Source organism: Neptunomonas sp. XY-337 (genome assembly GCF_004959845.1).
Classification (GTDB): Bacteria; Pseudomonadota; Gammaproteobacteria; order Pseudomonadales; family Balneatricaceae; genus Neptunomonas; species Neptunomonas marina.
Genome location: NZ_SPLL01000005.1, coordinates 1 through 115,343 on the forward strand (window position 1 = coordinate 1; position 115,343 = coordinate 115,343).

110 protein-coding genes and 1 tRNA gene (1 of these 111 running past the window's edge) are annotated in these 115,343 nt (G+C 50.4%); 35 read left to right on the forward strand and 76 right to left on the reverse strand.

The genetic code is table 11. From position 1 onward, the window contains the following. Nucleotides 1-43 precede the first annotated feature (43 nt). Nucleotides 44-120: transfer RNA gene (locus tag E4L36_RS11850), tRNA-Asp, on the reverse strand. Between the two features lie 271 nt (nt 121-391). Between E4L36_RS11850 and syd the strand changes: the two genes are divergently transcribed. Continuing rightward, nucleotides 392-934, forward strand: a complete 543-nt coding sequence (gene syd / locus E4L36_RS11855) for a SecY-interacting protein (protein WP_169051534.1) — start codon at nt 392-394, stop codon at nt 932-934. Between the two features lie 3 nt (nt 935-937). Here the strand turns inward: syd and E4L36_RS11860 are convergent, their stop codons facing one another. After that, complete coding sequence (locus E4L36_RS11860; protein ID WP_206064548.1) at nt 938-1,606, reverse strand: DNA-3-methyladenine glycosylase I; 669 nt, start codon at nt 1,604-1,606, stop codon at nt 938-940. Then, complete coding sequence (gene msrB, locus E4L36_RS11865) at nt 1,603-2,010, reverse strand: peptide-methionine (R)-S-oxide reductase MsrB (RefSeq protein ID WP_127692582.1); 408 nt, start codon at nt 2,008-2,010, stop codon at nt 1,603-1,605. The genes E4L36_RS11860 and msrB overlap by 4 nt, the downstream gene beginning before the upstream one ends. Nucleotides 2,011-2,179: 169 nt before the next feature. On the opposite strand from msrB, the gene E4L36_RS11870 reads away from it, so the two are divergent. The 3 genes from E4L36_RS11870 to E4L36_RS11880 all read left to right on the forward strand — a co-directional run bounded on the left by E4L36_RS11870 (nt 2,180) and on the right by E4L36_RS11880 (nt 4,820). Further along, nucleotides 2,180-3,394 (forward strand): pyridoxal phosphate-dependent aminotransferase, encoded by a 1,215-nt coding sequence (locus tag E4L36_RS11870; RefSeq protein WP_136680790.1) that lies wholly within the window; start codon nt 2,180-2,182, stop codon nt 3,392-3,394. A 109-nt stretch (nt 3,395-3,503) separates the two neighbouring features. After that, nucleotides 3,504-3,872 (forward strand): hypothetical protein, encoded by a 369-nt coding sequence (locus E4L36_RS11875; RefSeq protein ID WP_127692580.1) that lies wholly within the window; start codon nt 3,504-3,506, stop codon nt 3,870-3,872. Nucleotides 3,873-3,992: 120 nt separating this feature from the next. Continuing rightward, on the forward strand, nt 3,993-4,820 hold the full coding sequence (locus tag E4L36_RS11880; protein ID WP_136680791.1) for an HDOD domain-containing protein: 828 nt from the start codon (nt 3,993-3,995) through the stop codon (nt 4,818-4,820). Nucleotide 4,821: 1 nt separating this feature from the next. Here the strand turns inward: E4L36_RS11880 and E4L36_RS11885 are convergent, their stop codons facing one another. Both E4L36_RS11885 and E4L36_RS11890 read right to left on the reverse strand, forming a co-directional pair. Continuing rightward, nucleotides 4,822-5,307 (reverse strand): exonuclease domain-containing protein, encoded by a 486-nt coding sequence (locus E4L36_RS11885; protein ID WP_240770718.1) that lies wholly within the window; start codon nt 5,305-5,307, stop codon nt 4,822-4,824. Further along, on the reverse strand, nt 5,300-6,205 hold the full coding sequence (locus E4L36_RS11890; RefSeq protein ID WP_136680792.1) for a class I SAM-dependent methyltransferase: 906 nt from the start codon (nt 6,203-6,205) through the stop codon (nt 5,300-5,302). The genes E4L36_RS11885 and E4L36_RS11890 overlap by 8 nt, the downstream gene beginning before the upstream one ends. 225 nt (nt 6,206-6,430) lie before the next feature. Between E4L36_RS11890 and htpX the strand changes: the two genes are divergently transcribed. Continuing rightward, on the forward strand, nt 6,431-7,324 hold the full coding sequence (htpX, locus tag E4L36_RS11895; RefSeq protein ID WP_136680793.1) for a protease HtpX: 894 nt from the start codon (nt 6,431-6,433) through the stop codon (nt 7,322-7,324). Between the two features lie 19 nt (nt 7,325-7,343). Here the strand turns inward: htpX and E4L36_RS11900 are convergent, their stop codons facing one another. After that, nucleotides 7,344-7,604: a hypothetical protein gene (locus E4L36_RS11900; RefSeq protein WP_136680794.1), complete on the reverse strand. Its 261-nt coding sequence runs from the start codon at nt 7,602-7,604 to the stop codon at nt 7,344-7,346. A 60-nt stretch (nt 7,605-7,664) separates the two neighbouring features. Further along, nucleotides 7,665-9,023 (reverse strand): glutathione-disulfide reductase, encoded by a 1,359-nt coding sequence (gene gorA / locus E4L36_RS11905; protein ID WP_136680795.1) that lies wholly within the window; start codon nt 9,021-9,023, stop codon nt 7,665-7,667. Nucleotides 9,024-9,200: 177 nt separating this feature from the next. Here gorA and xthA point away from each other — a divergent pair, with 177 nt between their 5' ends. Beyond that, a complete protein-coding gene (gene xthA, locus E4L36_RS11910; protein ID WP_136680796.1) occupies nt 9,201-10,016 on the forward strand; it encodes an exodeoxyribonuclease III in 816 nt (271 codons plus the stop codon). 25 nt (nt 10,017-10,041) lie between these two features. On the opposite strand, the gene E4L36_RS11915 is transcribed toward xthA, so the two are convergent. Continuing rightward, entirely contained in the window at nt 10,042-10,962 is a 921-nt protein-coding gene (locus E4L36_RS11915; protein ID WP_136680797.1) for a universal stress protein, read from the reverse strand. A gap of 148 nt (nt 10,963-11,110) precedes the next feature. Between E4L36_RS11915 and E4L36_RS11920 the strand changes: the two genes are divergently transcribed. Together E4L36_RS11920 and E4L36_RS11925 are read left to right on the forward strand one after the other, a co-directional pair. Then, nucleotides 11,111-11,518 carry a DUF2892 domain-containing protein gene (locus tag E4L36_RS11920; protein ID WP_136680798.1) on the forward strand — a complete coding sequence of 136 codons (408 nt, stop codon included), beginning with the start codon at nt 11,111-11,113 and terminating at the stop codon, nt 11,516-11,518. Between the two features lie 201 nt (nt 11,519-11,719). Beyond that, a complete protein-coding gene (locus E4L36_RS11925; RefSeq protein WP_240656913.1) occupies nt 11,720-12,004 on the forward strand; it encodes a metalloregulator ArsR/SmtB family transcription factor in 285 nt (94 codons plus the stop codon). Between the two features lie 59 nt (nt 12,005-12,063). Here the strand turns inward: E4L36_RS11925 and E4L36_RS11930 are convergent, their stop codons facing one another. Next, complete coding sequence (locus E4L36_RS11930; RefSeq protein WP_136680799.1) at nt 12,064-14,799, reverse strand: bifunctional acetate--CoA ligase family protein/GNAT family N-acetyltransferase; 2,736 nt, start codon at nt 14,797-14,799, stop codon at nt 12,064-12,066. Nucleotides 14,800-15,272: 473 nt separating this feature from the next. Between E4L36_RS11930 and E4L36_RS11935 the strand changes: the two genes are divergently transcribed. From E4L36_RS11935 to E4L36_RS11950, 4 genes are all read left to right on the forward strand, one after another. Next, on the forward strand, nt 15,273-15,467 hold the full coding sequence (locus E4L36_RS11935; protein ID WP_136680800.1) for a hypothetical protein: 195 nt from the start codon (nt 15,273-15,275) through the stop codon (nt 15,465-15,467). Between the two features lie 227 nt (nt 15,468-15,694). Beyond that, the gene (locus E4L36_RS11940; protein ID WP_136680801.1) at nt 15,695-16,222 is read left to right on the forward strand and encodes a DUF2058 domain-containing protein; all 528 of its coding nucleotides are present in this window, start codon (nt 15,695-15,697) and stop codon (nt 16,220-16,222) included. Between the two features lie 145 nt (nt 16,223-16,367). After that, nucleotides 16,368-17,873 carry an ATP-binding protein gene (locus tag E4L36_RS11945; protein WP_136680802.1) on the forward strand — a complete coding sequence of 502 codons (1,506 nt, stop codon included), beginning with the start codon at nt 16,368-16,370 and terminating at the stop codon, nt 17,871-17,873. An 8-nt stretch (nt 17,874-17,881) separates the two neighbouring features. After that, nucleotides 17,882-20,104, forward strand: coding sequence for an EAL domain-containing protein (locus E4L36_RS11950; RefSeq protein ID WP_136680803.1), 2,223 nt, complete (start codon nt 17,882-17,884; stop codon nt 20,102-20,104). Here the strand turns inward: E4L36_RS11950 and E4L36_RS11955 are convergent. Further along, nucleotides 20,101-20,838 (reverse strand): lytic transglycosylase domain-containing protein, encoded by a 738-nt coding sequence (locus E4L36_RS11955; protein ID WP_136680804.1) that lies wholly within the window; start codon nt 20,836-20,838, stop codon nt 20,101-20,103. The genes E4L36_RS11950 and E4L36_RS11955 overlap by 4 nt on opposite strands. Nucleotides 20,839-20,889: 51 nt before the next feature. After that, complete coding sequence (locus E4L36_RS11960) at nt 20,890-21,342, reverse strand: Lrp/AsnC family transcriptional regulator (protein ID WP_276606068.1); 453 nt, start codon at nt 21,340-21,342, stop codon at nt 20,890-20,892. Between the two features lie 158 nt (nt 21,343-21,500). On the opposite strand from E4L36_RS11960, the gene E4L36_RS11965 reads away from it, so the two are divergent. Beyond that, nucleotides 21,501-24,980: an indolepyruvate ferredoxin oxidoreductase family protein gene (locus tag E4L36_RS11965; RefSeq protein WP_136680805.1), complete on the forward strand. Its 3,480-nt coding sequence runs from the start codon at nt 21,501-21,503 to the stop codon at nt 24,978-24,980. Nucleotides 24,981-24,995: 15 nt separating this feature from the next. Then, complete coding sequence (locus E4L36_RS11970) at nt 24,996-26,195, forward strand: amino acid aminotransferase (protein WP_136680806.1); 1,200 nt, start codon at nt 24,996-24,998, stop codon at nt 26,193-26,195. Between the two features lie 55 nt (nt 26,196-26,250). Here E4L36_RS11970 and E4L36_RS11975 read toward each other — a convergent pair whose 3' ends face one another. The 7 genes from E4L36_RS11975 to E4L36_RS12005 form a co-directional block, all read right to left on the reverse strand. Continuing rightward, on the reverse strand, nt 26,251-26,724 hold the full coding sequence (locus E4L36_RS11975) for a cytochrome c (RefSeq protein ID WP_169051535.1): 474 nt from the start codon (nt 26,722-26,724) through the stop codon (nt 26,251-26,253). A 21-nt stretch (nt 26,725-26,745) separates the two neighbouring features. After that, complete coding sequence (locus E4L36_RS11980; RefSeq protein WP_127692562.1) at nt 26,746-27,120, reverse strand: diacylglycerol kinase; 375 nt, start codon at nt 27,118-27,120, stop codon at nt 26,746-26,748. A gap of 83 nt (nt 27,121-27,203) precedes the next feature. Continuing rightward, nucleotides 27,204-28,412: an S-methyl-5-thioribose kinase gene (gene mtnK / locus E4L36_RS11985; RefSeq protein ID WP_136680808.1), complete on the reverse strand. Its 1,209-nt coding sequence runs from the start codon at nt 28,410-28,412 to the stop codon at nt 27,204-27,206. A 40-nt stretch (nt 28,413-28,452) separates the two neighbouring features. Continuing rightward, the gene (locus E4L36_RS11990) at nt 28,453-29,376 is read right to left on the reverse strand and encodes a diguanylate cyclase (RefSeq protein WP_136680809.1); all 924 of its coding nucleotides are present in this window, start codon (nt 29,374-29,376) and stop codon (nt 28,453-28,455) included. A gap of 14 nt (nt 29,377-29,390) precedes the next feature. Further along, nucleotides 29,391-30,497 carry a SpoIIE family protein phosphatase gene (locus tag E4L36_RS11995; protein WP_136680810.1) on the reverse strand — a complete coding sequence of 369 codons (1,107 nt, stop codon included), beginning with the start codon at nt 30,495-30,497 and terminating at the stop codon, nt 29,391-29,393. Beyond that, nucleotides 30,494-33,682, reverse strand: a complete 3,189-nt coding sequence (locus E4L36_RS12000; RefSeq protein WP_136680811.1) for a hybrid sensor histidine kinase/response regulator — start codon at nt 33,680-33,682, stop codon at nt 30,494-30,496. Before E4L36_RS12000 ends, E4L36_RS11995 begins: the two co-directional genes overlap by 4 nt. Beyond that, nucleotides 33,675-33,881, reverse strand: a complete 207-nt coding sequence (locus tag E4L36_RS12005; protein ID WP_136680812.1) for a hypothetical protein — start codon at nt 33,879-33,881, stop codon at nt 33,675-33,677. The genes E4L36_RS12000 and E4L36_RS12005 overlap by 8 nt, the downstream gene beginning before the upstream one ends. Nucleotides 33,882-33,971: 90 nt before the next feature. Between E4L36_RS12005 and sfsA the strand changes: the two genes are divergently transcribed. Then, a complete protein-coding gene (gene sfsA / locus E4L36_RS12010; protein ID WP_136680813.1) occupies nt 33,972-34,691 on the forward strand; it encodes a DNA/RNA nuclease SfsA in 720 nt (239 codons plus the stop codon). On the opposite strand, the gene E4L36_RS12015 is transcribed toward sfsA, so the two are convergent. Then, the gene (locus E4L36_RS12015) at nt 34,688-36,109 is read right to left on the reverse strand and encodes a PLP-dependent aminotransferase family protein (RefSeq protein WP_136680814.1); all 1,422 of its coding nucleotides are present in this window, start codon (nt 36,107-36,109) and stop codon (nt 34,688-34,690) included. The genes sfsA and E4L36_RS12015 overlap by 4 nt on opposite strands. Nucleotides 36,110-36,253: 144 nt before the next feature. On the opposite strand from E4L36_RS12015, the gene ccoG reads away from it, so the two are divergent. Further along, nucleotides 36,254-37,597, forward strand: a complete 1,344-nt coding sequence (ccoG, locus tag E4L36_RS12020) for a cytochrome c oxidase accessory protein CcoG (protein WP_136680815.1) — start codon at nt 36,254-36,256, stop codon at nt 37,595-37,597. Nucleotides 37,598-37,632: 35 nt separating this feature from the next. Here ccoG and E4L36_RS12025 read toward each other — a convergent pair whose 3' ends face one another. Then, a complete protein-coding gene (locus E4L36_RS12025) occupies nt 37,633-38,148 on the reverse strand; it encodes a hypothetical protein (RefSeq protein ID WP_127692554.1) in 516 nt (171 codons plus the stop codon). A 124-nt stretch (nt 38,149-38,272) separates the two neighbouring features. Between E4L36_RS12025 and E4L36_RS12030 the strand changes: the two genes are divergently transcribed. From E4L36_RS12030 to E4L36_RS12045, 4 genes are all read left to right on the forward strand, one after another. Then, a complete protein-coding gene (locus tag E4L36_RS12030; protein ID WP_127692553.1) occupies nt 38,273-39,202 on the forward strand; it encodes a LysR family transcriptional regulator in 930 nt (309 codons plus the stop codon). A gap of 86 nt (nt 39,203-39,288) precedes the next feature. Continuing rightward, nucleotides 39,289-39,897: a LysE family translocator gene (locus E4L36_RS12035; protein WP_136680816.1), complete on the forward strand. Its 609-nt coding sequence runs from the start codon at nt 39,289-39,291 to the stop codon at nt 39,895-39,897. 67 nt (nt 39,898-39,964) lie between these two features. Further along, the gene (locus E4L36_RS12040) at nt 39,965-40,876 is read left to right on the forward strand and encodes an EamA family transporter (protein ID WP_136680817.1); all 912 of its coding nucleotides are present in this window, start codon (nt 39,965-39,967) and stop codon (nt 40,874-40,876) included. Beyond that, a complete protein-coding gene (locus E4L36_RS12045; protein ID WP_136680818.1) occupies nt 40,869-41,456 on the forward strand; it encodes a DUF2238 domain-containing protein in 588 nt (195 codons plus the stop codon). Before E4L36_RS12040 ends, E4L36_RS12045 begins: the two co-directional genes overlap by 8 nt. Before the next feature lie 6 nt (nt 41,457-41,462). On the opposite strand, the gene E4L36_RS12050 is transcribed toward E4L36_RS12045, so the two are convergent. Further along, nucleotides 41,463-41,957 carry an Lrp/AsnC family transcriptional regulator gene (locus E4L36_RS12050; RefSeq protein ID WP_127692549.1) on the reverse strand — a complete coding sequence of 165 codons (495 nt, stop codon included), beginning with the start codon at nt 41,955-41,957 and terminating at the stop codon, nt 41,463-41,465. A gap of 362 nt (nt 41,958-42,319) precedes the next feature. Between E4L36_RS12050 and leuA the strand changes: the two genes are divergently transcribed. After that, a complete protein-coding gene (leuA, locus tag E4L36_RS12055) occupies nt 42,320-43,981 on the forward strand; it encodes a 2-isopropylmalate synthase (RefSeq protein ID WP_136680819.1) in 1,662 nt (553 codons plus the stop codon). Nucleotides 43,982-44,022: 41 nt separating this feature from the next. On the opposite strand, the gene E4L36_RS18075 is transcribed toward leuA, so the two are convergent. The 7 genes from E4L36_RS18075 to E4L36_RS12085 all read right to left on the reverse strand — a co-directional run bounded on the left by E4L36_RS18075 (nt 44,023) and on the right by E4L36_RS12085 (nt 48,143). Continuing rightward, nucleotides 44,023-44,148 (reverse strand): hypothetical protein, encoded by a 126-nt coding sequence (locus E4L36_RS18075; protein ID WP_276606069.1) that lies wholly within the window; start codon nt 44,146-44,148, stop codon nt 44,023-44,025. Between the two features lie 62 nt (nt 44,149-44,210). After that, entirely contained in the window at nt 44,211-44,801 is a 591-nt protein-coding gene (locus E4L36_RS12060) for an ACP phosphodiesterase (protein WP_136680820.1), read from the reverse strand. Beyond that, nucleotides 44,798-45,541, reverse strand: a complete 744-nt coding sequence (locus E4L36_RS12065) for an ABC transporter ATP-binding protein (RefSeq protein WP_136680821.1) — start codon at nt 45,539-45,541, stop codon at nt 44,798-44,800. Before E4L36_RS12065 ends, E4L36_RS12060 begins: the two co-directional genes overlap by 4 nt. Continuing rightward, nucleotides 45,538-46,263 carry a cobalt ECF transporter T component CbiQ gene (cbiQ, locus tag E4L36_RS12070; protein ID WP_136680822.1) on the reverse strand — a complete coding sequence of 242 codons (726 nt, stop codon included), beginning with the start codon at nt 46,261-46,263 and terminating at the stop codon, nt 45,538-45,540. Before cbiQ ends, E4L36_RS12065 begins: the two co-directional genes overlap by 4 nt. After that, nucleotides 46,260-46,787, reverse strand: coding sequence for a hypothetical protein (locus E4L36_RS12075; protein ID WP_136680823.1), 528 nt, complete (start codon nt 46,785-46,787; stop codon nt 46,260-46,262). The genes cbiQ and E4L36_RS12075 overlap by 4 nt, the downstream gene beginning before the upstream one ends. Then, the gene (gene cbiM / locus E4L36_RS12080; RefSeq protein WP_136680824.1) at nt 46,775-47,374 is read right to left on the reverse strand and encodes a cobalt transporter CbiM; all 600 of its coding nucleotides are present in this window, start codon (nt 47,372-47,374) and stop codon (nt 46,775-46,777) included. The genes E4L36_RS12075 and cbiM overlap by 13 nt, the downstream gene beginning before the upstream one ends. Before the next feature lie 10 nt (nt 47,375-47,384). Next, complete coding sequence (locus E4L36_RS12085; RefSeq protein WP_136680825.1) at nt 47,385-48,143, reverse strand: DUF4198 domain-containing protein; 759 nt, start codon at nt 48,141-48,143, stop codon at nt 47,385-47,387. 321 nt (nt 48,144-48,464) lie between these two features. On the opposite strand from E4L36_RS12085, the gene E4L36_RS12090 reads away from it, so the two are divergent. From E4L36_RS12090 to E4L36_RS12100, 3 genes are all read left to right on the forward strand, one after another. Next, nucleotides 48,465-49,223, forward strand: a complete 759-nt coding sequence (locus E4L36_RS12090) for a DUF1194 domain-containing protein (protein WP_136680826.1) — start codon at nt 48,465-48,467, stop codon at nt 49,221-49,223. Between the two features lie 122 nt (nt 49,224-49,345). After that, nucleotides 49,346-49,852: an exosortase H gene (gene xrtH / locus E4L36_RS12095; RefSeq protein WP_136680827.1), complete on the forward strand. Its 507-nt coding sequence runs from the start codon at nt 49,346-49,348 to the stop codon at nt 49,850-49,852. Beyond that, entirely contained in the window at nt 49,849-50,460 is a 612-nt protein-coding gene (locus E4L36_RS12100; RefSeq protein WP_136680828.1) for an exosortase H-associated membrane protein, read from the forward strand. The genes xrtH and E4L36_RS12100 overlap by 4 nt, the downstream gene beginning before the upstream one ends. Nucleotides 50,461-50,473: 13 nt before the next feature. Here the strand turns inward: E4L36_RS12100 and nikR are convergent, their stop codons facing one another. Continuing rightward, on the reverse strand, nt 50,474-50,932 hold the full coding sequence (gene nikR / locus E4L36_RS12105; RefSeq protein WP_127692538.1) for a nickel-responsive transcriptional regulator NikR: 459 nt from the start codon (nt 50,930-50,932) through the stop codon (nt 50,474-50,476). Between the two features lie 255 nt (nt 50,933-51,187). Here nikR and rapA point away from each other — a divergent pair, with 255 nt between their 5' ends. Further along, entirely contained in the window at nt 51,188-54,052 is a 2,865-nt protein-coding gene (gene rapA / locus E4L36_RS12110) for an RNA polymerase-associated protein RapA (protein ID WP_136680829.1), read from the forward strand. Between the two features lie 18 nt (nt 54,053-54,070). After that, complete coding sequence (locus E4L36_RS12115; protein WP_136680830.1) at nt 54,071-54,961, forward strand: EamA family transporter; 891 nt, start codon at nt 54,071-54,073, stop codon at nt 54,959-54,961. Here E4L36_RS12115 and E4L36_RS12120 read toward each other — a convergent pair. Next, complete coding sequence (locus E4L36_RS12120; protein ID WP_136680831.1) at nt 54,945-55,607, reverse strand: arginine N-succinyltransferase; 663 nt, start codon at nt 55,605-55,607, stop codon at nt 54,945-54,947. The two genes, E4L36_RS12115 and E4L36_RS12120, sit on opposite strands and share 17 nt — an antisense overlap. 5 nt (nt 55,608-55,612) lie before the next feature. Beyond that, entirely contained in the window at nt 55,613-56,092 is a 480-nt protein-coding gene (locus E4L36_RS12125) for a DUF1499 domain-containing protein (RefSeq protein WP_136680832.1), read from the reverse strand. A gap of 160 nt (nt 56,093-56,252) precedes the next feature. Here E4L36_RS12125 and E4L36_RS12130 point away from each other — a divergent pair, with 160 nt between their 5' ends. Further along, on the forward strand, nt 56,253-57,371 hold the full coding sequence (locus E4L36_RS12130) for a ferredoxin--NADP reductase (RefSeq protein ID WP_136680833.1): 1,119 nt from the start codon (nt 56,253-56,255) through the stop codon (nt 57,369-57,371). Here E4L36_RS12130 and nadA read toward each other — a convergent pair. The 12 genes from nadA to ftsY form a co-directional block, all read right to left on the reverse strand. Further along, nucleotides 57,368-58,423 (reverse strand): quinolinate synthase NadA, encoded by a 1,056-nt coding sequence (gene nadA, locus E4L36_RS12135; protein ID WP_136680834.1) that lies wholly within the window; start codon nt 58,421-58,423, stop codon nt 57,368-57,370. The genes E4L36_RS12130 and nadA overlap by 4 nt on opposite strands. A gap of 75 nt (nt 58,424-58,498) precedes the next feature. Then, nucleotides 58,499-59,182, reverse strand: a complete 684-nt coding sequence (gene queC / locus E4L36_RS12140) for a 7-cyano-7-deazaguanine synthase QueC (protein WP_127692531.1) — start codon at nt 59,180-59,182, stop codon at nt 58,499-58,501. A 19-nt stretch (nt 59,183-59,201) separates the two neighbouring features. Then, on the reverse strand, nt 59,202-60,056 hold the full coding sequence (gene ybgF / locus E4L36_RS12145) for a tol-pal system protein YbgF (RefSeq protein ID WP_136680835.1): 855 nt from the start codon (nt 60,054-60,056) through the stop codon (nt 59,202-59,204). Then, nucleotides 60,056-60,598, reverse strand: a complete 543-nt coding sequence (pal, locus tag E4L36_RS12150) for a peptidoglycan-associated lipoprotein Pal (protein WP_136680836.1) — start codon at nt 60,596-60,598, stop codon at nt 60,056-60,058. Before pal ends, ybgF begins: the two co-directional genes overlap by 1 nt. Before the next feature lie 60 nt (nt 60,599-60,658). Then, nucleotides 60,659-61,948, reverse strand: coding sequence for a Tol-Pal system beta propeller repeat protein TolB (gene tolB / locus E4L36_RS12155; RefSeq protein ID WP_136680837.1), 1,290 nt, complete (start codon nt 61,946-61,948; stop codon nt 60,659-60,661). Nucleotides 61,949-61,953: 5 nt separating this feature from the next. After that, nucleotides 61,954-62,976 carry a cell envelope integrity protein TolA gene (gene tolA, locus E4L36_RS12160; protein ID WP_136680838.1) on the reverse strand — a complete coding sequence of 341 codons (1,023 nt, stop codon included), beginning with the start codon at nt 62,974-62,976 and terminating at the stop codon, nt 61,954-61,956. A gap of 9 nt (nt 62,977-62,985) precedes the next feature. Further along, nucleotides 62,986-63,405 (reverse strand): protein TolR, encoded by a 420-nt coding sequence (tolR, locus tag E4L36_RS12165; protein WP_136680839.1) that lies wholly within the window; start codon nt 63,403-63,405, stop codon nt 62,986-62,988. 5 nt (nt 63,406-63,410) lie between these two features. Further along, nucleotides 63,411-64,091, reverse strand: a complete 681-nt coding sequence (gene tolQ, locus E4L36_RS12170; protein WP_127693134.1) for a protein TolQ — start codon at nt 64,089-64,091, stop codon at nt 63,411-63,413. A gap of 264 nt (nt 64,092-64,355) precedes the next feature. After that, nucleotides 64,356-64,745, reverse strand: coding sequence for a TraR/DksA C4-type zinc finger protein (locus E4L36_RS12175; RefSeq protein ID WP_136680840.1), 390 nt, complete (start codon nt 64,743-64,745; stop codon nt 64,356-64,358). A gap of 105 nt (nt 64,746-64,850) precedes the next feature. Continuing rightward, nucleotides 64,851-65,864, reverse strand: a complete 1,014-nt coding sequence (ruvB, locus tag E4L36_RS12180) for a Holliday junction branch migration DNA helicase RuvB (protein ID WP_127692524.1) — start codon at nt 65,862-65,864, stop codon at nt 64,851-64,853. Between the two features lie 3 nt (nt 65,865-65,867). Next, the gene (ruvA, locus tag E4L36_RS12185) at nt 65,868-66,503 is read right to left on the reverse strand and encodes a Holliday junction branch migration protein RuvA (RefSeq protein WP_136680841.1); all 636 of its coding nucleotides are present in this window, start codon (nt 66,501-66,503) and stop codon (nt 65,868-65,870) included. A 66-nt stretch (nt 66,504-66,569) separates the two neighbouring features. Then, nucleotides 66,570-67,760 (reverse strand): signal recognition particle-docking protein FtsY, encoded by a 1,191-nt coding sequence (gene ftsY / locus E4L36_RS12190; RefSeq protein ID WP_136680842.1) that lies wholly within the window; start codon nt 67,758-67,760, stop codon nt 66,570-66,572. A 137-nt stretch (nt 67,761-67,897) separates the two neighbouring features. On the opposite strand from ftsY, the gene E4L36_RS12195 reads away from it, so the two are divergent. Beyond that, a complete protein-coding gene (locus E4L36_RS12195; protein ID WP_136680843.1) occupies nt 67,898-69,481 on the forward strand; it encodes a cation:proton antiporter family protein in 1,584 nt (527 codons plus the stop codon). Nucleotides 69,482-69,602: 121 nt separating this feature from the next. Here the strand turns inward: E4L36_RS12195 and prpF are convergent, their stop codons facing one another. The 6 genes from prpF to E4L36_RS12225 form a co-directional block, all read right to left on the reverse strand. Beyond that, the gene (gene prpF, locus E4L36_RS12200; RefSeq protein ID WP_127692520.1) at nt 69,603-70,781 is read right to left on the reverse strand and encodes a 2-methylaconitate cis-trans isomerase PrpF; all 1,179 of its coding nucleotides are present in this window, start codon (nt 70,779-70,781) and stop codon (nt 69,603-69,605) included. A 142-nt stretch (nt 70,782-70,923) separates the two neighbouring features. Continuing rightward, a complete protein-coding gene (gene acnD, locus E4L36_RS12205) occupies nt 70,924-73,530 on the reverse strand; it encodes a Fe/S-dependent 2-methylisocitrate dehydratase AcnD (protein WP_136680844.1) in 2,607 nt (868 codons plus the stop codon). Nucleotides 73,531-73,603: 73 nt separating this feature from the next. Then, nucleotides 73,604-74,734, reverse strand: a complete 1,131-nt coding sequence (prpC, locus tag E4L36_RS12210; RefSeq protein WP_127692518.1) for a 2-methylcitrate synthase — start codon at nt 74,732-74,734, stop codon at nt 73,604-73,606. 74 nt (nt 74,735-74,808) lie between these two features. Next, complete coding sequence (gene prpB / locus E4L36_RS12215) at nt 74,809-75,699, reverse strand: methylisocitrate lyase (protein ID WP_127692517.1); 891 nt, start codon at nt 75,697-75,699, stop codon at nt 74,809-74,811. Next, nucleotides 75,692-76,384, reverse strand: coding sequence for a GntR family transcriptional regulator (locus tag E4L36_RS12220; protein WP_136680845.1), 693 nt, complete (start codon nt 76,382-76,384; stop codon nt 75,692-75,694). Before E4L36_RS12220 ends, prpB begins: the two co-directional genes overlap by 8 nt. Before the next feature lie 134 nt (nt 76,385-76,518). Beyond that, entirely contained in the window at nt 76,519-77,394 is an 876-nt protein-coding gene (locus tag E4L36_RS12225; RefSeq protein ID WP_136680846.1) for an alpha/beta fold hydrolase, read from the reverse strand. Nucleotides 77,395-77,523: 129 nt separating this feature from the next. Here E4L36_RS12225 and pabB point away from each other — a divergent pair, with 129 nt between their 5' ends. Beyond that, complete coding sequence (gene pabB, locus E4L36_RS12230) at nt 77,524-78,903, forward strand: aminodeoxychorismate synthase component I (protein WP_136680847.1); 1,380 nt, start codon at nt 77,524-77,526, stop codon at nt 78,901-78,903. Here pabB and E4L36_RS12235 read toward each other — a convergent pair. The 21 genes from E4L36_RS12235 to E4L36_RS12340 form a co-directional block, all read right to left on the reverse strand. Then, nucleotides 78,900-79,862 carry a tRNA-dihydrouridine synthase family protein gene (locus E4L36_RS12235; RefSeq protein WP_240770720.1) on the reverse strand — a complete coding sequence of 321 codons (963 nt, stop codon included), beginning with the start codon at nt 79,860-79,862 and terminating at the stop codon, nt 78,900-78,902. The genes pabB and E4L36_RS12235 overlap by 4 nt on opposite strands. A 61-nt stretch (nt 79,863-79,923) precedes the next feature. Beyond that, a complete protein-coding gene (locus E4L36_RS12240) occupies nt 79,924-80,475 on the reverse strand; it encodes a peptide deformylase (protein ID WP_136680848.1) in 552 nt (183 codons plus the stop codon). Between the two features lie 100 nt (nt 80,476-80,575). Next, the gene (locus E4L36_RS12245) at nt 80,576-81,793 is read right to left on the reverse strand and encodes an O-succinylhomoserine sulfhydrylase (RefSeq protein WP_136680849.1); all 1,218 of its coding nucleotides are present in this window, start codon (nt 81,791-81,793) and stop codon (nt 80,576-80,578) included. Between the two features lie 13 nt (nt 81,794-81,806). Further along, nucleotides 81,807-83,333, reverse strand: coding sequence for an amidophosphoribosyltransferase (gene purF / locus E4L36_RS12250; RefSeq protein ID WP_127692511.1), 1,527 nt, complete (start codon nt 83,331-83,333; stop codon nt 81,807-81,809). 63 nt (nt 83,334-83,396) lie between these two features. Further along, entirely contained in the window at nt 83,397-83,891 is a 495-nt protein-coding gene (locus E4L36_RS12255) for a CvpA family protein (RefSeq protein WP_127693132.1), read from the reverse strand. 60 nt (nt 83,892-83,951) lie between these two features. After that, nucleotides 83,952-84,512, reverse strand: coding sequence for an SPOR domain-containing protein (locus E4L36_RS12260; RefSeq protein ID WP_240770721.1), 561 nt, complete (start codon nt 84,510-84,512; stop codon nt 83,952-83,954). Nucleotides 84,513-84,516: 4 nt separating this feature from the next. Continuing rightward, on the reverse strand, nt 84,517-85,788 hold the full coding sequence (gene folC, locus E4L36_RS12265) for a bifunctional tetrahydrofolate synthase/dihydrofolate synthase (RefSeq protein ID WP_136680851.1): 1,272 nt from the start codon (nt 85,786-85,788) through the stop codon (nt 84,517-84,519). A 53-nt stretch (nt 85,789-85,841) separates the two neighbouring features. Continuing rightward, nucleotides 85,842-86,813, reverse strand: a complete 972-nt coding sequence (gene accD / locus E4L36_RS12270) for an acetyl-CoA carboxylase, carboxyltransferase subunit beta (protein WP_136680852.1) — start codon at nt 86,811-86,813, stop codon at nt 85,842-85,844. A 32-nt stretch (nt 86,814-86,845) separates the two neighbouring features. Then, nucleotides 86,846-87,649, reverse strand: coding sequence for a tryptophan synthase subunit alpha (gene trpA / locus E4L36_RS12275; protein ID WP_136680853.1), 804 nt, complete (start codon nt 87,647-87,649; stop codon nt 86,846-86,848). 17 nt (nt 87,650-87,666) lie between these two features. Then, complete coding sequence (gene trpB, locus E4L36_RS12280) at nt 87,667-88,887, reverse strand: tryptophan synthase subunit beta (RefSeq protein ID WP_136680854.1); 1,221 nt, start codon at nt 88,885-88,887, stop codon at nt 87,667-87,669. Further along, nucleotides 88,871-89,497 carry a phosphoribosylanthranilate isomerase gene (locus E4L36_RS12285; protein ID WP_136680855.1) on the reverse strand — a complete coding sequence of 209 codons (627 nt, stop codon included), beginning with the start codon at nt 89,495-89,497 and terminating at the stop codon, nt 88,871-88,873. Before E4L36_RS12285 ends, trpB begins: the two co-directional genes overlap by 17 nt. Nucleotides 89,498-89,556: 59 nt before the next feature. Continuing rightward, nucleotides 89,557-90,411 (reverse strand): tRNA pseudouridine(38-40) synthase TruA, encoded by an 855-nt coding sequence (gene truA / locus E4L36_RS12290; protein WP_136680856.1) that lies wholly within the window; start codon nt 90,409-90,411, stop codon nt 89,557-89,559. Further along, nucleotides 90,408-93,362 (reverse strand): FimV/HubP family polar landmark protein, encoded by a 2,955-nt coding sequence (locus E4L36_RS12295; RefSeq protein WP_136680857.1) that lies wholly within the window; start codon nt 93,360-93,362, stop codon nt 90,408-90,410. Before E4L36_RS12295 ends, truA begins: the two co-directional genes overlap by 4 nt. A 161-nt stretch (nt 93,363-93,523) precedes the next feature. Next, nucleotides 93,524-94,546 carry an aspartate-semialdehyde dehydrogenase gene (locus tag E4L36_RS12300; protein ID WP_169051536.1) on the reverse strand — a complete coding sequence of 341 codons (1,023 nt, stop codon included), beginning with the start codon at nt 94,544-94,546 and terminating at the stop codon, nt 93,524-93,526. Nucleotides 94,547-94,643: 97 nt separating this feature from the next. Beyond that, nucleotides 94,644-95,756: an aspartate-semialdehyde dehydrogenase gene (gene asd, locus E4L36_RS12305; RefSeq protein ID WP_127692501.1), complete on the reverse strand. Its 1,113-nt coding sequence runs from the start codon at nt 95,754-95,756 to the stop codon at nt 94,644-94,646. A gap of 108 nt (nt 95,757-95,864) precedes the next feature. Further along, a complete protein-coding gene (gene leuB / locus E4L36_RS12310) occupies nt 95,865-96,947 on the reverse strand; it encodes a 3-isopropylmalate dehydrogenase (RefSeq protein WP_136680859.1) in 1,083 nt (360 codons plus the stop codon). A 31-nt stretch (nt 96,948-96,978) separates the two neighbouring features. Next, nucleotides 96,979-97,626 carry a 3-isopropylmalate dehydratase small subunit gene (gene leuD, locus E4L36_RS12315; protein WP_127692499.1) on the reverse strand — a complete coding sequence of 216 codons (648 nt, stop codon included), beginning with the start codon at nt 97,624-97,626 and terminating at the stop codon, nt 96,979-96,981. A gap of 11 nt (nt 97,627-97,637) precedes the next feature. After that, nucleotides 97,638-99,059 carry a 3-isopropylmalate dehydratase large subunit gene (gene leuC / locus E4L36_RS12320; protein ID WP_136680860.1) on the reverse strand — a complete coding sequence of 474 codons (1,422 nt, stop codon included), beginning with the start codon at nt 99,057-99,059 and terminating at the stop codon, nt 97,638-97,640. A gap of 338 nt (nt 99,060-99,397) precedes the next feature. Then, the gene (gene hisA, locus E4L36_RS12330) at nt 99,398-100,165 is read right to left on the reverse strand and encodes a phosphoribosylformimino-5-aminoimidazole carboxamide ribotide isomerase (RefSeq protein WP_136680861.1); all 768 of its coding nucleotides are present in this window, start codon (nt 100,163-100,165) and stop codon (nt 99,398-99,400) included. A gap of 63 nt (nt 100,166-100,228) precedes the next feature. Continuing rightward, nucleotides 100,229-102,232, reverse strand: coding sequence for an EAL domain-containing protein (locus E4L36_RS12335; protein ID WP_169051537.1), 2,004 nt, complete (start codon nt 102,230-102,232; stop codon nt 100,229-100,231). Further along, the gene (locus E4L36_RS12340; protein WP_136680863.1) at nt 102,207-104,087 is read right to left on the reverse strand and encodes an ATP-binding protein; all 1,881 of its coding nucleotides are present in this window, start codon (nt 104,085-104,087) and stop codon (nt 102,207-102,209) included. The genes E4L36_RS12335 and E4L36_RS12340 overlap by 26 nt, the downstream gene beginning before the upstream one ends. Before the next feature lie 300 nt (nt 104,088-104,387). Here E4L36_RS12340 and E4L36_RS12345 point away from each other — a divergent pair, with 300 nt between their 5' ends. The 3 genes from E4L36_RS12345 to E4L36_RS12355 are packed head-to-tail and all read left to right on the forward strand — an operon-like array spanning nt 104,388 to nt 107,275. Continuing rightward, a complete protein-coding gene (locus E4L36_RS12345; protein ID WP_169051538.1) occupies nt 104,388-105,746 on the forward strand; it encodes an HD domain-containing phosphohydrolase in 1,359 nt (452 codons plus the stop codon). 58 nt (nt 105,747-105,804) lie between these two features. Next, nucleotides 105,805-106,356 carry a heme NO-binding domain-containing protein gene (locus E4L36_RS12350; protein ID WP_136680865.1) on the forward strand — a complete coding sequence of 184 codons (552 nt, stop codon included), beginning with the start codon at nt 105,805-105,807 and terminating at the stop codon, nt 106,354-106,356. Next, entirely contained in the window at nt 106,346-107,275 is a 930-nt protein-coding gene (locus E4L36_RS12355) for an ATP-binding protein (RefSeq protein WP_136680866.1), read from the forward strand. Before E4L36_RS12350 ends, E4L36_RS12355 begins: the two co-directional genes overlap by 11 nt. A 57-nt stretch (nt 107,276-107,332) precedes the next feature. Here the strand turns inward: E4L36_RS12355 and E4L36_RS12360 are convergent, their stop codons facing one another. The 6 genes from E4L36_RS12360 to E4L36_RS12385 form a co-directional block, all read right to left on the reverse strand. Further along, the gene (locus E4L36_RS12360) at nt 107,333-108,514 is read right to left on the reverse strand and encodes an acetyl-CoA C-acyltransferase (RefSeq protein WP_127692491.1); all 1,182 of its coding nucleotides are present in this window, start codon (nt 108,512-108,514) and stop codon (nt 107,333-107,335) included. A gap of 84 nt (nt 108,515-108,598) precedes the next feature. Beyond that, the gene (locus E4L36_RS12365; protein WP_127692490.1) at nt 108,599-109,525 is read right to left on the reverse strand and encodes a branched-chain amino acid ABC transporter permease; all 927 of its coding nucleotides are present in this window, start codon (nt 109,523-109,525) and stop codon (nt 108,599-108,601) included. A gap of 10 nt (nt 109,526-109,535) precedes the next feature. Continuing rightward, nucleotides 109,536-110,423, reverse strand: coding sequence for a branched-chain amino acid ABC transporter permease (locus E4L36_RS12370; RefSeq protein ID WP_136680867.1), 888 nt, complete (start codon nt 110,421-110,423; stop codon nt 109,536-109,538). 117 nt (nt 110,424-110,540) lie between these two features. Further along, the gene (locus E4L36_RS12375) at nt 110,541-111,743 is read right to left on the reverse strand and encodes an ABC transporter substrate-binding protein (RefSeq protein WP_136680868.1); all 1,203 of its coding nucleotides are present in this window, start codon (nt 111,741-111,743) and stop codon (nt 110,541-110,543) included. A gap of 60 nt (nt 111,744-111,803) precedes the next feature. Then, nucleotides 111,804-112,514: an ABC transporter ATP-binding protein gene (locus tag E4L36_RS12380; RefSeq protein WP_127692487.1), complete on the reverse strand. Its 711-nt coding sequence runs from the start codon at nt 112,512-112,514 to the stop codon at nt 111,804-111,806. Next, a complete protein-coding gene (locus E4L36_RS12385; RefSeq protein ID WP_136680869.1) occupies nt 112,511-113,293 on the reverse strand; it encodes an ABC transporter ATP-binding protein in 783 nt (260 codons plus the stop codon). Before E4L36_RS12385 ends, E4L36_RS12380 begins: the two co-directional genes overlap by 4 nt. Before the next feature lie 304 nt (nt 113,294-113,597). On the opposite strand from E4L36_RS12385, the gene E4L36_RS12390 reads away from it, so the two are divergent. From E4L36_RS12390 to E4L36_RS12400, 3 genes are all read left to right on the forward strand, one after another. Beyond that, nucleotides 113,598-114,014, forward strand: coding sequence for a MerR family DNA-binding transcriptional regulator (locus E4L36_RS12390; RefSeq protein WP_136680870.1), 417 nt, complete (start codon nt 113,598-113,600; stop codon nt 114,012-114,014). A 45-nt stretch (nt 114,015-114,059) separates the two neighbouring features. Then, nucleotides 114,060-115,226 carry an isovaleryl-CoA dehydrogenase gene (locus E4L36_RS12395; RefSeq protein WP_127692484.1) on the forward strand — a complete coding sequence of 389 codons (1,167 nt, stop codon included), beginning with the start codon at nt 114,060-114,062 and terminating at the stop codon, nt 115,224-115,226. Nucleotides 115,227-115,312: 86 nt separating this feature from the next. After that, nucleotides 115,313-115,343, forward strand: partial view of a carboxyl transferase domain-containing protein gene (locus E4L36_RS12400; protein WP_127692483.1) — the start only. 1,577 nt of this gene lie beyond the right edge of the window; only the first 31 of its 1,608 coding nucleotides appear in the window; it begins with the start codon at nt 115,313-115,315; its stop codon lies off the right edge, out of view.

A 115,343-nucleotide genomic window follows, 5' to 3' on the forward strand; every position in this document is an offset into this window, starting at 1 on the left:
ACAACTCAGCACTTTGAGTTAACCAGCCTTAACCGAAGTTAAGTGGCGGAATGGACGGGACTCGAACCCGCGACCCCCTGCGTGACAGGCAGGTATTCTAACCAACTGAACTACCACTCCGTATTACGGTTCTGACATCATCGCCGTAACGAGGTGCGCATTTTAAATACTTTCCCTGTGTTGTCAAACATTTGCGTTAAAAAAATGGCTCTTTTTTTGATTTGATTAACACTTGATCAACTCTGCTTAATATTCAACCAGCGCTAAGGCATTGATCCTTTAACTGTTATCAGCCAGCGCTGATATGTGGAATATTCAAACAGCTATTCGCAAACGTTCGCAGCCTCGCTACACTGCCTCTAAACCACGCAACTTTAATGAAATGCCCGTTATGAATGATCACATGTTATCCCCTTTTATAGAGCAATGGATAGCGACCAACGACCCGCTGCCTACGATTCAGTATCAAAATGAGTGGCCCTCTCCTTGCGTTAAAGCTGATAACCCACAAGAAAACGATATCGTCAGCTGGCAGCCAGTCCCTCAATCAACACAAACTGACATGTTTGATCGGCTAAGCAATGCGCTTGAAATCGAAGTCCATCCAGCGATTGTGGAGTTTTACTCGGGTTATTGGTCGGATCCGCTCGCCGCACAATCGCAAGAGGGAGAACTCGTGCTGCTTCAAGCATGGAGCCCTGAAGATATGGAACGCCTGCGCAGTAACTTAATTGGCCATGCATTAGCAAAGCGAAAAATGAAGCATCCTTTGACCTTCTTCTTTGCTTGCACCGAACCTGATGACGGTATTCTGAGTATTGCGAACGACGATGGCAGCGTTTGGCTTGAATACCCTGGCAAACGCCCAACTCGTCAAATAGAGGAGAGTTTGCCAGCCTTCATCCAGCGTTTATTACCACGCCCATCAGCGTAGTGCTTACCACCCGACACAAAATGATAGCAGGCGGCTAATCTGGCAATATGGCCGCCCATTGGATTGCTCATGCCACGTGTTAAACGCTGATTGCACTTTAGCTAAATCACGTTTTGATGTTGGTGGCTTGTCGATAATATCTTGGGCTTTCAATGCAGCGATCACATCGTCTGTCAGAATAAATGTATCCTTACCCACCATCCTCAAAAAGTAAGCCCCTGACTTCCCGCCAAGTTGTGCGCCGTGCTTTTTGAGGTGCGCCCAAAGCCCCACCAAATCATCTTCTGGCCACTGAGCAATCCAGTTCGCAAAGCTTCCATGCGTTGCTTGTATCTCGGTAATGAAGTAGGCATTAGCACGCGTTGCTTTGATCTTGCCCCAGTGCCTAATGATTTGATCGTTTTGCATCAACCGCTCGAGCTGCTCGTCACTCATTAGCGCAACTTTTTGCGGATCGAACCCCCAAAAAGCTTTTTCAAAAGCAGGCCATTTCTGATCGACAACAGAATGCTTCAACCCCGCTCGAAAGATCCGCAAGGACATTGCCGAAAACATTGTGCTATCGGGGACTTGGCTCAACTCACCTCGCTCAAGGCAATTCGGCAACAGCGATTCTATCACCGGGCCTTTGTGCGCTGCCGCGTGCTCATAGATCCATTGAAAGGACTTCACACATCCTCCGCTTCAAAATTAAGTGACGCCGAATTCACGCAATAACGTAAGCCCGTTGGCGCGGGGCCATCTGTAAAAACATGCCCTAGATGCGCGTCGCAATGGCTGCACGTAATCTCTGTGCGAGCCATACCGAAACTACGATCAAACTTCTCGTTGATATGCTGTTTACTGTGAGGCGCATAGAAACTTGGCCAGCCGCTGCCAGAATCATACTTCGTTGCCGAGTCAAAGAGTGGCGTGCCGCAGCACGTGCAGCGATAAACACCAGCCTCTTTGTGATGATAATACTCACCAGTAAAAGGGCGTTCTGTGCCACCCTCGCGGCATATCGCGTACTGCTCCGGTGACAGCTCTTCGCGCCACTGCGCTTCACTTTTAGTGACTTTCGATTCGTTTGCCATCTTTATCTACCTCTGCGCTATGTGCTTGTTTTTGTGACCACAAGAACGCCGAAACGACTCCCATTAAGTAGAGTTCTCATCAAATCCTAAACGGCGTATGATAGGTTCCCTTTTTAAAAATGCTACCGTGGTGTCAATTACTCGGCACACGGATTACGGGATAAAACGCATGTCTGTTTTTCGCAAGTCCAATAAGCTGATCAACGTCTGTTACGATATTCGCGGCCCCGTTCTTCAAGAAGCCAAACGCCTTGAAGAGGAAGGCAACCGCATTCTCAAACTTAACATTGGCAATCCCGCCCCATGGGGCCTAGAGGCCCCGGAAGAGATTGTCCAAGACGTTATTCGCAACCTACCCGCCTCACAGGGTTATTGCGATTCGAAAGGCTTATTTTCGGCCCGTAAAGCAGTGATGCAAGAGTCGCAAAAAAGCGGAATTCGCAACGTAACGGTTGAAGATATCTACATCGGCAACGGCTCTTCTGAGCTCATCGTGATGGCGATGCAGGGTCTCCTGAACGACAACGATGAGGTGCTCATTCCATCTCCTGACTATCCACTCTGGACAGCCGCTGTCAGCCTAGCTGGCGGTAACCCAGTGCATTACGTATGCGACGAAGAATCGGATTGGATGCCCGATATCGAGGATATGCGCAGCAAAATCACTGAGCATACGCGCGGTATCGTGGTGATCAACCCAAATAACCCCACAGGCGCGGTCTATTCGGAAGCGGTACTCAAGCAAATTGTTGAGCTTGCGCTCGAGCATGATCTGATCATATTTGCTGATGAGATCTACGACAAAATTTTATACGACCAAGCACAGCACATATCACTCGCATCGCTATCAGATGAAGTGCTCTGTTTAACGTTTAATGGCCTTGCTAAAGCCTATCGTGCCGCAGGCTTTCGTGCTGGCTGGATGATCGTCAGTGGACCTAAGCACCGGGCTCGCGACTACATTGAAGGGCTCGATATGCTAAGCAGTATGCGCTTGTGCTCGAACGTCCCCTCACAACACGCCATACAAACAGCACTTGGTGGTTATCAGAGTATTAATGAGCTTATCGTTCCAGAGGGCCGGCTGTATGAGCAACGGGAACTTGCATGGCGTTTGCTAACGCAGATACCTGGTGTTTCTTGCGTGAAGCCGAAGGGCGCGATGTATCTGTTCCCGAAACTTGACCCAACGGTCTACCCAATCAAGAACGATGAAAAGATGGCCTTAGACCTGCTTCAACAGCAAAAGGTACTGATCGTCCAAGGCAGTGGATTCAACATGCCAGATACTCAGCATTTCCGCATTGTTTTCCTACCACGCGTCGACGAATTGGAAGACGCGGTGCAGCGTATCGCCGATTTCTTAAAAACCTACCAACAATAACCACTTCGGGAGCAACAACCCTGTTGCTCCTAATCCTCGCCTTTTTGTCAAAAAGTTGTCATATTTATGCAATAAAGTACTCCTCACCGACAACGTAGTGGACACAGCAATGTTTATTAAGATCAAGAAAAACTGCGGTATTTACATGGAGCACAACGGCCTAGAGAAGCAACATCTCGTGCCGGTTACCTCTAACTTTCTTATCAACCTAGATCAGGTCGCAGAGATCTCTTTCTACACAATCAAAGAGAAGAAAAAGCGCTACGACCTAGAGGGCCACGAGTTTGACGTTCAGCCGCACACTCGCGTCATTCATTTGCAGATGTCCTACACCTATGCGATGACTAAAGAGAGTATCAATGGGACTAAAGGTCGCTTGATAGAGCGCAGCTACTACAAGTTGTACTTTATGCCGGAAGAGATGGGTCAATATGCCGAGTTGCGCCAAAAAATTGAGGACCGTGTATTAAACCTGTGACCTGAGTAATTATTTCGTACAACAAAAGGGCTGATAACAACCCTTTTGTTTGCGATTTCACAAACCTGCTCTACGCTGATTAATAAACCTATCGAATATCGGTGTATTGTAGGAGATCACATGGAAATTAAGGACTTACTCGCGCAAACCAGTAAACTGCCGAACGTCCCCGAAGTCGTTCGTGAGCTTATTCAAGCGCTCAACCAACCTAATGCCGACTACTCCGAAATAGCACAGAAAGTCAGCAAGGATCAGACGCTATCACTCAAAATTTTACGCCTTGTAAACTCTGCCCACTTTGGCCTTTCAAGAAAAGTCTCTTCCATTGATGAAGCAACCGTCATGCTCGGAATGGAAAAGCTAAAAACATTGGTTATCGCCTCTGGCTTTGCGAACTCAACGGGTGATGTTGAAGGTTTAGACATCAAGAGCTTCTGGTCCGAGTCGTTCCGTGTTGCAACACTCGCAAAATGGCTCGCCGAGCAAACAGATAAGGTTGAGGCAGACAAAGCTTTCACCGCTGGCGTCATTCATAATATCGGCCGCTTACTCCTGCACTTGGCTCAGCCAAACCGCGCTCAAGCTATCCAAACTCTGATCGAAGAGTCCGGCGTTAGCCGCTCCGAGGCAGAACGCGAGCGCCTAGGCTTCGCAACTCAAGATGCGGGTAAAGAGCTACTTGATATGTGGAAGTTCCCTGAAGAGCTCGGTATCGCTGTACAGCAACACAAAAAGCCGCTCACCTTCCAAGAAACGCAAGCACTGAGCTGTGTTATCAACATCGCCTGCTACTTGAACGCCGCTATCCGCGACCAGAAAGATGAGGAGGCCGTCATCGAAGGCTTCCCTACTGAAGTTGCGATCAATGCAGGTTTGCCAGCAGATATCGTCGACAAGCTACCAGAAGCCCTAACGATCGAATCGGGCTTAGACAGCCTAGCTGCTTAAACTAAGTGTGACTTAGGCACTGTTTCATAGACGCCATCAGTGCGTAGGCATCATCTAAAGCTCGATGCTTACGCACCTCCGCCTTTGCCACAATGCGATAGTAGATCAACTGTTCTGGGCGCAGAACAGCATCCAACCCCGCCAATTTAAAAGCAGGGTTCATCCGGGCTGCATCAAACAGCCGTCTCATCCAGAAATAGTCAAATTCAAGTGCATCGCAAATAACTGTGCACCCCGCTAGCCGCGCATTCAGCCGTGAACATGCTTCCCGCACGGATAAACCAGACACTAACGACTCTCGCGGAATATTGTGAATAGACTGGGCTTTTTCGTCCCAATCGTTCCACTGCTCGACCTCGTTAGGATTAATCAAGAAGGTATCATGCTCATCAGAGCCGCTGTCTGCCCAGGCTATCTCAATTGGGTAGGAGCGCGGCCCCAAACCACTTGCCTCAATATCCAAGCAAATAAACGTATCTTTACTCACTACTGCGGTACACCATAGCCTTTACGCCTTTACCGGCTTGTTTTTCAGGGAAATCGACTTGCTCAGGAAGCGACTCTACATACGAGAAAGTTGGGCATTCACTGGCCATAATTTGGCGCAGAAACGTCTCATCATGGGATGGGTCATTATGACAAAGCAATACATCTCCCCCTTGGGCACACAGTCGATCGAGGCGTTGAACAAGACGACGATAATCTTTCTCTGCAATAAAGCTTCCCGGCTGGAAGCTGGGCGGATCTATAATCACGAGATCGTAAGGCCCGGAGCGGCCGATCTTTCCCCATGATTTGAATATATTGTAGGGTAAAAATGTAACTTTCGAGGTATCCAAATCATTCATCCGGTGATTCGTTCGACCACGTGTCAACGCCCCCTTACTCATATCCACATTCACCACATGCTCCGCATGGTTGGCAATTGCCACCACGGAAAACGCACACGTATAAGAAAATAGATTAAGTACTCGTTTGCCCTCTGCATGTGCAGCGACCCACTCACGGCCTTTACGCATATCCAAAAAGAGCCCAGAGTTTTGTGTTTGCGTCACATCCAGTGAGTACGCAAGCCCCAGCTCTTTTGCGTGGAGCGTAGCGGGCAGCTCACCATACAGGACTACGTTTTGTAGCGTGTTACCCACTCCTCTCCTCTGCAGCACGATACAATCCACCTCAGGCAGACGCTCTAAAGATTCAGCTAGGCTGCGCAGACTTTCGTCTGGGAACAGGTCATAGAGGCGAATCACCGCCACCGGAGCGAACCAGTCAACCACCAGCGATTCAAAACCTGCAAAGCACCCTCCTCTGCCGTGAAACAGCCGGCGCGACTCACCTTGAGCAAGTGCGAGTTGGGACGTAATTGAATCCAGAACCTGTTGCACCGAGCACCCTCTCAAAAAAAGCCACACATTATAGAGAGCTAAAGATGCGCCGACTAGTTCCTCAATCAGCTAACTCTGTACCGTCGTGGGTAGCGCATGATAACTGCTGAAAAAAGCTAGGCGGCTAGACTCAAACGGGCCAAATATTTTCATCTTTTACATGAAACTTTTGACCTGAATCTATATCTAGGCCATTAGATATTAATAACTATGGAACCAAGAACCATGCGAATCCTTCTGTTTCTCGCGACTAACCTTGCGGTTATCCTCGTCGCGTCCCTCGTACTTAACCTTCTGGGTGTGGGCAGTTATGTCTCATCTGCTGGTTTGAACATGACATCGTTGCTGATTTTCTGTGCTGTGTTTGGCTTTGTCGGATCATTTATTTCGCTATTTATGTCGAAATGGATGGCCAAACGCTCCACCGGTACTCAGATCATCACAGAGCCCCGTACCACAGAAGAGAAGTGGCTGGTCGATACCGTTGCCGAGTTATCTCAGCAAGCAGGTATCAAAATGCCGGAAGTTGGGATCTTCCCATCCCACCAGTCCAACGCTTTCGCAACCGGCTGGAATAAAAACGACGCATTGGTTGCTGTCAGCTCAGGCTTGCTCGAGCGTTTTCGTCCAGAGGAAGCCCGCGCGGTCATGGCCCACGAAATCGGCCACGTTGCAAATGGCGACATGGTAACGCTAGCCTTGATACAAGGTGTTGTGAATACCTTCGTCATGTTCTTCGCGCGCATCGCAGCCTATGCCGTGGATAGTTTCCTCAAAAATGATGAGGATGACAGCGCCGCAGGCGAAGGCATTGGTTATTACATCACCGTATTCGTGTTTGAGATGCTGTTCGGTATCATCGCGTCTATGATCGTCGCTTGGTTCTCACGCCGCCGCGAATACAAAGCGGATGAAGCGGGTGCCATGTTTGCCAGCACACCTGGCATGATTGGCGCATTGCAGCGTTTGAAAGCCGAGCAAGGGATGCCTGATGAGCTACAAGGCCAACTGCAAGCCTTCGGCATTAGCAGCCACATCAAGCAGGGTTTTATGGAGCTGTTCTCCTCTCACCCACCCCTTGATGATCGCATCGCGGCGTTGCAAAACCGCGCACAATAAGCTTCACGTGAAAAGGCGCCTAAGGCGCCTTTTTTTCTGTCTCATCTAAAATGGCGAATGAGATACAAGAGGCAAAAATGACGATAATAATGGCAACAGGTAAGCTTGCAACTAGCCCAATCGTAACGAGCGCGATAAACCAAAGAAGTGATACAAAGCGATAACGCCGCTTGTAAGCCGCAGTGAACTGTCGACGATAAAAATGATAGGGATCAGGAGAGCGGTCGTGTGCCCAATCGGGCAACCAAGTACGCCACAACAACATTAGGAACAGCTTCATAAATACCCCACCTCCCTCTTCAGGTTAGGCGGGGTGACGTTTAAATGCAATGCTGCCTGATTACTGTTTAACAGGCTCGCGCATAGTAACAAACTCTTCAGCTGCCGTTGGATGGATGCCGATAGTTGAGTCAAATACCGCCTTGGTAGCGCCCGCTTTAAGCGCTATACCAATACCCTGAATGATCTCACCGGCGTCAGGCCCCACCATGTGAACGCCCAGCACCTTATCTGTGGCTTTATCCACGATCATCTTCATCAGCGTCCGCTCTTCACTGCCTGAGATGGTATGCTTCATCGCCCGGAACTCACTACGATAGATATCGATATCATGGTTTTGCGCACGCGCTTGCTCTTCTGTCAGACCAACTGTGCCGATATTTGGTTGGCAGAATACCGCTGTTGGTATCAGGTTGTAGTCGACGTTTATATCTTGGCCTTGATAGAGGTGCTTCACCAACGCCATACCTTCTGCAAGCGCAACCGGCGTTAGCTGTATACGATCGATGACATCACCGACCGCATAAACGGACGGCACATTCGTCTGGAAGGTGTCATTTACAATGATTGCGCCATTGGCTTGCTGCTCGATGCCCAGATTCTCCAGGCCCAGCCCTTCAACGCGAGGCACACGCCCTGTCGCGTACATAACGCAGTCTGCATCAATTGTGGAGCCATCAGTGAGTGATACTCGCAGAGAACCATCAGCCTGCTTTTCCACCGCCTCAACGTTAACACTGAACTTTAGATCCACACCCTTTTTTGCCACTTCGGCGGCTGTAAACTCACGCACGTCATTATCAAAGCCACGCAGGAACATATCACCACGGTAGATCAACGACGTTTGAGCACCTAAGCCTGCAAAAATCCCAGCAAACTCGACGGCGATATAGCCACCACCAACCACAACAGCGCGCTTGGGAAACTCATCCAAGTAGAACACTTCGTTAGAGGAGATAATATGCTCTTTGCCTGGGATATCCGGGACAAACGGCCAACCTCCTACAGCCACAAGAATGCGTTCAGCGGTGTAGGTACTATCACCTACCTTAACGGTGTGCTCATCAACTAATGAGCCATGACCTTCGATCAACGTGCAACCCGAATTCACTAACAGGTTGCGATAGATACCGTTTAAGCGCTGAATCTCTGCGTTCTTGTTGTCACGCAGCGTTGGCCAATCGAAGGACGTACCCTCTACATTCCAACCAAAACCTTTTGCATCGTGAAAATCTTCACCGTAGTGAGAGGCATATACGAATAGCTTTTTAGGTACACAGCCCACGTTGACGCACGTACCACCTAGATATTTATCTTCAGTGATACCAACCTTTACGCCCATAGCCGCTGCCATTCGCGCAGCACGAACACCACCGGAACCGGCACCAATTACAAAGAGATCAAAATCGTATGCTGACACCTGTCTCACTCCATTATCCAATAGTAATGGATGAACTGTAGCGCCTTGGCGCACAACTTACCAATCAAACGTTTTTAACAACGCCATAGAAAATGACTATCGGCTTCGCGATAAACTTGGGGTAACTTTTTGATACACTCAGCAGTCATTAGAAACAGCATAGTGGTCGGTAGAAAAATGAAAGTTATCTCTTTTAACATTAACGGCTTACGCGCACGACCTCATCAGTTGGCCGCGTTGATCGAAAAGCATCAACCTGATGTTATCGGTTTACAAGAAACCAAAGTAGACGATCCACAGTTCCCCTTAGAGATGGTGGAAGCGCTCGGTTACCACGTTGAGTTCCATGGACAGAAAAGCCACTACGGCGTTGCGTTGCTGTCTAAACAGCCGCCGCTGAGCATTCAAAAGGGGTTTACGACAGATGACGAAGACGCTCAACGCCGCCTGATTATTGGCGAATACCAATCACCTGCAGGAAACCGCATCACGGTGATTAACGGCTACTTCCCCCAAGGCGAGAACATCGCGCACGAAACCAAATTTCCAGCAAAAGAGAAGTTCTACGCCGATCTACAAAGTCACCTTGAGCATAATCATCAACCTGATGATCTGCTCATCGTGATGGGTGATATCAATATCTCACCTGAAGATATCGACATCGGTATTGGTGAGCCAAACAGAAAGCGTTGGTTAAAAACCGGTAAAACGAGCTTCCAACCTATCGAAAGAGAGTGGCTAGCGCGCTTGAAAGGTTGGGGCCTAGAAGATAGCTATCGCCGTTTACACCCGACCGTAGATGATCGCTTTAGCTGGTTCGACTACCGCAGCCGAGGCTTCGAAGCTGAACCAAAACGCGGCCTGCGTATTGACGTTATCTTAGCGACTGCACCTTTAGTAGGCCACTGCAGCGATGCGGGCATTGACTACGAACTGCGTGGTATGGAAAAGCCGTCAGATCACGCCCCAATCTGGGCACAGTTTCAGGCGTGATTAGATAAACAAAAAGAGCGGCAATTTAGTTGTCGCTCTCTTGCGGCTGAGACTCCGGCACAATCAGTAAATCCGCCGTTATTTGATCGATCACACGCTCAATTGAACTGCCAGTCAGCAAACGATCGAAAAAGTCGTGATCGACCGCTCCCATGACGACAACGTCGATATGCTCGTTTGCCACCACCTCCGGCAGCTTGGTATGCACATCGCCCTCTTCCAAATGAATGACCGCAGAGTTGACTCGCTCTTCATCAACAAGCTGTTGAAGCGCTTCGGTATGCTGCTCCCGCACCTTCAAGCGTAAGCCATCGTAGTCAGTTGTCAGGTGCTCATCAAAAATCGCTGATTGGGGAATCGCATTAAAGCTATGGATGACATGCAGCTCACCAACCAATAGGTCAACCATACTTTTCGCAGCGTCAAGGATCAGGTGGTCAAGCTGAGCTGGCGAATTACACTCTAAAAACGGCTCCACCGCAGCGGCAACCCGTGGATGCGCACTCCATGACTCGGCCCCCACTAGCATCAAGGGTACAGAGGTGTTCGATATCAGGCGCCAATCTCCCTGATTGAGTAGATATTCACCCAGATAGTGATTGCTCTTTGGGGCAAGAATAAGGTCAGCTGCATGGTGCCCGGCCTGCTTGACAACGCGATCGGCCAGCTCTGAATCCCAACACAAATCATAGGAGACAGATGCACCTGTTTCCCCTAGCTGTTTTGCATACTTTGCTAGATCGTTTTCGCGCTTTTTCATATAGCTGGCAATGGCGGTTTGCTCAGCGTCTTTATCCAGTAAATAGCTATTTCTCAGCGGCCGCGAGTAGCAACAAGCGAACAACGCGATCTCAACGCCCGCTGACGCGAGCAGCAACAATTTAGCTGTAAAACTATCTGAAATATCTTCGGGGTCTAGATGGACCAGAACTTTACGAATCTGCATAACGACCTCCAGCCACTAATTTATAGCAACACGATCTTGCCTAGATATCTATAGCTAGCCATTTGAGTTCGTCTTAAGTCAAGAGGAAATCTTTACTTTAGAAATATCTTATATATTATATTAGAAAAATCTTAAATGGAGTCTATTTATGTCCCTCAATGCTGCTCTTCGCTTGATGGCCGGCACGGTTATCGTTGCCAGCCTTGCACTGGCCGTTTATGTGAACTTTAACTGGTTGCTCTTAACTGCGTTTGTTGGCTTCAATTTACTGCAGTCCGCATTTACTGGCTGGTGCCCAGCGATCACCGCTTTCCAAAAAATGGGGTTAAAGCAAGAGCCAAAGCCTGACCAAGGTATGAGCGTTAACCAGGGTGTACATATCATTGCCGGCGCTATCGTATTGGCAACTTCAGGTGCCGTATTTCTCGAGTTTGCACCTTTTCAGCTACTTATCGTGACAGGAATCGTGGGCTTAAGTTTGGTTCAGTCAGCGTTCTCAGGCTGGTGCCCGGCGATCACAATCGCGCGATTAATGGGTTTTAAGTCAGCTAACTAACACGCAATGGTTTAAGTTATAAACTTATTCCAATTTTCCCTCATAATTGGGGAGGTTCGCGCCAATTGAGAACAAAAAGCAGATCTCGTAAAATAAGTTACAATTTGTAATGATAGATAACAAACTATAAAACTAAAGCGTTAGGAGATCGAATTGGCAGACGCAAATGACCCCAAACTGAGTGCTGAAACTTTAGAGATGATGAAGGAAAATGCTTCTCAGGCAGCCAAACTTATGAAGGCGTTAGGGAATGAAAGCCGTTTGCTCATATTGTGTTATCTAGATGGCAAAGAGCTATCTGTAACACAACTCAACAGCTGTCTGGATCTGAGCCAATCTGCACTCTCGCAGCATTTGGCGGTTCTACGGAAAGATGGACTCGTGCAGACTCGTCGAGAATCGCAAACAATTTACTACTCCCTAGCGGGAGATACCGCGAAGCGTATCATCCATACGCTGCACGAGCTTTATTGTCCTTCGATGTAAAGCATCCAGAAAAAGGCGCCGTTCAGGCGCCTTTTTTATTACTAATTAGCTAAACAGGTTTAACTCTGTAAACGCGTAATCTGCCAGTCCTCGGTCGGCTCATTCAGTAGCATCTTCATCTCCACGACCTCCTCTTCCATGTTAAAGCTGTTTTTAAAGCCAAGCTTTTGCGCCAGACCCTGCATACCTTTATTCGATGGAAGAGTTGACCCTTCAATCATCAGCGTTCCGCGAGCTTTGCAGTAGGCGACCACTTTGCTCATCAAAATCACACCTAACCCCTCTCCCTGCAAGTCATCCCGAATCACCACCGAAAACTCGCTACGGATATTGTCTGGATCAGTGACTGCGCGCACAACCCCCAGCGTTTCCGGACCTTTACCGTCTAATCTCGGCGCCGACACGATAAAAGCCATCTCACGGTCATAATCGATTTGGGTCCAACTCGCGAGCTCTTGATGAGTGGGCACTCCGCGGCTATAGAAGTAGCGCATCCGGATCGACTCAGGGCTCAGCTGATTGTAAAAAGCTAAGTGGTTCGGCTCATCTTCGCCGCGAATCGGTCGTATTACCGCAGGCCTTCCAGAACGTTTTAGCGTGATGTTTTCAGCCAAGTCGCCGGGATAGGGCGATATCGCCAAGCGCGAAGGTTCAGGAGATATCGAAACCGCCGCGTCAACGGCAAGAATCCCTTGCTTGTTGAGCAGCAGCGGGTTAATTTCCAAAGACTCAAGGTGCGGTAGATCAACGATCATCTCCGATAACTTAACGATCACCTCGGAAAGCTGGTCAACGTCGCGCTCGAGTTGGTAGCTATGCTCCATCAAGATTCGGTAGATACGTGAACCTTTTACCATCTCGCGCGCAAGCGCCATATTGATAGGCGGTAGCATCAATTTTCGGTCTGCCAAAACATCAACAGTGTAGCCACCAGCACCAAATACGAGCAACGGCCCAAACGTACGGTCTCGAGTAAAGCCGACATTCACCTGCATCGATTGAAAGCCGCGCTTCATCTGCTGAATACAGAACCCCATGCTGGCATCGTCGCCAAAGCGCTCACTTACTCGGTACGCTAATCGGGTGGCTGCGTGGCGCACCTCATCACGCGAAAAGATATCTAGTGCCAAATCATGCCAGCGCTGCCCAGACTTCTCATCATAGTTGAAGGGCTGCGCGTTCTCTTGATGGAGAGCTTTAATCGCGACAGCTTCACCGATATCCTCAGCACATTGCACAACCGAGTCGATGTCAGCGGCATAACGTGTCGGCTGTACTGGAATATCGTATTGGTCCAGTAGGTCGAAAACCTCGCGATGCGTTAAGTAGTTGCGTTTATCATCTAACGCTTGTGTCACGATCTGCCGAGAACTGAGATGGTTCGGGGTATTCTGCTCGATATACGTCGCAGGGGTCTGGCGCATGACCTCTTGGTTTTTCCGGTAGTCCACCATATGTAAAAAGGCATCTACCGCCTCTTCAGGGGTGATAAATGTCGCGATATTCGCATTATTACAATGATTGCGCGCGTCGATCGCCGTTGCGCGCCCCATCCAGCAGGTTAAGAAATTACGTGGTGACTTACGCGCAACGGCAACCAACGCATCAGCTGTTTCGACTGAGGGAGCTAAACGCGTGGGCGCATGGATCGATAGCACCGCATCAACCGCCTTATCTTTAATCAGAATCGCCGCAGCTTGCGCGAAACGCTCTGGAGTGGCATCTGCATTCAGATCAACGGGGTTCAAGCCATTCCAGTTACTGTTTGGCATGATCTCACGTAACGCTGCAACCGTTGCCTCACTGAGCGGCGCCAACTGACCACCTTGGCGAATTAAACGATCCGTCGCCAGCGCGTTCGGCCCGGAGCCGTTGCACAGCAAAGCGATGCGCTCACCGCGCAGTGGCTTCATACGAGATAATGTTTCAAGAGCATGAAATAGCTCATCGGATGTTGTAACTCGTACCACACCGGCACGCCGCAGTGCAGCGTTATATACCGTGTTTTCATCAGGGATACCCGGTGCAGGCGCGGGCTTAGCAACGGTTACATCATCCGACTTTAACACCAGCACCAGCTTATTTCGCGATGCTGCACGCAGCGCTGAGATAAAGTTTCTCGATGACCCTATCACATGGTCTATCTGCAACAGAATCGAATGTGTATATGGATCTTGAGCTACATAATCGATCACCGAAGGCAGATCGACGTCACCGCCCTCGCCTAACGTTAAGAAGTGGGAAAACCCGATGCCTTGTCCCGCAGCCCAGTCGATCATCGCGGTACCTAGAAGCCCAGATTGACCTATGTAAGCCACTTTCCCTTTCGTGATATTGATATGTGAGTAACTGGCATTCATATTTGAACCCGGTACCAGCATACCCATGCAATCTGGCCCCATGATACGAATGCCGTAAGGACGTGCAGCCTCTTTCACCTCCTCCGCCAAAGCCTCAGCGCTGCGACTACCGGCTAGCGATAGACCTCCCGTCAAAATCAAAGCGGCTTTGACTAAGTTAGCACCGAGTTTTCTGACAATATCCGCCACCGCCTCAGGGGGGGCGCAGATAATTGCTAAGTCAGGCATTTCTGGAAGTTCAGCGACCCCACGGTAACAACTTACACCATAAACGGCATCATACCCTTCAGGGTTGACTGCCATTAAAGTCCCAGGGAAATTTGAATCAATCAGGTTCTGGATTACGATCCCCCCCATGCTCTCGGCTTTTTCCGATGCACCAAACACAGCAATTGAACGAGGTTTGAAAAAGCGCTTAAGGTATTTCGTTGACACGGAAACCACCTAAATACAATTGAAGAGTTAAAGGGAAAAGACACGTGCTGCGGTATACATAGTAGCCAAATCGATACTTACAGCTCAGAAGAAAGATAGCATCGTTATCAATATATTGCACTGCAACAAAGCAAGCCAAATGACCCAGAGCAAAAGAGTTATACGACCAAATACCAATACATTCAGTATTTTCAATAAAAACTGAAACATGTATAGTATGTCGCGAACTGAGTACATCGCTTTACCGACAGGCGCAGCACCCACGCGCCTGACGTTATCACCCATTCTATTCGGGCTCTTCGGAGCCCATTTTTATTTTTTTCATATCTACCTCCCATTTCTTAAATTCTTTTCAATTTACAGGGCGCACAGGCCTTGCTAAATCTCTACCTGCACAACCGCTGTTTATCCTTGGCACAGCGGATTGCCGCCCCGGAATTAGAATTGGCATACACAGCCTGCGGAGAGCAATTATGAGTAACGATTTCGACCTCGGCGACGAAGCGATGGACGACTTTGATCTTGCCAGTACAGAAACATTTGAAGACCTTGGATTTATTAGTAATGCTCAGGATAAACGTCGTAATGTCAGACGTAACATTGAGGAGATGCTAGAAGCCAAAGCACTGAGGGACAACATACGAGAGATCTTCGATGATGACGAGTAGTCGGCTTTTATGCACCCGCCTACTACGAGCACACCACAATTGTTGAATCTTTACTTTAAAACCACCGCCGGTTGTGGTTATCCTAGATAAGCGGTCGTCCTTGGTCGGCGATTCTCCAGCGAGCGCTGACCGAGTGACTTCCGTTTTCTGCGCTAATAGACCGATATTTCGCTCCCTCTGTGCTATAGTTCGCGCGCGAATTTAGAGTGTTTAATCGGTACGAAATTATGTCTAAATCCCTCCAAGATCAGCTCCTTAAAGCAGGGCTCGCAAGCAAGAAGCAAGCGAACAAAGCTAAAGCAGACAAGCGCAAGGCGAAGAAAAAAGCAGCGCCTCAAGCAAACGACCAAGCCGCACAAGAGCAAGCGCGAATAGAAAAACAGCAGCGTGATAAAGCGCTCAATCAACAGCGCAATGACGAGCGCGCCAAAAAAGGCCTTGAGTCCCAAGCCAAGCAGATCATCGAAACCAGCCTGCTATCGTTCCCGAAAGACGCGGAGGTGCGCTACAACTTCGTGCACAACAAGCAGGTAAAGAGCATCTACGTCACCGCAGATATCCAGTACAAGCTGTCACGGTCACTGCTAGCGATTGCGATACTCGAAGAGCGCTATGTGGTGATTCCAAACGACGCAGCAGAGAAAGTGCTAGAACGTAAGCCAGAGTGGGTGATCTTAATCCAAAAAGAGGAGAAGCACTCTGAAGACGATGATTACTACGCACAGTTCGAGGTACCCGACGACCTAATGTGGTAAGCACACATTGTGCCTTGCGCATTATTAACTACACTCATTAGGTGTAGGGACGCCAATTCTGCTGAGTAGGGATGCGACACCTAAACAAGTGAGGGCCGGTTCTGGGCCTCACTTTGAAGCGCTTGCAACCAAGGCGGTAAGAAGTTTGTTCGATCGTTCCAGTAGTTCTATAAAAACAGCATTTTTTATTCGCGTGCTACCGCTTTTCTTTCTGACTTCGGTCTGCTTTCTGATTGCGCTTGCTAACTATGAGCTGGAACGCGCAAAAAAAGATCACCGTAATGATCTGCAAAAAACCACACATCATATTGCTGAACTTCTCAGAGAACCGTTGTGGCAACTCTCTGAACGTCTATATACCGAGATTTTATCAGCAGCGCTTAATCGCTCCGAAATCGTTTGTGTCCGCCTGATACAAGAAGCTAATGTCAGTCCTCCCGTGGAGCGCGGGGAGTGTCAGAACCAATACCACGACCAAGAATCATTTAGCACCGAAATTTACTACGACCTGGGCGGTAAAAAAGCGTTTTTAGGGAGCCTTATCATTCAAGCTCGCGTGAACAACGGTTGGGCCACCATCAAGCGCCAGCTCTATATTTTAGCTTCCCTTTCAGTCGTGTTGTTTATACTGTTAGCCGGTGCAACACTCGCGGCCTTTAACTCGGCCATTCTGCCACCACTGCGGCATATTTCGGCATCTTTAAAGCAGCTCCAAGATACAGGGCAGCGCCAGCCGGTCAACTGGAGTTCACCGGATGAACTGGGCGACTTGATTCGCGTCTACAATGGTGCCTTAAGGCACCAAACAATTATTGAAGACAAGCTAGAAGCCGCTCGCGAGGAAGCTGAGCAAGCGTTAGAGAACCTGCAGCATGCACAAGAGTCGCTTATCCAAGCCGAGAAGATGGCTTCACTCGGCAGCTTAGTGGCCGGTGTCGCGCATGAGATCAATACACCACTGGGCAATAGCCTAACCATCACCACCACAATCGGTAGCAGCGCAGAGCGCATCTCAACAAAAGTGGCGAACCAAGCCCTGACGCGGCACGACCTAAACACCTTTATAAGCGATATTAGCGAAGCCAGTGCCATTTTAGAGCGTAATCTGCAAAATGCTGCCACGCTGGTTCGTTCCTTCAAACAAGCGGCGGTTGACCAAACCAGCGAGAAGCAACGTAACTTCAACTTAAAGCGCTTAGTCGAAGATGTTTTGTATACGTTGCAGCCGCAAATAAAGCGCACCGGATTTACCTTTCAGGTTGAGATCGATGATGACCTCTGGCTAACAAGCTACCCAGGAGCGATCGGGCAAATTATCACAAACTGCGTTTACAACTCGCTGCGCCACGGTTTTCAGGACCGTGATCACGGCATCATTCGCTTTGCCACCATCGATGCAGATACTCGCCACGTGGTCTTTACGATCTCCGATGATGGCTGTGGAATGAGCCCTGATGTTCTGCACCATGCGTTTGATCCGTTTTTTACCACTAAATTTGGTCAAGGTGGCTCTGGTCTTGGGTTAAACCTTGTCTATAATTTAACTACGACGGTACTTGGAGGTACTGTGAAAATTTGGAGCGAAGAGAATAACGGAGTCACTCTCAGCTTCACGTTTCCTTACACACCTCACGCTGAGGCTAAAGGGTAAACAACTGGATGCTACCAAAAGAAGAAGAACTCTTTACCTTTGCCAACGAAATGCCGGCACCCAAGCAGCCTGACTTGCCCGCGTGGCGCATCCTTATTGTGGATGATGAACCCGATGTTCATGAAGCCACCCGCTTCGCACTCAAAGAGCAACGCATTCTAGGCCGTCCCCTTGAGCTTCGCAGTGCATACTCAGCGCTAGAGGCTAAGCGTATTTTGGCAGATGAAGCGGAGTTCGCTTGCATCTTGCTAGACGTGGTGATGGAAACAAGCAGCTCTGGGCTTGAACTCATCAGCTACATACGTGAAACCTTACAGCAAACTTCAACACGGATCGTTTTACGTACCGGTCAGCCCGGATACGCCCCTGAAGTTGCCGTGATCGAGAAATATGACGTTAATGATTATAAAAGCAAAGATGAGCTAACGCGCACGCGCTTAATCACCACGCTCACCGCCTCGCTGCGCAGCTATGAGCAAATTCGCAGCATTCTTAGTCATGATGAAAGCCTCAACCAATTCATCGCCAGCTCACGCGAGCTTTTCTGTGAGCATGCCGTTGATAACTACGCCGCTGAGCTGATCAAACAACTCAGCAACATCTTGGGTGTTGAAAGCAGCGGAGCGGTCTGTACCTATGATCGCGACCGAGACCAGTTTGAGCTATTAGCCGCTACAGGCCGCTATCGTCAAACCTCTATGGAGATCGGTCACTCGCTCCCAGAGTCTGTTTGCCAGCAGCTTAAAGCGGCGACACAGACCCAAACGCATGCGCTCAAGGAGGATTTTATCCTCTTGTCTTTGCAGCCACCGCACTCCCACGAGTTGTATATCTATCTGGATTTCGAGCGCAAAGCCTCATCCTTGGATCTACACCTCATTGATCTGTTTTGCTCAAGCGCCCCGGTAGGTTACGACAACGCTTGGCTATTTGAGCAGATGGCAGAGCAAGCATACTGCGATCCTTTAACCAAACTTCCCAACCGTGCAGGCTTTCAAAAAGAGCTCGCGCGCGCCGTGAAGTTGGGCAACCCTTTCTTTCTGATTCACACCGATATCGATAACTTTCAGGAAGTGAATGATGGATTGGGCTACCCGTTGGGTAACGAAGCGTTGGTGACCATCGCGCACCATCTACAAGAGATTTTTGGTGAGCATGCTCTATACGGAAGAAACTCATCAGACACTTTTTGTGTTGCGATTTTTCAGCCGCACCAAAGCACCATGAGTTTGTACATGCGCCACCTTGAAGCCTCGCTGGAATCGACCTTTAATGTGATGGGGTATGAACTGCCGCTTAGCTTAACGTCCGGCATTGTTCGCTTCCCAGACCATGGAAAAGACGCGGATACATTGCTGCAAAACGTTGGTATCGCGCTCAAACATGCGAAAAAGCACCAACGTGCCGGTTACACCGAATTTGGCCAAGAGTTTGAACAGCAACTACAGCGGAGGCTGCAAGTTGCGTCGGAATTGCGCCACTGCGTTGAACGCAATGAGCTGCAACTCTACTACCAGCCGCAGATCTGCCTGAAGGACCAAAAAGTGATCGGTGCTGAGGCACTGGTGCGTTGGATCAAAGATGGCAAAATGATCCCTCCTGGCGAGTTTATCAGCACAGCGGAAACATCTGGTTTTATCGTACCCATGGGCTACTGGATTTTAGAAGAGGCCTGTAACGAGCAGATACGCTGGCACACTGAACTTGGTTTGCAGTTGAAAGTAGCGGTCAATGTGTCGGTTAGACAGCTCAAAGACCCGTCATTCATTGGCCGTCTCGATGATATTTTGAGACGCACCGGTATCGACGCGAAATACCTAGAGCTAGAGGTGACAGAGTCGATGATGATGGAGAATAGCCGCGACCTGCGTAAAATCTTACAACTCATCCGCCAGCGCGGACTCTCCATCGCACTCGATGATTTTGGCACCGGCTACTCCTCCCTCAGTCACCTTCAAGAGTTGCCTATCAATCTACTTAAAATTGATCGCTCATTTATTAGTAAAGTGACTAAGAGCGAGGAAGACAGAGCGATCACATCATTGATGATAAAGACTGGGGAGCTCTTAAAACTGCGAGTTATCGCCGAGGGGATTGAGGAACCTTACCAACATGAGGAGCTGATTAAGCTCGGCTGCCATGAAGCACAGGGCTACCACTATAGCCGCCCACTAAGTAAAGCGGACTTTATGGCACTGCTACAGGAATACCCAGAGCTTGAATCATCTTAGCCACCCGCCTTTTGGTAACGCTTGTAGAGAATTCCAACGCGCTTAACATAGGCTTGCGTCTCGGCATAAGGCGGTACACCGTCATATTTAGCAACAGCACCGGGGCCAGCATTGTAAGCCGCCGTCGCGCGAGTGATATCACCCTTATAACTCGTTAGCAGCTCACCCAGGTACTTGGTACCGCCACGAATATTCTCTGCAGGGTCAAAAGCGTTACCTACACCTAGCTCGGCTGCTGTTGCAGGCATTAACTGCATCAGCCCTTGCGCGCCCTGCGATGACACCGCACCTTTCTTGAAGTGTGACTCTGCATGCATCACCGCACGAATCAGCGCCGGGTCCACCGCAAACTCTTTAGCCGACGCACTCACATGATCACGGTAAGCTTCGGTATTCAAAGCGGTTTTGTACCAATCCACTGACGTCTTTGGACGACACGCATAACAGCTGAACTTAGCGTAACGTCTTGTCACAAAGGCTTTTTTGCCCTTGGGTTTCTGGTTAGTAAAAGTGATCACGCCATCATCTGAGCGGTACTTGTAAATAGACTCGTATGTTACTTTGCCCTTCTCCCCAGACTTGGGTGGGCGGGTGACGTAAGTGACGCCATCATCTGAAACATTGGTGTATTCAACACGGCCATCTTCGCGTATCACTTTGCGAATCGACTGTGCAAGCGCCCACTCGCTGTGCAATAGGCCAAGTAACAGTCCAAACGAAACAACTCTGAGCATAGGGTTAATCACCTGTAAAATCTCTGCGCACAGTATAGCTAAGCCCCGGTGTTATACCACCAAGCTGGTATCATGTTTAATCTCGCGTAGTGCAAAGTTCGAGTGGACTTGGGCTATCCCTTCCAGCGGAAAGACCTTATCATTGAGAAACTGGTCATAGGCTTTGATATCAGAGACCATCACCCGCAGCATAAAATCAGCGTTCCCTGTCACTGCGTAGCACTGTTGTACCTCTGCGCACTCGCGCATCGCAGCTTCAAATGCCACCGTGTGATCAACGGAGTGGCGCAATAAGGATACCATCGCGATGACACACAACCCCTGACCCACTGCATCGGCATCTAGCAGCGCGGTATAGCGCCGAATAATGCCGCGCTCTTCAAGCGCTTTCACACGCCGCCAACATGCAGCGGAAGATAAACCCACCGCATCAGCTAATTGTTGGTTACTCATACGCCCATCGCCCTGTAACAGGCGCAAAATATGTTTATCAAAGCTGTCCAAATTTCAATTCCAACCGAAAATTGAAATTATTTTTCACTTATTTATAAAAAATGTAAACAGTCTTTCTTTTGATCAGCTATTTAGTCATCAATTAGGAAGCACTTTTCACACAAAAACACTTACGCTGTGACTAACTTATAAGAATATGTGTGATAAAAATGACAAGAGCAACTTACGCACCGGCTGCTGATAGCACAGCACCACTTGACACCTACGAATTGGACGAACGCTATACCCGCACAGAGGGCCGCGTGTTCCTCACCGGCACTCAAGCCTTGGTTCGTCTTCCCCTAGTTCAAGCGCGGCTGGACCAACAAAACGGCTTAAACACGGCGGGCTTTATCAGTGGCTATCGCGGCTCACCATTGGGCGGCTACGATCAAGCGCTGTGGAGTGCAAAAAAGCATCTCGAGTCACACAATGTAGAGTTCGTTCCCGCAATCAACGAAGACCTTGCTGCAACACTGGTGCTTGGTAGTCAACAGGTGGAAACCGATCCCGACAAGCAAGTCGATGGCGTTTTCTCTATCTGGTACGGCAAAGGCCCCGGTGTTGATCGTGCTGGCGATGCACTAAAGCACGGCAACACCTATGGCAGCTCGCCCAATGGCGGCGTCCTTGTGGTGGCCGGAGACGACCATGGCTGCGTATCGTCCTCTATGCCCCATCAGTCCGATGTGGCGTTCATGGCGTGGTTTATGCCGACGATTAACCCTGCCAGCATCGCCGAGTACGAAGCTTTTGGCCTGTGGGGCTACGCATTGTCGCGCTATTCAGGCACTTGGGTTGGCTTTAAGGCGATCTCAGAAACCGTAGAGAGCGCCGCAAGCGTTGAGTTAAAACCACTCCCAAATTTTGTAACGCCCACCGATTTCACACCACCCGACTCAGGGTTACACTATCGCTGGCCCGACCTCCCCGGCCCACAGCTTGAAACTCGTATCGAACACAAACTAGCCGCGGTGCAAGCTTTTGCGCGTGCCAACCCGATCGATACTAAGGTGTTGAGCTGCGACAACCCCACCCTAGGAATTATCACCACAGGTAAAGCACACCTCGATCTGATGGAGGCGCTCGACCTACTGGGGCTTGATGAGCAAACCCTTCAAACACTCGGTATCGAGATCTACAAGATCGGCTTAGTCTGGCCAATTGAGCGGCACGGTGTGCTGGATTTTGTTCATGGTAAACGGGAGATCCTTGTCGTTGAGGAGAAACGCGGCATCATCGAGAGCCAGATCAAAGAAGCGATGTCAGAACCCGACCACCCCGGTGAAGTCCTCATTACCGGTAAGCAGGACGAGGCAGGCGAGCCACTCATCCCCTACGTGGGCGAGCTGAGCCCATCGCTGCTTGCACGTTTTATCGTGGCACGCTTTACACGATTGTTTGACATCGACCTCACCGAACCTCTGAGTGCGATCACAGAATCGGGGGTTGCTGTCAAAGATCCGGGTGGCGTGCGCCGTTTGCCCTACTTCTGTTCCGGCTGCCCACACAACAGCTCAACCAAAGTGCCGGAGGGCAGCAAAGCCTTAGCGGGGATCGGCTGTCACTTTATGGCATCATGGATGGGGCGAGACACTGAATCGCTTATCCAGATGGGTGGTGAAGGCGTTAACTGGGCCAGCAAGTCGATCTTCACAGGCAAAGGCCACATATTCCAAAATCTGGGTGAAGGTACCTATTTCCACTCAGGCTCAATGGCGATTCGCCAATCGATCGCTGCGGGCGCCAATATCACCTACAAGATTCTTTTCAATGATGCGGTTGCCATGACCGGCGGCCAGCCTGTTGATGGCCAAATCACAGTGCCTGCTATCGCTCAACAAGTGAGCGCGGAAGGCGTTAAAAAGGTTGTTGTTATCAGCGATGAACCTGAGAAGTATCGCGGCCACGAATCGCAGTTCCCAAGTGATGTTACATTCCACCATCGTGATGAACTAGACGACATTCAACGCTTGCTCCGCGATATACCGGGTGTGACCGTGCTCATCTATGATCAGACGTGCGCGGCTGAAAAACGCCGTCGCCGCAAGCGCGGTCAATTCCCTGATCCGGCTAAGCGGATCATGATCAACCACCATGTCTGCGAGGCCTGTGGAGACTGCTCTGTGCAGTCAAACTGCCTATCCATTGTACCTCGCAAGACTGAGCTAGGTGTTAAGCGCCAAGTAGACCAGTCATCCTGTAACAAAGATTACAGCTGTGTAAATGGCTTCTGCCCAAGCTTTGTAACCATTGAGGGCGGCGAACTTCGCAAACCAGAAGCTAAGGGTACAGCCCAGCTCGATGCGAAGCTTGAGCACCTATCACCACCCGAATTTAAACCACTCGCTAACGGCTATGACTTGCTAGTCAGCGGCGTAGGTGGCACCGGCGTTGTTACTGTCGGTGCACTGATCACTATGGCAGCGCACCTTGAGGGCAAGGGAGCCTCTGTGCTTGATTTCATGGGATTCGCGCAAAAAGGCGGCGCCGTGTTGAGCTACATCCGCTTATCCGAGCAGCCGAGCGCATTGAATCAGGTGCGTATTGACCATGGCCGTGCTGATGCATTAATCGCTTGCGATATGGTGGTTGCCTCATCCGCTAAAGCGCTGGATGTACTGCGCCACAACCATACGCAAGCGGTGATCAACGAAGCCGAGATGGCAACCGCTGATCATGTGCTGTATCGCGATGCAGATATTGAAAGTGGTAAGCGGATTGACCTGATCACCGAAGCGATTGGCAGTGCTCAATGTGACCACTTCAACGCCAATGAGCTGGCGCTATCACTACTGGGGGATACGGTGTTCTCCAACGTCATGATGCTCGGCTACGCATGGCAAAAAGGCTTAGTACCCGTCTCGCTGGCTGCGCTAGAACGCGCGATTGAACTTAACCGTGTAGCAGTAGAGAAGAACTTGAACGCGTTCAAGTGGGGACGCCTGTTGGCAGAAGACCCAAAAGCCGCACAATTCGCGTTAACACCACCAGAGCCGGTGAAGCTAATTGCAACACTTGATCAGCAGATTGATCGTTTTGCCAACTACCTCACCCAATATCAAGATGTAGCTTATGCAGACCAATACCGCGCGCTCGTGGCAAGCGTTCGTGCGAAGGAGCAACAACTGACCCCAGCGAGCGATATGCTCAGCCGTACTGTGGCCAAACAGCTCTTTCGCTTAATGGCCTACAAAGATGAATATGAAGTGGCGCGCCTGTACACCGAAACCGACTTCCTCAAAGAGGTCGAAGCCACCTTTACAGGTGACTACCAGATACGTTTCAACTTAGCACCACCGCTACTAAACAAGACGCAGCGCAATGGACGGCCTAAAAAGCGCCAATTTGGCCCTTGGATGTTGAAATCCCTGCGAATGCTGGCGAAAATGCGAAAAGTCCGGCACACCGTGCTCGACCCGTTCCGCTTTTCAGCTGATCGCCGCCTTGATCGGCAACTGCTTGAAAGCTACAAGCGCGACATCACAACCTGGGTTGCTGAGCTCAATAGCCACAACCTTGCGACAGCGATTGAGATAGCACGCCTACCTGAAGAGGTACGTGGCTTCGGTCCTGTCCGTGATGCCGCAGTAGAGCAAGCGGAGCAGCAAAGAGAAGTACTCTTCGTACAGTTTAAACAAGCCAAGTAGGCGCAGGAGACGAACATGTTTGAGCATCTGCAACCTTTACCAGCAGATCCTATCCTTAACTTGATGGTTCAGTACCGCCAAGATACCAACCCAAACAAAGTGGATTTAGGGGTTGGTGTCTATAAAGATGAAGCGGGCAACACGCCGATTATGGCGGCTGTAACGGAAGCCGAGAAGATTATTCTCGCGACCGAAACCACCAAGTCATACATTGGTCCCGCGGGTGCAGAAGGCTTTAACCACCATGTTAGCCGCCTACTTTTAGGCAACCAGCATAGTGTACTAAGTGATCAACGCTTAGCGATCGCCCAAACACCTGGCGGCTGTGGCGCACTGCGTATGGCGGCAGAGTTTGTTGCTAAATGTCGCAGTGATGTAACAGTGTGGGTGAGCACACCCACATGGGCGAACCATATTCCTCTACTGCAAGGTGCAGGACTGACCATCGCAGAATACCCATACTTCGACAAGGATACGAAAGGTGTCCAGTTCGATGCGATGATGGACATGCTGTCCAACCAGACAAAAGCGGGCGATATCGTGTTGCTACACGGCTGCTGCCATAATCCAAGCGGCGCAGATCTATCCCGCGAGCAGTGGGACGCTGTTGCAGCACTGTGTGTTGAGAAAGGCCTGATGCCATTTGTCGATATTGCTTACCAAGGTCTTGGCGATGGTTTAGAGGAAGATGCATACGGCTTACGCAAGCTAGCAGACACCGTACCAGAGATGCTGATCGCAAGCTCCTGCTCGAAGAACTTCGGCCTGTATCGTGAGCGTACCGGCGCTGTTATGGTTTTGGCGGCATCTGCTGAGCAAGCTAAGATCTCTGGCAGTCTACTTTTCAGTACCATTCGCGGCCACTACTCAATGCCTCCCGCGCACGGTGCCGCGATCGTTGAGACGATTCTCAGCAATGAGAAGCTCACTCAAATGTGGGATACCGAACTCACAGAGATGCGCCAACGCATTTTGCAACTGCGTCATGCCTTGGCCGATCAGATCGCAGCAGCGGGTTGCGAACAAAGCTTTGCTTTTATTCCCGAGCAAAAAGGGATGTTCTCTTTCCTAGGTATTAGCAAAGAGCAGGTCGCTCGCTTACGTGACGAATACTCTATCTATATGGTGGATTCGAGCCGCGTCAACATTGCTGGCCTTAACAGCAGCAACCTCGATTATGTTGCTCAATCGCTGACCAACGTATTGAAAGGCTAATTATTATCCCCGCAGCCATGGCTGATGGTCGCGGGGCTTTTCTTTGCAGGGCCGCTTACAGCGGATGTCGAAAACGGTCGTGGCACTGTTTACATGTTCTTGCTACACGCCCTAACGGCTTTCTCAGCTCATTTTTATCAGCTGTAGCCGGCAACTTAGCAAGCTCCGAGGACGCCTCTTGCAGCTCCTTAACGAGCCCATCGAAACGATTTTTCTGATACCACATTTCATCTTTTAGCGCCGTATCAGCATCCGCGTCTTGTGTGTTTGGGGTAAAGCCCTCGGCGACCATTTGCGTGAGTGCATGAACCAACTTAGCGCGACGCTGAAAATCTTCAGCATCATATTCAGCGCGCCCCTGCACCATCTTGCCCATCGCTTTGAAGTGCCACCCCATCATCTTAAAAACACTTTGGCGATAGATGACCGTTTTATTCGCTTCACTACCACCATGGTCATGCCCGTTGTGCGCAGCAGAGCCCACAGAAACGCCCAGCAACAAAACGGTTAGCATCAGCTTGGACATCATCTGATTCGTCTCCATTCTTATCTATAGCCAGCCCTGATTATCGATGATGATCCCAGCCCACACCGCGCCGGTCACCATAAGCCCCAGCATGACAGCGGCAGAGCCAAGATCCTTCGCTCGACCGGCAAGCTCGTTAAATTCGGTACCAGCGCGATCAACAACCGCCTCAATAGCGGAGTTAATCAGCTCCAAAATTAGCACCAGCAGCGCGCTACCCACTAACAACGCCCACTGTGTAGCAGTTTGTGCCACCCAGAAAGCGAGGGGGAACAATACTGCAAACGCGATAACCTCATACTGAAATGCTGGCTCATGCTTAAAAGCCGCTTTTAAACCTTTAATTGAGTAACAGGTCGCATAATAGAACCGCGCCACTCCTCTCACTTTTAGTTTCATGCGTGCTGTTGCTCATCATCAAAATTTGCGCATTACTTTACCGGCTTTTAACCTGCCCCACCAGCGCAGTTACGTGACAATAACTAGCCTGGGAGCGATGCTTGGCAGTCTTTAATCAATGCAGCAAGATCAGCTGTCGTGGCCAGTTTTGTGCGCTGTTTAATCAAACTAGCGGCCAAGGTCAGTGACAGCATTTCAGCCAAAGTTTTACGCTCATCATCTTCGATCTCATCAAGATCAGCGACGTGCGCAATACCGATCGTGCGTCGCGTCATCTCGATACCCGCAAACCCCATTGCAGATTCACGCACACCTGCCAAAAAGAGCGTATCGAAACCTTGCTGCTGCAGCACTGGATCGTTAATTTTCGCTTGGAGTAATGCGTCGAACTCACCGAAATAGCTGTTCACTAATTGCTCAATTTGATCGATTAAGTAAGCTTGGGTTTCGTCACGCTGGACCACATGACTTTTACCCACTTGGCTGGCATAACTGAGCAACAGGTTTGCAAGTAATACCCCTAGGTCAAATCCAGCAGGCCCATAAAATGCGAACTCGGGATCAATCACTTTAAATGCTGATTGCGTCACAAAAACAGAGCCGGTATGCAGATCGCCGTGTAACAGCACTTGCGCATCGTTCATGAACTGATAACGTAACTGCGCTACGCCCAGCTTCAACTCATCGTCTTGCCAAAGCGCCTGCGCCATACTGCGCACACCTTGGCTCACGTTGTTACGTTCGTGATCACAGAAAGGATCAAGGAAGTAAACCTCCTCTGAGATACTGCACAGCTGAGGGTTCAGATAGCTGGCAACCATGCACTTTTTCGCGATAGAGTCGAGCAGAAAATCAGAAGAGGTATAGTGCAGCATCGCTAAAAACCGCCCCAATTGACTGCCAATCGAAGTGGGCTTATCGCCACGTATCAGCACATGGCGCAGGTTATGGTAATCGCCAATATCTTCCATCAAGATCACATGTTGACTGCGTTCAAAATGAAGCACGTCTGGACTGCTGTTGGGGCTGCACATATTAAAGAAACCCAGCGCTTGAGCTTCAATACGGATACGATCGACTGGCAACGGCCAGCCCTCACCAATGATGCGGATATAAGGTAGCGCCTGCTTTAAAATAACGCTGTTTTTACCATCGCCGACACGGTAAACAAAGTTAATATTCCCGTCACTAATCTCTTCCACCTGTAGCATCTGTTCATCCTGAAAAACATCAGTGTGACGACAAACAAAGGCACGAATCTCTTGGTCGTTCAGCGGTTGTGGCGCAGTCATAGTATTGCAGGTTTCCTTATCAGTACGCGGAAGCTAGTTATTAGAGTAAAGGTAGGTCCGTCTCGGCCAACACAACTTGGTTGCGGCCATCAGCTTTAGCTTGGTAAAGGGCTCTGTCTGCCGCAGCAAGCAGATCATCTAAACGCAGGCTATCGTCACCCGAGAGGCTGGCTATGCCCGCGCTGACAGTTACATTAACGGTTTGGTCAGCCAAGCAGAAGGGTGTTTCCGAAATTTTGGTACGAAGCTCCTCCATCAGTCGGTTCGCACCTTCTGGGTCACTATCGATCGCAACAATAAACTCTTCACCGCCAAAACGGCCTAACGAGTCACCTGCTGAGAGACACGTTTGCATGGTTTCCGCGACTCGGATGAGCACCTCGTCACCCATCGGGTGACCATAGCTATCATTGATGCGCTTAAAGTGGTCGATATCGACTAAGGCAACCGACATACTAGAATGCTCACTCATGCTTTTACTCACCAAAGCCTGCAGCGCTTTCAAGACCGCGCGACGATTAAGTAGATGGGTGAGAGCGTCGTGCGTGGCTTCGTATGCCAGTTGTTGTTGCGCATCGATCAGTTTACGTTGCATCTCTAGCATCCGACGACCGACCGAAAGCCGCGCTTGCAGCTCAGCTTTATCAAAAGGCTTACTAATAAAGTCATGCGCTCCTGATGCCAACCCCTCAACAACACGGTCTGTTTCCGCGTGTGACGTTAAGAGAACAATATACGGAGGGTTTTCATCCGTTTGTTCTGCAAGCTTTTTACACAGCTCTAAACCACTGAAGCCCGGCATCTCCCAATCGAGCAACAGTAATTTCGGAGCATCAGGTTGCTGCAAAACACCCCATGCTTCATGCCCATCTGAGGTGACAACAGCCCGATAGCCCCACGCTGTCACGAGCGTTTGGAGAATCACTTGTGTGGTAAGATCGTCCTCTGCTATCAGTACATCCATAGACGCTTCTGTCCTTAACAAACCAACTCGATTAACGTGATATCGTCTTGTTGCTGCTCGCAGCTGAACTCGTCGATAGTCGACTTGAGCTGGTCAATATCTTGATTTTTGCGAATGATATCAGTGAGCACCTGCTCTAAACGACGGTTACCGAACTCCTCACCCGACGCGTTCTGAGCCTCAGTCACACCATCAGAGTACGCGATAACCCGATCACATGATCTAACCGAAATGCTCTCAACGGGTTCGACGGTATCGGCCAGGATTCCCAGCGCAACAAAGCTCGATTCCAACCGCTGCACAACATCACCCCAGCGAAACACGAGCACAGGCTCCATACCGCAGTTCCAAACCCGTAGCTCTTGCCGAGAGGGACTGAGCTCAATAAATATCGCCGCCAAAAACATATCGATAGGTAACTTACGACGCAGTTGACGATTCGTTTCTTGGGCAATCTCAAACAGCGGTAGCCCCTTGGCAGTCATGCTGTAAAAGATATCGGACACCAAAGGCCCGGCGATCGCCGCCGTTAACCCGTGCCCGGTAAAATCGCCCAGCAAAATATGCTGTCCGCCATCGGGGCGAGACGCTGAGAACAAAATATCGCCAGAGGTTTTCTCAACAGGTTCCTGCAAACTGCGCACATGGGCCGTTTCAAAGAGCGAGGGATCCCGCATTTCTGAGATGATGTTCTCTATAAACTCCCGCTCTGTTGACAGCATATCGCGTGCTTGGTTGAGTTCTGCTTGCAGCTTGAGAACCCGCGCCCCAACCATGACCCGTGCTTTCAACTCTGAAAAAGCAAACGGTTTGGTGATGAAGTCATTCGCACCAGCGTTCAAACCCTGCACAATATCTTCTGTACGGGTGCGGACGGTGATAAAGATGATATAAACGGGATCCGTTGTGTAAACATGTCTGATTCGCTCACAAAGTTGCACGCCCAGAAGCTTAGGCATCTCCCAGTCGAGCAGCAGCAAACGCGGCGGATTAGACCCATTTAGCACCTCCCAGGCGTCCTCTCCATTACTCGCAGCTATAGGCTCAAAACCCCAATCAGCCACCAGCTCACAGAGCATTGTTTGCGAAGTAATGTCGTCTTCTGCAATCAAAACCTTCATAGAACAGCGGCCTCCATCTGCGACTTCAACTGAGCAAACACCTCGTTTAGCTCTTGAACCATCGGTTCTACCTCTTGCCAATCTTCCCGGTTGGCAGCTAACTCGATCAGGTTAGCTTGATGGCTTAATGCAACACCACCCACATTGGCCGATGCGCCTTTAATACGATGAGCAACCGCCGCGATCGACTCCGGATTTTCATCATAAGCTTGTTTGATAGCCGCAATTTGGCGCGGCATATCATCAAGAAACGTGAGTGCCACCTTCGCCATCAAACTTCGATCCCCCATCAAGCGCTGGCTCATCGCTTCTTCATCAAATACTGTGCTTTCAACGAGTGGGCCATCATCGGCAAGTACCTCCTCGCCTATTTCATCACCAGAGCGCTGCCCAACCCAGCGTACAATGGCCTTGCGCAGTTTCTCGGTATCGACCGGTTTAGCGATATAGTCATCCATCCCTGCATCAAGACACTTGCGCCGATCCTCCTGCATCGCGTTAGCTGTCATGGCGATAATCGGAGTATCGTGATGGAGAACGTTCGAATGTGGACTGCGGATCATACGCGTCGCTTCGTAGCCATCCATAACCGGCATCTGGCAATCCATCAACACAGCATCGTAGCGCTCACGCTCTAACAGTTGTACACACTCCAAACCATTCGAGACGATATCCACGTGTACACCGATCTGCTCCAATAACCCCTTTGCCACCATCTGGTTCGTGGCATTGTCCTCTACTAGCAGTACTCGGCCTGATATGCGCGTTGTGGTCCGAACCGTGAACCGGGTAATAAGGTTGTCGTCGTTTTCATCTTTTCCCGCCACCAACAGCAACGCTTGGTACATCTCATTTTGGTTGATCGGCTTGGACAGATAACCATAGAAGCCCTTTTTGAGCATACGCTTGGCATCTCCCCGCCGCCCTTGGGAAGTCAACAAAACCAACTTTGTAGAACGCAGCATTGGATCAGACTTGATACACTGCCCCAGCATCTCACCATCCATAATTGGCATCTGCATATCGAGCAAACCAATCGTATAGGGTTGGCCATCAGCCGCGGATTCTTGCATCAATCCCAGCGCTTCTTTGGCATCTGCCGCAATTGTATGTGGCACGCCCCACTGCTCGAAGATCTCTTTGAGCAGAATTCGGTTGGATGTGTTGTCATCAACCGCAATAATACGCTCGTCGTGCAGGCTTTCTTTGGAAGGTAACTCTCGCTCCGCTTCGGCACGGCTTAGGCATACGGTAAACCAAAACGTCGAGCCGATACCCACTTGACTATCGACCCCGATCTCCCCCTCCATCATGTCAACTAACTGGCTACAGATCGCCAAGCCCAAGCCAGTACCGCCATAGCGGCGCGTTGTTGAGGTATCGGCTTGGGTAAAGCGTTCAAACAGCGATACAGTCTGCTCAAGCGTTAAACCGACACCCGTATCCTGTACTTCAAAGCGCAGAATAAGGTGTTTATCCGTTTTCTCAACACACTCGTATCGAACCAATACCTCGCCGGCATCGGTAAACTTAATGGCATTGCTAACTAGATTATTAAGAATCTGACGCAAGCGCCCAGGATCACCCTTCACCCATAGGTTCTGTACCGGGTTAGCTGGGCAGATAAATTCGACCGCTTTCTCTTCAGCACGCACGGCATGCACAATGGCAAAGTCCTCCATCATGCTATCCAGATCAAACTCAATCATCTCTAGCGCCATTTTTCCGGCTTCAATCTTAGAGAAGTCAAGAATATCGTTGATAATCGCTAGCAACGATTCTGCACTGCGCTTAGCAATAACTGCACGCTGACGCTGCTCTTTATCAAGCGCATCTTCTAGCATGAGGTTCAACATCCCCAACACACCGTTCATCGGAGTCCGAATCTCGTGGCTCATGTTGGCCAAGAAATCGCTTTTCGCGTGATTAGCGCTTTGCGCTTCATCTTTCGCGACCAGAAGCTCATCGTGACTTTTTTGCAGCGCCCGCTCATGGGTTTCCCGAACTTGCACCATTTGGTTAAATGCATCCGCGAGATCCTTCAGCTCATTGTTGGCACTCACTTTTACATGCTGCGAAGCATCACCTGCTGAGATATCTCGTGCTGTTTTGGCTAATTTCACAATCGGGTAAGTAAGGTGACGAGCCTGATAAACAGCAAATAACGCAGCCAAAATACTGGTGAGCGCCACAATCCCGAGTATGACAGCACCTAGCCAACTCGCCTGTGCAATCGCCTCATCTTGGTTAACCTCGCTGACCAATATCCACTCAACGCCAGCTAGATCAAGCCTATTATGGACTCCTACAACATTCTGATTGAAAGGCCCAAGATAGACCTCAGCCCCTAGCTGATCTGGATGTGTGGTTAAGTTATGGCTACCTAACTGAAATCGTTCGGTGCGCACCGCAAAACGAAGCACCTGCTCCTCTTTACCGTTAACCGCGCTGCGCAGATATCCGTCTTGGCCGACAACATAATGTAAAACCGAAGAGCGCATACCGGCAGTGTCAGCGATCTTCAGGAAGATATCATCTAAACGCAGCTGCAAAACAAATGCGCCAAGCTTAGCCCCGTTTCGATCAGTCATTGGAGCGATTAAAAAGCCCGCCAACTTATTATTTGACGGCCCATAACGTTCGATATCAGAAAAAGCAACGTCGCCTGTAGTAAGGGTCTTCCTCACTGTTTGCGCAAATAATGTGTTAGATAAGCTGCCAGAAAACACATTACGCCCAAGGTCTCGTTCTCTGCCTACGGTAAACAGAATATTGCCGTCGCCGTCGATTAGGAGTAGATCATAAACGTCATCATCATGGCGCTGATAGGCGGTCATGTCGTTGCTATATTGCTCAACAAGATCTTTCCAAGCGGGGCTTTGTATAAAGGCTTGCGGGCTAGTTTGCTCCTGCTCTAATCGCTCGCGCAGTTGCTTAAGAAACGAAAGGTTATTCTGCGACTGGGCCATGATCTTTAGATCGCCCATGCGGCTGTCAAACCAATCATTCAGATAGATCATCTTTGCCCGCGCCGCGGAGCTTAGTTGATCTTTGGCAGCCTGAGTTAAGCTCTGTTTCGCTTGATAGTATGAGATACCGGCAACGATACTCATCGGAACGAGGGCAAGCACCAAAAACCAGATCAGCAAAGTGCGACTGATAGGAACCAATTTCTTGCTAGACATAACGCTTCTCCTCAGCCTGCTGCAAGGCGTCTAGAGCGCGCGCGATGGTGTATGGCGGTGAAAGAACAACAAACAAACCGCGGATAACTTTGTCTGTACCAATATCAATCCTGTTCCATGCAGATGCTGCCCGCTTCGCTACGCACTGCTCGCGTATGCTTAAACGGCTCTTGGCCTCTGCCCACATCCTCTTGGGCATGTCGAATCTCCCGAAAAACGGTAAAATATTAGCTAACGTTTACGTTGTCTTGATTCCAGTATAGACAACCTAAAAATAAACAGAGGATCAATGGAATATACTCCCAATTCACGCCTTATTGAGGGGCGTCTGATCAAACGTTATAAGCGTTTTTTGGCGGACATTGAGTTAAGTGATGGCAGTACGATGACTGCTCACTGCCCCAATACAGGCTCCATGAAACATTGTGCGCAAGCAGGGGCACGCGTGTGGTTTCTCGATGCCAACAACCCAAAGCGCAAACTAGCGCACACCTGGGAGCTGGTTGAAGTCGATAATAAGTATCTCGCCTGTATTAACACCCACCGCGCAAACCACTTGGCGCGTGAGGCCATTGAGAGCGGTTTAATAGCCTCGTTAGCAGGTTACGATAAGATTCAAACCGAGTGCCGTTACGGAAATGAAAATAGTCGTATCGACCTACTCTTATCCCAAGGGGAGGCTCCAGATTGCTACGTAGAGGTCAAAAGTGTCACGCTGCTGGAGCAAGACGGCTTAGGCATCTTCCCCGATGCGGTTACCACCCGTGGACAAAAGCATCTGCGTGAGCTGATGGAGATGGTGTCTCAAGGATATCGGGCGGTGCTGTTTTTCAGTGTCGCCCACACCGGTATCCAAGCGGTTCAGCCCGCTTGGGAGATTGATCCTACCTACGCCCGCACCTTGAAAGAGGCGATCCGTCACGGCGTGGAAGTGATCGCAGTCGGGGCTGAAATATCAACGCAATCCATCCGGCTATCGCGTGTTCTACCCTTTCATATTGGCGGTTAGTCTCGCAAAATGGCCGCTAAAGACGCCAATGCATAGTGGCGCTTAGTGCTCAATGGTTGCGCGAAACTGATACGCAGGTAGTTATTGAAGCGCGTGGTTGTGGAGAAAAGCGCACCTGGGGTGATAACAATGCCTTCGGCAAGCGCGCGGTTATATGCGGTTAGCGTATCGACATTTTCGGGTAAGCTCACCCACAGCGCCATGCCCCCTTCAGGCAAGGTGTAAGATACATCGTCTTGCCACACCTCGCTGATCGCCTGCGCCCACTGGTCGCGCTGAGTTAACAGTTGCAGGCGCTGTCGCCGCAAGAAGCGTTCGTATTCACCTTCGCGGATAAAGTCCGCCACCCCTTGCTGGGTATACTGGCTACTGGCCAATACCGTTATCAACTTGAGGTGCGCAATGCGCTCACGCCAACGAGCGCCTTCAACCCAGCCAAGACGCAGATCGCGGGAGAGGCTTTTCGATAAGGAACTACACAGCATAATTCGTTCCTGCGTATCGAGTGCTTTTAACGGCTCAGGGCGCTCGCGAAACCCTAGATCGCCGTAGATATCATCCTCAATCAGCGCAAAATCATACCGGTTTGCCAGCTCAACCAACGCAACACGTGACGCTGCAGGCATCACCGCGCCTGTTGGCGTCGCAAAATTTGGAGTAACCACACACGCCTTGACCGGCCAACGCGCTAATTGCTCCTCGAGGATATTCACATCAATGCCGTTGGCAGGATCCGCCGGTATTTCAAGCACCTGTAGCTTCAACTGCGATAGCAACTGCAACGAGCCGTAAAAGCCCGGCGATTCAACCGCAACAACATCGCCGGGCTCGCAACAAGCCATCAACGCTAAAAAAAGACCATGCTGGCAACCCTGTGTCACCAGAAGATCAGCCGAGCTGATAGCCACGCCTAAACGCTGGTAACGTAACGCTAACTGCTCACGTAGCAGTTCATTGCCTTCAGGAGCATCGTAATAGTGATGAGCGGCTTGGCGATGCTGACGCAGCGCTCGTCCAACGGCGCGGTTCAATGCTAAAAGTCCTGAATCAGCATCTGGCCCTTGCAGGTCCGGCAGCAAGTCAAAGGCTGCGCCACGGCGCATGATATCGTCGACGACGGCACTTGTGTTGACGGGCACCGGGCGCAGCGCCGGCCCGTTCAGCGCTTTGCGATGCAGAGGCGCAGAGTCACGCTTACTTGGGCTAGCCGCCACAAAGTAGCCCGATTTAGGTACCGCTTTAATCAGCCCTTGCGCTTCCAAACGCTGATATGCGTGCTGTACCGTTGCCTTCGATAGTTGTTTGGTGGAGCACAACTCCCGAACCGATGGCAACCTATCACCGGCACGCCACCGGCGCTGCACAATACCTTCACGCAGCCAAGACTCTAATTGTTGATAGCGATAGGATTCCGCCATGCCCCCTCCTCGGCAAACCGCTAGATTACGGTATTCTAATGCAATCTGTACCTATAAAATATAATTTTTTTATACCTGTACCTATCTAGTAACCCGCATTACACTGCCCGCAAACTGACAAGAGCAAGAGCTAGAGGCACAACAATGCAGAAGATTCCGGTTCAACAGGTTGATCCTGTCGCACTCACCGCTGCAGATAAAATTCACGTTCGCCTAACGGAGGGGCGCTTTCAAAACCTACGTCGTTTCATTAGCTGGCCGTTGATGTTCGCTTACTTTGCGCTGGTATGGGTGCAGTTCGACGGGCGTCCATGGCTACTATTTGATTTCGCAGAGCGCCACATTTTGTTGTTTGGCAACACGCTTTCATGGCACGACCTGCCAGCACTCGCCGGTATTATGATCGCTGGTGCCTGCTTGCTCTTTTTCTTAGCGGTTGGCTGGGGGCGCGTATGGTGCGGCTTTGCTTGCCCACAAAGCATCTGGACTTGGGTGTTTATTCGTATCGAGCGCTGGACTGAAGGGCGTGCAACAGAGCGGGCGAAAAACGAAAAACTCCCGCTACGTAGTACGCGCCTCGCCCGCCGTGTCGCCAAGCACCTGTTATGGATCGCATTTGCCACCCTAACGGCGATCACCTTTACCGGCTACTTTATCCCTGTGCGTGAATTAACCAGCAGCTTACTGACCGGTACGGCAAGCTTAAGTGTTATCGGCTGGCTAATCTGCATGGCGGCCCTGACCTACACCAACGCGGGCTTAGTGAGGGAGAAGATCTGCTTACACGCCTGCCCTTACTCACGTTTCCAAGGGGTTATGTTCGATTTAGACACCCGCACGGTGATGTATGACGCAGCACGCGGCGAACCTCGACGTGGTGCAGAGAGCACACAGGGTGACTGCATCGATTGCGGCATTTGCGTTAAGGTGTGCCCAACCGGCATTGATATTCGAGATGGCCTACAAGCTGCCTGCATCGACTGCGGTGCTTGTATCGATGCCTGTGATGCGGTGATGGAGAAGATCAAAAAACCATTGGGCCTGATCCGTTTTGCCTCTGAAAAGCAGCTTCAAAAAGCGCCGAGCCCGATCTATCGACCGCGCTTAGCAGGCTACTTCGCGGTGTTAACGCTGGCGGTGTCTGGGGTTGTTTACGGGTTACAGCAGCCCACTGAGCTGCTCGTTGAGATTCGCCGTGACCGTGGCGCACTCTTTTATAGTCCACAGCAAGATGTGGTGTGTAACCGCTACTTGATTAAAATTGAGAATTTCGGTGACGAGGCACAATTTAGCTTGTCACTGGAGAGCAATTTAGATGCTCGGCTCGAGGGCAAAACAGCAATCGCTACCCACGAAATGGGGCAATGGCTACCGTACAGCGTTTGCGCCACAGAGCCGGAACAAGCGCGGCAAAAAATTGCTATCGCATTTACGGGGTTGGATGTTCACGTAACGAAAGAGACAACGTTCATTACTGCCGTGAGATAACGAGCTAATAAGCGGGGTATCAGGCCCCGCTTTTCTTAAAACTTCTCTACGACTATTTTTGACACGGTGCCATTATCAAAAACGATGGTCTTAGTCTCGGAGTACCCGCGGTAAGTCCATATCTCTTCGGAACCATAGAGTGTTTCATTGGTTTTCTGCTTATCGGGCTTACCTAATATCTGCAAGATCTTATCCTTGCGCATCCCCTTTCTTGGTTCCACTTTGCGGGTTGGACGTTGGGTATTGCGTCGATCGCGGGACACTTCTGCTTTATGTGCACGATAGGAGCGCTCGCCTTGTTTTACCAAACGCTTCGACGCCTGAATGCTCTCCTGCTTTTTATCCATCTCGATCTGTTCACGCCGTTCAGCCCACTCCTCTTCCGGTGTCGGCGCCGAGCTGGAGCCTCCTCCGAAAATTCGGTAGTACTTATCGCACGGTAACCCCACTTCAATCATCTTGCCATCAACTTCACACTGATAAGCAGACGCGTGGCCAGACAGCCCCAACAACAACGCAGCAACACATAGGTGCACTTTTCGGTTATCCATTACCCCAACCCAACAAAAAATCTTGATGACACCATTTTAAGCAGCAAAATGCTGGAATAAAAGGTTCGCTATCCCATGCTTGTGGGATTTGCTAAATTGGCCTCTTTGGAAACTGGGTATCACTTTGCAGCACCTTAACTTCAATTTACTGCGTTCGCTTTCTGTCCTGTTAGAAGAGCGCCACGTAACGCGCGCTGCCAATAAACTCTGCCTGACCCAGTCGGCTATGAGCCGCCAACTCGGCCAGTTGCGCCAGTATTTTGAAGACCCTCTCCTGTTGCGCGAAGGCAGCGGATACTTGCTAACCCCCAAAGCGCAAACGCTGATCCCCAAAGTGCAGCACATTCTTGTGGCGATTGAGGAGCTCAACGATACACCCGCCTTTAACCCTGCGGTCTGTGATCGCGAGTTTCGTTTTGCCAGTACCGACTATGTTGCGCAATTCATCTTTCCCGAGCTACTGCTGCATCTCCAAACACATGCACCAAACATTCGCGTCCATTTTGACGTGCTAAACGGTAGCTGGTTACCACAGCTCGGCGAGCTGCCGCTGGATATGGTCTCGACAATGGCCGCAACGCTACCCGACAACCTAGACAGTTACTTTCTTGGCCAAGACTCACCCGTTTGTTTGATGAGCCAAACACATCCGCTCAGTAACCAGACTTCTCTTGAGCTAGAAGATCTGGCCCAACATCCATTTGTGCGGATTAACAGCGGCGGCGATAAAGACTCTTTTTTGGATGATGCCCTGAGCGCAGCAGGCCTTAAACGCGAAATACGTTTTGAAGTGCCTTTTTTTAACGCGGGCTTCGCTGCCGTCACTCAAAACCAGCTACTGATGGTTGTGCCTGCCCATATTGCCCGCAACACCGCAGCGTGGCTGCCCGTCACATCGAGGCCATTCACCGTTACGGCGCCCTCTCATCGTTACTATTTATGCTGGCACCGGCAGCACCAAAATGATCCTGCACACCATTGGATGCGTGAATCCTTGGCCGAAATACTGCAACGCTCTATGTACTCGCCTAAAGATCATGATTTAATTTTCTGATTGGCATTCGAATAATGCATTTCCAACATACTGGCTATACCTCGTAAACTGCGCGCCTAGAACCTTTATGTTATTCGGAGCAGTATATGACGCTTGCCAGTTGGCTTTCCCTACTCGCTATCTGCGTATTGGGTGCTATGACACCCGGCCCAAGCCTTGCGGTTGTGCTGCGGCACACACTGACAAATGGCCGCCTTCATGGCGTTGTCTCTGGCGTTGCTCATGCCGCTGGGGTCGCAGGGTGGGCCATTTTAACGGTTTGGGGCTTAGCGCTGCTTGTCACAACATCGCCACTTGTGTTCAACGTGATCACTTATGCTGGCGCGGGTTACTTAGCTTACTTGGGTGTAAAAGCGCTACGCGCACAACCCTCTTCCACCGAGGACGCACAGGTCATGCGCGTACCGCTTTATCAAGCTGCACTGGATGGGCTTATGATCAGCCTACTCAACCCGAAGCTAGCGATCTTTTTTCTGGCGCTTTTTTCCCAGTTTGTGACAACCGCCGTTTCGCTGGAATCTAAGAGTATTATGATTGCCACGGTCACCGCTGTTGATGGCGCTTGGTACACCTTGGTGGCGATTGTACTGTCTCATTCGCGTGTGCTCGGCAAACTGCAGTCCCGCACATTCTTAATTGAAAGAATCAGCGGCGGGATATTAATTGCACTGGCGCTGCGTGTTCTGACGCTTTAAGTATTTAACACAGCGCTACCTGTACATTTAGCAACATGCTAACCTGTTGCGTTTTGAGCGATACCCCATGCGCCATTCAGACTCGCAAACACTGAGTACCAGTATCCTATTAGCCGTACTCTCCGCCATTTTTATGGGCACGATTGGCATCGTGTCCAAAACAACCGGCCTGAGTGCCGATGTGGTCACTTTTTACCGGCTTTTTTTTGGCGCGGCTATTATGCTGGGGTATTTAGTCATCGCGCGCCGCGCTCATCTGCTATCGGCACGACCGCCATGGCAGGTTGTTGTAAACGGGATATTCCTAGCAAGCTTCATCGTCTTTTACGTTCAAGCGATGAACTATACCAGTATGGCCAACGCCATTATGTTGATCTATCTGGCCCCGATTACCGCCTCAATCATTGCCCACTTTTGGCTTAAAGAGCGCCTCACTCCCCGTAGTATCGCCTTAATCGCCACCGCTCTATTCGGATTTGCCATGATGATGGAGTTCAAGCTCAGCTTTAACCAAGGTAGTCATGAAAGCTTGGGGCTCGGCTTCGGCGTCTTGTCGATGGCCGCTTATGCAGGTTTCATTTTGGTCAACCGAATCATGCCCGCTAGCTACCCCGTGCTTGCTCGTACCTGGTATCAGCTATTAATCGGCGCGCTGTGCATGTTGCCATTTTTGCTCATGGCGCCGGTTTGGCCAGAGCAATGGCAGTGGGGATGGCTACTCGCTGCAGGCTTAATACCGGGCTTCCTAGCGATTCTATTCGCGGTCAGTGCTTTGAATCACCTGCCCTCAAGCTTATTTGGCACACTTGCCTACTTTGAGCCGGTAGCGGTAGTGACCTTTGGCTGGGTGCTTTTTGATGAAAGCCTCAACACGCTGCAACTCACAGGGTGTGGTGTAATTATGCTCAGCGGTATTATCCAAGCCATCAGCTCAAGCCGACAAAATAAAACCCTTCAGCAGGAGACTGCCCATGCTTAGCCTTGCTTGGGGCGCCACTTTTATCGGAGTCTTTCTCTGGTCTGCCATCGAACCTTACGACACCTTTACGTGGTTTTTAGAGGTGGCTCCTGCCCTCATCGGGGCAGCACTCGTGTTCGCTACGCGTAAGCGTTTTCCTTTAACGCCACTGCTCTACAGCCTCATTTTGGCACACTGTATTGTTCTAATGATCGGTGGCCACTACACCTATGCAGAAGTGCCCTTTTTTGATGGCCTTTTTGGCGCTGAGCGCAATAACTACGATAAGGTCGGCCACTTCTTCCAAGGTTTTGTGCCCGCCATCTTAGCCAGAGAGCTACTGATCCGCTTACAGGTTGTCTCTGGGCCGCACTGGCGCACACTGTTCGTGCTATCGGTCACGCTGGCCTTTAGTGCTTTTTACGAGCTAATTGAGTGGTGGGTTGCCTTGCTGAGTGGTGAAGATGCCACCGCGTTCCTCGGCACACAAGGCTATGAGTGGGATACGCAATCCGATATGGGGTTTGCACTCTTCGGCGCTATTTGCGCACTGCTGCTACTTGCAAAGTGGCATGATAAACAGCTCGCAAAGTTGCGTTAATCAGGCTTATTTACTCGGTTTGATATAACTGAGCGGCACGGCGGTGGTTTCAACAATTTTACGCATCACAAACGCCGACTTCACGCCGGTTACGCCGCGAATTCGAGTAATTTTGCCCAGCAAAATATCGTGATACGCATCCATATCGGACACCGCGACTTTCAATTGGTAATCAGCATCGTGACCGGTGATTAAATAGCACTCCATCACCTCCGGTAGCTCGCTAATCGCTTGCTCAAACGCTTCGAAGCGCTCGGGGATATGCTTATCCATGCTGATATGCAGCATGGCGATCAGCGACACATTAACAGCGCGTTCGTTGATCCTCACGACTCGGCGTGCAATCACGCCGCTCTCCTCCAACTGTTTGACGCGGCGTGAGCAGGGAGCAGCCGTTAACCCAACCTGCTCCGCAAGTTCTTGGTTAGATAACGAGCCATCAGCTTGCAAAGCGTGCAAGATACGAATATCAAATCGATCTAATTCAACATCAAATTTCACGAAAAACTCCAGGTGCGCAATAAAAACAAACGTTAGGACCAATACAGTTAAATTATATTGCCGAAAAGATAAAAACAAGCGGAAAATAGATCAGCTATTGCGCAACAATCTCTCTAGACTACTCACTATTGAAACGACGGCCTTGCCGCTGGTTTCAATAGCCGTTAGGCAACCAGCTATTCACTCGTAGTTGGGGGTGTGACAGCCACAAGCTGATAAAACCGATCTAACGCTAGGTTTATCGAACCGACCACCGCGCTAACCAAAAGTAACAGCGACCTATTTGCCCCGTGAGGCATGCTGCACGGGGCAGTATGACAACATACCCAACAACACTTACAACAAAGCAGGAATGCTCGCTCATGTTTGACCATCGTAAATATCGTCCATTTCCCGCTATCCAGTTGCAGGATCGTACCTGGCCGGATAAGCAGATCACAACAGCGCCCGACTGGTGCAGCGTTGACCTGCGCGACGGTAACCAAGCGCTAATCAACCCGATGTCGGTGGAGAAGAAAACAGAGCTATTTCAACTGCTAGTGAAACTGGGTTTTAAAGAGATTGAGGTGGGCTTTCCAGCGGCGTCGTTGCCTGATTATGAGTTCATGCGCAAGTTGATCGATGAAGCGCTGATCCCTGACGATGTTACCATTCAAGTGTTGGTACAAGCCCGCGAAGAGCTGATCAAGCGTACATTCGAATCGTTACGCGGTGCAAAGCGCGCTGTGGTACATGTTTATAACTCAACCTCGACGGTACAGCGCGAGCAGGTATTTGGCTTAGATTGCGATGGTATTACTGCTATTGCCGTACAAGGTGCCAAATGGCTGAAAGAGTATGCTGCACAGCACCCAAACACCGAGTGGACTTTCCAGTACTCACCGGAGAGCTTCACAGGTACCGAGATGGATTACGCCATCGAAGTGTGTGATGCCGTCATCGACGTATGGCAGCCGCAAAATGGCCAGCAGGTGGTTATCAACTTACCTTCGACGGTTGAGATGTCGACACCCAACATTTTTGCCGATCAGGTTGAGTACTTTTGCCGCAACCTGAAAGGCCGCCAACACGTGCGCATCTGCTTGCACACCCACAATGACCGCGGCTGTGCTGTCGCTGCGGCAGAGCTGGGCGTGATGGCTGGGGCTGACCGTGTTGAGGGCACCTTGATGGGGAACGGCGAACGCACCGGTAATATGGATATCATCACCATGGGTATGAACCTCTACTCACAAGGTGTGGATCCTAAACTAGACTTCTCGAACATCCCCGAGATCATCGCGACGGTTGAGCACTGTAACGAGTTACCTGTGCCGGCACGCCATCCTTGGGCGGGAGAGCTGGTTTATACTGCGTTTTCCGGTAGCCACCAAGATGCCATTCGTAAGTCGATGGCCTACCATGCCGACCGTCAACTACCGCACTGGGAAGTCGCGTATTTGCCGATCGATCCCATGGATATTGGCCGTGAATATGACGCAGTCGTACGTATCAACAGCCAAAGCGGTAAAGGCGGCGTTGCATTAGTACTGGAGCGCGACTACAACATCGAGCTACCCAAGTGGATGCACATCGAGTTAAGTAAAGTGGTGCAGAAAGCGACCGAACAAACCGGTCAAGAGATCACCCCAGCGGCCATAAAAACGCTGTACGATGAGTCTTTTGTCGACGTTGAACAGCCGTGGGTAGTCTCTGGCTACAATATCCACACCGATGCTGACCGTGTTACCGCTCAGGTACGCACAGCGGATGCCGCCTTCGAGGGTCAAGGTGCAGGAGCGATCGAAGCACTATGCGCTGCACTATCAAAAGCTCACCAATGTGAGATCAAAGTACAGCACTTTGATGAGTACGCACTTGGCGAGGGAACGACGGCTCAAGCACGTGCATGCGTTGCGCTGGATGTTGATGGAGAGCACTGTTGCGCTGTTGCAGTCGCCAGTGATACGTCTGCTGCGCCATTGCAAGCGATTCTGAGTGCTTTTAGCCGCTCACAGATCAGCGCACAGGCCGCTGCTGCTTAAATCGAACAACAAGCCGCTTGCGCTTAACGTCGGGCGGCTTGTTAAAACTCCCAGAACAGCACCAGAAATAACAGTAAAGATGCGCCGAGATCCAGCCACTTTACCCCGCCAAACGTTGCGATCATATTCAGCGGTTGCAACCGTATTTGAGCTTTGGAGTGCGTCATCGCGTGATGCCTTGCAGGTTGTTAAAGTGCCTGCAGTGTAGGCCTGAGATATGACATTCCGGTTAATGACGAGTTTCGATCGCTAGCGCGCTTATCTCTTCAACCAGTTCGGGAAAGAAGCGTAAGAAGCTGCGATTTAGCGCCTCATCCAGCCGCTCAAGCTCAGCGATAGCTCCGTGAAACTCATTCTTAAACCGAATACGACCGGCAATACGATCTAACGCAAAGCCGACGCCTTCAAGAGTACGATAAGAGCTAAACCAATCCTGTGCCACGATACGCTGAGAGGTCTGATCCATCGCGCTAGGCATCAGGTGCCGACCTTGCACCAATTGTGCGTAATAAAACTGGCAGTCTTGATCAAAAGGCCGTGCGCTAAAACGATCCCAATGATTTATCAGGTAGTGATCGAAAGCCAAATCGATAATAACGCCCGCAAAACGGCGCCGCTTTGCTGAGATCAGTTTCTTCAGTGCCTGTACTTCAGGATGAGTATCGGTAAAGCGATCAACCGCGCGGTGATTACGTACCCCCGCTGCCACCGCAGGTGCAAGCTCGGCGAGCCTCACACCGCGCATAAAGTCACCCATCAGATTACCAACACGCGACTCCACGGTATTCTGCGCCAAAAAGAGATGAGCAAGATAGTTCAACCCGATAACTCCGCATGGCTGTGATCACTTTCAGCACCTTGGGACTGGGTATGGACATGCAGGTGTACATGTTGATGCGCGTGCACAACAGCCGGTTTCAGTTGGCCATCTTCCAATGCGATAACACGGGCATCTAGTTGTTGAATCAACTGGGTATCATGGGTTACTAACAACAAGGCTTGAGGTAGGTTTTGCAGTACTTCTATCAAGCGGTGGCGAGCCTTCTGATCAAGCCCATTGGTGGGCTCGTCCAGCAACAGCAAATCGGGCTCCATCACGAGTACGGATGCCAACGCAACCAAACGCTTCTGCCCACCAGACAGTCTAAAAGTTACTCGATCTGCTAAGGCCAACACACCAAGACGGGTTAACATGGCCAGCGACTTCGCCTTTGCGGTTTCATGGGGCCAACCGAGATTGAGCGGACCAAACATCACATCATCGAGTACGGTAGGACAAAACAACTGATCGTCAGAATCTTGAAATACCAGCCCAACTCGCTTGCGCAGTTGACGAAAATCATGCGCAGTTTTGCAAGATTTACCAGTAAGTCGGATATCGCCAGCGTCAGCGTTGTGAAGCCCGACAATCAACTTGAGTAACGAGCTTTTGCCAACGCCATTATCACCCCAAACCACCAGCTTCTCGCCCTGCTGAATTTCTAAGTCGGCGTCTTTCAGCAGCGCGTTGCCATCGCGAGAAAACGTCAGCTTATCTAGCACTAACAGGGGTGAGCTCATCGGAACCTCTCTATTAAACTGATCAACATTACGGCACTACATACCAGCAACCACAGTGTATCGCGAAAACGCCAGCGTTCTGCTGGTTGGATGGGAAAGTGGCCTTGAAATACCCGGCACTGCATCGCTTCAAAAACGTGCTGCGCCCGCACCATGCCGCGGACAAGCAGCATACCAATTAACCAGCCGAGAGTACGCCATGTATGCCATGAGCTGCGCATTTCAAACGCGCGTGCTTTCATCGCTTGGCGCAAGCGGCCATACTCCTGCTTAAACAGCTCGATGTAACGTAATGTCATAAGCAGCAAAGTCACTAACTTACTCGGTACTTTGAGGGCATTCAGTGCAGCGCCAAGTTCACTGGGTTTGAGTGGACCTAACAAACCAAAAATGAGCAGTGCCGCTGCACTCACTTTTAAAAACACGCCTATTGCGCGCTCGACTCCCTGCACGGAAGCAGCAATACCAAACAATGAGAATAGCGTATCCCCCTCAACTGAAAAGGGAAGCAATAACACAATGCAGAAAACGAATGCTTCAACACGCAGCAGGTGTATCAGCATCTCCCGCATGGAGCGACCAAACATTAAGGCTATTAGCAGCGCAATGAGCGCACCAACCGACAGCAGGATCAGCGATTGCGATACAACTTGCGCGATGATCAGTAGTAAGCAGCTAACCAACCGAGCCCGCGTATCTAGCTGCTCTGCAAACTTGCTCATTGCCTTGAACGCCACCAGAGATAAACACCTGCCAGGCCGAAAATAATCCCAACGCCACCTAACAGATCGCTCAATTTGGCGCGATCTTGCTGTTGCTGCAACGCGAGTTTTAACGGCGCGATCTCTTTCGCAACCGCATCACGCACTATGCGTTCTAGCGCCTGCGCATCAGTGGTACCGGGCATAGCCTCGGCAGCAGGTGTAGCTGTTTCTAAAGCTTGGAGCGGCCATTTCACGATGTGACCATCTTGCGAGTTCGCGATAACCCATGTCGCGCTGTTCGCCAGCCTTGGTAGTTCAAAGCGCCCTTGCCGATCCGCAGAGACCTGCATAAGTACCTGCCCATCGTCATTATGCAGTGCCACGAGTGCCAGCTGAGCGGGGATTCCTCCACTAAAATAAACATGGCCACTGAGTCGATCATGACTCTCTTGAACAAACAGCTTTAAGCTGTGTGCCGCCGCATAGGGTGCGAGGCAAAAAGCGCACAAAAGCGGGAGTATGTACCGGCTCAGTCTAACCATTCAGGTGCCACCTTCATCAGGAATCGGATAATAACAACGGCAATAACGGCTTCAAGCAACGCTAGGGGTAGGTATGTAGCCATCATGACAGCGGCAGCCGGCAGATATTCGCTCCCGGACAACAAGAGTGAGAAGAACACCAACGCTCCGGTTGAGATCACGGCCATGGCTGCTAACGGTGCGGCCAAAAGCGCACGCGAATTATCAGATACTCTCCCTTTCAGCCAATAGAATGCACTACCTGCGAACAACGCCGGTACAGCAATATTGATTGTGTTTACACCCAACGCCAACAAGCCGCCTAAGCCAAAAAAGATACTCTGCAACAGCAGTGCGACGAACAGTGCCGGAATGACTGCGCTACCAAGCAAAATCCCCATCACACAACTCAGCATTAAGTGAACACTACTAGGGCCTACTGGAAAGCTGATAGTTGAACAGACAAAAAAAGCCGCACCGAGTACCGCTGCGTGCGGGACTTTTTCTGAGGCAAGGCGCCGCAAAGAGACCCACAGGGCCGCCCCGCAAGCCGCCGCTCCACCAGCCACCACCGGTAGCGATAAGATGCCATCAGGAATATGAGCCATCGTAGCAACCCTACTGCATAGGTTTAGCAAAAATCCAGATCAACGCGCCCTGCTCCACAGGGACATCAACCCCCTCTGGATTTCGCATCGGTTTGTCCGCAGTTATTAAAGCCGCAAAGCCCCACCAGCCGGATTTAGGCATCACATAACTGAACACACCATTGCCATCAGCCTTCACTACTTGCGTTACGTATGGATCTTGCACTGATGAAATAGAACCATCATTGCGCCACTCCACTTCGACTTCAGCAAAAGGCACCGGCTGCCCATTTTTCTTAACGATCCCCTGAAAGAGATTACCCTGCCAGATGCCGTAGGGGCGCGTTAGCGGCTCAATCTCAACAGGTAAACCCACCAATTGGTCCCACGCAGGCTCGCCACCAAAAGCATCGACAACCACTTTGGTAAAGTGTTGGATCATGACGCCCTCTTCTGGCTCCCAGTAGGGTGCAGGTGTTAGGTAAAAGAGGTGATCACCGGGTGACTTAATTTGATACTCCGCACTGAAGCGTCCATTCGGTTGTCCCTTTAATGCCGGCAGCAGGTCAGTTTGGCCACTGGCTGTGACCACCCCAAACGCTTCTGGGGACTGCATAGTCATAACCGGGCCACGCGCCATCGGATGGGTAAATTGGATATCGAAGCTCAATGTTGCTTCAGCGGGAGAGTGCACAGCTTCCGATGAGGGTATCAGTTCTTGAAAGTGGCCATAAACCGATGACAGGGGTAATAGACTGAACAATAACGCTGCGATCACTTGCCCGCGCATAACTAACTCCTTAAAAAGCCTTATCGTATTACGATTTATTAATTCGTAATACCGACTATATCACTATTTAGAACGAACATCTTCCAAAGATAAAAGCACCACAGCTCACCCCTAATATGAGTTAGCCAAATCTCATCAAATACTATTAATAGCGATGTCGATCAAATTTACAAAACAGTTACCACAAAGAGACAAAAAACACACAAGACAAAACAAACGTATTAATTTTCATACAGTTAATAAACATGGAACGGTACGTGCTAACAAGTTCACCAGTTAACTTTCACCTATAACAACGAACTAAGGGAATGAGGACTTACCATGTTTAAAAAAGCACTCGCAGGTTTAGCGGTAATGGTAGCAGCCAGCAGCGCGAATGCGGCTCTGATGGATATTCAAGTTGACTTAGAGCTTCAGCTTCTTGCCGATGTTTCTGGTAGCGTTGACTCCACTGAGTACAGCCTGCAGCTGCAGGGCTATGAGCAAGCGTTCCGCTCAGCAAACGTACATGATGCAATTATGAATGGTAATATCGGATCAATTGCCGTTCAGTATATCGAGTGGTCAGGCTCTCTCGACCAACGAGTGCAAATTAATTGGTTTGAGATCAACAGCGCCGCCAGCGCAAACGCTTTCGCTGATGCATTGGCGGGTGTAAATCGTGCCTTTAGTGGCGGCACTCGTATTTACAGCGCCATTGATTTCGGTGTTAATCAGTTCGTTGATAACGGCTTCGATAGTAACCGCCAAGTGATGGACATCTCAGGCGATGGTACATCAAACACCAGCCTAACCAGCACCGCGCGCGATAATGCGCTGGCAGCCGGCATCGATACCATTAACGGTATTACGATCGGCACGTCCACATCCTTACAAAACTTCTACGATGCTAACGTTATTGGCGGTGTTGGCGCTTTCCAGATTAACGCGTCAACGTTCGCTGACTTCACTTCGGGTATCGAACGTAAGCTCGTACGGGAGATTTCAGTACCCAAAGATGTTCCAACCCCATCATCCCTTGCCCTATTGGCAATCGGTCTAATCGGTGCTGGTGCAGCTGCTCGTAAGCGTCGCGCATAACAGCAAATGACAAAACCGCTAACTGATACTCATAGTTAGCGGTTTTATCGCTATTCACCCTTCGGGCAGCACGGTATATAGTTAACGGCCACGGATACAACTAGTCATGGATCGTTATTAGTATGCTACGTTTCGCTGGCATCTTTCTTACAGTACTTTTTGTGCTGTTCGGCATTGAGATGCTTAACCCAGTACAGAAGGCGGTTGTCCAGCCTTTCACCTTTTTCCTCGCTGAAGTGAGTTCCGCTATCATTGCCCCCTTTGATGACACGGCGATCTCCTTTGGCAAAATCATCCAAAACAAGGTTAACGGCTTTGCCGTCTCGATCGAATCAGGCTGCAATGGAGTGGAGGCGATCATTATGCTCGCCGCTGCGGTAATTGCGTTTCCTGCAACCCTTAAACAGAAAGTTGCCGCGGTTATCCTCGGATCATTAGCGATTCAGGTGCTCAACATCGCGCGCATCATTAGTCTCTACTATTTAGGGCAATGGAGCTTTGCAGCGTTTGAGTGGGCACATTTATACATCTGGCCTGTATTGATCATGGTGGATGTTCTTATCGTGTTCCTTGTTTGGCTGAACTACTTAAACCGCCAATCGCCGCAGACAAACGAGGCTGCCGCATGAACCAGCAACCTCTCAATCTACGCCGTTTTGTATTGCTACTTTTTCCCATGCTAGCGATCTGTTTTGCGCTTTGGTGGTCATTGAGCGGCTGGCTAGCATCACCCGCCCTCTCTGCAAGTGAGTGGTTACTGGCATGGTGGCTGCCAGACTCTTTCCATCTCCTGCAACAAAAAGGCGCCACTGGACTGGTTTTTAGTACGCTAGGTGAGCTCAACGGACAACTGATGAGTGCTCAAGCGGCGAGGAACTATTTAGCATTTGAGTTCAATACTCAAATTCTCTCCTTTTCTCTGCCGTTTTTCTGTGCTTTGACCTTTGCGGCCCCCGGCAACTTCTCCCTAGAGCATCTTCTTGAGGGGCTCGCTGCGCTTTACGCGGTATTTGTGATCAGTGTGGCGATACTGGCATTAAAAACGCTGATGGTCGGCTTAGGCCCTCAGAATGTTGTGGAGTCACAAGGCAGTCTCTTTCTGAACATAAATACCGTCGCGCTGCTCTACCAAGTGTGCACATTAATATTGCCGATATTGATACCTGTGCTTATCTGGGTGGCACAAAAGCGTCATCTGCTAGCGCCACACTTCAACCGGATCTATAACCCCTCCTAGAGCTTACTAAGTATTACGTCTGAGGCCGAATATGCGTATGTTCAGCACCATGCTGGTGCGCATCCGCGGCCATATCTACCGGGATGATGTTCAACTGCCCATGCCGCACACCAGGCTGAGACGTAATGCTATTCGCGAAGGCCTGTACCTGCTCAACAACACCTTTCAGTACCACCGTTTCAAGACAGTTATCGTGATCAAGGTGAACATGGAGTGTGGATACCGAGAGATCATGATGCGCATGCTGAGCGAGTGTTAAGCGCCGCGCTAATTCACGCTCCTCATGGTTATAAACGTAAGTCAACGTGCCGACACAATAGCTTTCAGCGCTATGCTCGGCCCGCTCCGCTTCCAACTTTTCACGGATAAGATCACGTATCGCTTCTGAACGGTTTGAGTATCCCTTGGCTTGTAAAAACTGCTCGAACTGAGCCACCAGCGACTCATCCAACGATACCGATATTCTCTCCACAACTCCCCCTTAGATCTTGTCTGGTTTCCGGTTTTAAAATACGCCGGGCCTCTTTATTTTAACCAAGCTACTATGCCACTGACACGGCAAGCGCTTTGAGCATCAACACCTTATCAAAGGTAATCAGGCTTTATTCAATATAAAGCCTGACGCAGAACCGAAATTTTGCCAAATTAAGCCCCAAACCTTTAAACATTTTAGCTAAACTCCTATCATGCACGACCTTTCAGACAGGCAAGAGAAGAGAAGTCCGATTTGGCAGCTACAGAGTTCATCACCGGCCAACGCTGGATCAGTAATACCGAAGCAGAACTAGGCCTAGGTATTGTGGTAGAAAACCTCAATCGCCGCGTCACTATGCAGTTTCCTGCAGCCGACGAAGAGCGCACCTACGCAATCGATAACGCCCCCGTCAGCAGAGTTGAGTACCCCATCGGCGAGCAAGCTCGCACGAAAGATGGCGTCTCCTTTGAGATAAAAGACCGTCACGAGCAGAATGGTTGCTTGATCTACTTTGGCGTTGACCAAGACGACAATGAAGTGATCGTCCCTGAGGTAGAACTCGATAGTGCTGTTCAGTTCAGCCGCCCACAAGACCGCCTCTTCGCCGGTCAAATTGACAAATCCAGCCGATACCGCTTGCGCTTAGACACCCTCCAGCACCACCATCGCCAGCAACAGTCGCCAACATATGGACTTGCCGGTGGACGTGTTCAACTGCTGCCGCACCAATACTATATCGCTCATGAGGTCGCTAACCGCTTCGCACCTCGTGTATTGCTGGCCGATGAGGTCGGACTGGGTAAAACAATTGAAGCAGGCCTGATACTGCACCACCAATTGATCACCGGACGAGCAAAGCGCGTTCTGATCGCTGTACCAGATAGCCTGATCTACCAGTGGTTGATTGAGATGATGCGCCGTTTCAATCTGCAGTTCAGCATTATGGATGAACTGCGTTGCACAGCAATGGAGCTATCCGGTACTGACAACCCGTTTGAGTCAGCACAATTAATTCTCTGCGGCCAGAACTTCATTAACGACAACGCTAGCCGTATGGAGCAGATCCTCGCCTGTGATTGGGACATGCTGATTGTTGATGAGGCCCACCACTTGGTATGGAGTGAAGAAGCACCGAGTACGCTTTACCAGACCTTTGAAGCTCTCGCGCAGCAGATTCCAAGCTTGCTCCTACTCACGGCAACCCCGGAGCAACTGGGCCTTGAAAGCCACTTCGCACGTTTACGCCTGCTCGACCCTGATCGCTACAGCTCGCTTGAGCAGTTCCGTGAAGAACAGTCGCACTATGCAGAGGTCAACCAGCTCGTGCAGCAGTTGATTGCCGCCGATGGCATCAAAGCACTGCAGCAAAGCACCGACCTACAGCAGCAGCTGAACGACTATCTCGGTACAACGACGGCCGCAGACCTTATCGCTCAAGTCAATCAAGGTGATAACGAGGCACTTGCAAGCTGCGTTAATCACCTGCTGGATCGCCACGGTACGGGTCGCGTGCTGTTCCGTAACACACGTGATGCTGTAAAGGGCTTCCCGACACGGATTCTGAACCCCTACCTGCTGGAGAAACCGCCTTTATTGGAGGAGCTACCAGAAGATGCGCCGCTCAGCCACCTACTGCATCCTGAAAAAGCCCTTGGCGAAGACTGGCTAGAGCAAGATTCACGGGTCGCTTGGTTGACCGAGTGGCTTAAACAGCACCGTCTTGAAAAAGCGCTGCTCATCTGTGCCAATGCAGACACTGCTCAACAGCTAGAAGAGTATTTGCGCCTGCGCCAAGGCGTACGCAGCGCCGTTTTCCACGAAAAAATGACGCTTATCAACCGCGACCGTGCAGCCGCTTACTTCGCCGATGACGAAGACTATGCTCAGCTACTCGTGTGTTCCGAGATCGGCAGTGAGGGCCGCAACTTCCAGTTTGCCCAACACCTGATCATGTTTGATCTCCCTCTCAATCCAGACCTTCTCGAACAACGCATTGGCCGTTTGGACCGCATCGGGCAACAGCATGATGTGCAGATACATGTGCCCTTCTATAGCGATAGCGCACAAGCCGTTTTGCTACGTTGGTTTGACGAGGGTATCAACGCATTCCGCCATACCTGCCCTGCCGGACAACAGCTGTTCGAGCAGTTCTCTGAAAGCCTTGAGATGTTGATCCGCGACGGCGCTGACGAGGCAACATTCCAAACCTTGATAAACGACTCCCGCGCCGCGGCTGATGCCATTCAACAGGAGTTGCAAGACGGCCGTGACCGTCTGCTCGAGATGAGCTCTTGCCGCTACCCAGACGCAGACCACTATGTCGCGTCCGTGGCGGAGTATGAAGACCAAGCAGACCTCAAAGCCTATATGGAGTTTGTGTTTGATCAGTTCGGTGTCGATATGCAGGAAAACGGTGAGCACTCCGTGATTTTGCAACCAACCGACCAAATGATTCAGCATCGCTTCCCCGCCCTCGCGGACGAGGGCTGCAGCGCCACCTACTCCCGTGAAGAGGCGTTAAGCCGCGAAGATTTGCAGTTCCTCTCTTGGGAGCACCCCATGGTCACCGGCGCCATGGAGATGATCACCGGCAGCGAGTTCGGCAACGTTGCTGTTACAACCCTCAAACTGCCGCCGCTGCAGCCGGGCACTCTGCTAGTTGAAGCAATTTTCGTGCTCTACTGTGCGGCACCGCGCCACTTGAACGTACAGCGCTACCAGCCGCAAGCAACGGTGCGGGTATTGTTCGACAGTAACGGCAACGATCTATCCGCCATTGTGACCGATGCCCATCTTAATAAACTAGGCGAGCGCGTGAAGCGCCGTGTAGCGCAGAACCTTATCCGCCATGCCCGCGCTGAGATCACTCAAGTGCTCGAAAATGTTGAGCGCACCGCAGCTAAACAGCAGCAAAGCTTAATCGATAGCGCCGTAGCGAAAGCAACGGCTGAATTGGACGATGAGCTTGAGCGTCTCGAAGCGCTACGTGCGGTGAACCCTTCTATTCGCGAGGAGGAGGTCATGCAGTTGAGTGCCGCCCGCGATGATATTCTCAACCACCTGCAAGGGGCGAAGCTGCGAATGGATGCCATTCGCGTCGCGGTGATAGACAAGTAACACCAGAGGAGTGTGGGCATGAGCCAAAAGGATTGGGGGCTCGCCCTCCTCGTTGTACTTGCATGGGGCGTTAACTTTGTTGTTATTCGCTGGGGCTTAGACCAGCTACCGCCGCTATTGCTGGGTGCACTGCGCTTTAGCTTAGTGGCACTCCCCGCCGTGTTCTTCGTAAAACGCCCCAAGCTACCGCTGCGTTGGCTGATCAGCTACGCGATGACCATTAGTTTTGGCCAATTCGCGTTGCTTTTTAGTGCAATGTACGTGGGTATGCCAGCAGGACTTGCCTCACTGGTCCTGCAGGCTCAGATGTTCTTTACGATCCTCTTTGCTGGCCTATTTTTAAACGAAGCATGGCGTGCGCATCACCTGCTATCGATGCTGATCGCCGCTTGCGGATTAGGTTTGCTTGCTTCCCAAAGTGGCGATACCGCCATGACAGTAACAGGGCTTGCGCTAACATTGAGTGCCGCGGCTTGTTGGGGCGCGGGGAACATCATTAACCGCCGTATCAGCCAGCGCTATTCGGTACCGCTACTTAGCCTTGTTGTTTGGAGTGCGCTTATCCCACCACTCCCCTTCTTAGCCATGTCATGGATGCTGGAGGGACCAACATTGATCGCCAGCAGCATCACGGACAGCGGGCTACAAGCATGGGGAAGCCTTGTGTACCTTGCGGCGATTGCAACACTGTTTGGCTACAGCGCATGGGGAGGATTGCTGACCCGTTATCCCGCAGCACAGGTGGCACCACTGACGCTTTTGGTGCCCGTTATCGGCTTATTTAGCGCGTGGATAATCCTTGGAGAAACCCTTAATCTCATTCAAGGCGCGGGTATTCTGCTGATATTAGCGGGGTTAATCATCGGTGTATTTGGGGCACGGCTGACACGAGCTAAGGCTTCAACTTAACGTACAGTTCACCCTCTTGTACCGCAATCTCCTCAACCCCTTGCGCAAAACCGTGCCAAAAGCCTTGTTCGTGACGGTACTCCTGAACGAGGTCTTTATTTTTTAGCTCGCCAAGCCATGCATTCGGTAATGGCACTCCCCAAAGACTCACGCCTACAATTTTGACACTAGGGGCGCCATTCTGATAGCGAATATCTAGCCCCGTATGCACATGCAGTGTCTTGCCACCGAGCAGCGGAAAATCAGGATCAAGCGGGATCGCTAAGCGGGCACTGGCAAGGTGATCACTCAGATCGATAGAGAGCTTACCTGCCCACTCCGGGCTTTCGGCGATCATCCTGTTGAGCTCGCGCTCAGTAAAAGTCACTGTGCGAACGGCTCCCTTTTCAGTGTAGGGTGCGGGCTCCAGCGTAGCTCCAGCATCCGCACTAGCAGAGTAGCTAATACCGATCACGCGCAGTTTGTCGCTCAACACTTGCTGCTCTTGGGGTGACAGCGGCTTGGTGTCATTCGCTGATGTCACCCATTTGATCAGCAAAAATGCCACGAGCGTGCCACATAGCGCGGCAAAAAAGATAATCAGGAACAGTGATCGCTTACTCGTCGCGCCCACCGGCCCACCTGTGTGAGCTCTTGAAGGATCCAAGGGCTTTACTGCTCCTGTAATTGTGCTGTACTTAAAATCGCAGAGCGTAACTGCTCTGCTCGCTTGCGATTTGCACCTAAATCGCTGTAACCAACACGCGATGCTGATCGCAGATGTATCACACGGCTGTCATGGTCAACCAGCAGCTCCATATCATCAACGAATCCAAATAGCTTAGAACGATAGATAGCAGCCATGTAGCCCCCCTCCATCGTCTCGATTAACCCTCCGGTATCAGTGATCGCCTTGATAAGAAGGCTCTCAACCTCAGCTTGGGTTAGCGTTTGCGGATAAAACACCGGTTTAATTAGCTTATCTGTTGGCGTACCGGGATAACTACTCACGCAGTTGGGCTGTGCTCCGCACGGCGCCAGTTGCCCTTCACGCAAACCTGGGGCCTTACCACTTCGCGACTGAACAGCCATCCAGCTAAAAGCAGCTAGACCCAATCCGATGAGTAACAATACAGCGATCAGTAGCTTCATTTACCACTCCCTCTCTGCTTGGCATTTTACGCCAGTATAAGTAACTCAGCATACAAACACACCCCCATTCACTAATCTTGGTAGGAGCAGAATTGCGTATATGAACTAAGCTTGCAGCAATGGACTAAACAAAGAGTAAATAGCGACTACGGAGGGTCATATGCGTTTTTTTAATATGCAAATCAGTGCGTTAGATAAGCTTACATCACATGGCCTACGCATCACGCTAAAACCACCTCGGTATCCTGAGTTTCACTACGAACCCGGGCAGTTTGTGATTATCGAGACAACGATCAAGGGCGAGGTACACCAGCGTGCCTATTCACTCAGTAGCTCCCCCATTACCGATCGAGCACTGCAGCTTATGGTTAAGCGTATCCCTGACGGGGTCGTTTCCAACCATCTTCACAAACATATGAAGGTAGGTGAATACCTGCGCATCAGTGAACCTTGCGGCCTATTTGGGCAACCGTTAAAGCGCGATCCCGATAAAATATTCTGCTACGCCGCTGGCAGCGGCATAACACCCCTGTGGTCCCTTATTAAAACGATGTTAGTGAATCAACCCTGCTGTGAGGTCTACCTGCTATACGGCAATCGACGCGAGCAGGACATCATCTTCCAACACGAAATCGCGCTGTATGAAAGGACCTATCGCAAGCGCTTTAAGGTAAAACACACGTTATCCCAGCCCGATAGTAAGAGTTGGTTCCAGATATTCTCGGCGCAACCACCATGGCAAGGTGCTCGTGGCCGCATCACACATCAGGCCATATCTAACTGGATCACACCCGATGCAGCGGATAGCGAGCACTTTATCTGTGGCCCCGATGGGATGATCAACACCACCGAGCGAGCGCTACACAGTGCTGGCGTCAGCGGTGATAAAATTCATATCGAAAGGTTTGGCTCCACATGGAGCAGCGCTGGTAGTGATCAGCCCGTGAGCCTGATTATCGAAACGGCTGGCCAAAGACAGACGCTCACAGCCCGAGGCAACCAAACGCTGCTTGATGCGCTATCGCAGCATGGTATTTCAATACCCCACTCATGCCGCTCTGGGAGCTGCGGAGCTTGTATCGCACAAGTGACAGAAGGCGTCGTGACGATGAACCATCATGATGCGCTAAGTAAAGCGGAGATCGATGCAGGCTTAGTGTTAACTTGCCAAGCGCGCGCGCAAAGCCCATCAATAAGTCTTCGGGTCGCGCGGCAGCCAAGCAGCGAGCAGAAAGGCACTCAAGACATGCCTAAGCAGAAGAGCTTTAAACCAAATTAGGCCTTCGCAAGCGATGCAGAAAAATCCAGCATACGCTGCAACGGGCGGCGAGCATCTTCGATTAGGGTTTCATCAACCAGCACTTCACCTTCTCCCGTTTCAAGTGCTGAGATGATGTTATCTAAGCCATTCATAGCCATCCAAGGGCAGTGAGCACAGCTACGGCACGTCGCGCCACTGCCGCCAGTTGGCGCTTCGATAAACTGTTTACCCGGCGCAGCTTGCTGCATTTTGTAGAAAATACCGCGATCTGTTGCCACGATAAGTTGTTCATTCGGTAAGTCGCTAGCTGCCTGAATAAGCTGCGTTGTGGAACCTACAGCATCAGCGATCTCGACTACAGAGTCTGGAGACTCAGGGTGCACCAGCACCGCAGCATCTGGGTAGACCTTCTTGAGATCCAGAATACCTTTGGCTTTGAACTCCTCGTGCACGATGCAAGCACCATCCCACATCAGCATTTCAATACCGGTTTGCTTCTGCACGTAACCGCCAAGATGCTTATCAGGCGCCCAGATAATTTTCTTACCTTGCTCTTCAAGATGCTCAGCAACCTTTAAGGCAATGCTGGATGTGACCACCCAATCAGCACGCGCCTTCACGGCGGCGGATGTATTGGCATAGACAACGACTTCGTGATCTGGATGAGCATCACAAAATGCTGAGAACTCTTCGATAGGGCAGCCAATATCGAGCGAACAGGTCGCTTCTAATGTCGGCATCAATATGCGCTTTTCTGGGCTAAGAATCTTAGCGGTCTCACCCATAAAACGAACCCCAGCAACCACCAATGTTTGCTCTGGGCGTGTTGTGCCAAACCGGGCCATCTCCAGTGAGTCAGAGATACAGCCGCCTGTTTCTTCCGCAATTTCTTGAACAATCGCATCGGTGTAATAGTGCGCTACCAAGCAGGCATCTTTCTCTTTGAGAAGCTGTTTGATGCGTGCTTTGTACTGTTCAACCTGCTCTTGAGTCATCTCGCCTGGGAGGTGCTCTTTAGCAAAGTGTTCTTGCACGAGGATACGATCATTAATGTCTTGCTGGCTCAACATAACTCTGGACTTACGTAGTTCGAGGGAAGATAAAATTATACCATGACGCTCCAGCGGAGATCATGGTATTTGTGGCTAGGCGAAATAGCGAGTTGGATCAGGGACGCCGGCGTCTTCAAAGCCTTTAGCGCGCAATCGGCAGCTATCACATACACGGCATGCTTCGCCATTATCGTTAGCTTGATAACAAGAGACTGTATCAGCGTAATTAAGACCGAGGCGCTGCCCTTCACGGATAATATCCGACTTCGTCAAGCGCATTAGGGGCGTGTGAATCGCTACGCCTTGGCCTTCAACCCCTGCACGTGTGGCAAGATTCGCCATCTTCTCGAACGCATCAATAAACTCAGGACGGCAGTCCGGGTAGCCCGAATAGTCAACGGCATTCACACCGATGAAAATCGCACTGGCTTCTAACACTTCAGCCCAACCGAGCGCTAGGGACAAAAACACAGTGTTGCGCGCCGGGACGTAGGTAACGGGAATACCCTCTTCTTCCTGCTCAGGAACATCGATATCGTGATCGGTGAGTGCCGACCCCCCGAAGTCCTCCAAGTGTAAGCGTACTGTTCTGTGCTCGCTTACACCCAGTTGCTCAACAACTTTACGCGCTGCGTTTAACTCAGTCAGTGAGCGCTGACCGTAGTCAAAGCTCAACACATAACAATCAAAGCCTTGGTCCTTTGCAATAGCCAAGGCGGTTGCCGAATCAAGGCCACCAGATAATAAAACGACAGCCTTAGGTGACGGCTTATTCATATAACACGATTTCCTAAAATTATTGACTCAATGCACTTTCGGCGAGTCGTGCAGCAGAGGTATCAGGATACATTTCTACGACCTTCGCCATATAGGCCGTGTATTTTTCTAGATTTCCCTGCTGTTTGTAAAGGATTCCGAGTTTATACATTGCATCGGGCGCTTTGCGAGAGTCGCCGAACTGCTCAACCACCTGCGTGAAAGCTTGCTCCGATGGCCCATGTTTACCCTGCGCTAGGTAGATCTCACCTAACCAATAGTGCGCATTGGGCAGACGCGGGCTGTCAGCATACGTGCTCAAGAACGCCTCAAACTGCTGTGCAGCTTCGTTGAACTTACGCTCACGCACTAGCGCAAAGGCATCTTGATAAGCTTGTTTATCCGTTATCTGTGCAGCTTCGTTAGCCTCGCTCGCTTGGGGCTGCGAAGACGCAGGCGGCGTCGGCACTTCTGCGGCAACCGGTGCAGGCTGCTCAGTCTCAGGGGTTTGCAAAGGTGCTTGTACGGTATCATCAGATTCTATTGGCGCTGCTGGCGCAAGCGTATCTAACTCGGCCTGCTGCTGTTTCATCTGTTCTTGCACAAGCAAACTGATACGCCGATCTAAATCGCGGTACCGTGTTTTTTGCTTGGCTTCCATTCGCTCCAGCTGATATTGCTGCGATTCCACTTGCCCTCGTAAACGGCGCACTTCATCTTGGAGCTGCTGAATCGTCCATAAAAGCTCGCTATTTTGCGAAGGGGCCCTGCCTTGAACAGCACTACTGTTACCCGTATAAACCTGAATAACAGGCACGTCCTGTGCAAATGCAGCCGCGGCGGGCAAGCCCACCGCTACGCAAACACAAGAAATTTTCTTTGCAATTGTTTTCATTAGCGTGAGGTATATTTGAGTTCAACGCGACGGTTTTGGCCCAAGGAGCCCTCATCGGAGCCCAACATAGCCGGCTTTTCTTCACCATAGCTGATCGTTTCAACACGAGACATATCAACACCGTTAATCGCTAGAAAACGCTCTACAGCTTTCGCACGACGCTCACCAAGTGCCATATTGTACTCACGCGTGCCGCGCTCATCAGCATGACCTTCCAAGCGCACGACAGCCGCAGGGTTGGTCGCCAGATACTGCGCATGGGCTTCAAGATCAGCAAGACTATCGCTGCGGACACTGAACTGATCAAAGTCAAAATAGAACACTGTCTGTAGGTTTGCCACATCGACAGAACCACCAATTCCCGAACCAGAAATGCCGCCGCCAGTGTTAGCTCCCGTGCTGTTCGCACCGCCCACCCCTGCTCCTGCGCCGCTACCAGTGGCATCAGTTACGTCTGGCGTTGTGCTAGGTGAGCTACAACCTGCTAGCCAAGCGACAGCACAGGCTAGAGAAACCGCTTTTACAGTATTCGTTACGCGCATAAAAACTCCTGAATCCTTTGGTTTTAATATCTATTATTATATTAATTAATTACTTAAACACTATTGCAAGTAGGGCGACCAAGCCGGCTCTCGCACATCGCCAGAGCTACTTGGCATCGTGAATCGTACATTGCCGTCCAATGATACGCCCGCCAATACGCCGCGACCGCCTTTCTTCGTCGCGTACAAGATAATACTGCCGTTCGGCGCGATCGTTGGCGACTCATCAAGGCGGCTATTGGTCAAAATATCAAGGCGACCATCTTTCAAGTCTTGGACAGCGATATGGAAACCCTCACTGTCTTGGTGGACCATCGTTAAGAAGCGTCCATCTTGAGTCATTCGACCACGGCTGTTAGAAACACCTTCAAACGTGAGGCGCTTTAAGTCACGAGCCTGCAAATTCAGCGAATAGATTTGCGGCCTTCCACCGCGGTCTGATGTAAAGACAAGTGACTGGCCATCAGGCGACCATGTTGGCTCAGTATCGATACCGTAGTGACGCGTCACACGGTCCAACTGCCCAGTAGCCAACGTCAATACATAGATCTCGGGGTTACCATCTTTTGACAAAACAACGGCGAGCTTATCGCCACTAGGTGACCATGCCGGAGCACCGTTCAGCCCCTTGAATGATTGAATTCGCTGACGCTGCCCGGTTGCAAGGTGTTGAATATAGATGGATGGGCGACCACTCTCGAATGATACGTAAGCTAGCTTAGAGGCATCTCGCGACCACGATGGCGACAAGATTGGCTCTTTAGACTCTAAAATCGTACGCGGACGCGCACCGTCAGAGTCAGCCATCTGTAGGCGATAGCGGAAGTTTCCAGCACCCAGCGAGTCAGCAGTGACATAAACAATTCGCGTTGAAAATGCGCCCTTGATACCCGTCAGCTCTTCGAAAATCTGATCGGCCAAATAATGCGCCACATCACGCATGTTTGCAGGCGTTCCGTTAACAACCTGCCCCCAGACGCGACGCTCTTGCAGCACGTCAAACAGCTCGGCAGTCACACGAACTTGCCCGTCAGGCTGAGGCTCTAAACGCCCAATCACGAGGTAGTCGTTGCCGGAAATACGCCAATCACGATAGAAGACCTGATCCTGACGGTAGGGATTGCTCAGCATATTTGCCCGCGGCATGGTTTTAAAAAAGCCGCTTCGCCCTAGATCATTGGAGATAATCTGCGCAACATCTTCCATTTCCGAGCCACCGTTCCACTCAAATGGGACCACCGCAACCGGTGTCGGCTCAGTAACCCCTTGCGTGACCTCGACAACCAGTTCGGCTCTGGCAACGATTGCCACCAGCAGAAGCCAAGCGCCCATAACAACTCTACTTACCATGACTCTTACCACCTTGCATCTTCTGGACGAAACTCAATCTTAATTCGTCGCAGCTCCCTTTCAAAAAAGATCGGATCAACTTCCGCTATTTTCGGGAAGCGTCCCACATTAACCACGGCCTGACGCGCTGACTTATCGAAGCTCACGTCGCCGCTGCTGGAGACCACTGTAACATTGTCAACCTCACCGGAGGGAAACAAGTGTACTTGTAGCACCGTTTTCATACCCTTTCGCGCACTCGGAGGCCGACGCCACTTGCGCTGCAATAAGCCTTGCATATAAGCCACAATCGATGCACGCATCTCGGCCGCTTGTTTCGCCGCAGCCTCAGCACGGCGTTTAGCTGCGGCTTTACGCTCAGCTTCGGCTTTTGCAGCGGCTTCTTGCGCCAAGCGCTGCTGCTCGGCGGCGGCTTTTTCAGCTTCGGCCTTACGCTTGGCCTCTTCAGCTTTGCGCTTTTTCTCGGCCGCTTGTTTGCGCTTACGCTCTTCCTCAGCCTTGCGCTTTTTTTCAGCGTCGGCTTTACGCTTTGCAGCTTCTGCAGCTTTGCGTTTATCTTCTTCTGCTTTACGCTTTTTCTCAGCCTCTGCCTTGGCCTTTAGCTCAGCCTTGCGTTTATCTTCTGCCGCTTTTTTTCGCTTAGCTTCTGCCTCAGCTTTGCGCTTCTCCTCTTGCTGCTGACGCACCTTTTCTTGTTCGCGCTTTTGCTCTGCCTCACGTTCACGTTGCGCTTGCTGTTCCGCCTCTTTCTGCGCAGCTAAACGCTCGGCCTCCTGGCGCTGCTTTTCCGCCTGTAAACGCTGCTCTTCGGCTCTCTTTTTCTCTGCAGCTTCGCGCTTAGCAGCTTCTTCTGCTTGTAGCTTATCAGCCTTCTTATTCGTGATCGCATCAAGGTCAATCATTTCCGCTTTGATATGGCGCGGCACCTTTTTGTACGGGTCCTCTTGCTGAAACCAGTGAGGAATCAGCAGTAAAACGAGCGCGCCATGTAGCAAGGTTGCCAGCAGAATAGGTACAAAATAACTCACGCAGCCGCCCTACTCGGTTACTAAGCCTAAAGACTCAGCGCCAGCCCCTTTCAGTAGCGACATGAGCTGAATAACTCGGTCATAACTGACCTCTTTGTCACCACGCACCAACAGCAACTGCTTTGGATTACCTGCCAGCACTTTCTGGATCCGCTGCTCAAGCTCAGATTCGGCCACCGGCGCAAGAGGATCATCAGAGCCGATATCAATGTAAAACAGCCCCTCTTTATCAACGGTGACAACGATAGGTTCTTGGTTTTCAGTATCAACAGGTTCCGCAGAGGCTTTGGGCAACTTAACATCAACGCCCTGAGTTAACATGGGTGCAGTGATCATAAAGATAACCAGTAGCACCATCATGACATCGATATAAGGAACAACATTGATATCTGCGTTGAGCTTACGCTTCTTCTTTTGCCGACGAATCATCTGGACTAACCTGGCGAGTGAATACGGCGATGCAGAATACTGGAGAACTCATCCGCGAACGTTTCGTAGTTGTTCATCAACCACTCAGTGCGAGCAGAGAAGCGGTTATAGGCGATAACTGCCGGAATCGCGGCAAACAAGCCGATCGCTGTTGCAATCAGTGCCTCAGATATACCCGGCGCAACAGATGCAAGCGTGGCTTGATGGACATTCGCAAGACCACGGAAGGAGTTCATAATCCCCCAGACGGTTCCGAACAAACCGATATAGGGGCTAGTCGAACCTACGGTAGCCAAAAACGGCAGATGAGTTTCTAGCTTCTCCTCTTCGCGCGCCAATGCAACACGCATACTACGTTGCACACCGTCCATCACGGCATCTGGATCAACATTCTTTTGCTGTGTCAGGCGCGTAAACTCTTTGATCCCTGCCACAAAAATACTCTCGGCGCCTGATAACGTTCGCCCGGAATCGTTGATATCGCGGTAGAGCTGGCCTAAATCCACACCAGACCAAAAAGTCTCTTCGAAACTGCGCAAAGCACTGCGCGCTTTTCGGTATACAGCAAACCGCTGAAAGATCATTACCCAAGAGATGAAAGAAGCTAATACCAAGATCAGCATAACGGCTTGTACAACGATGCTGGCGTTGAGTACCAAGCTCCAGATAGATAGGTCTTCGCCCACTTGTGGTTCTCCGAGGTCAATCAGTAAACCCGTCAATTTGTGGTTTACCTTAAAATTTGGACATGCGACAAAGCAGGGAATACATTTGACGCCATCGTGAGATAACTGACATTGCAAAAAGTTCAGATCATAGATAGCGTGAGACGTTGCTGCGCTCGCTAGAGCGAGCACAATAGCAGGGATCTAGCAGGATAAAAAGGGCCACTTCTGCGGTAACTACAGGTTTTTAAACACCTTCTCAATGTCGTTAGATGGCCTGTTTCGCTACAACGACGAGACCTTCGCAACAGGATAATCACTCTCCAATTGCGCTTGGCAAGACAAGCAGCGGGCCGACACCGGATTAGCCGCTAAACGGTTGAGCTCTACCTCTTCACCGCAGTCAACACAGATGCCATAAGTCCCGTTTTCAAGTCTGGACAATGCGGCTTGACACTCCCGAACTTCTTTTAGGTGTCGCGAGACATGGGCAAGATTTATGCCGGTTTCAAGGCCGGCAGCTGCTTCCTCGCCGTGATCATGCACTGACTGCCCCCAGTGCGCTGTGCGGGCATCAACCAACTCGCTGCCGATTTCATCACGCAAGCTAGATAGCAATGACAGAATTTCAGCCTTAACTGCTTGTTTCTTCTGCGGGGTAAGTTTAATCGACATGACCTGACACTCGTGGTTGTGTTTTGAGTCATGCTAGACCGCCAATGGTGGGAGGGCTATGACAAACATCAGCGTCTCCCATCAATTCAGCGAATAGATTAATGTTTATTGATCTTTATCAGGCGCTGGTAAACCAAAGTGCGTATACGCATGGTCTGTTACCACTCGCCCACGAGGGGTGCGCATAATAAAGCCTTGCTGTATTAGATAAGGCTCTAATACATCTTCGATGGTATCCCGCTCCTCACTGATAGCCGCCGAAAGGTTATCGATGCCAACTGGGCCGCCTCCGAACTTCTCTATCATGGCCAGCAGCAAACGGCGGTCCATATGATCGAAGCCACGCACATCTACATTCAACATGTTGAGCGCCTTATCAGCGACCTCTTCGGTGATGTTACCATCGCCTTTTACCTCAGCATAATCTCGAGCACGGCGCAGCAGCCGGTTGGCGATCCTCGGCGTGCCACGGCTACGCTTAGCCACTTCACGCGCGCCAGTAGGTTCAATACTGGTGCCAGATAAACGCGCGGAGCGGATGACGATATCGGTAAGATCATCCACATTGTAAAACTCTAGCCGCTGCACAATACCGAAACGATCTCTCAGCGGTGAGGTGAGTGAGCCTGCGCGCGTTGTCGCACCCACCAGCGTAAACGGGGGAAGATCGAGTTTGATTGATCGCGCGGCCGGGCCTTCACCGATCATGATATCGAGCTGATAATCTTCCATCGCCGGATACAGCACCTCCTCAACATTCGGGCTTAAGCGATGGATTTCGTCGATAAACAGGATATCGCCTGCTTCAAGATTCGTGAGCAGTGCGGCTAAATCACCCGCTTTCTCAAGGGTTGGGCCTGAGGTGGTTTTGATGTCGCCTTCCATCTCATTGGCGATGATATTGGCCAGTGTTGTCTTACCAAGACCGGGGGGGCCAAAGATCAATGTGTGATCAAGCGCTTCTCGGCGCGCTCTAGCAGCATGGATAAAGATCTCCATCTGCTCTTTAACGCTATCTTGACCCGTGTAATCCGCTAACGTCTTAGGGCGAATGGCGCGGTCTTGTTGCTCTTCAACCGGAGACGCCGCTGGGGCCACAAAACGATCTTGCTCTATCATCTATCAACCTGCCAACATCGCTTTTAATGCTGCTCGAATCAGCGCTTCGCTATCGCGCGCATCACCTAACTCACGCTCGGCACTCGCCACCGCTTTGCTTGCCTGTGCAGGTTTATAGCCCAGTGCAAGCAACGCGCTTTCTGCATCCTCACGCGCTTGCTTTTGATCATCCTGTGAAACGGGTAGCGATTCACCAGAAAGTTGGAAATCTAGTGGATCTTCTGTCAACTCTTCCGCTGCTTGCAACTTGTCACGCAGCTCAACAATTAAGCGCTCCGCCGTTTTCTTGCCAACCCCCGGAATACGGGTCAGCGCGACAACGTCTTCTCTTTGCATACAGTTAGCCAACTCCGGGGGCGTCATTCCAGAGAGTATCGCGAGCGCCATCTTCGGGCCGACGCCATTAACTTTAACTAACAGGCGAAAAACAGAGCGCTCATATTTATCGGCAAAACCGTACAACAGCTGAGCATCTTCGCGAACGACAAATTGAGTGTAGATGGTGACCGGCGCACCGACGGCGGGCAGCTTGAAAAAGGTGCTCATGGAAACTTCGACTTCATAGCCCACCCCGTGAACGTCTACAACGAGTTGGGGTGGAGCTTTTTCTACAAGCTCCCCTTTTATGCGACTAATCAACAGACCACCTCATTCATGCTTAAGAAGATATGTATAAATATACAGCACAAATGAGGCGATACCTAATTAATTAGTCTCTTCATCGAACAGCGCCTCAACAAACTCCTGCGCTTGGAACGGCCGAAGGTCATCAACCTGCTCCCCCACACCGATGAAGCGGATCGGCAAACCCAACTGTTTTGCGATGGCGAAGATGATACCGCCTTTTGCAGTGCCGTCTAGCTTGGTTAGGGTGATCCCCGTAACGCCGACTGCATCGCCAAAAATCTTGGCCTGACTCATCGCGTTCTGACCAGTACCCGCGTCGAGTACCAGCATGACCTCGTGAGGCGCACTCGCGTCGATTTTACGCATCACGCGCACAACCTTCTCTAGCTCTTGCATCAAGTGGTCTTTGTTCTGCAAACGCCCCGCGGTATCTGCGATTAACACATCAACTTGCTTCGATTTAGCTGAGTTCAGTGCATCGAAAAGGACAGAGGCCGAGTCGGCACCGGTATGCTGAGCCACAACGGGCACGTTATTGCGCTCGCCCCACACTTGCAGCTGCTCAACTGCTGCGGCACGGAATGTGTCACCTGCAGCCAGCATGACTGACTTGCCTTCGCGCTGAAAACGCTTAGTTAATTTACCAATCGTCGTGGTCTTACCAACACCATTCACACCCACCATCAAAATTACATATGGTGTGTGAGCCGTATCGACCTCAAGCGGCTGCTCCACGTTGTAAAGCAGCTCAGCTAATTCAGCCTTGAGCGCTTGGTGCAACGCTTGCGCATCGGCTAGCTGGTTTCGCTCAACTTTATCGGTTAAGCGCGAAACGATCTCGGTTGTTGCTTCAACACCCACGTCAGCGGTCAGCAACAAGGTTTCAATATCTTCGAGCAGCTCTTCATCAATCTCTTTCTTGCCTAGAAAGAGGTTACCCAACTGCTCTGTTAAATTGGCTTTTGTGCGTGTTAGGCCCGCCTTGATACGCGCAAACATGCCCTTTTTGGGCGCTTCCGGCTCAGGTTCCGGCGCTGCAGCTGGTTGCGCAGGCGCTTCCACAACCGTGGGTTCTGCTGGAGATTCTGACGATTCTAGCTCTTTGGCAACGCTAGCCTCAGGGGCCGTGTCATCTTGAGCGGGGGCAGGCTCTGCTACAGGTTCTGCAACTGAGGCAGCTTGCTCAGCTTCTTGGGGAGCCTGTTCCGGTTGCGACACATCTTTTTGCGCATCATCGGAGGAGAAAATAGACTTGAGCTTCTTAAACATTCAGAACCCTAATACATTGTTTTGCATTATTTTATTAATGATCGCATGAAATAATATTCACGACTATGCTTACAAACGCGATATCTTACCATAGTGTGTAACCCAACCAACCTGATGATGCCGAATCAATAATACAAATGGACTTTATCTGGATTTTATTTGCTTTCGTTTGTGGTTTGCTTGTTAAGCTGATCGCTCTGCCACCATTAATAGGTTTCCTGATTGCAGGCTTCCTACTGCACTTTATTGGCGTAACGCCAGAAGCAAGCTTAGAAACCCTTGCTGACCTCGGCATTACTTTGATGCTCTTTACAATTGGCCTCAAGCTACATGTCAAAGACTTGCTGAAAACCGAAGTCTGGGCCAGCACCTTATCTCATATGGGGCTTTGGACGCTGATATTTGGCTCAATTGCCATGATGGCGGCAACGCTCGCGGTACCCTATTTCAGCGGCCTAGATCTGGTGACATCGGCTATTGTCGCGTTTGCACTGAGCTTTAGTAGCACCGTATGCATTATTAAACTGCTCGAAGAGAGCGGTGAGATGAAAACACGCCATGGCCAAATAGCGATCGGCGTGTTGGTGATGCAAGATATTGCCGCGGTTATTTTTCTCGCTTTCGCAACCGGAAAAGTCCCGTCCATCTGGGCGCTAGGTTTGTTTGGTTTGTTCCTCCTACGCCCATTCCTTGAAGCACTACTGAGCCGCACCGGCCACGGGGAGATGCTTCCTCTGTCCGGGTTTTTCCTTGCCCTTGGGGGTTATGAGCTGTTCTCTTTGGTGGGCGTAAAAGGCGATTTAGGCGCACTGATCTTTGGCGTATTACTCAGCAGCCACCCTAAAGCGACTGAGTTGAGTAAGTCGCTAATGAGCTTTAAAGATATTTTCCTTATCGGCTTCTTTCTCTCCATCGGTTTCACCGCCCTGCCAACATGGTCGATGTTAGGCACAGCAGCACTTATTTGCGGCCTGATTCTGCTGAAGTTTTTTATGTTCTTCTTCATCTTTACACGGCTAAAACTGAGGGGGCGTACCGCCTTTCTCTCCTCTTTAGCTCTCAGTAACTTTAGCGAGTTTGGTCTCATTGTTGCCGCACTGAGTGTCGACTCCGGCTGGTTAGCGAAAGAGTGGCTAGTTATTCTGGCGCTCGCGGTATCCCTATCCTTTGTTTTAACGAGCGTGTTATACCGCTCGGCGCATACTCTTTACAAGTCAAATAGCCGCACAATTAAACGCTATGAACTACCAGTGCGCCTTAAGGAAGACATTTTTGTCCACCCCCCGAACGCAGATATTTTAGTTATCGGGCTAGGACGTGTGGGTAAGGGTGCCTTCAAAGCACTGCAAAACATGGTTGACCAGCGCGTTGCAGGCATGGATGCCAGCCGCCAACGCATTGTCGACTATCGCGCCAAAGGGATGAATGTATTTTTTGGCGATGGTGAAGATGCCGATCTTTGGGAAGCTCTCGACACCGGTGATATCAAGCTTGTGCTTTTAGCGCTACCGGCTATTGATGACTGCCGCAACATCACCCATCAGTTGCGGGACTCTGGCTACAACGGGCAAATTGCCGCAATCGCGCGCTACGCCGATGATCGCCAACGGCTACTCGATGCAGGTATCGATAATGTGTTTAACTTCTATGCTGAGGCAGGCCTTGGTTTTGCTGAGGAGAGTTTACTGCTCATTGGTGAAAAGCCCCACTCACACGGATAAACTCAGCATAAAAAACCCCGCCAGATGGCGGGGTGAAAAGAAGTAGCAATAGATTCTTCCTGATAGGTAGTTGAATCTACCACATCCCTACTTCGAACCTTCTAAGAGGGTAGACAGGTCGTTAAAATGTATCGCCGGGAATGCGAACATTACCTTCCATAATGACACGCGCACTGCGGCTCATCACAGCTTTCTTAGCCGTCCAGTCGCCGTTAACTTCTTCAGCAGCAGCACCAACACGCAATGTGCCAGAAGGATGACCAAAGGTTACCGCTTCACGCTCACCACCACCGGCGGCTAGGTTAACCAGCGTGCCAGGTACCGCAGCTGCCGTCGCGATGGCAACCGAAGCAGTACCCATCATTGCATGGTGCAGTTTGCCCATAGACAATGCGCGTACACAGACATCGATATCGCCAGCCGAAATTTGCTTACCGCTAGACGCTTCGTAGTCAGTGGCAGGCGCAACAAACGCAATTTTTGGTGTGTGTTGGCGTGCTGCAGCTTCAGAGATATCGCTGATCAGCCCCATCTGAACGGCGCCGTGCGCTCGCATCGTTTCGAAACGCGCTAACTCATCGGCATTCCCATTAATATCTTTCTGTAACTCAGTGCCTTTGTAGCCAATATCTTCAGCATTCACGAAGATCGTCGGGATGCCTGCATTGATAAATGTCGCTTTAAAGGTCCCAACACCCGGTACTTCCAGATCATCAACGAGATTTCCCGTTGGGAACATGGAGCCTTCGCCATCAGCAGGATCCATAAACTCAATGACCACTTCCGCCGCAGGGAAGGTCACGCCATCCAACTCAAAGTCACCGGTTTCCTGTACTTCACCGTTGGTGATTGGCACATGGGCAATGATGGTTTTCTTAATGTTTTTCTGCCAGATACGCACCGTGCAGATGCCGTTTTCTGGAATACGTGACGGGTCAACCAAACCTCCGCTGATCGCAAAGGCACCAACCGCTGCTGTCAGGTTGCCGCAGTTACCGGACCAATCTACAAAAGCTTTATTAATCGCAACCTGACCGAACAGATAATCAACATCATGATCAGGCTCTGAGCTTTTGTCTAAGATTACCGTTTTCGAAGTACTGGATGTTGCGCCACCCATACCATCGATCTGTTGACCATAAGGATCTGGACTACCAATCACACGTAGTAAAATTTTATCGCGCGCCTCACCCGGCTGCTGCGCAGCTTCAGGTAGGTCTTGGCGACGAAAGAAAACCCCTTTACTGGTTCCACCACGAATGTAAGTTGCTGGAATTTTTATCTGTGGTACGTGTGACATTTTATTCACCCTGTATTGCTCGTGCAGTGCTTCGAAACCCTGCACACTATTCAGAACATACTTAACGAGAACCTCTTAGTGGTTATCCCAAAAGAGGTTCTGAGTAAGCATCTTCAATGCTTAAACTTAGCAGGCTCCGCGATTACGCGGCACCTTCTAAGAAATCCTTGGCGAAGCGCTGCAACACGCCACCTGCTTTATACACATGCACTTCAGCAGCAGTATCAAGACGGCAAGTAACCGGCACTTCAACGCGCTCACCGTTGGCACGGTTGATGATCAATGTTAGATCTGCGCGTGGCGCCAGCTCACCTTCGATATCGAAAGTTTCAGTGCCGTCAATACCATAAGTGTGACGAGTATCACCCTCTTTAAACTGCACAGGCAGTACACCCATACCCACCAGGTTAGTACGGTGGATACGTTCGAAGCCTTCAGCTACGATGGTTTCAACACCCGCCAGACGAACACCTTTCGCCGCCCAGTCACGGGAAGACCCCTGGCCGTAGTCAGCACCAGCAACGATGATCAGGTTTTGCTTACGCTCCATGTAAGTTTCAATCGCTTCCCACATGCGGCTTTCAGCGCCTTCTGGTTCGATACGTGCCAGCGAGCCCTGCTTCACATCACCGCTTTCATCACGGCACATTTCGTTCAACAGTTTCGGGTTAGCGAACGTTGCACGCTGTGCTGTCAGGTGGTCACCACGGTGTGTCGCGTAAGAGTTGAAGTCCTCTTCCGGCAGACCCATTTTCGCGCAATATTCACCGGCTGCAGAGCTTGCCTGAATTGCGTTAGATGGCGACAAATGGTCTGTTGTGATGTTGTCACCCAGTACCGCTAGAGGGCGCATACCTTTCATGGTACGTTCGCCCGCCAGTGCACCTTCCCAGTAAGGAGGACGACGGATGTAAGTAGACATTGGACGCCAGTCGTAAAGCGGGCTTTCAGCGCGCTCTACGTCACCCAGATCGAACATTGGGATGTAGATCTGGTTGAACTGCTCAGGCTTAACCGCCTTGGCTACGATTGCATCGATCTCTTCATCCGATGGCCACAGGTCTTTCAGGGTGATCTCTTTACCATCAACAACCGCCAACACATCTTGCTCAATATCAAAACGCACCGTACCCGCAATCGCGTATGCAACAACGAGAGGTGGTGAAGCAAGAAATGCCTGTTTAGCATGCGGGTGAATACGGCCATCGAAGTTACGGTTACCAGACAGTACCGCAGTCGCGTACAGGTCACGCTCAACCACTTCTTTCTCGATCACTGGATCCAGCGCACCGGACATACCGTTACACGTCGTACATGCGTACGCAACGATACCGAAGCCTAGTTTTTCAAGTTCTGGCAGAAGACCTGCTTCTTCCAAGTACAGTTTCGCAACTTTAGAACCCGGCGCAAAAGACGTTTTAACCCAAGGCTTACGAACCAAACCCAGCTCGTTGGCTTTCTTAGCCACAAGACCAGCCGCTACAACGTTACGTGGGTTAGATGTATTAGTACAAGATGTGATCGCAGCGATAATAACTGCGCCATCTGGCATCAGGCCTTGCTCTTCTTCGGCTTTCGCAGCAGCCAACATCTCATCGCTTGCAATACCACGCTCATTCAGCGCAGTCGTCGGCAAGCGACGGTGTGGGTTAGAAGGACCCGCCATGTTACGAACAACAGTAGATAGATCAAACTCAAGTACGCGCTCGTACTCGACGTTCTCTAGATCGTCCGCCCAAAGACCGGTTAGTTTCGCGTACTGCTCAACCAGTTCAACTTGCTCGAGCTCACGACCTGTCAGCTTCAGGTAATCGATTGTCTGTTCGTCGATGTAGAACATACCCGCTGATGCGCCGTATTCAGGCGTCATGTTAGATAGCGTCGCACGGTCACCGATAGAGAGGGTCGCAGCACCTGGGCCGAAGAACTCAAGGTAAGAAGAAACGACTTTCTCGTTACGTAGGAATTCAGTCATCGCCAAAGCGATATCTGTTGCAGTGATGCCAGGTTGGCGTTCGCCAACAATTTTCACACCCACAATATCAGGTAGGCGCATCATAGATGGCAAGCCAAGCATAACGGTTTCAGCTTCTAAGCCACCTACACCAATCGCGATAACACCGAGTGCATCAACGTGCGGAGTGTGAGAGTCAGTACCTACACAGGTGTCTGGGTACGCAACGCCGTCACGCGCCTGAATCACTGGAGACATCTTCTCCAAGTTGATTTGGTGCATGATGCCGTTACCGGCCGGGATCACGTCAACATTATCAAACGCTGTTTTACACCAGTCGATGAAATGGAAGCGGTCATCGTTACGGCGATCTTCAATCGCACGGTTCTTCTCGAACGCGTCTGGATCAAAACCTGGCGCTTCTACAGCCAGAGAGTGGTCAACGATCAGCTGTGTAGGTACAACTGGGTTTACCTTGGATGGATCACCACCTTGATCGGCAATTGCATCACGCAAACCTGCCAGATCAACCAATGCCGTTTGGCCAAGGATATCATGACATACCACACGCGCAGGATACCAAGGGAAATCCAACGTGCGTTTTGTTTCGATCAATTGCTTTAGCGAATCTGTCAGCGCATCAGGCTCACAGCGGCGTACAAGCTGCTCAGCGAGTACGCGTGAAGTGTACGGTAACTTGTCGTAGGAACCAGGCTGGATATCTTCGATCGCTTGACGCGTATCGTAGTAGTCCAGCTGAGTACCTGGTAAAGGTTTGCGATAGTTAGTATTCATGCCACAACCTGTCCAGTCTTATAGTATTCAAAATCAAAACAGCGACTGGTTTGCAGTCGCTGTTGTAAACGTTTTACGCGCGATCTGCGATATCAACCCACTCAGCCGTTTCTGGACCGGTGTAGTCTGCAGAAGGACGAATGATGCGGTTATTCGCACGCTGCTCCATGACGTGAGCGGTCCAGCCAGCTACGCGTGAACATACGAAGATTGGCGTAAACAGCTTCGTTGGAATACCCATGAAGTTGTATGCCGATGCGTGGAAGAAGTCAGCGTTACAGAACAGTTTCTTCTCGCGCCACATAACGGCTTCAACACGCTCAGAAACGGCGTATAGGTGCTTATCACCTACCTGCTCAGACAGCTTTGCTGACCACTCTTTGATAATCGCGTTACGTGGGTCAGACTCACGGTAGATCGCATGACCAAAGCCCATGATCTTGTCTTTGCGTGCCAACATACCCATGATCGCTTCTTCAGCTTCATCCGCAGATTTCCACTGCTCGATCATATCCATCGCTGCTTCGTTTGCACCACCGTGCAAAGGACCACGAAGAGAACCGATCGCGCCTGTTACACAGCTGTGGATATCAGACAACGTAGATGCACAAACACGCGCCGTGAATGTTGATGCGTTAAACTCGTGCTCAGCGTAAAGAATAAGAGACGCGTGCATTACTTGAACATGCAGAGGCTCTGGCTTTTTGTCATGCAGTGTCCACAAGAACTGCTCTGCGATAGAGTCAGCATCGGTTTCAACGTTGACACGAACACCCTTGTGGCTGAAGTTGTACCAGTAGTTGATCAAGCCTGGGAATACCGCCAGCATGCGATCGATATGGTCGTTCTGCTCAGAGAAGTCTTGTTCAGTCTCAAGGTTACCTAGCATTGAGCAGCCGGTACGCATCACGTCCATTGGGTGCGCATCTGCTGGAATTTGTTCAAGAACGGTTTTCAGTGCCTCTGGCAGTGCACGCATACCTTTCAGCTTCGCTTTGTATGCATCCAACTCTGCTTGGTTAGGCAGTTTTCCGTAAAGCAGAAGGTACGCCACCTCTTCAAACTGCGCCTTATCAGCCAGCTCTTTGATGTCGTAACCGCGGTACGTAAGACCCGCGCCAGTTTTACCTACCGTACACAGCGCTGTTTCACCTGCTGATTGTCCGCGTAGACCTGCGCCACCTAGTTTCTTTGGCTCTGCCATACTGTTATCTCCTTCTTCTGCTGCAGAAGGCTATCGCCTCCTGCTTTACTTATTATTTGACTAACGAGAAACGACTACTTGTTCTTACCTTCAGCAAACAATGCATCTAGCTTTTGCTCAAAGTCGTGGTAGTTAAGGAAGTCGTAAAGATCCATACGTGTTTGCATCGTATCGACAACAGCTTTCTGATCGCCATCACGTAGAATCGCTTCAAATACATTCAACGCTGCTAGGTTAGCTGCACGGAAAGCAGACAGCGGGTACAGCACCATCGTTGCGCCGTTCTCTGCTAGCTCTTCTTTATTGAACAATGGCGTTGCACCGAATTCAGTAATGTTCGCCAATAGGTGTGCACCGTTGATACCGTTAGAGAACGCTTTGTAGTCATCTAACGTATGAACCGCTTCAGCAAAGATGCCATCAGCACCCGCTTCAAGACACGCTTGCGCACGCTCAACTGCTGCGTTAAGACCTTCCATCTGGAATGCGTCGGTACGGGCGATAATGAAGAAATCATCATCTGTTTTAGCGTCAACGGCTGCTTTCACACGATCAACCATCTCTTCTAGCGTAACGATCTCTTTGTTCGGACGGTGGCCACAACGCTTTTGTGCGACCTGATCTTCGATATGGCAGCCTGCTGCGCCAAACTTCGTCATCTCTTTAACGGTACGAGCGATGTTGAACGCACCACCCCAACCCGTATCGATATCAACGATAAGCGGCGTTTCAACAGCGCTTGTGATGCGAGCAACGTCAGCTAGCACGTCATTCATTGATGTCATGCCTAGATCCGGCAGACCGTAAGAGTGGTTTGCGACACCACCACCAGACAGGTAGATAGCCTTATGGCCAACACGCTCCGCCATCATGGCGTGATAAGCGTTCGTTGTACCAACGATTTGAAGTGGTTTTGTCTCTTCTAGCGCTTTGCGGAAACGACCGCCTGCAGTCAATTTAGCCATGTTTACCCTCTCTGTGTGGTGCTACGTCTAATTTCGCTTCAATGTTCTTTCTTGCAGCACTGATATGACGACGCATCAGCATCTCTGCTAGCTCAGGATCACGAGCTTCGATCGCATCCACAATCTGACGATGCTCTTTAAGTGCGCGCTTGGGCCGAGAACTTGAAACACTAAATTGGTAACGGTACATGCGTACCAAGTGATAAAGGTCGCTGCCCAGTAGCTCAAGTAACTTCTCGTTCTTGCTGCCCTGAACAATACGGTAGTGAAAATCCAGATCGCCCTCTTTTTGGAAGTAGGAGCGGCCATCCAGCTGTTCGACACTGCGCTCATGCTCGTCGAGCAAGGTGCGTAACGCATCGATCTCCTGCTCGGTCATAAACTCAGCAGCCATACGACACGCCATGCCTTCAAGTGCTTCACGCACTCGGTAGATCTCGATGAGTTCCTTGATGCTAAGTTTGACAACACGCGCGCCCACATGAGGTTTGCGTTCAATCAACCGCAGTCCCTCGAGGCGGCGCATCGCTTCGCGAAGCGGCCCCCGGCTAATGCCGTAGGTACGTGCCAATTCGGGCTCGCTGATCTTTTGGCCGGGCGGAATATCACCAACAACGATGGCAGTGACAATTTGCTCACAAACCTTATCTGCAAGTGTTCGGCTTTCTATTAGATTTTCACTCATAACCTTAACGAACCTCCTTCAAGATTGTCGACAATCCTGAGTTAAACAAACCATACAGCTGATAAAATAGTGCGTCAACAAAGCAAAGGTATAAAGTTGTCTACACTATACAAAAGTTTAAGGGTATATACGGATCAAGTTTTGCTGGCTACCTCACGATACCGAAGCACCTCCTGGTCCATCACTTTTGCCACCTGTCGGGGCTTTTGAAATGGTAGAGAGTGATCCGTCCCCGGTACCAAAAAGTAGTGCCAATTGGGCAACCCTTCAGCCATATCACGATGATATTGGTGCATCGGCTCAACACTTAACCCACCAATAAAGCTACTGACATCTCCTTGAGCCGCGACTAACGCTTCTCTGCTGATGCGGTGAATCGCTTGCGAGACGCAATCAAGCGCGTTGGCGAAACCCTCCGGGCGCAGAGCTAAACGCGAGATAGCCAGCTCCTCAGCTTGTGCCGCTGTTTTGCGGTTTGGAGAGATCGTATCAAGGAAGTTACGAATGCCCTCTCGGCTGCTCGGAGTACGCAACAGCTCCGCGGTTTGGGCATATCGTTGGCGTAGCGTGACCGTCTCTTGCCAGCTCGGTCTATCAAGCAGCGCAGGCTCGAGTAAAAACTGCTTCGCCACCCGGTCCGAGCGCTGCTGCTTGAATAGCATCGCAACCATCCCTCCCAACGAGTAGCCGCCTAGGTCAAACGACCACCAACTAAGATGATCGGCTAACGCTGATAGGTCGGCCACCAAAGTGTCCGCCGTGAACGCCACCTCAGCGCCATCTGGTGAAACCGTCTCACCCATCCCGCGCAGATCTGGCACAAGAATCTCTTGCCATTGATCTAAGCAGTTGATGAGCGCCCCCCACGTGTCGACACCCGCCACACCCGCACCATGCAGCAAAACCAAGCGCTGGCCGTTAGTTTGCGTTGGATGGCGGTAGAGATGATAGCTAATGACTTGATCAGGCAAGCGAAGCGTTCGCTTCTCTGCGGTGTAACGTGACCTCATGGATCGAAGTTCCTTATTAGATTGTCGACACATTATTATACGTCGATTCACTAGCAAAGGTCTGGACTCGCTTAACGCCGCAAGGATGCGTAAAATGCGCCTCTTTATAGATCAAAGGTCTTAGGTGACGTGCGCAAGTTTTCGATCGCTTACTCAGTAACGACTACCGAATATTTTGAGAGGCTTCGCCCCTTGGGTGGTGCCATCTTGCTCGATAGCGGCAAACCTTCTAGTGAGCGAGGCCGCTTTGATATCCTCGTTGCGGCCCCGATGGCTTCCCTAGTCTATTCACGCGGTAAGCTGCGTGGCGTGAACCTACCGGTCGACTGGAAACAGGATGAGCCACCTTTTCAACTGTTAGAGCGTTGCTATACAAAGCTACAGCAGAACTTGGATACGTTGGGTGAACTCCCCTTTGGCGCCGGATTTGTCGGCCATTTCAGTTATGACCTTGGCCGCACTGTTGAATCGTTGCCTAGCCACGCCTTAGACGACAACCTCCTTCCTGAGATGCAGATTGGGTTGTATGGCTGGTCTGTTGTGATTGACCATGAGGCGTCACAAGCATGGCTACTGGTTAGCGACCTTGTATCACCCAATGATGTGGCGATGCTAAAGCAGCAAGTGGCAACGGCAACGACAACGACAACCCAGCGGCACGCTTTTACTCTAACCCAGCCCTTTAAAAGCAATGTGTCTGAGGCCGAATACCACCAGAAGCTTGCCGCAATTGACGAATACATCCGCGCGGGCGATTGTTATCAAGTTAACTTTGCTCAGCGCCATACTGCAAGCTTCGAGGGCGACCCTTGGGAGGCGTACAAAGCGCTGCGAGAAAAAGCACCAACCCACTACGCAGCATATTTTGATACGGAACACGGAGCAGTGCTTTCACTGTCACCTGAGCGCTTCTTGACCGTCAACAAACAGCAACAGGTTATCACTCAACCGATTAAGGGCACCCGGCCGCGCGATCCAGACCCACAGCAAGACCAAGCGATGATCGACGATCTCACCTCAGCCGAGAAAGACCGAGCAGAGAATGTCATGATTGTCGATCTACTACGCAACGACATCAGTAAAAGCTGCGCGCTGAACAGTGTCAAAGTGCCGAAGTTATTTGCCGTAGAGAGCTACCGTAATGTCCATCATCTTGTCAGCACCGTAACGGGCACGTTAGCTGAGGGAAAAACGCCTGTTGCTTTGCTCGAAGGCGCCTTTCCGGGCGGCTCGATTACAGGCGCGCCGAAAATTCGCGCCATGGAGATCATCGACGAGCTAGAGCCCCATCGCCGCGCCGTCTATTGTGGCAGTATTGGCTATATCAGTTTGTCAGGAGAGATGGATACCAGCATCACGATCCGCACGTTGCTGGCCGAGAACAACACCCTCCATTGCTGGGGAGGTGGCGGAATCGTTGCGGATTCCAACTCACACGCTGAGTATCAAGAGACGTACGATAAGGTCAATAATTTGCTCAAAACACTGGAAGGCCTAAGCGAGCGCTAGGCCTCTAACTGCTCAACCAGATAGCTGCGCAGTAACGTTAAATCTTTAATCACTTTGATCTCAGCAAACAGCGCCTCGGCCTCCTCACGCTGTGGGCGCATCATATTGATCCACTGTTTGATACGACCGTGCACATAACGCGCTGGAAGCTTCGCCTCAACATGATCAAAGTAGTGCAGCAACAGCTTGAGTACTTCGTGCCACGCCGCAGCGGTGGCTTGTTCGCCAATGCGATCCGCTTTGATCATCAGTCCGAGCTCCGGTCTGGCGATAAGACCTCGACCAATCATGACATCCTCGCATCCGCTGATATCACGACAGCGCCGGTAGTCTTCGCAGGTCCACACTTCGCCATTTGCCACAATAGGCAAGTTCACCTGCTCTTTAATACGCGCGATCCACTCCCAGTGTGCCGGTGGCTTGTATCCTTCGACTTTTGTTCGCGCATGAATAGCCAACCCATTCGCACCGGCCTCTTCGATAGCTACCGCATTTTCAAAAGCCAAAGTTTTGTCTTTGTTACCTAAGCGCATCTTTGCAGTGACTGGCACCTTATCGGGCACCGCTACGCGAACGGTTTTGACAATATCATGAATCAAGTTTGGCTCATCTAACAGTACGGCCCCACCGCGAGACTTGTTCACTGTTTTAGAAGGGCAGCCAAAATTAAGATCAACACTAGGGGCACCCATCCGCGCAGCGCGAATCGCATTCATCGCAAGTGCCTCAGGATCGCTGCCGAGCAACTGCACAGCTACCGGAATCGCTGCGGATGTCCGTCCACCTTCGTAAAGTTCAGGCGCGTGCTTTAAAAACTCTTTTCGCGGCAACAACTGCTCTGTCACGCGGATAAATTCGGTCACGCACAGGTCAACGCCGCCAAGCTCAGTTACAAGCTTACGCATGGTGTAATCAACCACACCTTCCATCGGTGCCAGAATGATTTTACCTTGGTCCACGATTAACTCTCTTTACTGGATCTGTTCAGTGGGAAGCTGTGAAGACACTCGCATGGCCGCATTAGCCCACCATATAAGCGATCATGTCACGTACTTGTGCTAACCGCGCAGGGTTCGCCGCGTATACCGACTCAACCGATGCAACTGTCGTTGTATCCGCGACTTTATCCAAAAAGAAGATGCCATCCAAATGATCAATTTCGTGCTGAACGAGCGCGGCAGCATCGCCAGATAATCTGAGCTGCTGTGGGTGCCCTACCACATCGGTGTAATCCACCCATACCTGCGCAGCTCGCTCAACCACACCACGCAACTGATAGAAGCTGAAGCACTCCTCATTAGAGTCGTTCGTGTCTTCAGACGCCCACGAGATAGCCGGGTTCACTAAAGTCACAAACTGCCCTTCAATGCGTAACACAATAAGGCGCTTACCCAACCCAACTTGAGGTGCTGCTATGGCGTTCCCATTTTCTGGCGAGATCGCTTGAATACAGTCGAGGATTTTTTGCATCTCGGTGATAGCGTCATTAATTTCGACTGACGATAACTCATTTTGGGTAACGGCAAGCGCCGTCTCCCGCAGAATAGACTCACCTAATTGCTTAACTCGCATAAATACAGAGACTCCCACTACTTATTGGAACGCCCAAAAACAAAGCGACCGGCTCATCTAAGATAAGCCGGCCAACTTGAGTTCGATAGTAAAACGTGGACTAAAGCGCCGCTAGCCCCAGCGCCATATCGGCTTGGATATCTTCAAGCGCTTCGATACCCACGGAAAGGCGGATTAAATTGTCTTTAATGCCCGCTTGCGCACGTGCTTCAACCGACATACGCCCATGAGTTGTTGTCGCAGGATGCGTGATGGTTGTTTTGACATCGCCCAGATTACCCGTGATCGACACCATTTTTGTCGCATCGATAAAGCGCCAAGCCGCTTCTTTTCCACCGGCAACTTCAAACGCGAGCACACCACCAAACCCTGTTTGCTGACGCTTAGCAAGCGCGTGCTGCGGGTGATCGGCCAAACCTGAATAGTGAACTTTTTCGATTCCAGGCTGCGCCTTTAACCAACTAGCCATCGCCAGCGCGTTGCTTGCGTGGGCTTCCATACGAATCTTGAGAGTTTCCAGCCCCTTCTGGAATGTCCATGCGTTGAAGGGGCTCATACATGCGCCACCGGTGCGGATAAACCCAAACACCTCTTCCATCAACTTGTCGCTGCCGAGGCACACACCGCCAACACAACGACCTTGGCCATCTAAATACTTGGTGGCTGAGTGGATTACGATATCAGCACCTAATGCCAGCGGCTGCTGGAAAATAGGCGTTAAAAAGCAGTTGTCCACTGCAAGCAGCGCATCATGGTTATGAGCAAGCTCAGCCACCGCTTCGATATCTGTCAGTTCAGCCAGCGGATTAGACGGTGTTTCTAAGAACAGCAAACGCGTATTTGGCTGGATTGCAGCCTCCCAAGCACTCAGCTCTTTGGGATCAACAAACGTTGTCGTGATACCCGCGCGACTAAGGTACTTCTCAAACAGAGAGACTGTTGAGCCGAAAACACTGCGTGAGCAAACAACATGATCGCCCTGCTGAAGCAACGACAAGCCGATGCTCAAGATGGCAGCCATACCAGACGATGTCGCAACGGCACGCTCAGCGCCTTCTAATGCTGCGATACGTCGCTCAAAGGCATTAACTGTCGGGTTAGTAAAACGCGAATAGATATTGCCCGGCTCATCACCGCCAAAGCGCGCAGCCGCTTCAGCTGCACTTGAGTAGACAAAGCTCGAGGTCGGAAAAATTGGATCGCTATGTTCACCCTCTATCGTGCGCAACTGACCTGCACGCACAGCGAGGGTCGCTAGCTCCGCATCCTCGCTCGTGAACTGAATCCGCTCTTGATGTTCAAAATTAGGCTTTGTCATTAACCATGCCGCCTTACTGTATTTTGTTGTGGAGATCAGCGGGGGCGCCATCTTCCGTATCTGCAGAATCTGGCGTTAGCTTGGCTGCATCATTACGTTTCTGGTCTAGACGCGCCAAGTAATCCGCATCGATATCACCAGTTACGTAATACCCATCGAACACCGACGAGTCAAAGTCAGCAAAGCGATGATTCACACAGCTATTCACCGTTTCTTTCAGATCTTCAAGATCTTGATAGAGCATCCAATCCGCTCCAATCGCTTCACCAATCTCATCTTCAGTACGGTTATGAGCAATAAACTCTTCCGGCGATGGCATATCAATACCATATACATTCGGATAGCGCACTGGTGGCGCAGCAGACGCAAAGTACACTTTGCGCGCACCCGCATCACGCGCCATTTGGACGATCTGCTTAGATGTTGTGCCACGCACGATAGAATCATCGACCAGCATGACCACCTTATCTTTAAACTCCATCTCGATAGGATTGAGTTTGCGGCGCACGGATTTCTTACGCTGGGTCTGCCCCGGCATAATAAAAGTACGACCAATATAGCGATTCTTGATAAAGCCTTCACGGAACGTAACGTTCAGGTGTTTAGCCATCTCTAGCGCTGATGTACGGCTGGTATCTGGAATCGGAATGATCACATCGATATCGTGCTCAGGGCGCTCTTTCATGACTTTTTCCGCCAGCTTGATACCCATCTGCATACGTGCTGTATGAACATTCACATCATCAATGATGGAGTCAGGGCGAGCCAGGTAGACATACTCGAACAAGCATGGCGCAAGCTTGGTGTTTTCAGCACACTGACGCGTGAACACGTTACCTTCCATATCGATGAAGATCGCTTCGCCCGGTTCAATGTCACGTACTAGGCTAAAGCCGGAAATATCTAGCGCCACGCTTTCAGATGCCACCATGCACTCCTCGCCTGCTGGCGTAGAGCGTGTGCCATATACCAACGGGCGAATACCATTGGGATCTCGAAATGCGAGCACGCCATAGCCTGTGATCACAGCTACAACCGCGTAACCACCTTTAACACGTTTGTGTACAGCAGAAACAGCCGCAAAAATATCATCAGGCTCAGGCTTCAGTTTGCCCTGCGCTTGTAGCTCATGCGCGAAAACGTTGAGCAACACTTCAGAGTCAGATGTTGTATTAATGTGGCGCAGGTCCGCACGGAACATCTCATCTGCGAGATCTTCAGCATTCGTTAGGTTGCCGTTGTGTGCTAGGGCAATACCATAAGGCGAGTTAACATAAAAAGGTTGCGCTTCCGCTGCACTGGAGCTGCCCGCGGTCGGATAACGTACATGACCGATGCCCACGTTTCCGGTTAAGCGCTTCATATGACGCGTGCGAAACACTTCGTTAACTAAGCCGTTGTCCTTACGTAAGAAGAAACGATTCCCTTCACACGTCACCATACCAGCAGCGTCCTGCCCGCGATGCTGAAGTACGGTCAACGCATCAAAAATAGTCTGGTTAACATAGGATTTGGCCACTAGGCCGACGATACCGCACATGTTGAACTACCTCGAAGGATCTTAAAAACGTTTAAACAACAAGAATATCTAACAACTGCTCAGCTAACGCCCAGCCTGCCAGATCATCTGGCCAATTTCTGTCGCAACTTGCCGGGTCCAACTTTCCATCAAAGCGAAGTGAGGGATAAGTTGGGAGTCCTGCCACCATTGATCACGCACCGCAGGTGTTTCACCGAGCAAGGCAACAATCACAACCACAATCAAACCACCTCGAATGACACCAAAACCCATTCCCAGCATACGATCAGTTCCACTTAGGCCGGTGGCTTCCACCAGCACGCCGATAAGGTTACTAATCAGGGCACCACAAATAAGGGTTAAGATAAATAATAGGCCGAAGGCCGCGACAATTCGGAACGAAGGGGTTTGGATATAGTCGGTCAATACGACTGCAAGTGAGTTGGTAAACAAACGCGCAACAATAAAAGCTGCCACCCAGGTTACCAGAGACAATGCCTCTTTAACGAAGCCGCGCCGGATACTAAACAATCCCGAGATTAAGACTATTGCTAAGATTGCCCAATCGGCCCAGTTCATTGTTGCCATCTACTCTTCTCAAATTGCGCGCATTTTAACAAAGGGTTAACAATAACCCAATCATTGGGTTGTGAATCGGATGATAATTCCTTCCAAGCCAAAATCACTTTGTAGTCTTGCTTGCAGTTGGGTCAAGCGCTCTTTATTAAAGTCAGGCCCGACATAGACTTTGTAAAGATCTGCACCTTGACGGGTATACACTTTATGGCCGTTGCCCACCAACTGCTTGCGCAGCGCTTTCGCGTTCGCTTCATCTTTAAAGCTTGCAAGCTGTAGTGTCCAAGCAACTGGAACCCCTTGTTCATCAAGTGCGGGGGCGGGCTCATCTACAGTCGGCTTTTTCACAGGGCGCTTATCAGCTTCTGCAACGGGCTTAGCAGGCACCGCAGGCGCAGGATCAACCACACTGACAACGACTTCTTCTTGTGGGGGTGGGTACTCGCTGGTATCCGGTAACTCTTCCGACTGCGGCTCCAAAATTGCGACTTGCGGCATTGCCGGTGTCGCTGGGATACGACTTTCTAGTTGGCGCTCCCGATAACCATCACCTTGCAGAAACAGCGGTAATAGCACTGCGAGCGTGATAGCGATAAGCGCAAAGCCCAATAGCCGCTTTTTCATTGTGCTATCCATTTGCGTCCCCCTCAATCAGTCGGTAAGCATCCGCTACAGTGAAGAAGGAGCCTACAACGAGTAGCTGCTCCTTATCAGAGGCAAGCTGCTTAATCGCATCGCCAACAGAGGCGTGCTGATAGACGGCCTGATCGGTACTAGCGGGTAGCATCGTCGACAGCGACTTCGCAGTCTGACCACGGGGTACATCGAGCGTAACCAGATGCCACTGCGACACAATAGGTGCAAGTGCCGCCATCACCGCCGTGCAATCTTTGTCAGCTAACATGCCTAAGACCACTTTGAACTGCTTACCTTCTAACCGTTTCGCCAAATAGCTCGCTGCCTGTGGGTTGTGAGCCACATCTAGCAAAAGTGGGCAGCCTCTATACGTTTGCGCATCTAACCTGCCTCGCACACGTGCATGAGCAAAGCCTTGACTCAAGGCCTCGTGCGACACCTCTACCCCCAGCAACAGCAGTGCTTGTATGACCGTCGCCGCGTTTTGTAACGGCAGCTGAGGGACTGGCAACGACTCAATAGCAACTTCTTGATGCTGGCTATCCAGCCCTTTAAATGACCACTGCCCCCCATCTTCATGAAGTTGATAGGAGAAATCATTACTTGCCTGAAACAGCTTTGCTCCCACCTCGTTAGCATGACGCGCAATCGATAGTGGTGGTTCGAGATCACCGCAAACTGCAGGCCGACCTTCACGAAAGATACCCGCTTTTTCCCAACCGATAATTTCACGATCATCGCCAAGCCAATCAACATGATCGATCCCAACCGTTGCGATCACAGCAACATCAGCATCCATGAGATTCACAACATCTAAACGGCCACCTAAGCCAACCTCTAATAAAGCGACATCGGGTTGCTCTTGAGCAACAATCCAAAGTGCAGCTAGGGTGCCAATCTCAAAATAGGATAATGAAATCCCCACCTGCTCACGTGCCGCATCGATCGCACAAAAGGCTTCCACCAGTTGCGCATCACTGCACATCTCACCATCAATAACCACGCGCTCGTTATAAACTTCAAGGTGAGGAGAGGTATAACAAAGCGTTCGATAACCCGCAGCACGCAACACAGCGTCAAACATAGCGACGCTGGAGCCTTTACCATTTGTACCGCCTACCGTGACGATTTTCGTGCTGCCAAAATCGAGCGCCATGGCATCGAATACCGTTTGGCAACGCGTGAGTCCCATATCAATCGCAGAGGTATGGGCCTGCTCCATCCAAGAGAGCCACTGCTGAAGAGTGAAGGATGCTTTGTTCATCTTGCTGTTATTCACTTCCGATAAAAAGGCCGGAAAACCGGCCTTAAAAGTAGTTACTGCTTCGCTTCTTGTTGCTCGGGGTCGGTGTCAGGCGCGATCGCCTCAGCAACATCAGCGTCGACCACGCCCTCTGCTGCACCTTCAGTACTCACCTCTGCCACAACCGGCGCGGCAAACTGATGCATGAAAATAGCCAGTGCAGAGTACAAACGGTCACGTAGCTCAAGACGCGGCACAATCATATCCACTTGACCATGCTCCAACAGAAACTCAGAGCGCTGGAAACCTTCAGGCAGTTTTTCACGTACCGTTTGCTCAATAACACGAGGACCGGCAAAGCCAATCAATGCGCGCGGCTCAGCAACGTTTAAATCACCCAACATCGCCAAACTTGCCGAAACACCACCATAAACAGGGTCCGTTAACACGGAAACGTAAGGCAGACCCGCCTCGCGCATTTTCTGTAGTGCAGCACTGGTCTTTGCCATCTGCATCAGTGAGAACAGAGCTTCTTGCATCCGGGCACCGCCTGATGCTGAAAAGCAGATCATCGGTACTTTTGTCGCCAGCGCCTCGTTGACAGCACGTACAAATCGCTCACCAACAACCGCGCCCATCGAACCACCCATAAACTGGAAGTCGAAAGCCACTGCGACAACAGGCATACCCTTCAGAGTGCCTTTCATCGCAATCAGAGCGTCTTTTTCACCTGTCGACTTCTGTGCTGCGGATAGACGATCCTTGTACTTTTTGGAGTCTTTAAACTTCAGGCGATCAACAGGCTCTACCTCAGTTGCCAACTCGGTAAAGGAGTCTTTATCAAGAAATGTCTCTAAACGCATACGTGCTGTTAGGCGCATGTGATGGCCACACTTAGTACACACGTTTAGATTTTTCTCTAGCTCTGGGCGATAAAGTACTGACTCACATTTCACGCACTTATGCCAGAGACCCTCTGGAACACTTGATTTGCGTGTTTCGGAGCGAACAAGCGATGGGACAATTTTGTCTAACCAGTTACTCATCTTTTATCTAAATCCAGTTTTAAATTATAAATTCATGCATCCATCGCAGAGCGCATCTGCGTCAGGATTGCTGATACATTCGTTTTAATCGCGTCTGGGTTTTCGGCATGCTCAGCTATCTGATTAACGAGCACACTGCCAACAATAACACCATCTGCAACTTCACCAACTGCCGCTGCAGACGCGCCATCACGGATACCAAAACCAACACCTACCGGCATGTCCGTGTGACGGCGAACAACTTCCAACTTGCGCGAGACCTCATCAACATCGAGCGCCGCTGACCCTGTGACACCTTTAACCGAAACATAATACACATAGCCTGAACCGTAACGACATACCGCTTCGATGCGCGACTCTTCCGTCGTTGGTGCCAATAGATAAATGACATCAATGGCATTGGCTTTCATGGCTGCAACAAACGCTTCAGACTCTTCTGGTGGCAGATCCACCGTCAGTACGCCGTCGACGCCGGCACGCGCAGCCTGCTCAGCGAAAGCTTCATAGCCCATCATCTCAACTGGATTCAGGTACCCCATGAGTACGACTGGCGTTTCACTGTTTGTCTCCCGAAACTGAGCAACCATCGCTAGCACATCAACAAGCCGCGTATTGTGCGCTAATGCACGTTCACACGCGAGCTGAATCACAGGGCCATCCGCCATCGGATCAGAAAAAGGAACACCCAGTTCGATGATATCAGCACCTGCCTCAACCATCGCGTGCATCAGACCAACAGTAACACCGGGTTGAGGATCACCAGCAGTAACATAAGGAATCAACGCCTTACGATTTTGCGACTTTAAGGATGTAAAACAAGCTTCAATTCGGTTCATCTGATACCTCTAATTCCTTAAAGTTCGATACCGTCAATACCCGCAACGGTATGAATATCTTTATCACCACGGCCGGATAGATTAACCACCACAATCTGATCCGGTGACATCTCTTTAGCAACTTTAACAGCATGCGCAATCGCATGGCTGGATTCGAGTGCCGGCATAATGCCTTCAACACGGGTCAGCATACGGAAAGCCGCGAGCGCTTCATCATCATTGGCAGCCACATATTCAGCACGACCACAGTCTTTCAACCAAGAGTGTTCAGGGCCAACACCGGGGTAGTCTAAACCGGCTGATACCGAATGCGTACCTTGAATCTGACCCGCATCATCGGCCATTAAGTAGGTACGATTACCATGCAAAACACCTGGGCGACCCGCACATAAAGGTGCAGCGTGATCACCGGTTTCCACGCCATAACCGCCCGCTTCTACGCCGATCATACGGACCGACTCATCTGCAATAAACGGGTGGAACAAACCGATGGCATTAGAACCGCCACCCACACAAGCCACCAAAGCATCTGGTAAGCGACCCTCTTGCGCTAAACACTGCTCACGCGCTTCGCGCCCGATAATGCACTGAAAGTCACGTACTAGCTTGGGGTACGGGTGCGGCCCTGCCGCTGTGCCGATGATGTAGAACGTTGAATCAACATTTGTAACCCAATCGCGCATCGCTTCATTCATAGCATCTTTCAGCGTACGCGTGCCGGATTCAACCGCTACCACCTCGGCACCGAGTAGCTTCATGCGATACACGTTAAGTGCTTGGCGCTTAACATCATCGATGCCCATGTAGACTTTACACTCTAGCCCAAGGCGCGCAGCGACCGTCGCCGATGCCACACCATGCTGGCCAGCACCTGTCTCTGCGATAATACGTGGTTTGCCCATATACTTCGCAAGCAACGCCTGACCAATCGTGTTATTGACCTTGTGCGCACCGGTATGGTTTAAGTCTTCGCGCTTTAAATAGATTTTAGCGCCACCAACTTCGCGAGTAAGACGCTCAGCAAAGTAAAGTGGTGAAGGCCTGCCAACGTAATGGGCAAGATCACGATCAAACTCTTCTCGGAAGCTTGGATCATTTGCTACTTTTTCATACAGAGCTTCCAGTTCCTGAAGCGCCCCCATTAATGTTTCAGAGACAAACCGGCCACCATACGGACCAAAATGGCCTCGTTCATCAGGGGCCTGCAACAAAGAGTCGATGTTATCTATTTTCGGCACGTGCTACCTCTTGGAAAAATCGCGCTAGTTTGTTGGGGTCTTTCACCCCTTTACTGGCTTCAACGCCGCCACTTACATCTACTGCGTAGGGCGCTACTTGTTTAATAGCCTGAGATATATTTTCAGGCGTCAGCCCACCGGCCAAAATAATGTTGTGGCGAAGCTCTAATGGAATCTCATCCCAATTGAAAGCCTCACCCGTGCCGCCTGGCACACCCGGCTTATAGGCATCTAATAGTAAGGCTCGCGCGCTTGAAAATGCTTCTGTCTCTGCAAGCAGATCCGCATTGGGGCGCATTCGAATAGCCTTGATATAAGGACGGTCAAAGGCGTCGCAAAACGCTGCCGATTCGTCGCCATGAAACTGCAACAGATCCACCTGCGTCTGCTCGGCTATCGCCGCCACAGCGTCAGCTGATTCGTTAACAAAGAGTGCGGTAGTCGTGACGAAAGGTGGCAAACTCTCGATGATTTTCGCCGCTTGTACAGGGGCAATGTAACGAGGACTCGGCTCATAAAACACAAAACCTAACGCCGCCGCGCCCTCTCGAACTGCCACTTGAGCATCTTCTAAACGGGTGATACCACACACTTTGACCCGAACCGGCATACAGCAAGACCTACGTAACTATTAAAGTCAGAAATTCTATCAGATAAGCGGGCATCACGTTAGTGATCACCGGGTAAGAAATAGGGTCCTATCTCTGATGGCGGTAGCTGGTACTTTTCTGGGTACTTAACATCGACAAAGTAGAGCCCAAACGGTGGTGCCGTCACTCCTCCGGCACGCCGATCACGAGCCTCTAAGACGTCATTGGCCCAAACCGGTTCAGCCTCACCCGCTCCTATTTTCATCAACACACCGGCGAAATTACGAATCATGTGATGTAGAAACGCGTTAGCGCGGACATCAATGACAATCAAACGGCCTTGCTGCGTAATAGTAAGCTCACGCACCTCACGTACCGGGCTTTTGGCTTGGCAGCCCACGGCTCGATAAGATGTAAAATCATGCTGACCAATTAAGTACTGAGCCGCCTCCTGCATCTTGCCGATATCAAGCGTTTTATAGGTCCAAGTAACACCACGACCAAGCACCGCCGGCATCACCTCTTGCGACAGTATCAAGTATCGATAACGGCGCTCTAGCGCACCAAAGCGTGCGTGAAAGTCAGGCTCAACCTGCTTTGCCCACTTGATCGCAATATCCTCTGGCAAACTGGTGTTCGCACCCATCACCCAAGCCCGGTCCGGCCTTAGAACCGAAGCATCAAAATGGATAATCTGATAGGTCCCACTCACCCCAGCATCTGTCCGCCCGGCACATATCACCGAAACGGGCTCGTTCGCGATTTTGGAAAGTGCTGCTTCAACATGTTGCTGAATTGTGGGCACAGAACCATCTTTCTGCGACTGCCAACCTTTGTACTTGGCACCCGCGTATTCTACACATGCTGCATAACGATAAGGGGCGATCGAAATCGCCCCTTGTTGTTGTGCCGAGTCTGTATCAGATCTCGTCAACTCAAGCCCTCCATCAAGCTATTTGCTTCAGACTTCTGTGCGTCGGATCCTTCATCGGCAATCTCTTTGAGTATTTCACGAGCACCATCCACATCATCCATGTCAATGTAGGCACGCGCCAGGTCGAGCTTAGTCTCAACTTCATCAGCATTATCGAGGAAGCTAACAGCAGATACCGGATCTGAAGCCTCTTCAGAGCTAACCTCTTCCAGAGCAATATCGTTATCGGTGCTATTAAGCAGCGCTTCTAGCTCAGCATCCAATTCCGCATCCAGGTCATGCTCAATATTGGACGTTAACTCCTCAGTGACGGCTTCATCAGTCGGGGTATTCGGCAACAACTCTTCCGCATCAAGCTCAACGCCTGCCGTGTCCAAATCACCCATAGCAGCATCTGCCGGAGCCACATCGTCCAGATCAACAGGATCACTCAACAGGTCCGCCACCTCTGGGTGCAAATCTGCCGTTGAATCAAAGTCCAACGCTTCTCCGCTATCCTCAGGCTCAGCAATCTCAGCTGCTTCAAGCTCAGTTAGATCCGCCATATCTAGGTCGTCGAGATTAAAATCAAGCCCATCATCAGCATTATCAGTTGCTGCTTCCGCTTGCGGCTCTGCCTCTAAAGAAGCTAAATCACCTTCGAGCTCAGCGTCCAAGCTATCCAGATCAAAGTCTAGATCGCCCATTTCATCAGACGCTTCAGTAGTAGTATCAGTCGAGAGGTCTTCACTTTCAGCGAGCAAGTTGTCTAGGTCAGCCGAGAGCTCACTATCCAAGCCGCTTTCAACGCCGTTGGTGTCACCAAGACCATCAACATCAAGGTCGAGATCTTCAAGATCCCCGCCTATCAAGTCATCAAGGTCATCTAGCGAGTCTTCCGTTTCAGCCTCAGAAGAATCTACTTCAGCAACGGTTTCATCTAAATCTAAGCCTTCAAGCTCATCCTCAAGATCAATACCTAACGACTCTAGTGTTTCGTCGTCATCATCCACATCAGCTAATGGCTCAATCTTATCTAGGCCCGAGTTTTGTAGCTCGTCATCCATGCCGTCCATGCCGAGCAGCTCGTCAAGACCATCTTCACTTTCGTTTAGAAGGTCGTCGAGTGCGGTATCAACATCTTCAACATTATCTGAATCATCAAGTTCAGCAGCCGTATCCGCCAGGGCGTCTGCCTCACTAAGCTCTTTCTCTAGATCGTCCAGACCCAGATCGAACTCGTCGTCTTGCACTGTCTCGTCAAGATCATCTGCCTCATCCAGAATATCGCCTAATAGATCTTCCTCTTCAGGATCCAACTGTGGCGCGGCTTCGGCTTCCTCTGACTCATCTAATGCTAGAGCATCAAGATCACTATCAAGAGACTCGTCAAGATCCAGGTCCATATCCAAATCTAGATCTTCTAGGTCATCTAAATCATCCAGATCGTCAAGGTCGGACAGGCCGTCAAGTTCCGCCTCTAAGTTGTCATCTGCATCAGTAGCGGTTACTTCATCGAGTGCATCAGCTGGTGCATCGTCATCTGCAGCAGCTAATTCATCAGCTGCCGCTTCCAGAGCAGCCATCTCTTCAGCAGTTTCATCATCAAGCTCAACTTTTGGCGCCTGCCCTGAGTTGCTAATCGGCTCTAATTCGTCATCAGCATCATCAGATTTTTTCTTACGCAGGAAGAAGAACAATCCAGCGAACAGCGCTAGCAAACCACCCGCTATACCGACTAAGTACTCTGGCGCAGCCATCAGTTTGTCTAGCAAACTTTCTTCAGGCGGCGGTGGTGGGGGCGCCTGTTTAGCTTTGGCTAACTCATTTTGTAGCGTCGCAACTTGCTCGTCTTTTAATTCAACTAAACGCGTTAGAGAGTCCAACTGCTCTTGAATTTTAGACAGCGTCTCTTTTAACTCTGCGTTATCGCGCTCGAGCCGATCAATCGACTCTTGAGACACCGACAGTTGATCTTCTAACGCCTTGTTCTTCTGCTCGAGATCGCCTTCACTTGCTTCTTGTGAATCACTGAGTGCCGCATCCTTTTGGTCAGTCGCATCGCCAGGGGCTACGACTTTAAGCTGCCCTTTCTCTGGGCCAGAAGCAGTAACAGCTTCTTTTGCTTCACTCTTTACGTCCTTTTTTGTTGCATCTACAGGCGCTTTATCCGGCGCAGAGGATTTCGTTCCGCTCTTCCAAGCACTCGTTTGACGACGCACTTCGCTGGCAGCAGCCTTCGAAGACATCGCTCGCGCTTCAGCTTCAGTTGGTAAATCAATCACGACCCCTGCTTTGAGGTTGTTGATATTACCGTTTGGAAAGGCGTGCGGATTCTTTTTGTAAAGCGCCATCATCATCTGATAAGAGGAGATATCAGGTGCTGCCCGGTGACGGATCGCGATTTCCCACAACGTATCTTTGACATCAACATATGCTTGTGAAGCCTTATCCATACGTGTGCGGATATTTGATACACCCGCTTTGCGTGGCGACGGCTGCGCAACAACAGGGGCAACAGGTGCTGCTGCACTCGATATCGCAGGTGCGATTGGGCGTGGTGTAGGGGTTGGATCAAAAACAGGGGGATCAAGTAATACCGTATATTCTCTTATCAATCGGCCGCTTGGCCAGTTCACTTCAACTAAGAAGTTGAGAAACGGCTCACGAACCGGCTCATTAGAGGTCAGAAAAATGGTTCCGCTTCCATTGGGGTTTACACGCACTTGGAAACGAACATTAGACAAGATCCTTGGCTGACTTAACCCCGCAAGGTCAAACTCATCGGCCGTGGCCATTCGTGGCCTAATTTGCAGCGGATTCAAGTCTCTGACTTGATTGAGCTGAATTTCAGCATTGAGCGGTTCGTTCAGTGCTGATTTTATACGGATATCACCTAGCCCTAATGCGTTTGTCTGCGAAGATGCGATTACACCTGCAACAGCGAGACTCAAAGCAAGTTTGCGCAGCATTTTTTGTTTTCCTTAATTTACTCGCGGATATCGACGCCGATAGCCGACGAGTTGCCGGTCCGATACATGAATAAAGTATTATGAAAAACACCTACTGGGTCAAGAAACTAACTGATTAACCATTGATTTACAGTCAGTTTCCCGCCTTTTAGTGTTTTTTGTCATAGAAATTGGGTAGCAAGCTGCTCTGCCAGCAACACAGCATTCTTTGCTGTCGTTACCCGAATGTTATCAGCGGTCACCCAAAAGCTTAGCTTCTGATAACCTGCCGCATCTTCCCGAACACGGCTAACAAAGACGTTTTCGGAACCAACCGTATCCGTTACGGGGGTTGCATAATCCATCTGTGCAACAGCATCAACCAGCTCTACATCGGTACTTTGGCGCCAGATATCACACGCCTCTTCAGCACCAATATAGGCCTGTGTTTCAACGGTCACTTGTGCACTGTCGCCATGAAATACAGGTACAACAATGCAGCTTGGTGTGACGGCAACGCTGGTATCATCCAGTAAACGATGGGTTTCCCATAACAAACTCATCTCATCTTGAGTGAAGCCATTGTCGAGCAATGCGCCAGATTCTGGCAATACATTGAAGGCGATCTGCTTGCGATACGTGTCTGAGGTGATTTGACGTGCATTCAATAGCTGCGCCGTTTGCTTCGCTAGCTCGTCAACACCCGCTTTGCCTCTACCCGATACGGATTGCAGTGCAGTGATGGTAACAGCTTCAATACCAACCGCTCGATGTATCGCCATGGCAGCAGACCAAACCATCGTCGATGTAGCACTCGGCAAGCTGATGATATTTCGAATCATATAATCAGCTAAACGGTCATCATTGATACCCGCAATAACCATGGGCACATCCGGCTCAAAGCGGAACGCTCCACAAACATCAATCACGATACAGCCTGCATCAGCAGCTAGTGGCGCGTATTGCTCGGCCAGTTCTTTCGGGCCTACAAAAAAGGCGATCTGTGCTTGGCTGAAGTCAAATGTTTCTATCGCTTGCGGCGCAACAGACTTTTCTTTGAAGCGAACACTATCAACTTCACTCTCCCCGTGTTGTAGCACATACAGAGAGCCAACTGGAAAGTGCCGCTCTTCTAACAAATTCAGAACGCTTTCACCAACTAAGCCTTCTACCCCAACCACTGCAATATCTAATTCTCTTTCCACGCGTGTTCTCTTTACTACAAACTGATACAAAATAGCCCGGGCAAAGCCGGGCTATTCAAAAAGACCTAATCAATTATAGCGCGTCTCGCGCAAAGGGTTAGCCTTCGATCAAAATACGCAGCATTCTGCGCAGAGGCTCTGCAGCACCCCAAAGTAGCTGATCACCTACGCTGAACGCATTCAGGTACTGATTACCCAAGTTCATTTTACGCAAACGACCAACCGGCACACTCAATGTACCTGTTACTTTAGCTGGCGTTAGCTCTGCCGCAGTAACATCACGCTCATTCGGAATCACTTTAACCCATGGGTTAGCTTCAGCAATCATGGATTCGATCTCATCCATTGGCAGATTGTCTTTCAGCTTAATAGTGAACGCTTGGCTATGGCAACGCATTGCACCAATGCGCACACACGTGCCGTCGATTGGGATTGGTGATTCACCACGCCCCAAGATTTTGTTGGTTTCAACAAAGCCTTTCCACTCTTCACGGCTCTGACCATTCTCTAGCGCAGAGTCGATCCATGGGATCAAGCTGCCTGCTAGCGGCACACCAAAGTTATCGACAGGCATATCAGACGAGCGAATAGTTTCGGCAACACGCTTATCAACTTCCAAAATGGCGCTAGAGGCGTCCAGCTGGTCCGCTACTGAGCCGTGAATAATCCCCATTTGAGAGATCAGTTCACGCATGTGGCGCGCACCGCCACCCGATGCCGCCTGGTAAGTCATTGACGTAAGCCACTCAATGTGACCACCTTTAAACAGGCCGCCAAGCCCCATCAGCATCAGCGACACTGTACAGTTACCGCCCACAAAGTTCTTCACGCCAGCCGACAAACCTTTGTCGATAACGTTGCGGTTGACTGGATCAAGAATGATGATGCTGTCATCGTCCATACGCAGCGTTGACGCCGCATCAATCCAATAGCCGTTCCAGCCAGACTCACGTAGTTTTGCGAATACCTCTTTCGTGTAGTCCCCACCTTGGCAAGAGATAATCGCGTCCATCGTTTTCAGCTCATCAATGTTGCGAGCGTCCTTCAATGGTGGAATCTCTTTGCCAATATCTGGGCCGGCTTCACCTACCTGAGAGGTAGTAAAGAAGACCGGTTCTTCGATGTAATCGAAATCGCGCTCTTCACGCATGCGTTGCATCAGCACAGAACCAACCATTCCGCGCCAACCGACAAAACCTACACGTTTCATTGGTATCCCCAATATTAAAAAATCAAATCAATGTATAAACAAAGCGGCCAGCACCTATATCAGGAGCCAGCCACGGGATATTGTTGCGTATTTCTATAAAGGTGTTAATTAGCCTTTCAGGGCAGCAACAACAGCATCACCCATTTCAGAGGTACTCACCTCTTGCATACCCTCAGACATAATGTCTGCGGTACGCAAATTCTGATCAAGCACTTGGCTCACAGCCGCCTCAATTTTATCGGCGGCCTCACCTGCGTCCAATGAGTAACGTAGCATCATGGCAGCTGAAAGAATCGTTGCCAATGGGTTTGCTTTACCTTGCCCAGCGATATCTGGCGCAGAGCCATGGCATGGTTCATACATACCTTTACCATCAACATCGAGTGATGCAGATGGCAACATGCCGATGGATCCTGTCAACATTGCTGCTGCGTCGGACAAAATATCACCAAACATGTTACCCGTTACCATAACATCAAATTGCTTCGGAGCGCGAACCAGCTGCATCGCTGCGTTATCCACATACATATGGCTGAGTTCTACGTCCGGATAGTCTTTGGCAAGCTCTTCCATGATTTCGCGCCACAGCACAGTCACTTCAAGAACGTTGGCTTTATCAACCGAGCAAAGTTTCTTGTTACGCGCACGAGCGGCTTCAAACGCAACACGACCGATACGGCGAATTTCGTTTTCGTCGTATACGTAGGTGTTGTAGCCCTCACGGATACCACCCTCTTTTTCACGCACGCCGCGTGGCTGACCGAAGTAAATACCGCCCGTTAACTCACGTACAATCAGGATATCCAAACCGGATACCACTTCAGGCTTCAGCGTCGAAGCGTGTGCCAGTTGAGGGTACAAGATCGCAGGGCGTAAGTTACCGAATAGACCCAAGTTCGCACGGATGCCCAACAACCCCTTTTCAGGTCGGATTTGGAAATCTGGATTCGTGTCCCATTTTGGGCCACCAACCGCGCCTAACAAGATAGCATCCGCCGCTTTCGCCGCTTCTAGCGTTGCCTCAGGTAGCGGTACACCATCATTATCGATGGCTGCACCGCCCACCAGCGCTTCGTTGAATGTTAAATCCAACGAGAACTGATCGTTTACCAGAGTCAAAACACGCTTGGCCTGCGCGACGATTTCAGGGCCGATACCGTCACCCGGTAAGATAAGTACGTTCTTCGCCATGATCCTTAATTCCTTAAATATCTATTATCTGTTACTTGATCGCATCGAATAGCCAAGGCGCTTCTTGGCGGCGGCGAGTTTCATAAGCCTTAATATCGTCAGCCTGCTGAAGCGTTAAACCGATATCATCTAACCCGTTTAGCAAACAGTGCTTACGGAATGCATCCACGTCAAACGCGAACTCCGTGCCTGATGGCGTAACCACCACCTGACGCTCTAGATCCACCGTTAGCTGATACCCCTGCTCAGCTTCAACTTCCTTAAATAGCTGATCGACTTGCGCTTCGTCTAAAACGATCGGCAAAAGACCATTCTTAAAGCAGTTATTGTAGAAAATATCAGCAAAGCTTGGCGCGATAACACAACGGATACCAAAGTCATCCAACGCCCATGGCGCGTGCTCACGGCTTGAACCACAACCAAAGTTCTCGCGCGCCAACATAATGCTTGCACCTTGATAGCGTGCTTGGTTAAGCACGAAATCTGGGTTGAGAGGACGGCCAGAGCAATCTTGATCAGGCTGCCCTTCATCCATGTAGCGCAGTTCATCAAACAAGTTGGGGCCGAACCCCGAACGCTTGATCGATTTCAAAAACTGCTTTGGAATAATCATATCCGTATCAACATTTGCGCGATCTAATGGCGCGGTGATACCTGTGTGGCTCGTAAATTTTTTCATTTGACCGCTCCTTACTCTGCTACCAACTCACGCACATCCACGAAGTGCCCCGTCACGGCTGCTGCAGCCGCCATCGCGGGGCTCACAAGATGCGTACGCCCACCAAAGCCCTGACGGCCCTCGAAATTACGGTTAGACGTTGAAGCACAGTGCTCACCATTACCCAACTTATCTGGGTTCATCGCCAAGCACATAGAACAGCCAGGCTCACGCCATTCAAGCCCCGCTTCGATGAAGATCTTATCAAGACCTTCCTCTTCCGCTTGCGCTTTCACCAAGCCCGAGCCCGGCACAACCAACGCTTGCTTAACGTTACCAGCCACTTTACGGCCTTTCACGACCGCAGCCGCCGCACGCATATCTTCGATACGTGAATTAGTGCATGAGCCAATAAACACACGATCTAACGCAATATCCGTGATCTTTTGATTCGCAGATAAGCCCATGTAGCTCAATGCTCGACGAATCCCGTCAGCTTTAACCGGATCTGCTTCTTTGTCTGGATCAGGCACGGTTGACTTCACATCAACCACCATCTCTGGTGACGTACCCCACGTCACTTGCGGGATGATATCTTCAGCTTTGATCTCAACCACTTTATCAAACTGAGCATCATCATCAGAAACCAGCTCACGCCAAGCAGCAACAGCAGCATCCCATTGCGCTTCAGATGGTGAGAACGGACGGCCTTTAAAATAGTCGATCGTTGCTTCATCCACCGCAACCAAACCAACGCGCGCGCCCGCTTCGATCGCCATGTTGCAGATCGTCATACGGCCTTCCATTGTGATGCTACGCATCGCAGAGCCGCCAAACTCGATGGCATAACCGGTACCACCTGCGGTACCAATGACACCGATAATGTGCAGCACAACGTCTTTCGCCGTTACGCCTGCGCCCAACTCACCATCAACGCGCACAAGCATATTTTTCATCTTTTTGGCGATCAAACATTGAGTCGCTAAAACATGCTCCACCTCAGAGGTGCCAATACCGTGCGCCAACGCGCCAAACGCACCGTGTGTTGAGGTGTGTGAATCACCACAAACTACTGTTGTACCAGGCAAAGTCATACCTTGCTCAGGCCCAACCACGTGCACGATGCCTTGGCGTGTATCGTTCATTTTGAACTCAACAATACCGAAATCATCGCAGTTTTGGTCAAGCGTCTTAACCTGAATACGTGAAACAGGGTCGACAATTTCATCAACGCCGCCACTACGGGCCGTGGTCGGAACGTTATGGTCTGGCGTTGCCAAATTGGCATCGATCCGCCAAGGCTGACGCCCGGCAAGGCGCAGGCCTTCGAAAGCTTGGGGCGAGGTCACCTCATGTAGGATCTGACGATCAATGTAAATTAATGAACTGCCATCTTCGTTCTGTCGAACGAGATGCTGATCCCACAACTTATCGTAAAGCGTCTTACCAGCCATCGGAGTGCTCCTTTCGTAATTGCTCTATTACGGCTCTAGTCTTTCTTGTCTTATATAGCTTATTAAGCTTTGTTAGACGCTATCCTATGCAACTCATTCAAATTATACAAATTCATAATTTTACTAATAGCCATTCCATAGAGGAATAAATAGCGTGAGCGGTGAGCAGTGAGCAGTGAGCAGTGAGCAGTGAGCAGTGAGCAGTGAGCAGTGAGCAGTGAGCAGTGAGCAGTGAGCAGTGAGCAGTGAGCAGTGAGCAGTGAGCAGTGAGCAGTGAGCAGTGAATAGTCTAACGAATCCGCGCTTGCCAAGCACAAGCGCGGAATATAAGAAGGGCGTTAACCAGCGGAGTGTTGTCGATTCCAGTCTAAGCACTCCTCTAACGTCACGCCGTTGCCACCAAAAATATCTAACGCACTGCCAATCGTTAAATCAACGCGCCCGCTCGATAAGGCATCAACCTGTTTCAGTTCCTCTAAAGATCGAGCACCACCGGCGTATGTCACAGGGATACTTGTATGTTCTCCCAAGAAGCTGACTAGCTCTTGATCGATACCTCCCTGCAGCCCCTCAACATCGGCCGCATGAATCAAAAACTCAGCACAGTGCTGCTCGAGTTGCGCCAGCGTTTGCTCTGTAATCGACAACTGAGTTACGGTTTGCCACCGGTTGGTTGCAATATTCCACCCATTCGCCGTACGTCGACAGCTGAGATCCAGGACGAGCTTGTCGGCGCCGACGGCGGCTTTCATGCGTTCAAGCCGCTCAAAAGAGAAGGTATCACCCTCGAAAAGATACGAGGTGACGATGACATGGGATGCTCCCGCATCAAGATACTCCGCAGCGTTGTCTGGGTTAACACCGCCGCCAAACTGCAATCCGCCGGGCCATGCCGATAATGCTAACAACGCCTGCTTTTTATTCCCCGGGCCAAGTGCTATCACGTGTCCACCTGTGAGCTGGTGCTGACGATAAAGGCCGGCGTAGAAAGCCGCATCGTTATCGCTAACGAAATTCGTTTTTGCACCATCATCATTTAGGCTACCGCCTACAATCTGCTTAACTTTTCCTTGGTGTAGATCGATACAGGGACGAAACAGTGTCACGGGGTAGCTCTCCTCATTAATGGGAGGCAAATAGTAGCGGATATTGACCTTGGATATAAGCCATCACAATGCCACCGGGCCCTCTTTGCGCCCTGTGCAGATATCAAATACGCGCTGCTGCGCCAGCAAACGACGAAACGCCTCTGGGCTAACAGGAGGACTGAAATAGTAGCCCTGAATCTCATCACAGGCGAGCTCGCGCAGCATATCCAACTGAACCTGAGTCTCTACCCCCTCGGCCACCACGCGAAGCCCTAAATCGTGGGACATATGGATCACGTTTCTCACTAAATCATAGGTTTCTGAGCTGCGCTCTAAATCGACGATAAAAGAGCGATCAATCTTCAATGTATCAATGGGTAAACGATGCAGATAGTTAAGCGAAGAATAGCCTGTTCCAAAGTCGTCAATGGCCAGCCGAACCCCCAAAGCTTTGATCTCTTCCAGTAGTATCAGGCTCTGGGAGATATCCTGCATCAGAAACGTTTCGGTCACCTCTAGCTCTAACTGCTCTGGATCTAGTCCGGTATTATCTAAGACAAAGCGCACGCGCTCCACCAAGCTTCCCATCTGGAGCTGACGCCCCGACAAATTGACCGATACCAGAAATGGCGGCAGTCCCTCTTCATGCCATGCGCGGCTTTGGCTGCTTGCCGACGCTAGCACCCACTCGCCGATCGACTCAATCAAACCGCTCGACTCCGCAAGGGGAATAAACTCAGCGGGAGAAACCGCTCCGTGCTCTTCATGCTGCCAACGCAATAGAGCTTCAGCACCGACGATATTGCCACTCTGAAGACACACTTTGGGCTGATAAACTACCGAGAACTGCTCACACTCCAGCGCACGATAAAGATCGCTTTGCAAACGTACTAAGTCTCGCCGGCGCTCATTCATCGCTTGATGATAGCGTGGATAAAAACTCCGCCCGCGTGACTTAGCATAAATGCAAGCGGCTTGGGCGTTTTGTAATAGCACCTCAGAGTTAGCACCATCCTCCGGCCCGATCGCAAACCCAGCATTAAAGCTGATATGCAGATCACGACCGTCAAAAGGAATCAAGCATTCAAATGGTTGCAGTAGCTCACGGATTAGATTGATCCCCTGTTGCACATCCCCGATATCTGCGGCGAGCATCACAAACTCATCACCGCCCATACGACCGATGATGCTATGCAAGGGTTTATTAGCAACCAATAACTCAGCCACCCGAGACAAGATACGGTCAGCCTCACTGTAGCCAAGGTAGTCGTTAAAGTTTCTAAACCCACTCAAGTCGAGATAGGCCACCATGACCGAGGGCTGCTCGGCGGCCATCACTGAATCAAGATGCGAGATCACCTCGGACCGATCCAACAATTGCCGTACACCTAAAACGGCAGTGCGGTTGTGGGCTTCGATACTCAAAATCCAGCGCTGATTACACGCAGGCTTACTGCGCAGATGGAGTGCACGCTCTTGGTCAAGGTCAACCAGTTCAATGTGACCACCACGTAAACTAAAGAGTAGGTCAAACTGCTCCTTTCTCATCAAGGGTAGGAACTGAATAACCGAGTGCCCCATCGCACTGCTCTGTTCAATACTAAGCTGCTGACACGCCGCAGGGTTGATCGCATAGATCATGCCATTATGATCTACTTCAACCAATGCGAGGCTTTCCGCCCCAAGGCGTGTCAGCCCTGCTCGCTTTTGCAAATCCTCCCAATGCAGATAAGCCTGTTCCACCTCTTCCACTAGCGCTGCATCGTCCCAAGGTTTCTCGAGGAACTTGTATACCGCGCCGCTATTGAGCGCGAGTAGTACAGACTGCAGGTCGGCATAGCCGCTTAGAATCATACAGACCGTATCCGGGAAACGAGCTTGCACCTCGGCAACAAGCTCACCACCGGTCATATGAGGCATCCGAAAATCTGTCATTACGACATGAAAGTCCTCATGCTCCATCAATGCCAGCGCTTCTTTACCAGACTCTGCTATTTGCACAGCGAAACCAGCTCGTTTAAAAAGCCGCCGTAACGCTTTGAGAATGGCTACTTCGTCATCAACCAGCAGTAGTTTCTTCTGCATGCTGTTGCTCCTCAGTAACATCAACGTGTGGTGGTTTTAGCGGTAGGCGCACAGTAAAGGTCGTGCCCTCACCCACTTGACTCTCGACTGAAATAACCCCTCCATGCTTCTCGACAATGCCATGACTGATCGATAGCCCAAGCCCGGTACCCTTGCCGGCAGGCTTTGTAGTAAAGAACGGATTAAACAGGCTCTTCTTGGTGCGCTCATCCATACCGCTACCGGTATCACGCACTTTGATCACAACGCAGCCATCTTCGGACTGGGTAGAAATAAAGATATCCCCAGAGCCTTGTATAGCTTGTGAAGCATTGACGATTAAATTCATGAAAACCTGATTTAGCTGACCGATATTACAGATCACCTGCGGTAACTGATCGTAACTCTCATGCACAGTGCAATGGTACTTCAGCTCGTTCCAAACAACCTTGAGCGTACTGCGCACACCTTCGTTGATGTCAGCAGCCTCAAACGCCCCAGAATCGACCCGCGCAAAGTCTTTTAGTCCGGCCACAATGCCAGAAACCCGCTGGATACCCTCCATCGATTCACTTAATAACGGCTCAATATCTTCAATGAGAAAATCGATATCATGCTGCTCTTTCAACGCATTTAATTGATCTTTTAACGCAGCAATCTCGTTTGAATGCTCAACCACCCTGTCCACATCCCGAACATAAGCCTCGAGTGAACCGGCATAACTTTGCAGCGAGCCCAAGTTACTTTTTACAAACCCAATAGGGTTGTTGATCTCATGCGCAACACCGGCTGCCATCGTACCAAGACCCGCCATTTTCTCTGACTGCACTAGATACTTTTGGCTTCGCTGCAGCTCATCATTCGTCTCAACTAAGCGGTCATGGCTGTGTTTTAACTCTTTCTCACGTTTTAAGAGCGTGTCATACATCTCATTGATACTGCGCGCCATCTGCGCGGTTTCGTACCAACTGTGATTCTCCTTGAGGCGCGAAATCTTGCCACTCCACAACAACTTAACGCCTTGGCTCAGTTCACTAATCGGCTCAGCAAGCTGCTTCTTACTCCAGAAAAAAGCAATGCCAGTGATAATCAACGACATCAAAACGATGAGCACAACCAAGCTGGTAATAAGTGCAGCCCCCTCCTCTCTGACAACCCGGTCGTCGACGACAAAAGAGAACTCCAAACCCGCTTTTGGCCACGGCACTCGGATCACATCGCCTGTTACACGGCTCCCTAACTGAGCCACAGCGACGTCATTTTTCAGAATGTCCAACGCAATACCATCCCACACGGCAGCCCACTCTTTTGACTGACGAAGCTCGTCAAAGGGAATTTCAGTTATCAGCGCGCCGGAGGGTCTATCTAAGGAGAACACCGGCAGGGCAATACGCCAGTAGAGGTTTCCAGCAACGGCATTAAGCGATACATGAGCAAGCTGGTTAGCGGTAGGCTGGCTGCGGGCAATAAAAGAGGTTAACCAATCGGCACCCGTGTAATGGATTGACGGGTGCTCCTGCGTCGTGGATATGGTTTTACCCAAAGGGTCTACAAGTGTTTCTTTATATTGCCGACCCAGCACCTGAAAGCCATACATGAAATCACTGACATAACCTGCCATTGAGTCTGGCTGGATAACACCATGCCCTAGTACAGAAAACTCAGCATGGTCACGCAAAATGGTTACTCGGTCATCAATAAAGCGGTCAAAGCGTGCGACGATTAGAGCAATCTCTTTCTCAACCCGCTGCTGCTCAGACGCCTCCATGAAACTACCCACTCGGTATGCCACAAGTACCGCTAACAGACTTCCAAGTAGTAGCGTGCTGATCGCTGTTAGCCTGACAATGCCTGTTGCTAGACGTGACCTATTCATGCTTTCACCATCGTTATGCACCCAATATCGTGGCGTTCGATCATCGTTACTACGCCTGCATTATTGATCGAACATCCCAACACTAAAAGCCGCAAGAAAACTGCGCTAAACACAATACAACAGCCTAAATATCAAACAGTAAAACAAGATTTCACGATTACATTAGCGTTCATAAAAATCTCGCTTACACTTAAAACATAGTCTTTTCTTGTAAAAGTGCGCAGTTTTCATGGGCAAAACAGACAACTTCATCGGAGCCCATGAATAACACTTAAGTTATTAATAATAATGAGGTTGTTTATGCCAGATACCGCAGCCGGCATTGCGCAAAGCCCTGCTACTCCCGAAGCACCGCTCACGTGGAACATCCTATGCGTCGATGATGAAGAGAGCGTTGTTAAAGCACTTCGTCGCCTGCTGCGACAGGGTCCCTATAAAGTGTTCCCAGCATTAAGCGGAGCAGAAGGGCTCAAGATTATGGCCGAGCAAAACATCGATCTTGTTATCTCAGATATGCGTATGCCCGAGATGTCTGGCGCAGACTTTTTAACTGAGGTCGCAACACAACACCCCAACTGCATTCGCATCCTGTTGACCGGCTATTCGGACATGGACTCGACGATCAAAGCGGTCAACGATGGACAGATCCACCGCTACATACAAAAACCATGGAACAATGAGGATCTGCTCTTGATACTTGAGCAGTCCTTAGAGCGAGTCAGATTAGAGCGAGAGAACAAGCGTTTGCTAGTGCAAGTAGAAGCACAAAACAAACAGCTGCAAGGCATGAATGAACAGCTCGAAGAAAAGGTAAACCAGCGCACCGAGCAGATTCGGATGGCACTGGCGAAGCTCGAGAAAGCCAACCTACAAGTTAGAGACAACCTCAACTCTACGATTCGTACATTCTACAACTTAATCAGCTTGAACCCCCATTTGGGCGGCAGCGCTGCAGTTAAAACGGGTGAGCTGTGTAAACTGTTTTGCTTAAAGCTCGGTGTGGACAAGGCTAAAATCCGCGAGACTCAGCTCGCTGGACTATTAGCGGAACTGGGGCTCCTTGGCCAACCTGCTGAGCTGTTAAGCAAACCTATCGAGTTGATGACACCGGAGGAGTTGACTAGGTTCAAATCTCACCCCATCTCTGCCCACGTCGCGCTGGCGCCTGCAACAGGGCTGAGCGGTGTAGCCGAAATTATTCGCCACCAATACGAGCAGTTAGACGGAAGTGGCTTTCCCGACCAGCTAACTAAAGAGCAGATACCGCTAGGCTCAAAAATTCTCTCGGTATCCAGAGACTACATCTACGCGGTTGAAGGCAAACTCAAAAAGACCCGAACCAGCTCACAAGGTGCTATAGAGCTCCTCACCATGGGGGCTGGTAGAGCTTATGATGGCGAGCTTGTCGACCTGCTACCGGCTCTCGTTTCCCGCTTAACATCAGAGCAAGCACTTAGCGACAATGAGCATATTATTTCGCTAGAAAAGCTGATTCCGGGCATGTTGCTCACACGCAGCTTACTGAATCAAAACGAGATCATGCTGCTTCCTGAAGGGCATGTTTTTACCGAAGAAACGATCAAACGTCTCAAAGCATTTGAGGAGACCGAACGCACACCGCTGGAGTTGTACGTCATTGACCGATCCAAAGCGCCCTAAAACAAGGCTCACGCAACAGGGGAGTTGTAAGTGAGCACTAATAAAAGCGAGGCCGCCTATGAAAGGTATCGTATTCAATATACTCGAAGAGATGGTCATAGAAAAGTGTGGTATGGCCGCTTGGAATGAGCTGTTAGAAACCGCTTTACCCAATGAAGATGGCGCTTTCACCGCCGGCAAGAGCTATCCAGACGAGAACTTGTTCGCCCTTGTACACGCAGCTAGCGCAAAGCTCGAAACGCCAGCAGAGCAAATTATTAGTGGGTTTGGCGAATATATGTTTGGTGAACTTGCAAAGCGCTATCCTATTTTTATAGAGCAGGCACCAGACCTAAAGGCTTTTCTTCTCAGTGTCGATCAAGTGATACACACTGAAGTCCGCAAGCTATATGACGACCCTAACCTCCCCTCGTTCGAGTACGACCAGCTCGACAGTGGTGCCCTGCTCATGGAGTACCGCTCGCCGCGTAAACTCTGCATACTGGCCGAGGGATTAATTCGCGGCGCCGCTCACCACTACCAAACGCCTATCACACTCAGCCACCCAACGTGCATGCACGCCGGTTCAGACCACTGCGACTTAATCGTGGAGTTTGGTGATGAGCAATGATGATAACCCCTATATCAAAGCCTATGAGCGGGAAAAGCGTGCTCGCCTAGAGGCCGAGCGCCAACTCGAAGATTCCAGTCGGATTATTTATAAGAAAAACCAAGCGCTTGAAGAAAGTTACGAAAAGCTAAAGTCACAACAAGCGCTGATGCTAAAGCAGGAAAAGCTAGCAACGCTCGGCACACTATCCGCCGGCGTTGCACATGAAATTAATAACCCCTTGGCATTTGTCTCCAGCAATGTGTCCACACTACAAAGCTATCTCCAATTGTATCAACATGTACAAACACTCCTTGAAACCCATTATCCAGGAGAGACGATGGTTCCCACTTTAAGGACCTACCTTGAGGCTAATGATTTTGAGTACATCAATGAAGATGCTGAAGAGTTGCTCGAAGACACACTTGAAGGCTTAAAACGAGTTGCCAGCATTGTGCAGAGCTTAAAAAACTTCGCCTATGACCAACCCGCCAAGCGACAGAGCGCTGATATCAATGAAGGAATAGAGAGCACACTCAAGTTACTGAAACTGCCTCTTGAGCATATTGAAGTGGAAAAACACCTCGCACCGCTACCCAACATCGACTGTAACCCTAGCGAGCTCAATCAGGTCATTCTAAACTTACTGACGAATGCAGCTGACGCCCTCAATGGCCGCTCCCAACCGAAGATCAGCATCAAAACTTACCTCAACGGGAGTGAAATCCTCATCATTATTAGCGACAACGGCTGCGGTATGCCAGAAAGCGTGATGAGTAATATTTTTGTTCCGTTTTTCACCACCAAAGACGTGGGCAAGGGAACAGGGATGGGGATGTCTATCTCCTACGGCATTATCGAAAGCCACGGTGGTAGTATTGAAGTGAATAGCGAGGAGGATAAAGGGAGCGAATTTACGATCCGACTTCCCGTTACATAGCAAAAAGCTCCAGCATCTTAACGATACTAGAGCTTTGTTTGCTAAACGCGCTGAAATTTAGAGCATTTCAACAGCAACCGCCGTTGCCTCACCCCCGCCGATGCATAGAGACGCAACGCCTTTTGACTTACCCGCATTCTTAAGTGCATACAGCAGCGTAACCAAGATGCGCGAGCCACTTGAACCAATTGGGTGACCCAACGCACAAGCGCCGCCGTTAACATTGACCTTATCGGCATCTAATCCTAGTTCAGAGATTGCCAACATGCTCACAACCGCGAATGCTTCGTTGATCTCATAAAGATCAACATCATCTTTGCTCCACCCTGCGCGAGCGAGGACTTTCTCAATCGCTCCAATCGGCGCAATCGTGAACTCAGCAGGGAGTTGTGCGTGAGTAGAGTGAGCAGCGATACGCGCTAGTGGCTGCAAACCACGCGCTTTTGCCTCAGACTCTTTCATCAATACCAATGCTGAACCACCATCGGAGATAGAGCTTGAGTTTGCCGCAGTAACCGTACCGTCCTTTTTAAAGGCAGGCTTCAGTTGACGAATCTTATCAATGCGCGCATTACCCGGCTGTTCATCGATAGCAACTTCAACGTCCCCTTTGCGCGACTTCACAGTTACCGGCGTAATTTCGTCTTTGAATGCACCTGTCTCGATCGCTTTAAGTGCTTTCTCGAGTGAGCTGATGGCAAAATCATCCATCGCTTCACGGGTGACGGCATAATCGTCAGCTGACTTTTGTGCATATGTGCCCATCAAGCCGCCTTCGTAGGCGTCTTCAAGACCATCAAAAAACATATGGTCAATAACCTGGCCATGGCCCATTCGCATACCACCACGAGCTTTTGGCAAAATGTAAGGTGACTGACTCATGTTTTCCATACCGCCAGCAACCATAACATCCACCTGGCCAGCCATAATCTGATCATGCGCTAACATGACAGCTTTCATACCAGAGCCACACATTTTGTTAATTGTTGTCGCGCCTGCTGCATCAGGGATACCAGCTGCACGAGAAGCCTGACGTGCCGGTGCTTGGCCCAAACCTGCAGGCAGCACACATCCCATCACGACTTCATCAACATCAGAACCCTCGATACCCGCACGCTCAATCGCTGCCTTGATCGCCGTAGCACATAAATCTGGGGCACGCACATCGCTCAATGCTCCCATCATGCCACCCATTGGAGTGCGTGCGGCACTAACAATAACTACAGAATCCTGACTCATTACCTTATTCCTCAGTTTACGTAAACGTTAACTACAGCGTAACAAAAAAGCCCCTATAGCGACATAGGGGCTGGGGATGACTAATTAACTAAAGTTACGCTTAATAACTTTCTGAATTTCACCAACGATACCGCTACGGAACGCTAGTACACATACGATGAAGATAATACCCATGATGATATGGATATAGTTACCAAGTTCACCACCCGATAGGAAGTTTTGGATGCTGACAATCGTTGCAGCGCCAACGAATGGGCCAAAAATTGTACCCATACCACCTAACAATGTCATAAGCACGACCTCGCCCGACATGTGCCAATGAACATCCGTCAGTGATGCCAACTGGAAGACAAGCGTCTTGGTAGAGCCTGCCATACCAGCTAACGCAGCCGAGATAACAAACGCAACCCATTTATAGTCGTTGACGTTGTAACCCAATGAAGTAGCACGCGCTTCGTTTTCGCGGATTGCCTTTAACACCTGACCGAAAGGTGAATGCACAGTACGGTTAATCAACCAAAAGCCCGCTAGGAAAATCGCGAATACGAAGTAGTACATATTCATGTTGTCAGACAGGTCGATGAAGCCAAACAGCTCTCCGCGTGGAACACCCTGTAGCCCATCTTCACCGCCGGTAAAAGGCGCCTGGAGGTAAACGAAGAACATCAGCTGCGCAAGCGCCAAGGTCACCATCGCAAAATAGATACCCTCCCGCTTTACCGCAAGCTTACCGTAAACCGCACCCAGAATAGCCGCAGCAGCCGTACCTGCCAAAATGCCTAGTTCTGGCGTGATACCGGTGTTCATCATTAGGTAACCGGTAATGTAACCACCGGTACCTAAAAACACGGCGTGTCCGAAAGATAGCAAGCCAACAAAACCGAGCAGCAAGTTAAATGCGGAAGCAAATAGTGCAAAGCACAGTACTTTCATTAAGAAGACAGGGTACAGGACCAGAGGTGCAACCAGACCGAGCCCAACTAATGCAATATTAAACTTAGAGATCTTCATGCTGTACTCCTTACGCCTCTTTACCAAATAAACCAGCTGGCTTGAGCAGCAGCACAATAACCATTACGAAGAAAATAACCGTCGTAGACGCTTCTGGGTAGAAGTACTTAGTCAAACCTTCAACCACACCCATCGCCAAGCCGGTTAAGATCGCGCCGCCAATCGAGCCCATACCGCCGATAACTACGATTGCAAACACGACAATAAGGATATTAGATCCCATCTCTGGAGATACGGAGTAGACAGGTGCGGCCATAACACCAGCAAAGCCGGCAAGCGCAACACCAAAGCCGAAAGTCAGTGTCACCATCAGCGGAACATTAATACCAAACGCCTGCATCAGCGCTGGGTTTTCAGTACCCGCACGCAAATATGCACCGAGTTTCGTTTTTTCGATCATCCACCACGTGCCGACACAGACAATCAGTGACGCAACGATAATCCAAGCGCGATAGTTTGGCAGATACATGAATGGCAGACGTGTACCACCCTTGAGCTCGTCTGGGATCGCATAAGGGAGACCTGAAGAACCAAACCAATGAGTAAACAGCCCCTGCAAAACCAGCGCAAAGCCGAATGTCAGCAAGAGTGAATATAGGTGATCTTCGTTTGCGATAGGGCGAATCAAGAAGCGCTCCATCAAGATGCCCACCGCCCCGACGGCTAATGGAACGAAGATTAATGCAAACCAGTAATTCATACCGAGGTATTGAAGCGTTAGGAACGCTGCAAACGCACCCAGCATGTACATCGCACCCTGAGCAAAGTTGATAATCTTAAGCAGACCAAAGATGATCGCCAAGCCCAAACTCAGTAATGCGTAGAAAGAACCATTGATTAAGCCAACCAGCAGCTGCCCAGATAGAGCAAATAGGTTGATCCCTAGAAACGTCGCCATAGTTTTACCCCAAAAATTCGCTCCCACCTAAGTAAGAGGCGAACAATGCCCGCCCTGAGCCACCTCTGCGGGCGGCTCAAGGGTCAGATACTCAGTAACTGAACGGGCTAGTTTTTATTATTTGAACTCACACTCAGGCAGCATTGGTGCGAATGCTTGGTCGCCTGGGATAACTTTTTCGATATTGAAAATATTATCGCTAGTCTTACGCTCAGACTCTTTTGTGATGTTCACTAGGTACATGTCGTGAACCATACGGCCATCGGCACGTAGGTAAGCGTTCTTAGCGAAGAAGTCATTTGGCTTGTTAGCCTTCATTACCTTCATTACAGCATCAGAATCGTCAGTACCTGCTTCTTTCACAGAATTTAGGTAGTGCAGTGTTGCTGAGTAAGCACCAGCGTGAGGCATTGCTGGGATTTTACCGTGACGTTCTTTAAAGCGAGCACTCCATTCGCGCGCTTCCGCATCGCGATCCCAGTAGAAGCCCGTTGTTGTTTTCATGCCACCAGCGATAGCCGGATCAAGCGCTTGAGCGTTTGGTGTAAACACTAGCAAACCGGCAACATCCATCATCTCGGTAAGACCGAATTCAGCCGCGGTTTTCAGGGAGTTGACGAAATCAGCACCCGCATTTGCTAGGCCAACAACATCAGCACCAGATGCTTGCGCCTGCAGGATGTAAGAGGAGAAGTCCGTTGTACCTAACGGTGCTCGAACCGCACCTACCACTTCACCACCTTCAGATTTGATAACCTTAGATGCAACGCCCTCTAGCGCATGACCGAAAGCGTAATCAGCTGTGATAAAGAACCACTTTTTCTTACCTGATTGCACCATTGGCTTAACCGTACCGTTAGCCAATGCAACTACGTTGTAAGTCCAGTGAGCATTGTATGGAGAACATGCTTTCGTCGTAAACGCGTTACTTGCAGATGCAGCAATTAGCGCGATCTTTTTGTTGTCGGTTGTAACTTTAGTTACAGCACCCGTCACTGACGACGCAACCAAACCTGTTACAACGTCAACGCCTTGGCTTTCAACCCACTCACGAACCTTAGCCGAACCAACATCTGGTTTGTTTTGGTCGTCGGCAGAAACAATCTCAATTGGCTTGCCTAGTACTTTGCCACCGAAATCTTCAACGGCCATTTCAACAGCTGTCACACAGCCTGGGCCACATACATCAGCGTAAACACCACCCATGTCCGCAAGGACACCAATTTTTACTTTGTCGTCAGATACATTTGCGTGCGCTACAGACGTAGTCATTGCAACAGCCATTGCAGCAGACAGCAGGGTTTTGTTCATAGATTTCATCGTCACTCTCCTGGATTCGAGATTTTTATTTTTATACTTCAAGGAAGACATCTGAACTGCTCAGACGCCCAGATAGGTATTCAGCAACTCTGTTTTCTCTTTGAGTTCATGTGCATGAACTTCTTCGACAATATGGCCGTGCTCCATCACATAATGTCGATCAGCAATTGGCGCCGCAAAACGGAAGTTCTGCTCCACCAACAAAATAGTTAACCCACGCTCTTTCAGTTTCATGAGTACTTCGCCCAGTTTCTGGACGATAACGGGTGCCAAGCCTTCGGTGATTTCATCTAATAGCAAGATATTGGCGCCAGTGCGAAGAATGCGCGCTAACGCAAGCATCTGCTGCTCACCACCAGACAAACGAGTCCCCTGACTCATGCGACGCTCGTACAAGTTGGGAAACATCTCATAGATCTCTTCCACACTCATTCCATCAGAACGAACCGATGGCGGCAGCATCAAGTTTTCCTCAACATTTAAGCTTGAGAAAATACCGCGCTCCTCAGGGCAGAAACCCATACCAAGATGAGCGATACGGTGTGCCGGCATATCAATCGTTTCATTTCCGTTGATTACGATAGAACCTGTACGGCGGCCCACCATATTCATGATCGCCTTCAGCGTTGTAGAACGACCAGCACCGTTACGGCCCAGTAGCGTTACCAGCTCGCCTTGCTGGATGGTCATGTCGATGCCATGCAAGATGTGCGATTCGCCGTAAAATGCATGTAGATCGCTGATACGGACCTTTTCACCTGTTGAACTCATGCCGCTTCCTCCGACTCATCTGCAGCGACACCGAGATATGCCTCTTTAACACGTGGGTCAGCCGAAACTTTTTCGTATGTTCCCTCAGTCAAGATGGCGCCACGCTGCAACACGGTAATCTGGTCAGCTAACTTAGATACGACGTGCAAGTTGTGCTCTACCATCAGGATCGTGCGATCCTTGGATACCTTCTTGATAAGGTTCGCTACGACATCAACGTCTTCGTGCCCCATACCCTGAGTCGGCTCGTCGAGAAGCATCAGTTCAGGCTCAAGTGCCAGTGTTGTAGCGATCTCCAGAGCACGCTTGCGCCCGTAAGAAAGGTCAACTGTTGTCGCGTCTGCAAAATCAGACAGACCAACGGAGTCAAGCAACTCCACCGCGCGATCATTTAGGTTGTCTAATACACTTTCATGACGCCAAAAGTGGAAGCTATTCCCCTCTTTACGCTGCAAAGCGACACGGACATTCTCCAAAACACTGAGGTGTGGAAACACAGCAGAGATCTGGAAAGAACGCACCACGCCTTTGCGGGCAATGGCAGCTGACTTCATCGACGTAATATCGTCGCCGTTGTAGAGAATTCGGCCCGACGTAGGCGTCAAAAACTTGGTCAACAGGTTGAATACGGTGGTTTTGCCCGCTCCGTTTGGCCCAATAAGCGCATGGATATGACCACGCTGGACCTTCAGATTGACATCATCGACGGCGGTAAAACCCTTAAACTCTTTAATCAGGTTCTGGGTTTCCAGAACATAATCTGAACTATCTGCACTCATTGCGGATACTAAGCCTCTTTTGTTCTTATTGTGCAGTTGCACTGTTGTGTGCGTGGCTGCGTGGCTTCCTGCTTACGTTCGCGTAAGCCGTGATCCAAAATTAGCAATTTCCCTTACTGAAAGCCAAGTACTACTTTGGTATTACTACACTACCTTAACCACCAACAACCTAAAAAAAACTGTTAAAAAACAGCAAGATGACAATAAAAAAACCTTTTATGGTAGACTTTAGACACACCCTTTTCTTGCTTTACGTTTACGTAAACTTCCGATACATTGTGAAATAAAAAATAAGTAAATAAATATGGAAAAACAGGCTACCTATTCAATCAGCGAGTTGGCGAGCGAGTTCGACGTAACAACGCGCAGTATCCGTTTTTATGAAGACCAAGGATTACTCTCACCACGCCGCCGCGGCCAGACGCGCATCTACAGCCGCCAAGACCGTGTGCGACTCAAGCTGATCCTCCGCGGGAAGCGCTTAGGCTTCTCACTGGCAGAAACCCGTGAACTGTTCGACCTTTGGGACGAAACAGTCTCGGGCAGTGAAAAGCAGTTAAAACTGCTGCTGGACAAGATTCACCAGCGCCGCAGCGCGCTGGAGCAACAACTTAACGATATCGCGATGGTTCAACTGGAGCTGGATAGCGCTGAGGCGCGCTGCCAAGAAGCACTAGAAGAGCTGGCGAGCAAAAAACAACAAAAAGCAAACTCCGCCTGAGCTAATCAAGGCGCGAGATAGATAACCAAGGGTAAGGGTGTCACTATGATCTCACAATACACTGAACTGAACTTCGGTCTGGGCGAAACTATCGACATGCTTCGTGAGCAGGTCAATAGCTTTGCGGCGCAGGAGATTGCGCCACGTGCAGAACAAATTGACCAAGAGAACGAGTTCCCGAACGACCTATGGCGCAAATTTGGCGACATGGGCCTGCTCGGTATTACAGTTGATGAAGCTTACGGTGGCGTTGGTATGGGCTACCTTGCTCATATCATCGCGATGGAAGAGATCAGCCGTGCGTCTGCCTCTGTTGGCCTATCATACGGTGCGCACTCCAACCTCTGCGTTAACCAGATTCACCGTAACGGCACCGAAGAGCAAAAGCAGAAATACCTGCCTAAGCTCGTCAGCGGTGAGCACATCGGCGCATTGGCGATGTCTGAGCCAAATGCAGGTTCGGACGTGGTATCTATGAAGCTAACGGCGCGCGATAACGGTGACCACTACCTACTCAATGGCAACAAGATGTGGATCACTAACGGTCCTGATGCCAACACCTATGTTATCTACGCTAAAACTGATATCACTGCTGGCCCACGTGGCATTACAGCTTTTATCGTTGAGCGTGACTTCCCAGGGTTCAGCCGCCACCAGAAACTCGACAAGCTGGGTATGCGCGGATCAAACACCTGTGAGCTAGTGTTCCAAGATTGCCCGGTTCCTAAAGAGAACATCCTGGGCGAACTCAACGGTGGCGTAAAAGTATTGATGAGCGGCTTGGACTACGAACGTTTAGTATTGTCCGGTGGCCCACTAGGTATCATGCAAGCGGCAATGGATATCTGCGTACCCTATATCCGCGACCGCCAGCAGTTTGGCCAGCCAATTGGTGAGTTCGAGCTGGTACAAGGCAAAATCGCCGATATGTACACGCTGATGAACGCATCAAAATCCTATGTTTACCTCAACGGTATGGCAGCAGAGCGCGGCGAAACATCCCGTAAAGATGCTGCAGGCTGTATCCTCTACTCAGCCGAAATGGCAACTAAGATCGCTCTGGATGCGATTCAGTTATTGGGTGGTAACGGCTATATCAATGAGTTCCCAACAGGTCGCCTGTTGCGCGATGCCAAGCTTTACGAGATTGGCGCAGGGACTTCTGAGATCCGCCGTATGTTGATCGGACGCGAGCTGTTCCTTAACAAGTAAGCTCCCCTTCGCAACAACCTTCTAATTTTAGGACTGATACAGGTCTGACGGGTGCCCATCACCCCTCAGACCAGAGAGGAAAGGCTATGTCAGTAATCCAGAGCAAAGTGAACACAC

Bases quoted from the DNA above. Each gene is read 5' to 3' on its own strand.
- tolR (WP_136680839.1), bottom strand. From the start codon at position 63,405: ATGATTCGTCGGCAAAAGAAGAAGCGTAAGCTCAACGCAGATATCAAT.
- E4L36_RS11955 (WP_136680804.1), bottom strand. From the start codon at position 20,838: ATGCTCAGAGTTGTTTCGTTTGGACTGTTACTTGGCCTATTGCACAGC.
- syd (WP_169051534.1), top strand. From the start codon at position 392: ATGAATGATCACATGTTATCCCCTTTTATAGAGCAATGGATAGCGACC.
- E4L36_RS12025 (WP_127692554.1), bottom strand. From the start codon at position 38,148: ATGGATAACCGAAAAGTGCACCTATGTGTTGCTGCGTTGTTGTTGGGG.
- E4L36_RS12240 (WP_136680848.1), bottom strand. From the start codon at position 80,475: ATGCGAGTTAAGCAATTAGGTGAGTCTATTCTGCGGGAGACGGCGCTT.
- E4L36_RS12390 (WP_136680870.1), top strand. From the start codon at position 113,598: ATGGAAAAACAGGCTACCTATTCAATCAGCGAGTTGGCGAGCGAGTTC.
- E4L36_RS12375 (WP_136680868.1), bottom strand. From the start codon at position 111,743: ATGAAATCTATGAACAAAACCCTGCTGTCTGCTGCAATGGCTGTTGCA.
- accD (WP_136680852.1), bottom strand. From the start codon at position 86,813: ATGAGTAACTGGTTAGACAAAATTGTCCCATCGCTTGTTCGCTCCGAA.
- cbiQ (WP_136680822.1), bottom strand. From the start codon at position 46,263: ATGAGCAAGTTTGCAGAGCAGCTAGATACGCGGGCTCGGTTGGTTAGC.
- E4L36_RS12350 (WP_136680865.1), top strand. From the start codon at position 105,805: ATGAAAGGTATCGTATTCAATATACTCGAAGAGATGGTCATAGAAAAG.
- E4L36_RS12395 (WP_127692484.1), top strand. From the start codon at position 114,060: ATGATCTCACAATACACTGAACTGAACTTCGGTCTGGGCGAAACTATC.
- folC (WP_136680851.1), bottom strand. From the start codon at position 85,788: ATGAACAAAGCATCCTTCACTCTTCAGCAGTGGCTCTCTTGGATGGAG.
- E4L36_RS11980 (WP_127692562.1), bottom strand. From the start codon at position 27,120: ATGAAACTAAAAGTGAGAGGAGTGGCGCGGTTCTATTATGCGACCTGT.
- E4L36_RS12035 (WP_136680816.1), top strand. From the start codon at position 39,289: ATGACGCTTGCCAGTTGGCTTTCCCTACTCGCTATCTGCGTATTGGGT.
- purF (WP_127692511.1), bottom strand. From the start codon at position 83,333: ATGTGCGGTATCGTCGGCCTAGTGGCCAAATCCTATGTTAACCAGACT.
- E4L36_RS12285 (WP_136680855.1), bottom strand. From the start codon at position 89,497: ATGCCGGTTCGGGTCAAAGTGTGTGGTATCACCCGTTTAGAAGATGCT.
- E4L36_RS11940 (WP_136680801.1), top strand. From the start codon at position 15,695: ATGTCTAAATCCCTCCAAGATCAGCTCCTTAAAGCAGGGCTCGCAAGC.
- htpX (WP_136680793.1), top strand. From the start codon at position 6,431: ATGCGAATCCTTCTGTTTCTCGCGACTAACCTTGCGGTTATCCTCGTC.
- E4L36_RS12340 (WP_136680863.1), bottom strand. From the start codon at position 104,087: ATGAATAGGTCACGTCTAGCAACAGGCATTGTCAGGCTAACAGCGATC.
- E4L36_RS11990 (WP_136680809.1), bottom strand. From the start codon at position 29,376: ATGGATGTACTGATAGCAGAGGACGATCTTACCACACAAGTGATTCTC.
- E4L36_RS12115 (WP_136680830.1), top strand. From the start codon at position 54,071: ATGAGCCAAAAGGATTGGGGGCTCGCCCTCCTCGTTGTACTTGCATGG.
- E4L36_RS12075 (WP_136680823.1), bottom strand. From the start codon at position 46,787: ATGGTTAGACTGAGCCGGTACATACTCCCGCTTTTGTGCGCTTTTTGC.
- E4L36_RS12130 (WP_136680833.1), top strand. From the start codon at position 56,253: ATGCGTTTTTTTAATATGCAAATCAGTGCGTTAGATAAGCTTACATCA.
- tolB (WP_136680837.1), bottom strand. From the start codon at position 61,948: ATGGTAAGTAGAGTTGTTATGGGCGCTTGGCTTCTGCTGGTGGCAATC.
- E4L36_RS11935 (WP_136680800.1), top strand. From the start codon at position 15,273: ATGAGTAACGATTTCGACCTCGGCGACGAAGCGATGGACGACTTTGAT.
- E4L36_RS11915 (WP_136680797.1), bottom strand. From the start codon at position 10,962: ATGCAGATTCGTAAAGTTCTGGTCCATCTAGACCCCGAAGATATTTCA.
- E4L36_RS12090 (WP_136680826.1), top strand. From the start codon at position 48,465: ATGTTTAAAAAAGCACTCGCAGGTTTAGCGGTAATGGTAGCAGCCAGC.
- E4L36_RS12360 (WP_127692491.1), bottom strand. From the start codon at position 108,514: ATGAGTCAGGATTCTGTAGTTATTGTTAGTGCCGCACGCACTCCAATG.
- queC (WP_127692531.1), bottom strand. From the start codon at position 59,182: ATGAATAAGCCGTCACCTAAGGCTGTCGTTTTATTATCTGGTGGCCTT.
- E4L36_RS12125 (WP_136680832.1), bottom strand. From the start codon at position 56,092: ATGAAGCTACTGATCGCTGTATTGTTACTCATCGGATTGGGTCTAGCT.
- E4L36_RS11970 (WP_136680806.1), top strand. From the start codon at position 24,996: ATGTTTGAGCATCTGCAACCTTTACCAGCAGATCCTATCCTTAACTTG.
- cbiM (WP_136680824.1), bottom strand. From the start codon at position 47,374: ATGGCTCATATTCCTGATGGCATCTTATCGCTACCGGTGGTGGCTGGT.
- ybgF (WP_136680835.1), bottom strand. From the start codon at position 60,056: ATGAAAACAATTGCAAAGAAAATTTCTTGTGTTTGCGTAGCGGTGGGC.
- leuD (WP_127692499.1), bottom strand. From the start codon at position 97,626: ATGAAAAAATTTACGAGCCACACAGGTATCACCGCGCCATTAGATCGC.
- E4L36_RS12175 (WP_136680840.1), bottom strand. From the start codon at position 64,745: ATGTCGATTAAACTTACCCCGCAGAAGAAACAAGCAGTTAAGGCTGAA.
- E4L36_RS12385 (WP_136680869.1), bottom strand. From the start codon at position 113,293: ATGAGTGCAGATAGTTCAGATTATGTTCTGGAAACCCAGAACCTGATT.
- E4L36_RS11950 (WP_136680803.1), top strand. From the start codon at position 17,882: ATGCTACCAAAAGAAGAAGAACTCTTTACCTTTGCCAACGAAATGCCG.
- E4L36_RS12040 (WP_136680817.1), top strand. From the start codon at position 39,965: ATGCGCCATTCAGACTCGCAAACACTGAGTACCAGTATCCTATTAGCC.
- ccoG (WP_136680815.1), top strand. From the start codon at position 36,254: ATGCAGAAGATTCCGGTTCAACAGGTTGATCCTGTCGCACTCACCGCT.
- E4L36_RS12065 (WP_136680821.1), bottom strand. From the start codon at position 45,541: ATGAGCTCACCCCTGTTAGTGCTAGATAAGCTGACGTTTTCTCGCGAT.
- E4L36_RS12015 (WP_136680814.1), bottom strand. From the start codon at position 36,109: ATGGCGGAATCCTATCGCTATCAACAATTAGAGTCTTGGCTGCGTGAA.
- E4L36_RS12295 (WP_136680857.1), bottom strand. From the start codon at position 93,362: ATGCTGCGCAAACTTGCTTTGAGTCTCGCTGTTGCAGGTGTAATCGCA.
- E4L36_RS11965 (WP_136680805.1), top strand. From the start codon at position 21,501: ATGACAAGAGCAACTTACGCACCGGCTGCTGATAGCACAGCACCACTT.
- E4L36_RS18075 (WP_276606069.1), bottom strand. From the start codon at position 44,148: ATGACGCACTCCAAAGCTCAAATACGGTTGCAACCGCTGAATATGATC.
- E4L36_RS12005 (WP_136680812.1), bottom strand. From the start codon at position 33,881: ATGCCCAAGAGGATGTGGGCAGAGGCCAAGAGCCGTTTAAGCATACGC.
- trpA (WP_136680853.1), bottom strand. From the start codon at position 87,649: ATGAACCGAATTGAAGCTTGTTTTACATCCTTAAAGTCGCAAAATCGT.
- xrtH (WP_136680827.1), top strand. From the start codon at position 49,346: ATGCTACGTTTCGCTGGCATCTTTCTTACAGTACTTTTTGTGCTGTTC.
- E4L36_RS11920 (WP_136680798.1), top strand. From the start codon at position 11,111: ATGTCCCTCAATGCTGCTCTTCGCTTGATGGCCGGCACGGTTATCGTT.
- prpC (WP_127692518.1), bottom strand. From the start codon at position 74,734: ATGGCAGAGCCAAAGAAACTAGGTGGCGCAGGTCTACGCGGACAATCA.
- E4L36_RS11870 (WP_136680790.1), top strand. From the start codon at position 2,180: ATGTCTGTTTTTCGCAAGTCCAATAAGCTGATCAACGTCTGTTACGAT.
- E4L36_RS12245 (WP_136680849.1), bottom strand. From the start codon at position 81,793: ATGACAAAGCCTAATTTTGAACATCAAGAGCGGATTCAGTTCACGAGC.
- E4L36_RS12345 (WP_169051538.1), top strand. From the start codon at position 104,388: ATGCCAGATACCGCAGCCGGCATTGCGCAAAGCCCTGCTACTCCCGAA.
- E4L36_RS11875 (WP_127692580.1), top strand. From the start codon at position 3,504: ATGTTTATTAAGATCAAGAAAAACTGCGGTATTTACATGGAGCACAAC.
- E4L36_RS12195 (WP_136680843.1), top strand. From the start codon at position 67,898: ATGGACTTTATCTGGATTTTATTTGCTTTCGTTTGTGGTTTGCTTGTT.
- E4L36_RS12000 (WP_136680811.1), bottom strand. From the start codon at position 33,682: ATGTCTAGCAAGAAATTGGTTCCTATCAGTCGCACTTTGCTGATCTGG.
- asd (WP_127692501.1), bottom strand. From the start codon at position 95,756: ATGAAACGTGTAGGTTTTGTCGGTTGGCGCGGAATGGTTGGTTCTGTG.
- acnD (WP_136680844.1), bottom strand. From the start codon at position 73,530: ATGAATACTAACTATCGCAAACCTTTACCAGGTACTCAGCTGGACTAC.
- leuC (WP_136680860.1), bottom strand. From the start codon at position 99,059: ATGGCTGGTAAGACGCTTTACGATAAGTTGTGGGATCAGCATCTCGTT.
- E4L36_RS12045 (WP_136680818.1), top strand. From the start codon at position 40,869: ATGCTTAGCCTTGCTTGGGGCGCCACTTTTATCGGAGTCTTTCTCTGG.
- E4L36_RS11975 (WP_169051535.1), bottom strand. From the start codon at position 26,724: ATGATGTCCAAGCTGATGCTAACCGTTTTGTTGCTGGGCGTTTCTGTG.
- E4L36_RS12225 (WP_136680846.1), bottom strand. From the start codon at position 77,394: ATGAGGTCACGTTACACCGCAGAGAAGCGAACGCTTCGCTTGCCTGAT.
- E4L36_RS12370 (WP_136680867.1), bottom strand. From the start codon at position 110,423: ATGGCGACGTTTCTAGGGATCAACCTATTTGCTCTATCTGGGCAGCTG.
- E4L36_RS11880 (WP_136680791.1), top strand. From the start codon at position 3,993: ATGGAAATTAAGGACTTACTCGCGCAAACCAGTAAACTGCCGAACGTC.
- E4L36_RS11995 (WP_136680810.1), bottom strand. From the start codon at position 30,497: ATGAAGGTTTTGATTGCAGAAGACGACATTACTTCGCAAACAATGCTC.
- prpF (WP_127692520.1), bottom strand. From the start codon at position 70,781: ATGTCACACGTACCACAGATAAAAATTCCAGCAACTTACATTCGTGGT.
- leuB (WP_136680859.1), bottom strand. From the start codon at position 96,947: ATGGCGAAGAACGTACTTATCTTACCGGGTGACGGTATCGGCCCTGAA.
- E4L36_RS12355 (WP_136680866.1), top strand. From the start codon at position 106,346: ATGAGCAATGATGATAACCCCTATATCAAAGCCTATGAGCGGGAAAAG.
- E4L36_RS12100 (WP_136680828.1), top strand. From the start codon at position 49,849: ATGAACCAGCAACCTCTCAATCTACGCCGTTTTGTATTGCTACTTTTT.
- E4L36_RS12085 (WP_136680825.1), bottom strand. From the start codon at position 48,143: ATGCGCGGGCAAGTGATCGCAGCGTTATTGTTCAGTCTATTACCCCTG.
- mtnK (WP_136680808.1), bottom strand. From the start codon at position 28,412: ATGACTGCGCCACAACCGCTGAACGACCAAGAGATTCGTGCCTTTGTT.
- xthA (WP_136680796.1), top strand. From the start codon at position 9,201: ATGAAAGTTATCTCTTTTAACATTAACGGCTTACGCGCACGACCTCAT.
- sfsA (WP_136680813.1), top strand. From the start codon at position 33,972: ATGGAATATACTCCCAATTCACGCCTTATTGAGGGGCGTCTGATCAAA.
- E4L36_RS12220 (WP_136680845.1), bottom strand. From the start codon at position 76,384: ATGAGTGAAAATCTAATAGAAAGCCGAACACTTGCAGATAAGGTTTGT.
- E4L36_RS12260 (WP_240770721.1), bottom strand. From the start codon at position 84,512: ATGAAAAAGCGGCTATTGGGCTTTGCGCTTATCGCTATCACGCTCGCA.
- ftsY (WP_136680842.1), bottom strand. From the start codon at position 67,760: ATGTTTAAGAAGCTCAAGTCTATTTTCTCCTCCGATGATGCGCAAAAA.
- E4L36_RS12255 (WP_127693132.1), bottom strand. From the start codon at position 83,891: ATGAACTGGGCCGATTGGGCAATCTTAGCAATAGTCTTAATCTCGGGA.
- nadA (WP_136680834.1), bottom strand. From the start codon at position 58,423: ATGTTGAGCCAGCAAGACATTAATGATCGTATCCTCGTGCAAGAACAC.
- leuA (WP_136680819.1), top strand. From the start codon at position 42,320: ATGTTTGACCATCGTAAATATCGTCCATTTCCCGCTATCCAGTTGCAG.
- E4L36_RS12335 (WP_169051537.1), bottom strand. From the start codon at position 102,232: ATGCAGAAGAAACTACTGCTGGTTGATGACGAAGTAGCCATTCTCAAA.
- pal (WP_136680836.1), bottom strand. From the start codon at position 60,598: ATGCGCGTAACGAATACTGTAAAAGCGGTTTCTCTAGCCTGTGCTGTC.
- E4L36_RS11900 (WP_136680794.1), bottom strand. From the start codon at position 7,604: ATGAAGCTGTTCCTAATGTTGTTGTGGCGTACTTGGTTGCCCGATTGG.
- E4L36_RS12365 (WP_127692490.1), bottom strand. From the start codon at position 109,525: ATGAAGATCTCTAAGTTTAATATTGCATTAGTTGGGCTCGGTCTGGTT.
- E4L36_RS12380 (WP_127692487.1), bottom strand. From the start codon at position 112,514: ATGAGTTCAACAGGTGAAAAGGTCCGTATCAGCGATCTACATGCATTT.
- ruvB (WP_127692524.1), bottom strand. From the start codon at position 65,864: ATGATAGAGCAAGATCGTTTTGTGGCCCCAGCGGCGTCTCCGGTTGAA.
- prpB (WP_127692517.1), bottom strand. From the start codon at position 75,699: ATGGCTAAATTGACTGCAGGCGGTCGTTTCCGCAAAGCGCTAGAAGAG.
- E4L36_RS11925 (WP_240656913.1), top strand. From the start codon at position 11,720: ATGAAGGAAAATGCTTCTCAGGCAGCCAAACTTATGAAGGCGTTAGGG.
- msrB (WP_127692582.1), bottom strand. From the start codon at position 2,010: ATGGCAAACGAATCGAAAGTCACTAAAAGTGAAGCGCAGTGGCGCGAA.